The sequence below is a fragment of the Alcaligenes sp. YSL9 genome (assembly GCF_030515105.1).
Lineage (GTDB): Bacteria > Pseudomonadota > Gammaproteobacteria > Burkholderiales > Burkholderiaceae_B > Alcaligenes > Alcaligenes phenolicus.
Window position 1 is genome coordinate 456,915 of sequence record NZ_JALXJU010000001.1, and the last position, 111,335, is coordinate 568,249.

112 protein-coding genes, 1 tRNA gene, 2 pseudogenes and 1 riboswitch (1 of these 116 only partly in view) are annotated in these 111,335 nt (G+C 55.5%); of the genes and pseudogenes, 52 read left to right on the forward strand and 63 right to left on the reverse strand.

Going from position 1 to position 111,335, the window contains the following annotated elements:
- Positions 1-208 carry the 3' portion of a nitronate monooxygenase family protein gene (locus tag M2Q46_RS02050; protein WP_302356541.1) on the forward strand. It extends 725 nt beyond the left edge of the window, so the window shows 208 of its 933 coding nt (coding positions 726-933); its start codon lies beyond the left edge, outside the window; its stop codon occupies positions 206-208.
- 57 nt (positions 209-265) lie between these two features.
- On the opposite strand, the gene M2Q46_RS02055 is transcribed toward M2Q46_RS02050, so the two are convergent.
- Together M2Q46_RS02055 and M2Q46_RS02060 are read right to left on the reverse strand one after the other, a co-directional pair.
- Positions 266-1,174 carry a LysR family transcriptional regulator gene (locus M2Q46_RS02055; RefSeq protein WP_257113316.1) on the reverse strand — a complete coding sequence of 303 codons (909 nt, stop codon included), beginning with the start codon at positions 1,172-1,174 and terminating at the stop codon, positions 266-268.
- Between the two features lie 96 nt (positions 1,175-1,270).
- Positions 1,271-2,059, reverse strand: coding sequence for a helix-turn-helix transcriptional regulator (locus M2Q46_RS02060; RefSeq protein ID WP_035267993.1), 789 nt, complete (start codon positions 2,057-2,059; stop codon positions 1,271-1,273).
- A gap of 93 nt (positions 2,060-2,152) precedes the next feature.
- Between M2Q46_RS02060 and M2Q46_RS02065 the strand changes: the two genes are divergently transcribed.
- From M2Q46_RS02065 to M2Q46_RS02080, 4 genes are all read left to right on the forward strand, one after another.
- Positions 2,153-2,407: a hypothetical protein gene (locus tag M2Q46_RS02065; protein ID WP_257113317.1), complete on the forward strand. Its 255-nt coding sequence runs from the start codon at positions 2,153-2,155 to the stop codon at positions 2,405-2,407.
- Positions 2,408-2,563: 156 nt separating this feature from the next.
- Complete coding sequence (locus M2Q46_RS02070; protein ID WP_031232143.1) at positions 2,564-2,950, forward strand: hypothetical protein; 387 nt, start codon at positions 2,564-2,566, stop codon at positions 2,948-2,950.
- 189 nt (positions 2,951-3,139) lie between these two features.
- A complete protein-coding gene (locus tag M2Q46_RS02075; protein ID WP_035267990.1) occupies positions 3,140-3,676 on the forward strand; it encodes a dihydrofolate reductase family protein in 537 nt (178 codons plus the stop codon).
- Positions 3,673-4,215 (forward strand): TetR/AcrR family transcriptional regulator, encoded by a 543-nt coding sequence (locus M2Q46_RS02080; RefSeq protein ID WP_137430943.1) that lies wholly within the window; start codon positions 3,673-3,675, stop codon positions 4,213-4,215. The genes M2Q46_RS02075 and M2Q46_RS02080 overlap by 4 nt, the downstream gene beginning before the upstream one ends.
- A 165-nt stretch (positions 4,216-4,380) precedes the next feature.
- Here the strand turns inward: M2Q46_RS02080 and M2Q46_RS02085 are convergent, their stop codons facing one another.
- Positions 4,381-4,986, reverse strand: a complete 606-nt coding sequence (locus tag M2Q46_RS02085) for a TetR/AcrR family transcriptional regulator (protein WP_060185916.1) — start codon at positions 4,984-4,986, stop codon at positions 4,381-4,383.
- Positions 4,987-5,086: 100 nt separating this feature from the next.
- Here M2Q46_RS02085 and M2Q46_RS02090 point away from each other — a divergent pair, with 100 nt between their 5' ends.
- Positions 5,087-6,316: a glycosyltransferase gene (locus M2Q46_RS02090; protein ID WP_060185915.1), complete on the forward strand. Its 1,230-nt coding sequence runs from the start codon at positions 5,087-5,089 to the stop codon at positions 6,314-6,316.
- A 93-nt stretch (positions 6,317-6,409) separates the two neighbouring features.
- Here the strand turns inward: M2Q46_RS02090 and M2Q46_RS02095 are convergent, their stop codons facing one another.
- Both M2Q46_RS02095 and M2Q46_RS02100 read right to left on the reverse strand, forming a co-directional pair.
- The gene (locus M2Q46_RS02095; protein WP_060185914.1) at positions 6,410-6,820 is read right to left on the reverse strand and encodes a VOC family protein; all 411 of its coding nucleotides are present in this window, start codon (positions 6,818-6,820) and stop codon (positions 6,410-6,412) included.
- Between the two features lie 27 nt (positions 6,821-6,847).
- Positions 6,848-7,462 (reverse strand): glutathione S-transferase family protein, encoded by a 615-nt coding sequence (locus tag M2Q46_RS02100; protein ID WP_060185913.1) that lies wholly within the window; start codon positions 7,460-7,462, stop codon positions 6,848-6,850.
- Between the two features lie 121 nt (positions 7,463-7,583).
- On the opposite strand from M2Q46_RS02100, the gene M2Q46_RS02105 reads away from it, so the two are divergent.
- On the forward strand, positions 7,584-8,465 hold the full coding sequence (locus M2Q46_RS02105) for a LysR family transcriptional regulator (protein WP_115635206.1): 882 nt from the start codon (positions 7,584-7,586) through the stop codon (positions 8,463-8,465).
- A gap of 16 nt (positions 8,466-8,481) precedes the next feature.
- On the opposite strand, the gene M2Q46_RS02110 is transcribed toward M2Q46_RS02105, so the two are convergent.
- The 10 genes from M2Q46_RS02110 to M2Q46_RS02155 all read right to left on the reverse strand — a co-directional run bounded on the left by M2Q46_RS02110 (position 8,482) and on the right by M2Q46_RS02155 (position 20,571).
- Positions 8,482-10,104: a copper resistance CopC/CopD family protein gene (locus tag M2Q46_RS02110; protein WP_302356549.1), complete on the reverse strand. Its 1,623-nt coding sequence runs from the start codon at positions 10,102-10,104 to the stop codon at positions 8,482-8,484.
- Positions 10,105-10,151: 47 nt separating this feature from the next.
- Positions 10,152-10,688: a YcnI family protein gene (locus M2Q46_RS02115; protein ID WP_088452682.1), complete on the reverse strand. Its 537-nt coding sequence runs from the start codon at positions 10,686-10,688 to the stop codon at positions 10,152-10,154.
- A gap of 51 nt (positions 10,689-10,739) precedes the next feature.
- A complete protein-coding gene (locus M2Q46_RS02120; RefSeq protein WP_052159153.1) occupies positions 10,740-11,165 on the reverse strand; it encodes a DUF2946 family protein in 426 nt (141 codons plus the stop codon).
- A gap of 167 nt (positions 11,166-11,332) precedes the next feature.
- Complete coding sequence (locus M2Q46_RS02125; protein WP_009454615.1) at positions 11,333-11,740, reverse strand: NUDIX domain-containing protein; 408 nt, start codon at positions 11,738-11,740, stop codon at positions 11,333-11,335.
- A 110-nt stretch (positions 11,741-11,850) separates the two neighbouring features.
- Complete coding sequence (locus M2Q46_RS02130) at positions 11,851-12,471, reverse strand: glutathione S-transferase family protein (RefSeq protein WP_035267982.1); 621 nt, start codon at positions 12,469-12,471, stop codon at positions 11,851-11,853.
- Positions 12,472-12,492: 21 nt separating this feature from the next.
- A complete protein-coding gene (locus M2Q46_RS02135; protein WP_009454612.1) occupies positions 12,493-13,095 on the reverse strand; it encodes an ATP-dependent Clp protease proteolytic subunit in 603 nt (200 codons plus the stop codon).
- A 454-nt stretch (positions 13,096-13,549) separates the two neighbouring features.
- Positions 13,550-14,995, reverse strand: coding sequence for a surface lipoprotein assembly modifier (locus M2Q46_RS02140; RefSeq protein ID WP_302356554.1), 1,446 nt, complete (start codon positions 14,993-14,995; stop codon positions 13,550-13,552).
- Positions 14,996-15,151: 156 nt separating this feature from the next.
- On the reverse strand, positions 15,152-16,027 hold the full coding sequence (locus M2Q46_RS02145) for a Slam-dependent surface lipoprotein (RefSeq protein ID WP_115635211.1): 876 nt from the start codon (positions 16,025-16,027) through the stop codon (positions 15,152-15,154).
- Positions 16,028-16,091: 64 nt separating this feature from the next.
- Complete coding sequence (locus M2Q46_RS02150) at positions 16,092-19,031, reverse strand: TonB-dependent receptor (RefSeq protein WP_302356557.1); 2,940 nt, start codon at positions 19,029-19,031, stop codon at positions 16,092-16,094.
- 562 nt (positions 19,032-19,593) lie between these two features.
- Positions 19,594-20,571, reverse strand: a complete 978-nt coding sequence (locus tag M2Q46_RS02155; RefSeq protein ID WP_060185903.1) for an AraC family transcriptional regulator — start codon at positions 20,569-20,571, stop codon at positions 19,594-19,596.
- 175 nt (positions 20,572-20,746) lie between these two features.
- Here M2Q46_RS02155 and M2Q46_RS02160 point away from each other — a divergent pair, with 175 nt between their 5' ends.
- From M2Q46_RS02160 to M2Q46_RS02210, 11 genes are all read left to right on the forward strand, one after another.
- Complete coding sequence (locus M2Q46_RS02160; protein ID WP_060185902.1) at positions 20,747-21,781, forward strand: class I SAM-dependent methyltransferase; 1,035 nt, start codon at positions 20,747-20,749, stop codon at positions 21,779-21,781.
- Positions 21,782-21,786: 5 nt separating this feature from the next.
- Entirely contained in the window at positions 21,787-23,022 is a 1,236-nt protein-coding gene (locus tag M2Q46_RS02165; protein WP_060185901.1) for an MFS transporter, read from the forward strand.
- A gap of 160 nt (positions 23,023-23,182) precedes the next feature.
- Positions 23,183-24,355, forward strand: coding sequence for a molybdopterin-synthase adenylyltransferase MoeB (gene moeB / locus M2Q46_RS02170; protein WP_088452692.1), 1,173 nt, complete (start codon positions 23,183-23,185; stop codon positions 24,353-24,355).
- 19 nt (positions 24,356-24,374) lie between these two features.
- Positions 24,375-24,782 carry a Mov34/MPN/PAD-1 family protein gene (locus M2Q46_RS02175; RefSeq protein WP_003801262.1) on the forward strand — a complete coding sequence of 136 codons (408 nt, stop codon included), beginning with the start codon at positions 24,375-24,377 and terminating at the stop codon, positions 24,780-24,782.
- Between the two features lie 74 nt (positions 24,783-24,856).
- Entirely contained in the window at positions 24,857-25,129 is a 273-nt protein-coding gene (locus M2Q46_RS02180; protein ID WP_088452694.1) for a MoaD/ThiS family protein, read from the forward strand.
- Between the two features lie 83 nt (positions 25,130-25,212).
- On the forward strand, positions 25,213-27,030 hold the full coding sequence (locus tag M2Q46_RS02185) for a CoA transferase (RefSeq protein ID WP_302356565.1): 1,818 nt from the start codon (positions 25,213-25,215) through the stop codon (positions 27,028-27,030).
- Complete coding sequence (locus tag M2Q46_RS02190; protein WP_302356567.1) at positions 27,027-28,688, forward strand: class I adenylate-forming enzyme family protein; 1,662 nt, start codon at positions 27,027-27,029, stop codon at positions 28,686-28,688. Before M2Q46_RS02185 ends, M2Q46_RS02190 begins: the two co-directional genes overlap by 4 nt.
- The gene (locus M2Q46_RS02195; protein ID WP_035267961.1) at positions 28,685-29,878 is read left to right on the forward strand and encodes an acyl-CoA dehydrogenase family protein; all 1,194 of its coding nucleotides are present in this window, start codon (positions 28,685-28,687) and stop codon (positions 29,876-29,878) included. Before M2Q46_RS02190 ends, M2Q46_RS02195 begins: the two co-directional genes overlap by 4 nt.
- Positions 29,875-31,065, forward strand: coding sequence for a CynX/NimT family MFS transporter (locus M2Q46_RS02200; RefSeq protein ID WP_232466735.1), 1,191 nt, complete (start codon positions 29,875-29,877; stop codon positions 31,063-31,065). Before M2Q46_RS02195 ends, M2Q46_RS02200 begins: the two co-directional genes overlap by 4 nt.
- Before the next feature lie 4 nt (positions 31,066-31,069).
- Positions 31,070-32,110 carry a glucuronyl hydrolase gene (locus tag M2Q46_RS02205; protein WP_115635218.1) on the forward strand — a complete coding sequence of 347 codons (1,041 nt, stop codon included), beginning with the start codon at positions 31,070-31,072 and terminating at the stop codon, positions 32,108-32,110.
- A gap of 136 nt (positions 32,111-32,246) precedes the next feature.
- Positions 32,247-32,729 (forward strand): GNAT family N-acetyltransferase, encoded by a 483-nt coding sequence (locus M2Q46_RS02210; RefSeq protein WP_179136433.1) that lies wholly within the window; start codon positions 32,247-32,249, stop codon positions 32,727-32,729.
- Between the two features lie 84 nt (positions 32,730-32,813).
- Here M2Q46_RS02210 and M2Q46_RS02215 read toward each other — a convergent pair whose 3' ends face one another.
- The gene (locus M2Q46_RS02215) at positions 32,814-33,188 is read right to left on the reverse strand and encodes a DsrE family protein (protein WP_026482754.1); all 375 of its coding nucleotides are present in this window, start codon (positions 33,186-33,188) and stop codon (positions 32,814-32,816) included.
- A gap of 21 nt (positions 33,189-33,209) precedes the next feature.
- Entirely contained in the window at positions 33,210-33,554 is a 345-nt protein-coding gene (locus M2Q46_RS02220) for a carboxymuconolactone decarboxylase family protein (RefSeq protein ID WP_009454588.1), read from the reverse strand.
- A 119-nt stretch (positions 33,555-33,673) separates the two neighbouring features.
- Here M2Q46_RS02220 and M2Q46_RS02225 point away from each other — a divergent pair, with 119 nt between their 5' ends.
- From M2Q46_RS02225 to M2Q46_RS02240, 4 genes are all read left to right on the forward strand, one after another.
- Positions 33,674-33,985 (forward strand): helix-turn-helix transcriptional regulator, encoded by a 312-nt coding sequence (locus M2Q46_RS02225; protein ID WP_009454586.1) that lies wholly within the window; start codon positions 33,674-33,676, stop codon positions 33,983-33,985.
- Between the two features lie 86 nt (positions 33,986-34,071).
- Positions 34,072-34,269 (forward strand): DUF2892 domain-containing protein, encoded by a 198-nt coding sequence (locus M2Q46_RS02230; RefSeq protein WP_009454584.1) that lies wholly within the window; start codon positions 34,072-34,074, stop codon positions 34,267-34,269.
- 197 nt (positions 34,270-34,466) lie between these two features.
- Entirely contained in the window at positions 34,467-35,015 is a 549-nt protein-coding gene (locus tag M2Q46_RS02235; RefSeq protein WP_009454582.1) for a zeta toxin family protein, read from the forward strand.
- Positions 35,008-35,196 (forward strand): hypothetical protein, encoded by a 189-nt coding sequence (locus M2Q46_RS02240; protein WP_009454580.1) that lies wholly within the window; start codon positions 35,008-35,010, stop codon positions 35,194-35,196. Before M2Q46_RS02235 ends, M2Q46_RS02240 begins: the two co-directional genes overlap by 8 nt.
- Before the next feature lie 221 nt (positions 35,197-35,417).
- On the opposite strand, the gene M2Q46_RS02245 is transcribed toward M2Q46_RS02240, so the two are convergent.
- Complete coding sequence (locus M2Q46_RS02245) at positions 35,418-36,254, reverse strand: helix-turn-helix domain-containing protein (RefSeq protein WP_203144800.1); 837 nt, start codon at positions 36,252-36,254, stop codon at positions 35,418-35,420.
- Between the two features lie 285 nt (positions 36,255-36,539).
- Here M2Q46_RS02245 and leuA point away from each other — a divergent pair, with 285 nt between their 5' ends.
- On the forward strand, positions 36,540-38,210 hold the full coding sequence (gene leuA / locus M2Q46_RS02250; protein WP_302357042.1) for a 2-isopropylmalate synthase: 1,671 nt from the start codon (positions 36,540-36,542) through the stop codon (positions 38,208-38,210).
- A gap of 195 nt (positions 38,211-38,405) precedes the next feature.
- On the opposite strand, the gene M2Q46_RS02255 is transcribed toward leuA, so the two are convergent.
- From M2Q46_RS02255 to M2Q46_RS02265, 3 genes are all read right to left on the reverse strand, one after another.
- On the reverse strand, positions 38,406-38,876 hold the full coding sequence (locus M2Q46_RS02255) for a MarR family winged helix-turn-helix transcriptional regulator (protein WP_009454574.1): 471 nt from the start codon (positions 38,874-38,876) through the stop codon (positions 38,406-38,408).
- A 33-nt stretch (positions 38,877-38,909) separates the two neighbouring features.
- Positions 38,910-39,785 carry an alpha/beta fold hydrolase gene (locus M2Q46_RS02260; protein WP_302356575.1) on the reverse strand — a complete coding sequence of 292 codons (876 nt, stop codon included), beginning with the start codon at positions 39,783-39,785 and terminating at the stop codon, positions 38,910-38,912.
- A gap of 107 nt (positions 39,786-39,892) precedes the next feature.
- Positions 39,893-40,765, reverse strand: a complete 873-nt coding sequence (locus tag M2Q46_RS02265; RefSeq protein ID WP_060185892.1) for a LysR family transcriptional regulator — start codon at positions 40,763-40,765, stop codon at positions 39,893-39,895.
- Between the two features lie 143 nt (positions 40,766-40,908).
- Between M2Q46_RS02265 and M2Q46_RS02270 the strand changes: the two genes are divergently transcribed.
- The 12 genes from M2Q46_RS02270 to M2Q46_RS02325 all read left to right on the forward strand — a co-directional run bounded on the left by M2Q46_RS02270 (position 40,909) and on the right by M2Q46_RS02325 (position 53,217).
- Complete coding sequence (locus tag M2Q46_RS02270) at positions 40,909-42,084, forward strand: muconate/chloromuconate family cycloisomerase (RefSeq protein ID WP_302356577.1); 1,176 nt, start codon at positions 40,909-40,911, stop codon at positions 42,082-42,084.
- Between the two features lie 68 nt (positions 42,085-42,152).
- Positions 42,153-43,088: a catechol 1,2-dioxygenase gene (catA, locus tag M2Q46_RS02275; protein WP_009454566.1), complete on the forward strand. Its 936-nt coding sequence runs from the start codon at positions 42,153-42,155 to the stop codon at positions 43,086-43,088.
- Between the two features lie 125 nt (positions 43,089-43,213).
- Positions 43,214-43,909, forward strand: coding sequence for a 3-oxoacid CoA-transferase subunit A (locus M2Q46_RS02280; RefSeq protein ID WP_009454565.1), 696 nt, complete (start codon positions 43,214-43,216; stop codon positions 43,907-43,909).
- A gap of 26 nt (positions 43,910-43,935) precedes the next feature.
- Positions 43,936-44,604, forward strand: a complete 669-nt coding sequence (locus M2Q46_RS02285; protein WP_035268747.1) for a 3-oxoacid CoA-transferase subunit B — start codon at positions 43,936-43,938, stop codon at positions 44,602-44,604.
- Entirely contained in the window at positions 44,601-45,404 is an 804-nt protein-coding gene (pcaD, locus tag M2Q46_RS02290) for a 3-oxoadipate enol-lactonase (protein WP_009454561.1), read from the forward strand. The genes M2Q46_RS02285 and pcaD overlap by 4 nt, the downstream gene beginning before the upstream one ends.
- Positions 45,405-45,437: 33 nt before the next feature.
- Positions 45,438-45,713 (forward strand): muconolactone Delta-isomerase, encoded by a 276-nt coding sequence (gene catC, locus M2Q46_RS02295; protein ID WP_009454559.1) that lies wholly within the window; start codon positions 45,438-45,440, stop codon positions 45,711-45,713.
- Positions 45,714-45,810: 97 nt separating this feature from the next.
- Positions 45,811-46,974, forward strand: a complete 1,164-nt coding sequence (locus tag M2Q46_RS02300) for a benzoate/H(+) symporter BenE family transporter (protein ID WP_266108545.1) — start codon at positions 45,811-45,813, stop codon at positions 46,972-46,974.
- Between the two features lie 17 nt (positions 46,975-46,991).
- On the forward strand, positions 46,992-48,254 hold the full coding sequence (locus M2Q46_RS02305) for a GTPase (protein WP_302356583.1): 1,263 nt from the start codon (positions 46,992-46,994) through the stop codon (positions 48,252-48,254).
- A complete protein-coding gene (locus M2Q46_RS02310) occupies positions 48,254-49,795 on the forward strand; it encodes a GTPase (RefSeq protein WP_302356585.1) in 1,542 nt (513 codons plus the stop codon). Before M2Q46_RS02305 ends, M2Q46_RS02310 begins: the two co-directional genes overlap by 1 nt.
- A 269-nt stretch (positions 49,796-50,064) precedes the next feature.
- On the forward strand, positions 50,065-51,003 hold the full coding sequence (locus tag M2Q46_RS02315) for a ZIP family metal transporter (protein ID WP_035268743.1): 939 nt from the start codon (positions 50,065-50,067) through the stop codon (positions 51,001-51,003).
- Between the two features lie 291 nt (positions 51,004-51,294).
- Positions 51,295-51,909: an ATP-binding cassette domain-containing protein gene (locus tag M2Q46_RS02320; protein ID WP_060186075.1), complete on the forward strand. Its 615-nt coding sequence runs from the start codon at positions 51,295-51,297 to the stop codon at positions 51,907-51,909.
- Positions 51,910-52,107: 198 nt separating this feature from the next.
- Positions 52,108-53,217, forward strand: a complete 1,110-nt coding sequence (locus M2Q46_RS02325) for a class II histone deacetylase (protein ID WP_009454546.1) — start codon at positions 52,108-52,110, stop codon at positions 53,215-53,217.
- Positions 53,218-53,263: 46 nt separating this feature from the next.
- On the opposite strand, the gene M2Q46_RS02330 is transcribed toward M2Q46_RS02325, so the two are convergent.
- The 7 genes from M2Q46_RS02330 to M2Q46_RS02360 all read right to left on the reverse strand — a co-directional run bounded on the left by M2Q46_RS02330 (position 53,264) and on the right by M2Q46_RS02360 (position 61,369).
- Positions 53,264-54,199, reverse strand: a complete 936-nt coding sequence (locus tag M2Q46_RS02330) for a helix-turn-helix transcriptional regulator (RefSeq protein ID WP_302356586.1) — start codon at positions 54,197-54,199, stop codon at positions 53,264-53,266.
- Between the two features lie 231 nt (positions 54,200-54,430).
- Positions 54,431-55,042: a superoxide dismutase gene (locus tag M2Q46_RS02335; RefSeq protein WP_035267933.1), complete on the reverse strand. Its 612-nt coding sequence runs from the start codon at positions 55,040-55,042 to the stop codon at positions 54,431-54,433.
- Between the two features lie 53 nt (positions 55,043-55,095).
- Entirely contained in the window at positions 55,096-55,575 is a 480-nt protein-coding gene (locus tag M2Q46_RS02340) for a hypothetical protein (RefSeq protein ID WP_021446677.1), read from the reverse strand.
- A gap of 302 nt (positions 55,576-55,877) precedes the next feature.
- Positions 55,878-57,311 carry a hypothetical protein gene (locus M2Q46_RS02345; RefSeq protein ID WP_302356588.1) on the reverse strand — a complete coding sequence of 478 codons (1,434 nt, stop codon included), beginning with the start codon at positions 57,309-57,311 and terminating at the stop codon, positions 55,878-55,880.
- 245 nt (positions 57,312-57,556) lie between these two features.
- On the reverse strand, positions 57,557-59,479 hold the full coding sequence (locus M2Q46_RS02350) for a PIG-L family deacetylase (RefSeq protein ID WP_115635226.1): 1,923 nt from the start codon (positions 59,477-59,479) through the stop codon (positions 57,557-57,559).
- A gap of 167 nt (positions 59,480-59,646) precedes the next feature.
- Positions 59,647-60,810, reverse strand: a complete 1,164-nt coding sequence (locus tag M2Q46_RS02355; RefSeq protein ID WP_060185884.1) for an NnrS family protein — start codon at positions 60,808-60,810, stop codon at positions 59,647-59,649.
- 79 nt (positions 60,811-60,889) lie between these two features.
- On the reverse strand, positions 60,890-61,369 hold the full coding sequence (locus M2Q46_RS02360) for a MarR family winged helix-turn-helix transcriptional regulator (protein WP_009454533.1): 480 nt from the start codon (positions 61,367-61,369) through the stop codon (positions 60,890-60,892).
- A gap of 413 nt (positions 61,370-61,782) precedes the next feature.
- On the opposite strand from M2Q46_RS02360, the gene M2Q46_RS02365 reads away from it, so the two are divergent.
- Together M2Q46_RS02365 and M2Q46_RS02370 are read left to right on the forward strand one after the other, a co-directional pair.
- A complete protein-coding gene (locus tag M2Q46_RS02365) occupies positions 61,783-62,922 on the forward strand; it encodes an FAD-dependent monooxygenase (RefSeq protein WP_060185883.1) in 1,140 nt (379 codons plus the stop codon).
- A 268-nt stretch (positions 62,923-63,190) separates the two neighbouring features.
- On the forward strand, positions 63,191-64,507 hold the full coding sequence (locus tag M2Q46_RS02370) for an MFS transporter (protein ID WP_060185882.1): 1,317 nt from the start codon (positions 63,191-63,193) through the stop codon (positions 64,505-64,507).
- 141 nt (positions 64,508-64,648) lie between these two features.
- Here M2Q46_RS02370 and M2Q46_RS02375 read toward each other — a convergent pair whose 3' ends face one another.
- Together M2Q46_RS02375 and M2Q46_RS02380 are read right to left on the reverse strand one after the other, a co-directional pair.
- Positions 64,649-64,918, reverse strand: coding sequence for a hypothetical protein (locus M2Q46_RS02375; RefSeq protein ID WP_035267915.1), 270 nt, complete (start codon positions 64,916-64,918; stop codon positions 64,649-64,651).
- Positions 64,915-65,718: a YggS family pyridoxal phosphate-dependent enzyme gene (locus M2Q46_RS02380; protein WP_009454526.1), complete on the reverse strand. Its 804-nt coding sequence runs from the start codon at positions 65,716-65,718 to the stop codon at positions 64,915-64,917. The genes M2Q46_RS02375 and M2Q46_RS02380 overlap by 4 nt, the downstream gene beginning before the upstream one ends.
- 77 nt (positions 65,719-65,795) lie before the next feature.
- On the opposite strand from M2Q46_RS02380, the gene M2Q46_RS02385 reads away from it, so the two are divergent.
- Positions 65,796-67,103, forward strand: a complete 1,308-nt coding sequence (locus M2Q46_RS02385) for an aminotransferase class I/II-fold pyridoxal phosphate-dependent enzyme (RefSeq protein ID WP_302356593.1) — start codon at positions 65,796-65,798, stop codon at positions 67,101-67,103.
- 101 nt (positions 67,104-67,204) lie between these two features.
- On the opposite strand, the gene M2Q46_RS02390 is transcribed toward M2Q46_RS02385, so the two are convergent.
- On the reverse strand, positions 67,205-68,074 hold the full coding sequence (locus M2Q46_RS02390) for a DMT family transporter (protein WP_203144795.1): 870 nt from the start codon (positions 68,072-68,074) through the stop codon (positions 67,205-67,207).
- Positions 68,075-68,159: 85 nt separating this feature from the next.
- Here M2Q46_RS02390 and M2Q46_RS02395 point away from each other — a divergent pair, with 85 nt between their 5' ends.
- The 3 genes and pseudogenes from M2Q46_RS02395 to M2Q46_RS02405 form a co-directional block, all read left to right on the forward strand.
- Positions 68,160-68,669, forward strand: coding sequence for a MarR family winged helix-turn-helix transcriptional regulator (locus M2Q46_RS02395; RefSeq protein WP_026482726.1), 510 nt, complete (start codon positions 68,160-68,162; stop codon positions 68,667-68,669).
- A 39-nt stretch (positions 68,670-68,708) separates the two neighbouring features.
- Entirely contained in the window at positions 68,709-70,376 is a 1,668-nt protein-coding gene (locus tag M2Q46_RS02400; RefSeq protein ID WP_203144794.1) for a VRR-NUC domain-containing protein, read from the forward strand.
- A 797-nt stretch (positions 70,377-71,173) separates the two neighbouring features.
- A pseudogene (locus M2Q46_RS02405) lies at positions 71,174-72,550 on the forward strand (ATP-dependent DNA helicase); the annotation flags it as partial.
- Here M2Q46_RS02405 and M2Q46_RS02410 read toward each other — a convergent pair.
- From M2Q46_RS02410 to M2Q46_RS02460, 11 genes are all read right to left on the reverse strand, one after another.
- On the reverse strand, positions 72,495-73,856 hold the full coding sequence (locus tag M2Q46_RS02410; RefSeq protein WP_031232121.1) for a D-amino acid dehydrogenase: 1,362 nt from the start codon (positions 73,854-73,856) through the stop codon (positions 72,495-72,497). The pseudogene M2Q46_RS02405 and the gene M2Q46_RS02410 overlap by 56 nt on opposite strands.
- Positions 73,857-73,989: 133 nt before the next feature.
- Positions 73,990-74,077: riboswitch (glycine riboswitch) on the reverse strand.
- A gap of 91 nt (positions 74,078-74,168) precedes the next feature.
- Entirely contained in the window at positions 74,169-75,239 is a 1,071-nt protein-coding gene (locus M2Q46_RS02415) for an ABC transporter ATP-binding protein (RefSeq protein ID WP_083053668.1), read from the reverse strand.
- Positions 75,236-77,002: an iron ABC transporter permease gene (locus M2Q46_RS02420; protein WP_035267900.1), complete on the reverse strand. Its 1,767-nt coding sequence runs from the start codon at positions 77,000-77,002 to the stop codon at positions 75,236-75,238. The genes M2Q46_RS02415 and M2Q46_RS02420 overlap by 4 nt, the downstream gene beginning before the upstream one ends.
- Before the next feature lie 71 nt (positions 77,003-77,073).
- Positions 77,074-78,099, reverse strand: coding sequence for an ABC transporter substrate-binding protein (locus tag M2Q46_RS02425; RefSeq protein ID WP_226348896.1), 1,026 nt, complete (start codon positions 78,097-78,099; stop codon positions 77,074-77,076).
- A 153-nt stretch (positions 78,100-78,252) separates the two neighbouring features.
- Entirely contained in the window at positions 78,253-80,790 is a 2,538-nt protein-coding gene (locus M2Q46_RS02430) for an extracellular solute-binding protein (protein ID WP_302356600.1), read from the reverse strand.
- Complete coding sequence (locus M2Q46_RS02435; protein ID WP_035267896.1) at positions 80,790-81,464, reverse strand: response regulator transcription factor; 675 nt, start codon at positions 81,462-81,464, stop codon at positions 80,790-80,792. The genes M2Q46_RS02430 and M2Q46_RS02435 overlap by 1 nt, the downstream gene beginning before the upstream one ends.
- Before the next feature lie 82 nt (positions 81,465-81,546).
- A complete protein-coding gene (gene nadB / locus M2Q46_RS02440) occupies positions 81,547-83,319 on the reverse strand; it encodes an L-aspartate oxidase (protein ID WP_302356603.1) in 1,773 nt (590 codons plus the stop codon).
- The gene (gene nadA, locus M2Q46_RS02445; protein WP_302356604.1) at positions 83,319-84,458 is read right to left on the reverse strand and encodes a quinolinate synthase NadA; all 1,140 of its coding nucleotides are present in this window, start codon (positions 84,456-84,458) and stop codon (positions 83,319-83,321) included. The genes nadB and nadA overlap by 1 nt, the downstream gene beginning before the upstream one ends.
- 204 nt (positions 84,459-84,662) lie before the next feature.
- A complete protein-coding gene (locus tag M2Q46_RS02450; RefSeq protein ID WP_035267880.1) occupies positions 84,663-85,709 on the reverse strand; it encodes an NADP(H)-dependent aldo-keto reductase in 1,047 nt (348 codons plus the stop codon).
- Positions 85,710-85,791: 82 nt separating this feature from the next.
- Complete coding sequence (locus M2Q46_RS02455; RefSeq protein ID WP_302356607.1) at positions 85,792-87,450, reverse strand: amidohydrolase; 1,659 nt, start codon at positions 87,448-87,450, stop codon at positions 85,792-85,794.
- A 368-nt stretch (positions 87,451-87,818) separates the two neighbouring features.
- Entirely contained in the window at positions 87,819-88,235 is a 417-nt protein-coding gene (locus M2Q46_RS02460; RefSeq protein WP_035267876.1) for a YkgJ family cysteine cluster protein, read from the reverse strand.
- 459 nt (positions 88,236-88,694) lie between these two features.
- On the opposite strand from M2Q46_RS02460, the gene M2Q46_RS02465 reads away from it, so the two are divergent.
- Positions 88,695-88,771, forward strand: a tRNA-Val gene (locus tag M2Q46_RS02465).
- A 160-nt stretch (positions 88,772-88,931) separates the two neighbouring features.
- Here the strand turns inward: M2Q46_RS02465 and M2Q46_RS02470 are convergent.
- The 6 genes and pseudogenes from M2Q46_RS02470 to M2Q46_RS18735 all read right to left on the reverse strand — a co-directional run.
- On the reverse strand, positions 88,932-90,152 hold the full coding sequence (locus tag M2Q46_RS02470; RefSeq protein WP_302356609.1) for an integrase arm-type DNA-binding domain-containing protein: 1,221 nt from the start codon (positions 90,150-90,152) through the stop codon (positions 88,932-88,934).
- A 16-nt stretch (positions 90,153-90,168) separates the two neighbouring features.
- Positions 90,169-90,393 carry an AlpA family transcriptional regulator gene (locus M2Q46_RS02475; protein WP_250757123.1) on the reverse strand — a complete coding sequence of 75 codons (225 nt, stop codon included), beginning with the start codon at positions 90,391-90,393 and terminating at the stop codon, positions 90,169-90,171.
- Positions 90,390-90,863: a class I SAM-dependent methyltransferase gene (locus M2Q46_RS02480; protein ID WP_302356612.1), complete on the reverse strand. Its 474-nt coding sequence runs from the start codon at positions 90,861-90,863 to the stop codon at positions 90,390-90,392. Before M2Q46_RS02480 ends, M2Q46_RS02475 begins: the two co-directional genes overlap by 4 nt.
- A 205-nt stretch (positions 90,864-91,068) precedes the next feature.
- A complete protein-coding gene (locus M2Q46_RS18725) occupies positions 91,069-91,458 on the reverse strand; it encodes a DNA cytosine methyltransferase (protein WP_367997715.1) in 390 nt (129 codons plus the stop codon).
- A 508-nt stretch (positions 91,459-91,966) separates the two neighbouring features.
- Positions 91,967-92,464, reverse strand: coding sequence for an HNH endonuclease (locus tag M2Q46_RS18730; protein ID WP_367997716.1), 498 nt, complete (start codon positions 92,462-92,464; stop codon positions 91,967-91,969).
- A pseudogene (locus M2Q46_RS18735) lies at positions 92,356-93,072 on the reverse strand (DNA cytosine methyltransferase); the annotation flags it as partial. The gene M2Q46_RS18730 and the pseudogene M2Q46_RS18735, both read right to left, overlap by 109 nt.
- A 168-nt stretch (positions 93,073-93,240) precedes the next feature.
- On the opposite strand from M2Q46_RS18735, the gene M2Q46_RS02490 reads away from it, so the two are divergent.
- Positions 93,241-93,864, forward strand: coding sequence for a hypothetical protein (locus M2Q46_RS02490; RefSeq protein ID WP_302356616.1), 624 nt, complete (start codon positions 93,241-93,243; stop codon positions 93,862-93,864).
- Between the two features lie 28 nt (positions 93,865-93,892).
- Here the strand turns inward: M2Q46_RS02490 and M2Q46_RS02495 are convergent, their stop codons facing one another.
- The 9 genes from M2Q46_RS02495 to M2Q46_RS02535 all read right to left on the reverse strand — a co-directional run bounded on the left by M2Q46_RS02495 (position 93,893) and on the right by M2Q46_RS02535 (position 100,558).
- Positions 93,893-94,792, reverse strand: coding sequence for a recombination-associated protein RdgC (locus M2Q46_RS02495; RefSeq protein ID WP_302356618.1), 900 nt, complete (start codon positions 94,790-94,792; stop codon positions 93,893-93,895).
- Between the two features lie 298 nt (positions 94,793-95,090).
- Complete coding sequence (locus M2Q46_RS02500) at positions 95,091-95,540, reverse strand: single-stranded DNA-binding protein (RefSeq protein ID WP_302356620.1); 450 nt, start codon at positions 95,538-95,540, stop codon at positions 95,091-95,093.
- Positions 95,537-96,187, reverse strand: a complete 651-nt coding sequence (locus M2Q46_RS02505; RefSeq protein ID WP_302356622.1) for a hypothetical protein — start codon at positions 96,185-96,187, stop codon at positions 95,537-95,539. Before M2Q46_RS02505 ends, M2Q46_RS02500 begins: the two co-directional genes overlap by 4 nt.
- Positions 96,180-97,001: a hypothetical protein gene (locus tag M2Q46_RS02510; RefSeq protein WP_302356624.1), complete on the reverse strand. Its 822-nt coding sequence runs from the start codon at positions 96,999-97,001 to the stop codon at positions 96,180-96,182. Before M2Q46_RS02510 ends, M2Q46_RS02505 begins: the two co-directional genes overlap by 8 nt.
- A gap of 162 nt (positions 97,002-97,163) precedes the next feature.
- Positions 97,164-98,231 (reverse strand): hypothetical protein, encoded by a 1,068-nt coding sequence (locus M2Q46_RS02515; RefSeq protein ID WP_302356626.1) that lies wholly within the window; start codon positions 98,229-98,231, stop codon positions 97,164-97,166.
- A gap of 194 nt (positions 98,232-98,425) precedes the next feature.
- Entirely contained in the window at positions 98,426-98,683 is a 258-nt protein-coding gene (locus M2Q46_RS02520; protein ID WP_250757132.1) for a hypothetical protein, read from the reverse strand.
- 91 nt (positions 98,684-98,774) lie between these two features.
- Entirely contained in the window at positions 98,775-99,134 is a 360-nt protein-coding gene (locus M2Q46_RS02525) for a hypothetical protein (RefSeq protein WP_302356628.1), read from the reverse strand.
- A 290-nt stretch (positions 99,135-99,424) separates the two neighbouring features.
- The gene (locus M2Q46_RS02530) at positions 99,425-100,243 is read right to left on the reverse strand and encodes a DUF5677 domain-containing protein (protein ID WP_302356630.1); all 819 of its coding nucleotides are present in this window, start codon (positions 100,241-100,243) and stop codon (positions 99,425-99,427) included.
- A gap of 135 nt (positions 100,244-100,378) precedes the next feature.
- Positions 100,379-100,558 carry a hypothetical protein gene (locus M2Q46_RS02535; protein ID WP_302356631.1) on the reverse strand — a complete coding sequence of 60 codons (180 nt, stop codon included), beginning with the start codon at positions 100,556-100,558 and terminating at the stop codon, positions 100,379-100,381.
- Here M2Q46_RS02535 and M2Q46_RS02540 point away from each other — a divergent pair.
- Positions 100,557-101,255 (forward strand): DUF4145 domain-containing protein, encoded by a 699-nt coding sequence (locus tag M2Q46_RS02540; RefSeq protein WP_302356633.1) that lies wholly within the window; start codon positions 100,557-100,559, stop codon positions 101,253-101,255. The genes M2Q46_RS02535 and M2Q46_RS02540 overlap by 2 nt on opposite strands.
- 537 nt (positions 101,256-101,792) lie before the next feature.
- On the opposite strand, the gene M2Q46_RS02545 is transcribed toward M2Q46_RS02540, so the two are convergent.
- Positions 101,793-102,026: a hypothetical protein gene (locus M2Q46_RS02545; RefSeq protein WP_302356635.1), complete on the reverse strand. Its 234-nt coding sequence runs from the start codon at positions 102,024-102,026 to the stop codon at positions 101,793-101,795.
- A 246-nt stretch (positions 102,027-102,272) separates the two neighbouring features.
- On the opposite strand from M2Q46_RS02545, the gene M2Q46_RS02550 reads away from it, so the two are divergent.
- Positions 102,273-103,244: a hypothetical protein gene (locus tag M2Q46_RS02550; RefSeq protein ID WP_302356637.1), complete on the forward strand. Its 972-nt coding sequence runs from the start codon at positions 102,273-102,275 to the stop codon at positions 103,242-103,244.
- Between the two features lie 1,052 nt (positions 103,245-104,296).
- Here the strand turns inward: M2Q46_RS02550 and M2Q46_RS02555 are convergent.
- The 3 genes from M2Q46_RS02555 to M2Q46_RS02565 form a co-directional block, all read right to left on the reverse strand.
- The gene (locus tag M2Q46_RS02555; RefSeq protein ID WP_302356638.1) at positions 104,297-104,815 is read right to left on the reverse strand and encodes a DUF4411 family protein; all 519 of its coding nucleotides are present in this window, start codon (positions 104,813-104,815) and stop codon (positions 104,297-104,299) included.
- Entirely contained in the window at positions 104,799-105,929 is a 1,131-nt protein-coding gene (locus tag M2Q46_RS02560; protein ID WP_302356640.1) for an ImmA/IrrE family metallo-endopeptidase, read from the reverse strand. Before M2Q46_RS02560 ends, M2Q46_RS02555 begins: the two co-directional genes overlap by 17 nt.
- 230 nt (positions 105,930-106,159) lie before the next feature.
- Positions 106,160-106,507 (reverse strand): helix-turn-helix transcriptional regulator, encoded by a 348-nt coding sequence (locus tag M2Q46_RS02565; RefSeq protein WP_302356642.1) that lies wholly within the window; start codon positions 106,505-106,507, stop codon positions 106,160-106,162.
- 81 nt (positions 106,508-106,588) lie between these two features.
- Between M2Q46_RS02565 and M2Q46_RS18740 the strand changes: the two genes are divergently transcribed.
- Positions 106,589-106,849, forward strand: coding sequence for a Cro/CI family transcriptional regulator (locus tag M2Q46_RS18740; RefSeq protein ID WP_081055377.1), 261 nt, complete (start codon positions 106,589-106,591; stop codon positions 106,847-106,849).
- A 71-nt stretch (positions 106,850-106,920) separates the two neighbouring features.
- Here M2Q46_RS18740 and M2Q46_RS02570 read toward each other — a convergent pair whose 3' ends face one another.
- Positions 106,921-107,427, reverse strand: coding sequence for a hypothetical protein (locus M2Q46_RS02570; protein WP_302356644.1), 507 nt, complete (start codon positions 107,425-107,427; stop codon positions 106,921-106,923).
- Positions 107,428-107,492: 65 nt separating this feature from the next.
- Complete coding sequence (locus M2Q46_RS02575) at positions 107,493-107,657, reverse strand: hypothetical protein (RefSeq protein ID WP_302356646.1); 165 nt, start codon at positions 107,655-107,657, stop codon at positions 107,493-107,495.
- Positions 107,658-107,738: 81 nt separating this feature from the next.
- Here M2Q46_RS02575 and M2Q46_RS02580 point away from each other — a divergent pair, with 81 nt between their 5' ends.
- The 6 genes from M2Q46_RS02580 (at position 107,739) to M2Q46_RS02605 (ending at position 111,105) form a co-directional block, all read left to right on the forward strand.
- Positions 107,739-108,260 (forward strand): hypothetical protein, encoded by a 522-nt coding sequence (locus M2Q46_RS02580; protein ID WP_302356648.1) that lies wholly within the window; start codon positions 107,739-107,741, stop codon positions 108,258-108,260.
- Position 108,261: 1 nt separating this feature from the next.
- Positions 108,262-108,693, forward strand: coding sequence for a hypothetical protein (locus M2Q46_RS02585; RefSeq protein WP_302356649.1), 432 nt, complete (start codon positions 108,262-108,264; stop codon positions 108,691-108,693).
- Between the two features lie 124 nt (positions 108,694-108,817).
- Positions 108,818-109,273, forward strand: coding sequence for a Ref family recombination enhancement nuclease (locus tag M2Q46_RS02590; RefSeq protein ID WP_302356651.1), 456 nt, complete (start codon positions 108,818-108,820; stop codon positions 109,271-109,273).
- 104 nt (positions 109,274-109,377) lie between these two features.
- On the forward strand, positions 109,378-110,121 hold the full coding sequence (locus M2Q46_RS02595) for a hypothetical protein (RefSeq protein ID WP_302356653.1): 744 nt from the start codon (positions 109,378-109,380) through the stop codon (positions 110,119-110,121).
- Positions 110,108-110,764, forward strand: coding sequence for a DUF6475 domain-containing protein (locus tag M2Q46_RS02600; protein ID WP_302356655.1), 657 nt, complete (start codon positions 110,108-110,110; stop codon positions 110,762-110,764). Before M2Q46_RS02595 ends, M2Q46_RS02600 begins: the two co-directional genes overlap by 14 nt.
- Positions 110,761-111,105: a hypothetical protein gene (locus M2Q46_RS02605; RefSeq protein WP_302356657.1), complete on the forward strand. Its 345-nt coding sequence runs from the start codon at positions 110,761-110,763 to the stop codon at positions 111,103-111,105. Before M2Q46_RS02600 ends, M2Q46_RS02605 begins: the two co-directional genes overlap by 4 nt.
- Positions 111,106-111,335: the final 230 nt, after the last annotated feature.

A 111,335-nucleotide genomic window follows, 5' to 3' on the forward strand; every position in this document is an offset into this window, starting at 1 on the left:
TGGCTGGACCTATGGCACGCCGCATCGCGTGATTCCCAACCGTGACAAGTGGAATGTGCTGCGTCTGGTCGGGGGTGGGGTGCGGGCAATTGATAAGGACAGAATGGCCAGGAAACTGTCTTTGTATGCCGGTCAGGGCGTGGGCAAGATCCACAGCATTGTGCCTGCGGCAGAGCGGGTCGAGGAGCTGGTTTTGGGCTTGTCCTGACGCTTTACTGCGGCATAGCCTGTGCGGAGCGGCTGGACAGACCCACAGGCTGACCGGTCAACTCAACAGTGCGGCTTCGCCTTGATCCAGTTTCGGTAATTGGGCGAACTGCGCTTGAGCCAGGGCCACAAAGCTGCGCAGGGCCGAGCCAGGATTGGCATCAGCACGACGGATAAACACGGTTTTTACCCGCGCAACGTCAGGTGGCAGTTCGTGGCATTGCACGGGCAGGCGCAAGCTGCTGTTCTGGGCGACCGCTTTGGGCAGCAAGGTAATGCCCATGCCCGAGGCTACGCAGGACAGAATGCCGTCCAGTGTGCCCATTTCCATGATCTGGTTGGGCACCAGCCCAGCCTGATAAAACCAGTGTTCCAGCGTAGAGCGGTAAAAGCAGCCGGTTCTAAAGACCAGTACGGTTTGTTGGGGAATTTTTTCAATCAGGGCAGGCAGGGATTCCACCGCCTTGCTGCTGACCAGCACCAGTTCTTCTTCAAACACTTCTTCTTGAGTCAGGGCGGCGTTTTGATGAAAGCCACCGACAAACGCACCATCGAGCTGGTGGGTCTCAATGGCCTTGATCAGCTCGGCCGTGGTGCCGGTTTGCAAGGACAACTGAACCTGGGGATAGCGTTCGCGGTATTGGGTCAAAACCTGGGGCAGACGGATGGCGGCCGTGGTCTCCATGGAGCCCAGACGCAGCAGACCGCTGGGAGTGCCGGTGTCTTGCAGGGCGGCACGGCTTTCTTCGGTCAGTTGCAAGATACGGCGGGCGTAGGCCAGAAAGGTATGGCCAGCCGGAGTCAGTAACACACCACTTTTCTGGCGTATGAACAATGGCTGTTCCAGTTCGGCCTCCAGTTCTTTGATGCGCATGGTGACGTTCGATTGCACGGTGTGCACCATCTGGGCAGCGGCAGTAAAGCTGCCGTGCTCTGCAACCGCACAAAAAATCTGTAATTGGCGCATTTCCATCTCGGCCATCCCATGTCTGAAAGTGATGCGTGGATTATTAATCAATCACTTTATGGCATTCCTGATGAGTCGTAAAGCGGTTTGAGGGGCTTACAGTTGATTGCGGTAGTTCGCCGGGGTGTGACCAAAGCTGCGTCGGAACAGGCTGATAAAGGCACTGGGGCTGGAATACCCCAGATCGTAGGCAATGGTGGCGACAGGGGCACCGGCTGCCAGCATTTCCAGGGAGCGCATCAGGCGGGCGCGTTGACGCCAGGCGGTGAAGTTAAAGCCGGTTTCTGTCACGAAACGGCGGCTTAAAGTGCGCAGGCTGACCGCCGCCCAGTCGGCCCAATGTTCCATGCCTTGATTGTTGCTGGGGTCGGCAATCAGGGCGCGGGCAATGCGTTGCAAACGCGGGTCCTGGGGAAGCGGGAGCCCAAAAGGTTCGATGGGCAGACTGCGGATTTCGTCCAGAATGACGGAGGCAATATGAGCCTGGGCTTGGGGCAAGGGCGCGGCGGGAATCAAATCCCAGGAGCAGGCGCGCAGCACGGCTTCACGCAGCAGGCCGGAGGTGCGCAAGGTGCAGGCCTGGGAAGGCAGATCGGCGCAGGCCGCTTCGTCTATATAGACGCTCCAGCCATGAAAAGGGCCATGCGATTGGCCCGAGTGCAGGACGTGCGGCGGCAGCCAGACGGCATGGATGGCGGGTACTACCCAAACGGCGTCCTCCACTCCAACGGAAAGCAGGCCGCGCAGGGAGCCGAACAACTGCCCGCGAGCGTGTTGATGGGGGCGCGAGGACAGCTCCGAGTCATGGTTGCCGGTGACGGCGAACAGGACGGGGTGCTCGGGAAAGTTCAGAAAATCATGCAAACCAATCTTGCGTTCAGGCATGGCGTAATTTTGTTATCTATTGACCGATATAGTGTACAGCTGCCAAAACCTTTCTGCTTACACTGAAAACCTTGATGAATAAAGGAGTGACACATGCAAGCCCATGACATTCTTCCCGATCACGCCAGTGAAGTTCAGATTGATGGCACCACCATTCGTAAAGGCACGGTAGGCGCGTTTCTGGCTAATGCTGCCGCCTTGCGCCAGCCTGATGTCAGCGACGCTGAACGCCAGCGCGCCTTGAACGATATTGTGGCGGCCTTGCCGGCTCTGAAAGCACTAGGCTTGTTTGATGCCTTGGAGATTCGAGATCCCCAACTGCGCGATTTTGTGGAGTCCAGACTGTGATGAGAGGTGAAGGCGCAACGGTTCGACCGTATTTGTTGCGCGATACCGCTTGGCTGTATTTACCTAGCGGCTTGATGCATGCTTTCGGAAGCCCTCCGCATCTGGGCGTGCGCCGCTTCGATGTTGGCTGTCTTTATTGATGGCAAGGAGCCGCTTATGCAAGTTGATGACACGCAGTTTCCATTGGTGTTTCTAAGAGAACACAGCTCGCAGCAAACGCCGCAACAGGCGCAGGATCAATTGGAGGCCTTGTTGAATCGGGGCCAACGTTTTGTCTTGCTGACCGACAGGTTGGGCGGTGGGGACCATGCCCATGAGGAAAGCCACGAGGATCGCAAGCAACGCGCCTTGTTCTTCAAGCAGAACAAGCAGCGCTTGAAGGATTTGTGCGCTGGCATGGTAGTGATCAGCAAGGGGCGGGCCATTCCTGCTGCAGCACGCCTGGCACAGCAGACCTTGGGCCGGGTGCTGGGCCTGCAATTCAGCTTTGTCGTTGATGAAGGCGAAGCCAGGCTTGAGGCCAGCCGTTTGCTGGCCCGTTAAATTGCGGGCGGCATGGCTGCCAGAAAGAGGGTATCCGATCAACAGAGGGACCACAGGCCGTGTGATGCGGCCTGTTTTTGTGTGCGCAAGGCAGACAGCGCTGGAGCGGGAGAGAGCTGAGCGCAGATTTTTTTTTCCAGTTGCAGATTTATCTATAAAATATACGCCGTATATATAAAAGGGTAGATCATGAGCACTGCACACGTTTTCATCGGAACCAGCCTGGACGGATTCATCGCCAAACCGGACGGCGACATTGCCTGGTTACTGGAGCGCAGCGATCCTGCGGAAGATCACGGCTATATGGCTTTTATTGCGGACAAGGATGCGGTGGTCATGGGACGTGGGACGTACGAGAAAGTCCTGACTTTTGACGTCTGGCCTTACCAGCTGCCTGTGGTGGTCTTGTCCAGACAACTGGCCGACACGTCGGTTCCTGAGCATCTGCAAGGCAAAGTCCGTTTCTCCCGCCAGACTCCCGAGCAACTGATGGAGCAATTGGCAGCAGAAAATCTGCAACGTATTTATGTAGACGGCGGCCAGCTTATCCAGTCCTTCTTGCGGGCTGGTCTGGTGCACGAGATGATTCTTTCCACCATGCCGGTTCTTATTGGTGAAGGCCGCCGACTGTTTGGCGATGTGAATCAGGATATGGATTGGCGTTTGCTCTCCAGCCAGAGCTTTCCTTCCGGCTTGGTACAGTCTCGTTATCAGTTCAAGTCATGAGCCGGGGGCGAGGACGTCCGGCTGGAGGCGCCGGCCTGACATTGGACGATATTCTGAACGCTGGGCTGGCGCTTCTGGACGAGGGCGGCGAGCAAGGTTTGAGTATGCGTGCTTTGGCCGCCCGTCTGGGCGTGACCCCCATGAGTCTGTACAACCACGTGCCGGATCGGGCAGGCTTGCTGCGCGTCTTGTCCGACCGGGTGTATGCCCAGGTGCTGCAAGGTCTGGATGAGCAGGAAGGCTCGGAACTGCGCCGGATTTTGCTGCGCTATCACCAGGCGGTTAGCCGTCATCCGCATTTGACCGTGGCCATCTTCAGCGATCCAGCTGCCTTTGCCGGGGTGACGCAGGAGATTACCCAGCGCTTGCGTAGCTTACTGGCGGACTGCACCGAGGAGCCGGAACTATGGCTGGGCATCTTGATCGACCATGCCCATGGTAGCGGTCTGCCTGCTTCTATTACGAAAGATGAAGCGGCGCAGCGTGTTTATGAGCAGGCTTTGGATCGCTTGTTGATGGCGCTGAATGGTACGGCTTGAACCTGATTCGCCTGGATAGTCACGATGGTATGGCTTGATTCAGATTTGCCTGCTTAGCCATGATAGTGCGGCTTGATTCTGATTTGCCGCGCTATTTACGATGACGCGACTTGATTCTGATTCGTCAGGTCAGTCACGAAAAAGCAGGGGCCCTTCCTGCCTTTTTTATGCCGTGCCTTTTACTGCTGCACCCTGCAAGAACAACTGGGTCATGTCCTCGAATTCCTGATGCAAGGACAGCTCGGGCTGATTCAGCCAGCGCAGCATGGCTCCGAAGTACAGGTGATGAAACCAGTGGGCCAGTTGCTCGGGGCTTAGTGACGGATTCAACTCCCCCGAGTCTTGGGCTAAGGCAATCAATGCCTGCCAGGTTTGAGTGATGTCACTGTCCTTGCTGGCTGTGCCTGTATTCAGCAATTGATGGCGCAGATAGGCTCTCAAGAACTCTGGGTGTTCGGTGCACCAGTCTGCCGAGGCACGCAGAATGCACAAAGCCTGCGTCTGAAACGTAGGGCACTGAGCCACCTCATGTTGCAGATAGGCCAGATCCTGCTTTAGCTGCGCATCCACATGTAACGCCAGCACCGCCTCTTTGCTGGGGAAGTGTTTGTACAAGGTGCGCTTGGCGATATCGGCCCGGTCTGCAATCTGCTCCATGGTCACAGCCTCGTAGCCGTGCTGCTCAAACAGGGTGGCCGCTGTCTGGCGTATCTGCTCCAGCATGAGCAGGCGTTTGCGTTCCCGGCGGCCCGGATCATGGTCTGTAGTCATGTCAGTTTAAAAAAGTATACGAATTGCATAAGTATACGACGTGCAATATTATGATGCCATTGCTGTTATCGCGAGCTGTTATCGCTATCAAGGCCAGATCATGAAATTTGCGCTTGTGACTTATGGTACCGAGGGGGATGTACGTCCGCTTGCCACCTTGGCGGCGGGTTTGATGGCATCGGGGCACGAAGTCTGCCTGTTGGCGGACGGTGGTACTTTAAGCTCTGCTCGAACCTTGGGTGTGCCATGTCTGCCTCTGGCCGGTGATATACGGCAGGCCCTGATGCCTGGGCAGATTCTGTCCAGTGCGGTGCAGGAAAAGGGCGGTTTTCAACAAACGGCCAAGGCGCTGTCGGCGATTGCCAATGTCAACACACCCGCTTGGATGCAAACCGTGCTGGATGCCAGCGAGGGTTGTGACGCGATTATCGTTTCGGGTCTGGCCGCTTTTGTGGGGCTGTCCGTGGCAGAGCGTCGCGGCATTAAGGCCATTGGTACCGGGCTGATACCCATCACTCCCACCGCTGCCTTTTCCTCTCCCTTCTTGCCACCGACCAAGGTGCCGCGCTTTTTGAACAAACGCAGTCATGAGTGGGTAAATGCGCTACTGTGGCGGGCGTTCAAGCGAGTTACCAATCAGGCTCGGCAACAAATCTGCGGGCTGCCCGCCCAGAACAAGGTCTGGTCCGACCATCCCATGTTGTACGGTGTCTCTCCCAGCTTGCTGGCTCCGCCCAGGGACTGGCCAGACAATGCGCGCTTGTGTGGTCAGTGGATCATGCCGTCTGGGGGCTGGACGATGGATGCGGAGCTGGAAGCTTTTCTGGCAGCGGGGGAGGCACCGATTTATATAGGTTTTGGCAGTATGGCCGGGTTTGATCGCGCGCACTTTATCCAGATGATGATTGAAGCCATGCAAGGTCGCCGCGTGGTGTTCAGCCCCGGTTGGAGTGGTATGCAAGAGGCGGTCTTGCCAGACAATTTCTTCAAGGTGGGCGAGGTGCCGCATCAGCATTTATTCCCCCGCATGTCCCTTGTTATCCACCATGGCGGCTCGGGAACCACGCATTCAGCCGCCAGAGCGGGTGTGCCGTCCATTGTTTTGCCCTTTGCCGGTGATCAGTTTTTTTGGGCGCACAGGCTGGCGTTGTTGGGTGTGGCGCCGGAGCCTTTATCGGGCAAACGGGTCAATAGTGCTCAGCTGAAAGCGGCTTTGGCCTTTGTTCAGCAAGACGATGTGCGGGCACGTGCTCAACACATCGCGCAGGATATGGAGCAGGAAGATGGGGTGGCGGTGGCTGTTGCGACGATCGAAGCCTTGATGCGCTAGTCTGCGATAGGTTTGTTAGAAAAAGCTGGGGTAAAGCCCCAGCAAGTTTTGGATATTTGCCGGGGCTGGAATGGATCTACGTTGTGGACCAAGCTAGGCCGCCAGAATCTCGTTAAATTCCAGCACATTCAAATCCGGGTCGCGGATAAAGCAGACCATGCGACGGCCATGCCCCATCATTACCGGGCCTTCACTGACGCGAATATTCTCCCGCGCCAGCCAACTCAGCAACTCGTCCATGCTGTCGATAATGAAGGCGGCATGGGTGTAGCCGGGCCGCTTCACAGGTGCATCCAGCAATACATTGCCTTCCTCTGCGGCCAAGCCGTTATAGATCAAGTGAATACGCATTCCGTTGGCATGAACCAGGCCGCAAGCTTTGGCTTGAGGCGCAAACTCGTCGGGGTCGCGCAGAAAACCCAGCTTGGCGTAAAAGGCCTCTGCAATGTCCAGGTCCGTTACCCGTATGCCTATATGGTCCAGTTCCAGTTTGTTGAAGTTCATGATGTATTTCTGCTCCAAGGGCGTCCGTCAGGCTTGTAGCCCGGCGCGGGTTTTCTGAAAGGGAATAAAGCCGGGCAAGGCCTCGATCTGGCGTAGCCAACTTTGAACGCAGGGGTAGCTGGACAAATCCACATTGCCTTCGGGGGCGCGTTCTACATAGCTGTACAGGGCAATGTCCGCAATCGTGGGCTCTTCTGTTCCGGTAATCCAGCGCTGGTCTTTCAGGCTGTGTTCCAGGGTCGCCAAGGTGGCATGGGCGCGAGTAATCACTTCTTCAGGGTTGAAGTTGGCGCCAAACACAGTCACCAATCGAGCTGCACAAGCGCCGTAGGCAATCTTGCCTGCGGCCACAGACAGCCAGCGTTGTACTTGCGCTTCCTGATAGGGATCGCTGGGCAGCCAGTGCGAGGGTCCGATCTTGCGGGCGATATAGACCAGAATTGCCAGCGAGTCGGCAATGATCCGGCCATCGTCATCCAGCACGGGAATTTCCCCAAAAGCATTCAAGGCTAGAAATTCTGCTCGCTTGTGCGCTTTGGCCGCCATGTCGACCTCGATCAACTCATGGGGCAAGCCGCTTAAAGACAGAAACAGGGCGGCGCGATGGGCGTGCCCGGACAGGGCGTAGTGATAGAGCTTCATGGCAGTTCACCAGTCATAAACAAGAGGTATTCATTCTGCTTTCTATGGCAGTACGAAACAATCGCCTAGAATTGCACTTCATTATTGCTATTCTTGAGCATAGTCTTTAAAGGCGGGGCGCATGGACAGGCTGAAAACACTACGTACTTTTATCTGTGTGGCAGAGCAGGCCAGCTTTGCTGAAGCCGGGCGGCGCATGAATATGTCGCCCACTACGGTGTCGCGCACCATCGCGGCGCTGGAGGCCAGCTTGGGCGTGCAATTGCTGATGCGCACCACGCGCAGCGTGCGGCTGACGGAAGAGGGCAGCCTGTTTCTGGAGCGTTGTCGGGCGGGAATCGCCCAGATCGATCAGGCCGTGGAAAGCGTGCAGGGGAGTCGTTCTGAGCCCAGCGGTACCCTGACGGTAACGGCCCCGGTCATGTTCGGAAAAATGTATGTGATGCCGGTGGTTTTGGAGTTGTTGCGCCTGTATCCGCAATTGCAAATCCGCCTGATCCTGCGCGACAGCTTGGTGCGATTGGTGGAGGAAGGGATTGACATAGCGGTCCGCATTGCCGACTTGCCGGACAGCTCCTTGCATGTGGTGCCGGTCGGAGAAGTTCGACGTGTTTTCAGCGCCAGTCCCGAGTATCTGGTGCGTAAAGGCCGACCGGCTTCATTGGTAGATTTACGGCATCACGATTTGATTTGGGTCGAGGATGAAGGCGGGCCGCATCGCGGTTGGGGGCTGGACGAAGTGCGCCGTGTGGGTGGTGTACCGCGCCTGTCTGTCAGCCATGTAGATGCGGCAATTGCCGCAGCGGTGGATGGTCTGGGTGTGTTGCGCACCTTGTCTTACCAGGTAGCGGGCGAGATAGAGGCAGGGCGGCTGGTGCCTTTGCTGCGCGATGATGAGGCGCCAGCCTTGCCGGTGTCTTTACTGTTTGAAGGCGGGCGCAAACATCATCCCAATGTTCGCGCCTTTATTGAGGCCACCAAACGTTTTATGAAGCCGTTCTGATTCCGGGATGCCGGGTTTAGTTGGCTTGCAAATCCAGCGTGCTATCCAGGTGTATGCGTTCAAAGTCTGAAATCAGCACCTGAATACGAATATTCCAGCTGGCCAGATGCGGCAGCTCGACATTACTCACTTCCCATTGATCCTGCCGCGTGAGTTCCGCCGGAAAGGTAATGGACTCCACCCCGGCTTGCGGGTTGCTGAAAATCACCTCCACTTCTTGAGCCTTCAGAGGACTGAAATCCGGCTCGTATAAAGAGACGGTCAGAATGGCGGGGTGCTGGGTGGAGGCCGGGATGTACAACAGATCTGCCATACCGGCTTCGGTATGAATATGGCTGGAAACGCTGGGTGGAACTAGTTGGGCCAGGGCGCGCGGGGGCGGGGTGAAGCGCCATAATGCGGCCACGGCCAGGATCAGCACCGCCAACACATATTCCAGACGAACCACACGTCGCAGAGCCTGTCGGGCATCGCTACGCTGTTGCAAGACGGCTTGAGTCAGACGATAGCGGTTGTAGGCTCCCAAACCCAGCAAGAGCAGGACCAGAATCAGCTTGGCACTGAGCACTTGTCCATATCGGCTTTCCCAGAGCGAAGCGAGTTGATCGAATTGCACGTAGATCAGCGCGGCTCCGCTCAGGACCAGAACCAGCAGGACAGCGGGAATCCAGCGCGAGAACAGCGTCAGCAAGCGGGAGTCCTGAGCATGCTGAAGTGCATAAACCAAAGGCAGGAAGGAACCAATCCACAGTGTCAGCGCCACGACATGCAGCCAGACACTGGGCCGAGATAGCCAGACGGGATCTGCTGTGCTGGCATGTCCGCTGGACGCCAGGGAAGCTCCCAGAAGAATCAGCGCCAAAGCAGCCAGCCATTTCTGGCTAGCGGAGTGTGTCGCTTTCCAGGATAAGGCGGCACAGGCCAGAGCTAGCCAGCCCAGCAGCACCGCCAGGCCCATGGAGGTCGATGCAGCCGTTTGCCAGGCGGCCGTGCCGAACAGGGCGGACAGAGGCAAGTCCAGGGCATCGACACCCACCAAGCCCAGGTTCAGCAATAAGGCGACGGCCCCTAAAGTCAGCATGCGTGGCGCGATATGACCTTGACTCGCTGATGTGTTGTTTGATGCTGGAGCCAAGGCGCGGTAGACCACCCAAGCTATCCCCGTAAACAGGCCCACATAGCCCAGAAGTCGGGCCAGCCAGATCAGTCCATTTCTGAGGGGATTGCTGTGGGTGCTGTCCACCAGATTTGAGCTGGGTGCCCCAATGGAAAACGTCAGCGTTCCGCCTACGGGATGACCGTCAGCAGAAATAACCCGCCAGCTCAGCCCATACGTGCCTTCGGTTTCCATGGGCGGCAAGGCCAGTTCCAGTCGCTGGTCTTGTGTCAGAACGTCCTCCAGCTCCTTGGAGGAACCATCGGGACGAATCAACTTCATCAGCAAGGGCGATACGGTCTCATTGAAGCTCAGGCTGGCTGTACTGGGAGCCTGGGCCAGCACCGTGCCGCTATCGGGTTTGCTGGCGACCAAGGAGGCATGGGCATACAGCACCGGCGCCCAGGCCAGCAACGGCAAGGCAAGCAGTAGCACGAGCAGTGGGTGGCAAGCTGCCTGCCTACGCAGGGTCTGCGTTTGCATAAGATCTCCTTCAGGCTGATGCCCAAGGGCACCAGCCGCCTGGGTGTTTAAGGCTTGGGCAAGAGTTGCAGCGCAGGAGCAGGGGCGTCGGAATGGTCAGCCGCTTCCTTGGTGCCCGGAGCTGCTTGATCAATCCAACGCTCCACGCCTTGTTCGCATTCCTGAACAACCGGGAAGTAGAGCGTGCTATTGGGCTTGAGCTCATCGGCCAGGTAGCTGATGAACACGAACTCGTCATAGTGCTCGTCCTGCAAAGGGCCGCCAGCCCAGACCACTTCCTGAACACCGGAACTGACCTTGGCACCCCAACGCGTGTAAGCCTGCTTGTAGTCACCTTTTACTGTTTCCAGCGTCCAGCCGGCTTTGGGTTGTGGTTTGACACCGACCACACCTTCAGGAATACGGACACGGATTTTGGTGGTGGCAGAGCCTTTGCAACCATGCGGCACGGACAGAATTGCCTTGTAGCTGCTGCCCACCGGGGCTTGCTTGGTTTGCAGGGAAACGTGTGCCACAGCGGAAGACGCGAACAGCACGGCAGCCATGCCCAGAGTGGCACGGAAATACGTGGAAGAAATCGACATTGAAAACCTCGGCTAGATAAAAAAGAGAAACCGTCAAAGGACGGGAACACATCAAGCGAGGAATAAAGGCGGGGCGCGTGAACCTAAAGGAGGGCCTTGTGCCGGCAGCGGTGGCAGGGTTTGATTGCTCTGGGCTAACAAAACCGGCCGGTACCTAATCAGGCTGATCAGAACAGGCGCATCCTGGGTCGGCAACAAGGCGGGGGAGGCCGCGATACCAAAGGGGCAGTCCTGTTGATTGTGATGCGTATCGGAATCCGCCTGGCCATCCTGGCCGACCAGATCAATCCAGAGCGTATTGGCAGCATTGCCAGCCGTACAGAAGGTAATGGCAAAGCCATTGTCTTGTCCTGAGCGGGTAGGCATGTAGCCTGCCGGGACGATGGCGCGACAGACGTAGGCCAGCAGAGCCAGGCAAAACAGAAGTTGCCAAACTCGGATTTCGCGGGAAACGAAACGGGGACCCAGGGCGCGCATGCGGAAAAGTATATTACAAAAGTGGGGGCCGACTGATGAGGCATTCGCCAGTTATCTGGCACCAAGCTACACGTGGATCTTGATCTTGATCTGGCTGGTTTATCTTTGTCTTTGTTCCTGATCCTGCCGCCCACCTTGGTATTAGTGCTGCTTCTGACTTGGCAGTTTCACTCCCTACGTTTCTTGATTGCAGCCACCGCCACCTGGGTCGCCACCGTCAAGGGTTCTGGCAGTTGATCCAATGTAAACCAGTCCATGCCGCTGTGCTTCTCAGGCTCCTGCACCACGGCCTGGCCGGTGAAGGATTTGACCAAATAAACTGGCGCCACCCAGTGCTCGCCCTTGTCGGCATCAATCTGGTTCACATTGACCAGTAGCTCCAGACTCTCCAGACGCAAACCCACTTCTTCCATAATCTCCCGTGTAACGGCTTGCTCCAGGGTTTCCAGCCAGTCCACTTTGCCGCCCGGTATCCCCCAGTGCTCAGCTTCTGGTGCACGCACACGCTTGAGCAGCAGGATTTTGTCGTTTTGCATAATGACTGCACCGCAGCCAACTCGTATGGTTTCGTCTATGTCTACATCTCTAGTTTTTAAACGGGCGTCAAGTGGCCCCGAGCGTCAATGACACATAAAAAAGCCGCGAACATAGTGGGCGGCTTTGGTCAGCTAAGGCAAAGTACCGCTTAGGGGAAACCGGCACATTGCTTTATAAAGGCAGGCCGCGCGGCCAGGCGGTGGTAGTAGTCTTCGACTGCCTTGAGTACCGGGCGATCAAACGGCGTATTCAGCCAGCGGTGAATGGACAGGCCCAGAATGATATCGGCCAGGGTGAATTCCGTTCCGGCGGCATAGGCCTGGGTCTGCGCCAAGTGTTTTTCCAAAATTCCCATTACCTGGGTCCAGGCAGCCAAGGATGCCTGAACCTGTGCGGCGTCCTGATGCTTGGGCGATTGACGCACCAAACTCCAGAACGCATATGTCCAGGTCGGGTTCAGCTCGGAGGCCTGCCAGTCCAGCCACTGATCCACCTTGGCTCTTTGCCAGGCATCTTGCGGATACAAGGCCGTCGGTGCCTGGCGGTTGGCCAGATAACGCACAATGGTATGGGATTCCCACAGCACACGTTCCCCATCCAGCAGGACGGGGATTTTTGCGTTGGGGTTCAGCGCACGGAATTCGTCCGTGTTGACGTCCTTGAAGCCTATGCCCCAATCCTGCCGCTCAAATTCCAGATTCAGCTCCGCGCAGGTCCACATGACTTTGCGTACATTGATGGAGGATTCTCTGCCAAGAATAGTCAGCATGATGGGGCCCTCAAATGGTCATTACTTGCTGGCAGGCAGCAGTTCGTCACGGCGTTCGATAATGCGTGAGATCAGGCCATATTCAATGGCTTCCTCGGCACTCATCCATTTGTCGCGCTCGATATCGTCACGCACACGCTCGATAGGCTGGCCGGTTTCACGGGCAATTACCTGGGCGATACGTTCACGCGCTTTCATGATTTCCTGGGCTTGAATGGCCATATCGCTGGCCTGACCACCGGCGCCACCGCTGGGTTGGTGAATCAGAAAACGGGTTTGAGGCAGGCACACACGACGCTCGCGGGCGGCACCCAGGAACAGGTGGGTAGCAGCACTGCCCACCCAGCCGGTACCCACCATGGTGACGGGCGAGGAAATAAAACGCACCACATCATGGATGGCATCGCCCGATTCCAGGTGACCACCCGGCGAGGACACGATCATGGTGATAGGGGCGGTGGATTCGGCATCCAGCGCCAGCAGCTTGCGCACGGTTTCCGAGGCGAGCTTATCCGTGATGGTGCCAAAGACCAGCACAGTACGGGCGCGGAAGGCTTTTTCTTCCAGAAAGGCGCTGTCTTGAGGGCTGGTATCAGAGCGAGTTTCTTTTTCTTGGCCAAGCATGGGGAAAGACTCCAAGGGATAAGTATTCTGTCTGCTAAGGAAAATCGATTGCTCGACTATATCCCGACTGATGGTCAACCGGGCTTTCACTTGGCAATTTTTGTGGTTTTTTTTGTCCGCGCTGGGGGCGCAATAGGGCGCAACGCAAGCAGACAAAGCAAATGCAGGGCGGTCTGCCCCGCAAGTTCATATAGTCTCATGCTTGTTAAGTGTTTGATCCAGGGAATAAGACCTTATCGCCCTGTCTCCTGGAGCAGCATCACGGGAAGGGCTGATCTACACGCGGCCGCTGGGCCTTGAGACCTGCCACAGAACCCCGATACCTCATTGAAAACGCTTCTTTCAACAGTGGCACGACGCTCCCTGTCACTAAAAAAGATACCTGTCGCTTCAGGCGCTTGATGCTAAAAAGGGACGGCACCCGATCAGCCGCCGAGGTCGAAGAAGTCCTTGCTTAAAAACGCTTTTCCAGCTTCAGCGCGACTTCGGTTTGCTTGTATTTGAAAGCCCAGTCGATATTGCTGTTGTTGAAAGTGTGCTTCACATACAAATTGGGTGTAATGCCTTTGAACGCAAAGCGCGGCATGCCTACGTTCAGGATATAAATCTGCTGACGGTCCTTGCGCAGCCCGCCCAGGAACAAGTCCTCGGCATCGTGACGGGTCTGCCGGTACAGGGCCGTGGCATTGATATTGAAACCCGCATCAAAGGCCCTGTAAATTCCCAGGTTTGCCATATAGCTGCGGCTTTGCGCGGTTTGCTGAGACTGCAGATTACGGGTGTAATTCAGGCCCCCGTAGATCACGGTTTTGGCATCAATCAGATACGAGCCGTACAAGCCTATCTGGTTCTCTTTGACGCCTTCAAAGTACTGCCGTAAATCGCCTTTGTAGGACAGGCTCTTGTGCTGGGCATTCACGCCTACTTGCAGCCTGTCGCTAAGATTGTGCTTCCAGTCCACGCGCCCGCCCCAGGACTGATAGCTGGTGCGACGGTTGGTGTAATTGTTCTCGAACAAGGGCGTAATCGACAGATCGTTTTTAGCGTCCTGATAGTTGTAGCCCGCGTAAATAATGCTGGTGTTGTCGCTGTAATAAATATTCTTGGGCTCGGCTTCCTTGTGCTTGTCGTACAGATTGCCGTAGCTCAGGCCGCGCAGTAGTAGGTTGTGGTTGCCGCTTAGCTGGAAACGCCGGTTCAAGGTCAGGTCGTAGACCATGGCGGTGGATTTGACCGGGTCCGGCATCTTGCGCACTGACGGAAAGCACCCAAAGAAATAGCAGGTAAAGAAGGTGTCTTGCTGGCCGTTTTCTTTGTTGATATTGCTGTTGTAGCCCAAGCCAATCGAGGCGGAACCGTGCCAGGCATTGCGGTCCTGCAAGGCACCCTGGAAGCCTTCAATTACGGGCCGTACTTCATCAGGAATACCGGCAGAGGAAATCTGGCTGAACAGCTCCTTGGCTTCGCTGGATTGATAGTCCTCGAACAACAGGCGGGCCAGTTCCAGCTTGGCGCGCATCATATTGGGATCGCTTTCCTGAGCTTGGCGCAGCTTGCTGATCGCCAGGCTGTGATTGTCTTTGCTACGGGCCACCATCCCTTGAGCCATCAGCACCAGGGCAGGGTTGTGGCCGGGCAGCTCCTGATATTTTTCTACAAACTGATCCACCTTGGCCCACTGCTGCAGATTGATGGCGACATAAATGGCCGGTTCCAGATCGGTCAGCGTGGCATCGACGCTATAGGTTGTGCCGTTGATGGTGATCAGGGCCGACGGGTCCACATCGGGTGGGGTTTCTTCCACTAAATGGGAGCGTTCGCGTTCGTTCAGATTGCGGTCGATTTGATTCAGAAGTCGGCGCGTATCGTCGTCGTTGGCTTGCACCGCGCTGGATGCCATGGCCAGCAGCAGGCACAAAAGGGGAAGGGCTCGCCCATGCATGAATGAAAACCTTGCAAGAAAAAGGGGAGATGGACGCAGGGTCCGGAGAGAAAGGGGATCGAGCGTGTCGATCCCTTTTTCTTATGGCAAAACTAGCGTGTTGTCAGAGGCGGATTACTGCTTGGCACCGCCGAAGGCCATGTCTTTAGTGCCACCAGGGGTGTTGTAGTAAATACCAGCCAGCGCATCAGCGGCAGCGCCGTAGAACTGACCGCGGATTTTGGAAGAATCGGCAAGATCTTGGGCGAAGGTACCGTTGGAGCTAATGGTTGTGCCATTGAAGAGTACGGTGCCGACCAAGCCTGTCAACGTACCAGAGCCGCCAGCGTAGTTAGCGGTCAGGGTACCTTTGGAGATACCAGCCTGGGTGCCGGGGTTGTATTGGTTGACACCTACAACGTCGTACTTGGCATTGACCAGGTTAGGCATGGCTGTGGTTGGGTTTTCGCCGGTGTAGAACACCGTGCGGTCAGCATGGCTCAGGTTCAGATCCGTGCTGCTTGCTGGGGGTGTGCCGGCTATGCGGGGAGCCCACTCACCAAAATACACTTCCTGGCCGGAAACCTTGGCAACTACTTCGCCACCGAAGTGGGGGTAGCCTGGCAGAGGATTGTTCAGTTGGCGATAGGCGTAAATTTGAGTGCCTGCTCCTACACCGCTGGTGATGGTATGGCGCCATGTTTCAGCAATGTTTGTTCCTAACGGCATTTGAATATATCCATTGCCATCAGAACCACCCAGCACTTGATTGGTTTGCCAAAGAGGACCGCTTTTGAAGCTCACCACTCCTGATTGTTTGGTGGCGTCATAAGGGTCAGTACCTGGCATGGAGATACCAGCTTCGCCCTGAGCCATCATCGTGGACGGCTTATCCGCCACTACAAATGCTTTCGAGGAGCCACCCGCGACGGGGGCAGCGAAGCTGCTGGCGGAGGCCAGCAGGAAAGCCGAAACAATAGCCAGTTTTTGTACATTCAGACTTGCTTTCATTACGAACTCCATTAAGTGAAGAAAAAGGGCGTTTTTACGAAAACGACCAAAAAAACCGATTAACTTAAAAACGTGCTGTCATACCGACGCGTACCGTTCGTCCGGGGGCCGGCATGGAGGTGCGGGCCATAGGGTCCAGGTAGTACTGATTAGTTAGATTGCTGATCGCCACGTCCACATTCAGGTTTTTCTGTACCTGATAGCTGGCGTAGGCATCGAAGACCAAAATGGGGTTCCAGTAGTTCGTTCTGTTAAATGCCCAGCCAAGGCCACCAAAATGCCCTTCATCTTTGTTTTTCGCAGCGCTGTGATACACCGCACGTGCTCCGAGCAGTAGTTTCTTTTCCAGCAGGCGTGCACCGACATCCAGATTCAGGGAGTACTGCGGTTGCAGGCTGGTTCTGGCAAAGGTGCGAGGGAAGCCGCCATCAACGCAGGCAGGTATGCGGTCGCTTCCTGCGGCTCCAGGGATGGGCATAAACGTCTGGGCGTAATCGGCGTCGCATAGCTGCTGCTTCAAGCGGTATGTGCCGCCAAAGTTGGCAAAGTATTTACCGCTATCCACGCGAGCTTGCAGTTCAATACCGGACATCTTTTTCTCGTCAAACTGCACGGTATTGAAGTCCCAGTCTCGGTCTATATAGTCTTTGATCCGGTTGTTGAAGTAATTGATTTTGATGTCTGCATATTCCAGACTTGGAAAGTAGCTGCTTAGATTGTGGACATAGCCGATTTCCCAGTTGTAGGCATGCTCAGGACGATTAGCGGTTCCGGTCGAGCGCTTGCTGCCGCCAGCCAAGGCCATGGAGGACTCGAACAGGCTTGGAAAACGTACAAATTCGTTGTATCGGGCATAAAGACGAATATCGTCTGTAATGAAGGCTGTCAGCCCGATGTGGGGAACCCATGCATGGTTTTTTTGTTTTTTAGGTTCTTCCCATTTATTGGATATTTCAGATTCGTCTTGGTAAACAGGTTTGCGATTGCTTATCGAGGCAATGTATTTGTCTACTGTGCCCTTTTGTCCCTGCGCATCGGTGACTTGCTCTTTTGAGTCAATTTCTCCATTGGTAAAGGGGTTATTGGCAGTAAAACCTTTGTGACTTTCTCCAGAGGGAACAAAAACCGTTTCTTCGATATAGCGATAGCCGTTGATTTTTCCTTCATGGAATGTATTACCTAATATTTCTTCAAATGTTTTTTTGCTTGTATGCCCGAAGACGGCCTCTAGTAGACTTGGATCTAAGTCAGAAATGAACTGCCAGTTTTCTTCATATTGCTTGTAAATGGGCAATGTTTTTTCAATGATTTGGCCTTCGTAATCAGCAACTTCTTGATTGCTCATTAAGCGCTGAACCTGGTAGTTATAGCCTTTCAGGGCAGGCTGAATAGCCCAGTCCTTATGCTGCTGACTACGCATCTCGGCCAGCTTGTCGTCGTACGACCAGTAGTCGCTATAGCGTGCGCCAGCATTCACTTGCAGCCAGTCCACAGGCCGCCAGTCGAAGTTAAAACCAAAATTCCATTGCTGGCGGGTGCCTGAACGAGGCCCCATGTGGTTCACGCCCCAGGTCAATTCATTCAGGTTCTCGAGCTTCTCCGAAGCATCATGCTGCTTGAGTTTTTCTCGGGTGAAATCAGCGAACAAGCCCAGGTCCAGAGTTGGGTGCAATGTCATGGCGTTGCTGATGTTCAGCCCGCTACGCCTATGGTCAGTAATTTGCAAAGCTCTGGGGACGATGTTGAAGCGCCCATCTGTATTGGGGAGCTTTTCTGGGGCGGTAGGAGGTACCCAAGCGCATTCAGAGCCGTTTGTGCCCAGGACATGGCAATTTGTGTAGTTGTCCCAGTCACCATCGCGTCCGTTGTTCAAGCCCTGGCCTTGAATCCCATAAATGATGTCGCCATTCTGATGACGCTCACTATCGCTTTGGGTAATCCAGGCTCCGGCCTTCAAGTTGATGAAACGACTGCCTTCGGGATTCCAGGAGTAGTTCAGGTTCCAGGTGTCTTGTTTGACCTTGCTATATGGGTTTTCGGTTTGGAGGATATTTTTTTCACCATAGCCATCCAGGGCATGGATTGCCCAGACCACGTTCCATGGCACGTTTTCGCCAAAGGTATGGTTGCTGCGCATGTAGCTCATATCAATGGCTTGATCGTGAGGTAGGCGCAAAGTGCCTTTCAGCAGCGTGGTTTCCAGTTCGCTGGATGTGTTCAGAACTTCCTCACCAGGACGGTAGTACTTGGCGATGTAGCTCACTCTGGGGAAGGAGTACGACGGGTTGTAGTCGCTATTTGCGTCCTCTTGCCAGGTGTCGTTCTCGTACTTGTCACTACCTTTCTTACCGCTGTAATAGTTGCCGCGACTGCGGTAGCTGTATGCGGCTAGCAGATCAAAATTTTCTTGCTGTGTGGCGATGGCCAGGCGATAGGAGTGGTCTTCAAAATTGAAGTTCTTGCCGCTATTTCCGACTTTCGGCATACGGTCTGGCGAGATGTTGTCAGGTAGAACAACACCATTCGTGCCACCTTTATGAAAGGTTGCTCCCGGAATATCGCGATAGTCCTTTCCGAAAATCCCAAAAGCCCGTTCATTCGGCTTGGTCGAATTCGTCGCCGTTTCCGCCTTCAGCTCAATCCCGAAGGTCTCGCCCGGTTTGACAATATCTTCAACCTGCAGCGTGCGGATCTGCACCGATCCGCCAATCCCGCTAGCTCCCGACGTTGCCGACACGCCTTTTTCCACCAGAATGCTGCTGATCATATTGGGATCAACATAGTTGCGGTTGGCCACCCCGGCCGGTCCCAGCCAGACTGATGTTGCCTGTTCCGTGCCGTCAATCGTCAGGGGAATTCGGCCTTCACCCTGGATACCGCGAATGTTCGGGTCCAGCGCGCCGCTATTGCGCGAGTCCCCCGCATACACACCGTTCAGGCCCTTGAATAAATCCCCCACGGAGCTGCCCTTGTACAGCTCGATTTCTTCCTTGCCGGCATACACATTGGAGACGTCTTTCTCGAATACATCGGTTTTGCCGGCCTCATCGCGGGTTTCACGTACGACGGTAATAGTGTCCAGACGAGTGGCTCTGTCCGTGTCTTCCTGGCTCTCGTCCTGACGGGAGGAGGGTGGGGCGCTGCCCACGCTTTGGGCCTGTGTCTGCCCGGCCCAGGAGGCCAGAATCAAGGCATACACCAGCGGCTTGAGCGCGTGTTTTTTTGTGTAGGGTGAAAGGGTAGCGGACATAAAACGAACCAGGGCTCCGTGCGAAAAATAACAATCTGTCGTGAGGAAATACTTCCCGTTTGCTGGCCAGGCTCACCCCTTGTCTCAAAAGGTGAGGAAAGGCACGGGGATATTATTCACATTAATGAGAATAGTTATCACTTAGATTGATATGCAGGACGGAGCAATTCCTATGCAGGACCGGAAATCCGCTGCAATTGCAGGAATTTGTCAAAGCAGAAGGGGAACTTTTCAGGGAGAGGGCCGCAGGGGGCGGCCCGAAAGAAGGGTGGGCCTCTATGAATGCAGAGGCCGAAAACAGCGGAAATACAAAGGTTTAGGCGCGCTTGTTGCCAAAAATGGATTTGGGCGAGCGGCCAAAGTAGCGCGTAAAGGCGACGGAAAAATTATTGGGGTATTTGTAGCCGACTTGCCAAGCGGTCTGGGCCACTTGTTGGCCGGACTCCAGCAAGGTATAGGCTTTGCGCATACGCAGTTCAAGCAGCAGGCCGATAGGCGTGTTGTCGTACAGATAGCGAAAACCTTCTTTAAGTTTGTGCTCGTTAATGCCTACCGTCGTGGCCAGATACTCCACCGTGATTTGCTGGTCCAGTTGCGAGCTGAGCAAATCGCGTGCTCGCTCGACCCGTTGAATATCATCCACCGACAGCGGGGCGCTGTTGGGGGCGTCGGGTGGGGCCAGGCGGTTGAACTGCTCGGCCAGCAAGCTGAGTGCATGGATTTGCAGATTCAGCCTGTGGTGATGAATGGGCTGCTCCGGGGTGCACGGCTGCATATAGCGTGCCAGTGCCGCCGCATGGGCCATGGTGGCCTGGCTGCTGGCATGAAAGGACAGACGGTGCAGTCCCACGCAATCCATCAACTGGGTGGCGCGTTCCGGGCCCACGTATTTGTTCAAGGCCGCCTCGCTGATGACCAGCCGTAATTGCGATACGGATTGGTCCTCTTGATAGTGGCGTTCCCCCCGCAGGGATCGAAAAGCCGTCACCGTGGTATGGCCTGCCTTGAACAGCAGATCTGAGCTCTCCCGACCCTGATAGGCCGACTGTCCTTGCAGACCCACCGTCACCACAATGACACGGCCCGCATGGGGGCCGTTGCTCTCTTCAACCAGCGACCGGCTGGGGTGATAGTGCAAGCGGCCCAACAAGAACCCTTGTTCCAGTTCCACGCATTCGGAATAGCAGTGGCCCAGTTCTTCGGGTAGTTGCAGCCGGACTCGGCCATCGCTCAGAGCGCGGCATGACCTGGGTTCATCCGTGGTTAAGCGATAGCCAAATTTGCGCGTGTTCATCATTTCTCCTGCTAAAAGCGCCTCGCATATGAATTGCTCCGTTCAGCATAGATCTTAATGCAAATAATTCTCATTAAATATATATCATTTCTAGCTGTGATGGCAGAGGGAAGGGCCATTGTGGAATTCACGGAGGTAAAAAACAGTGCTGGATCGATCGCTAGGAGAAGTCGTTTTGTCGGAGCAATTGCTGGAGTCGCATGCTCTGCAAGCCTGTTGGGACGCGCAATTGGCGGGTTTAAGTGCAGATGCCTTGAACCTGGCTTTGGGGTATGGCGTGTTTGCGCATCTGGATAAGTTTATCGCTGCGGAGGAACTTGCGCTTGTGCTCAAGTGGGACGCCGACAACACCGCCTACCTGCTGGAGTTGCTGTGGAGTCTGGAGCTGCTGGAGTGTCAGTGGACCTGTCCGCGACGCTATCGCAGCCTGCCGCAAACGGCGCGTTATCTGAATCCGGGTTCGGCGCAATATTGTGGCGATGCCTTGTTGTTTCGGCATGGTGTCTTGCGTCAGGTGGGCAATCAGCTCGATGAGCTGCTGCGTAATGGCAAATCGCCTCCAGCGGATCCGGCATTGATTCAGCAAGGCTGGGCAGCGGCGGCACGTTCACAAATTGCCCAGGAACAAACGGCGGTGACGGCCGAGGTGGCCTGTGAAATTTTTGGAGCCGTGCCGGAGTTCTGGCAGGCGCAACGTTTGCTGGATTTGGGCGGTGGGCCAGGACTGGTAGCCATCGCCTTGGCGCAACAGCAGCAGGACTTGAATGCCGTGGTGTTCGAGTACGAAGCGGCGGCGGCTGTCGCCCAGCAAAAAATTCTTGGTGCCGGTCTGGAAGCGCGTGTCAGCACCTTGGCCGGTGATCTGCTGGTGGACGATTTCGGGGCGGATTATGACCTGATCTGGTGCTCTTCCGTGCTGCATTTTGTACCGGATATTCCTGCTTTGCTGGCCCGTCTGTATCGTGCGCTGCGCCCCGGCGGGGTGCTGGTGTGCTGTCACGCCGAAGTGCATACCGAGGTTAGCAAGGCCAAACGGATTTTGCATTACTACCTGCATATGCGCATGCAAGGCCGCCACGTGCTGCCGGAAGGGCAGTTGGCCCAGTTGCTGGAACAAGCCGGATTTGATGATGTTCAGCAGTTTGATGAGGTGCGCTTTCCGGTTGCGCCCGTCACTGCATTGATTGCGCGCAAGGCGTGCAAAGGGTGATGAGAATGAAGACGTGGAAAGCATGGGGGGCGCAGTTGCTGTTTGGCTGGATGAATCTGGTGCTGGCCGTCCCCAGTATTTACCTGATGCTGGGTATGCCCCTGGTGATGCGACAGCATGGCTGGTCCGGCACCGAGATAGGCTTGTTCCAGCTGGCGGCCTTGCCCGCCATTTTCAAGCTGGTGCTGGCCATGCCGGTGCAGCGTGTCCGCCTGGGTGGCGGACATTTTGTGCATTGGCTGTGGTTGATGGCGGTCTTGTTGTTGGCTTTGTATGTAGGCATAGGCCGCGAGAATCTGATTGATCAGCGGACCCTGCTGTTTGCCCTGACCTTTGCCATCAGCATTGTGGCGACCTGGATGGACATCCCCTTGAATGCCTTGGCGGTGCAATACCTGCCGCGTGACGAGCAGTTGCGTGCAGGCAGTATTCGTTCTGCCGCCTTGTTTCTGGGCGCGATCGTCGGGGCGGGGGTGATGGTGCTGGTGCAGGCCCGTTGGGGTTGGCAGGCACCGTTTGCCTTGATGGGCCTGGGGCTGGTGATTGGTTGTTTGCCCTTTGTCTTTTTGCGTTCCAAAGCCGGTTTGCAAGCGGCTGAGACCGAGCAGGCACCACCCGGTTTCGTCGCCGATTGGGTCAGCTTCTTCGGGCAGGAAGGGGCCAAGCAGTGGACCAGCCTGCTACTGACCAGCTTCCCCTTTATTGGCGCTGTCTGGTTCTACTTGAAACCCTTGATGCTGGACCAGGGCATGCCTTTGGAAGAGGTGGCCTGGACGGTCGGGATTGCCGGTGGCATTACCGGTGCCGTGTTCAGCCTGATTGGCGGACGTTTGGCCTCATTTCTGGGTGCCGCGCGTGCCATTCCGATTTATCTGCTGGCGGCCTTGCTGTCCCTGATTCTGTTGATGGTTTCCGTCTGGGCCAAGCTGGGGCCGGTGTGGCTGATCAGCAGCGCCCTGTTGATTGCGGCCAGCATGGGGGCTGTGTCGGCATTGCTTTTTGGGCTGACCATGTTCTTTACCCGTAGACAGCGCAATGCATCGGACTACGGTTTGCAGTCGACCATCTTCACCTTGGCCCGTATGGCCGTTCCCATTGTCGCCGGCATCGTGCTGGACCGTTTCGGTCAGGTTGTCATGCTGGGCGTGCTCACCTTGGGTGTTCTGTTCGCCTTTGTACTGGCTTGGCGCGTTCGCCACAGCGTCGGTGCCAGCACCGAAGTTTTGCTGCGTAGCCAGTAAGTCAGGGTCTGAAAACGCCAGCGTGTGCAGGTTGCGCTGGCGTTCATCGTTTTTGCTCCGTTTCGCATAGAAATTAGAACCCAAAGGCTATTGTGTCATTTTCAGTCATATTTGAGAATAAGTCTTGTTCGTATTCATATGTATTTAACCAGGAGTCATTATGACCTTGCCCCCATTAGTTGAGCCCGGTGAGCCTTTGAGCCGCGAAGAGGTTAACCGTTATAGCCGTCACCTCTTGATTCCCAATGTGGGCATGGAAGGCCAGCGCCGCATCAAAAATGCCAAAGTGCTGGTTATCGGGGCAGGGGGGCTGGGTTCGCCCACCTTGCTGTACTTGGCCGCAGCCGGGGTGGGCACACTGGGCATCATCGACTTTGACCGGGTGGATGAATCCAATCTGCAGCGCCAGATCATTCACACCGTAGACAGCATTGACGAGCTGAAAGTGGAAAGCGCCAAGCGTACGATTCACAAGCTTAACCCCTACATCAAGGTAGAAACGTATACCGACAGATTGGAACCTGACATGGCGGTCGAGCTGTTCTCGCGCTACGACCTGATTCTGGACGGCACCGACAACTTTGCGACCCGCTATCTGGTCAATGATGCGTGCATGCTGGCCGATAAACCCTATGTCTGGGGTTCGATCTTCCGCTTTGAGGGCCAGGTCTCGGTGTTCTGGGAAAACGCGCCCGGTGGCATAGGTTTGAACTACCGCGACCTGTACCCCGAGCCCCCACCGCCCGAGCTGGCTCCGTCTTGCGCGCAGGGCGGTGTGTTTGGTGTCTTGTGCGCCTCGATTGCCTCCATCATGTCCACCGAAGCCATCAAGCTGATTACCGGCATTGGCGATCCTTTGATCGGCCGCCTGATCGCTTATGACGCACTGGATATGTGCTACCGCGAACTGCCCATCCGCCGCCTGCCCAATCGCAAGCCCGTGACCGAGCTGGGCGATTACCAAACCTTCTGCGGCCTGAATCCACCGGCTGATGCCATGGCCATCCCCGTGCCTGTCATGACTGTGCTGGAGCTGAAAGAACGGCTGGACCAAGAGCAGGCCCCTGTCCTGGTGGACGTGCGCGATCCCAATGAATGGGAAATCGTGAATATTCCTGGCGCGATTCTGATGCCCAAATCGCCCACCGTCGCCGCCGAGATTCTGGCTGCCTTTGGTCCGAATGCGGATCTGGTGATTTCGTGCCGCTCCGGTGCGCGTTCCAGGACCGTGTGCGAAGAGCTGATCAAGTTGAAGGCCCCCAAGGTGCGCAATCTGGAAGGCGGCGTGCTGGCTTGGGTGGAGCAGGTCGCTCCCGAATTGGCGTCTTACTAAGTTCGGGAGGAAGCACATCATGGCCTTGCAGATTCGTCGTTCCGCTCTGGAGCAAGTTCTGAATCATGCCAAGCAGGATCACCCCATCGAGGCATGCGGACTGATTGCCGCCCAGGAGGGCTCGCTGGTGGCCGAACGCGTGCTGCCCATGCAAAACCGGGCGGCCTCGGAGGTGTTTTATCAGTTCGATTCGCGCGAGCAATTTCAGGTCTACCGCCGTCTGGATGAGGACGATCAGGAGTGCTGCGTGATCTATCACTCTCATACCGCCAGCCAGGCTTTCCCGAGCAAGGATGACATTGATTTTGCGGGCCATCCCGAACTGCATTACTTGATCGTGTCCACCTGGGATCAGGCCACCGTGCCGGTTCGGTCCTTCCGGATTATCGACGGCGGTGTGACCGAAGAAACCATCGTGATTGTCTAGGGAGCAGCGTTGCTCCCCCAAGGGGAGCGTGTGTCCCGGCTGTTGGAAACCACTATTTCAAAGGAGTTTTAAGCATGTCCATTTCAGTCTCTATTCCGACCTTGCTGCGTCCACTGACGAACGGCGAGAAGAAAGTCCAGGCCCAGGGCGCTTCGGTAGGCGAAGTGATCGAGCATCTTGAAGGCCAGTTTCCCGGCATCAAGGCGCGCCTGATGAGCGGCGAAGACCTGCACCGTTTCGTGAACATTTACGTGAACGAAGAGGACATCCGTTTCAGTGATGGCCTGAAAACCGCCATTCGTGCTGGCGACAGCCTGACCGTACTGCCTGCCGTAGCAGGGGGCTAAGACCATCTGGTCTGGATTTTCATGGTGCAAGTGCTGGTTTCTGCAATCAGCACTTGGCGTGCGCATCACTCTGGTTTGGAACTATGTCTGAATTACTACATGGCTGCGGATTACGTTGGCAGATGGGCTCACAGCCCCCGTATTGGCCGGGCTTGCCTGCTGCCTTGAGCCGTCAGGCTCGATTGCTGGGTTTATCTGAACAAGGACAATCCGCAGGCCATCAAGACGAAGCAGCATTCAGCCTGTATTCGCCTGATTTTGGAACGATTAGCACGCATCTGGAAACCGAGGCGGGCGGCATGACGCAAGCCGCGATCAGCGAGCTGAGCATGCAGGCTGCCAGCGGTATCTTGTCCGTGCATGGACGCTCCAGTGGGCTTTCGGGCACGCTGGGCCTGGATTATCTGGCCGTGCTCAGTTCAGCCATGACCCTGCAAGCGACCTTGGCGGCGGCCTTGGGCCAATTGCGCGGCGGGCGTTTCTCTACGGTGTCGGTTTCGCCCTTGGGCTGCGGCCTGCTCAGTATCGGGCAGTATCTGGCCGGGGCAACGGCGGCTCAAGATCCCGAACAGTTATTGGCGGGTAGTTACGATCCCGGCTTGCGGCCCCCCTTTGTTTCGCAAGACGGCGTGGTCTTTGAACTGGAAACCTTGGACCCGCGACCCTGGCGCGCCTTTTGGGAAGCAGTGGGCGTACCGGCCGATCTGGCTGGTCAGGCCTGGAAAGCGTTTTTGCTGCGCTATGCCAAGGCGGTGTGCCCCATGCCCGCGGCATGTTTAAGCAGTCTGCAAGCCCTGAACTTTGCCCGTTTGCAGGAACTGGCCTTGCAGACCGGCATGGCCATCTTGCCGGTACGTACACCGGCTCAACGCCAGAGCGATAGTGATTACGCGGCCTTGGCCGGTCTGTGGCAGCATCAGAGTCATGCCGCGCCCGGCTCATTGAGCACCTTGCCGTCCAAGGCCGATTTGCCCCTGCGTGGTTTGCGGGTGGTGGAGTCCTGCCGTCGGATTCAAGGGCCTATTGCCGGTCACTTGCTGGCGCTGTTGGGGGCCGAAGTGATTCGTCTGGAACCGCCCGGTGGTGATCCCTTGCGTGCCATGCCGCCGTGCGTGGATGGCTGCTCGGTGCGCTTTGATGCGCTCAATCAATTCAAGACGGTGCAGGAAGTGGACATCAAATCGGCTCAAGGCCGCCAGGCCATTTACGAGCTGGTGAGCGAGTCCGATGTGTTTCTGCATAACTGGGCGCCGGGCAAGGCGGCCGAGCTGCAACTGGATGCCCAGGACTTGCACGTGGTGCGCCCGGATCTGGTCTACGCCTATGCGGGCGGTTGGGGTCAGGAGCAAGTGGACGCACCGGGCACGGACTTCACGGTGCAAGCCTGGTCGGGTATTGCTCACACCATTTCTCAAACCTCGGATGCACGGGGCGGGTCGCTGTTTACGGTGCTGGATGTGCTGGGCGGGGTGATGGCCGCGCTGGGTATCAGTGCCGCCTTGCTGCGCCGGGGCCTGAGCGGGTCGGGCTTGCGGGTAGACAGCTCCTTGTTGGCCACGGCCGATCATCTGGCCCAGGCCGTTTCTTCCATCAGTAAAACCGGCGTGTCGGCGGTGTTCCAGACGGGCGAGGGCTTCATCGTCATCGACTGCCAGGATCAAGCGCATCTGCATGCCCTGGCCGGGTGGCTGAGTGTGTCGCCCGATGCTGTCTGGACGGTCTTGCCGGATCGTCTTCTGTCCCAGTCTGCCCGTAGCCTGGAAACGCAACTGGATGTGCTGGGCATACCGGCCCGCCGCGTCCATAGCAATCTGGCGCAACTGCGTGCTGATCCACGCCTGGCGTCCCATTTCCATGACAAGGGCTATTCGTCTGTTAATTCTCCCTGGAGGTTTTTATGAATCACGCTGGCATCATCGATCTGGTCCCTGCGTCATTGCGCCAACGCTGGATAGAGGACGGTACCTACCCGAATAAGCCGGTCTTTACGCTGTTTGCGGAAAAAGCTCAGGCTCATCCGGACAAGCTGGCGGTGCTCTCGCCGCAAGGCAATATCAGCTATAGCGCCTTGATGGACGCGGCTCTGCGTCTGGCAGGCAGCTTGCGTCGGGCAGGGATTATGGCGGGAGACGTGGTGGCGTATCAGCTCAGCAACCATTGGGTGTGCTGCGCCATTGACCTGGCCGCCGCGGCTTTGGGGGCGATTGTTGCGCCTTTCCCACCCGGACGGGGCAAGCTGGATATTCAGTCGCTGGTGCGTCGTTGCGATGCACGGGCGGTGATTGTGCCGCATGAATATGCAGGCATTGATTTGTGCGGAGTGATCGAGTCCTTGCGACCTACGCTGTTGTCCTTGCGTGTCCTGATTGTGCAAGGCCCATCGCGTCCGGGCTGGATGACTTTGGATTCCCTGTTCGAGGGCGAACCCCTGGCCTTGTCCGAGTTGCCCGAGGTGTCTCCTAATTCGCCAGTGCGTTTGCTGGTGTCCTCCGGCACGGAGTCCGAACCCAAGCTGGTGGCCTATTCGCATAATGCCCTGGTGGGCGGACGTGGCCGATTCCTGCAACGCATTTCCCCCAATGATGTGGAGTTCCGGGGCATGTATCTGGTGCCGCTGGGTTCTTCATTTGGCTCTACGGCCACCTTTGGCGTGCTGTGCTGGTTGGGTGGTTCTTTGGTGGTCTTGCCCAAGTTTGATGTGCCTAGCGCGATTGCCGCCATCAATGCCTTCAAACCCAGCTTTATTCTGGGCGTGCCCACCATGTTCCAGCGTATTGCGGCAGCGCCTGAGCTGGAGAAGGCCGATAAAGCCAGCTTGCGCGGCTTGATTGTGGGCGGTTCAGTCATTGACGAAGCTACGGTACGCCGTTGCGTGGAAGCGTTTGGGTGCGGCTTTATCAGCCTGTACGGCTCAGCCGATGGGGTGAACTGCCACAACACGCTGGACGATCCCATCGAAGTGGTATTGAGCAGTGTGGGGACCCCCAATCCGCAGGTGTGCGAGATCCGCCTGATTGATGACGAGGGTGCCGAAGTGCCGCAAGGTGAGGTAGGCGAAATCACCGCACGTGGTCCCTTGAGCCCCATGCAATATGTGAACGCTCCGGAGCTGGATGCCCAGTATCGGGACGAACAGGGTTGGGTGAAAACGGGCGATCTGGGTTACATCAATGCCCAAGGGCAGTTGGTGCTGGCAGGTCGCAAGAAAGACATCATCATTCGTGGTGGCGCGAACATCAGCCCGGTGCAAATTGAAGGCCTGGTCATGGCTCACCCGGATGTAGTCACTGTGGCTTGCGTGCCGGTTCCCGACGCGGATCTGGGCCAGCGTATTTGCTTGTGCGTGACGGTGCGTGAAGGCGTGCCACGTTTCTCCCTGAAAGAGATTACCGACTTCTTGCGTGAGCAGGGTCTCGAAGTGAACAAGCTGCCGGAGTATCTGCGCTTTTACCGCAGCCTGCCGCTGACGCCTGCAGGCAAGATCGACAAGCGCGCCTTGGCTGCTGATGCTGCTGCATTGGGCTCTGGGGCCAAGACTGCAGCGGGGATAGCAGCATGAATCACCTTGCCATTTCCAGCGCGGCCTTGAGCCGCAAGCTGCGGCAGTTTGTGGATACCGAGATCATCCCTAACGAGGGCATTCTGGCCCAGGGGGATAATCTGGCCCGCGAGCTGACTCTGGACCTGACACGTCGTGCTCAACAGGCGGGTTTGTTCGGCAGTTTCTACCCCATGCATCGCGGCGGTCGGATCGCCAGTTTGGTCGAATACTTGCCCGTGGCTGAACAGGAAGGGCGCTCCGAATATGGTCCTGGCATTTTCGGGGCAGATGCCACGCTGGATGCGTATATGTTGAGCCATCATGGCTCGGCCAGCGTCAAACAGCGCTTTCTGACGCCCTTGCTCAAGGGGGATGCAGTGTCCAGCTATGCCATGTCCGAGCCGGACAGCATTGGTTCGATTCCGGCCACCATGCAATGTCAGGCTCGCCTGAAAGACGGGCAATGGCATGTGAATGGCCGCAAGTGGTTTATTTGTCGGGCGCAACAGGCCAGCTTCGCGACCGTGGTGGCGCGCAGCGCGGACGGTCCCGTGAATGAATCCTTGTCCATGGTGATCGTGCCCACGGATGCGGCGGGATTTAAAGTCGTGCGTCCCTTGCCCTTGCTGGGGCGTTATCAAGGGCAGAACGAGCTGCTGTTCAACAATGTGACCGTGCCGGAGGACTATGTTCTGGGTAGCGCCGGACAGGGCATTGCCCTGATGCAAAAGCGTCTGGCCCTGGGGCGTATCTTGCGATCTGTGCAATGGCTGGGCTTGGCGCAACGCAGCTTTGAAATCATGTGCGAGCGCATTCATTCGGAGCGCGGAGAACTGGCCCGTCTGGCGGACAAGCAACTGGTTCGGGCGCGGGTCTATCAGGTGTACCGGGCCATTACCTCGGCCCGTTGCTTGCTGCGTGAAGCGGCTGTCAAGTTCGACGCGGGTTTGCCCAATGCGGTAGAGGTGAATGTGGCCAAGCTGGCGTCGTCGGATGCGGTCAGCGCGGCAGCAGATTCCGCCATCCAGATCATGGGGGCCGAAGGGCTGGCCGATTGGAGCCCCTTGTCCGGCATCTATCGGGCAGCGCGTACCACGCATATTCTGGATGGGGCGGACGACGCCTTGATCAGTACCGTTGGCAAGCACTTGCTGCAAGCCCACTACGCCACACAAGAGATGGCAGATATGAACAAGGCAGTCGCATGATGCTATCGACACGGGCAAGTCGTTCACCCTGGGTGCTGGCCAGTTTGATGACTCTGGCGATGGGCATGCCCATGATGGTGTTTTACGCCATCGGCGTGCTGGGTCCGCAAATCATTCAGGACTTGGGCATTTCGCGCGAGCAACTGGGGTGGTTGACCACCAGCACCTTTGGGCTGGCGGCCTTGCTCTCGCCGTGGGCGGGGGCCTTGGTGCAGCGCATGGGCAATCGGCACGGTTTGTTTTTGCTGTTCCTGCTGGTGGCCATGTCCTTTAGCCTGATTGCGGTGTTGCCGGGTTTCTGGGGTGTGCTGACGGCCTTGCTCCTGTGCGGCCTGGCGCAGTCCTTGGCCAACCCGGTGACCAATCAGGCCATTGCCCAGTTGGTACCGGCAGAGCGCAAGGCGGGGCTGGTTGGTATCAAGCAGTCCGGCGTGCAGGCTTCGGCCTTGCTGGCCGGTCTGGTCCTACCCACCCTGGCCTACAAATTGGGGTGGCGGGGGGCGTTTGTGGTGTGGGTACCTGCCATGCTGTGCCTGTCCTACTTTGCCCTGCAGCTTTTGCCAGCCAGAGCCAGCACCGCAGCCGGCAGCATGTCCTGGCGCTTGCCCTGGCCCAGCCAACAACTTTGGCTGTTAATGGCCATTCAGCTGTGCGCGGGTCTGGTGCTGTCGTCCTTCATCACTTTTCTGGGCGTGTTTGCGCAGCAGCTGGGCGTGTCGCCGTACTGGATAGGGATGCTGGTCAGTGGCTTTGGGGTAATGGGGATTGTGTCCCGAGTGCTCTTGACGCCTATCGCTGCCCGCTTTGGGGATGAAACCTTGTTGCTGGGCATCCTGTTTGTCATCCCGATTGTGGCCTTGTTGCTGATGATGATGGCTGCACCGGACAGGCTCTGGCCCCTGGGAGCCGGGGTGTTGGCCATTGGCTTGACCCTGGTTGCCACCAATGCCATTGCCATGAGCATGTTGCTGCGGGATGTCCGTTTTGGGGCGCCGGCTCGTACTGCAGGGCTGTTGTCCGTCGGGTTTTTTGGTGGCTTTGCCTTTGGTCCGCCACTGTTTGGTGTGCTGCTGCGCTCGCCCGAAGGCTTTGCTGCTGCCTGGCCTTTCCTGATGGGCATTCTGGTGTGCGCCAGTTTGTTGTGCCTGATTTTGTACCAGGTTCGTCGTATGGCGAAAGGGGAATGATGGAATGTCTGTAGAGGTATTGGGATCAGCCAGCATCGAGTCCATTTTTGCGAATATGGACCAGGTTGCAGAGCAATGTGGGGAGCAGTTTCCCTTGTTCAGACAGTCCTCGTCCGAGCAATGGACCTTGTCGCGACGTGGCTCCTGGTTAGGGGGCTTCTGGGCGGGCTTGTGGTGGCGACGCGCCTTGATCAGCGGTCAGGAGCAGGATAAGGAGCAGGCGCTGAACTGGAGTCAGAAGCTGCAAGTCTGGCTGGAAGAGCCCAGCATCAATCGAAGCTTTGTGTTCTGGTATGGCTCCGGCCTGGGCAGCATCTGGCATGGGGATAGAGAGGCCGAAGCCCATGTCGATCAGGCTGCACAAGCTCTGCTGAACAGCTTTGATGCCTCCAGTGGCTTCTGGCCCTTGGGTGCCGGGATGGGGGGCGGGGAGGCGGGCAATCACATGTTGAATGTGGATGCTCTGGCCCCTACGCTTTTAGTGCTGGATGCGCAGGGTGGGCCGGTGGCGCGTCAGTTTGGGCAATGGCATGTGGATGCCTGCCTGCGTTATCTGCAAAAACGCAGCGGAGCCTGGCGCGATACGGTCTTGTTGCGCGGGAGCGATGTGTTGGCCGAGCAGGGCGCTGAAACCTGGCAACGAGGGCAGGCCTGGGCCATGTTGGGAATGGCAACCGCAACGCGCTTGTATGACAGAAAGTCCTATGCTCAAGCAGCCCTGAATGCCTGCCGATATTGGCACGAGCGTTGGGGGAGATTTGCGCATGGCTTTTTGACACAGGAGTCCCCACTAAGTCCGGTAGACCGTTCAGCCTGGGCGATTGCTTCTTTGGCTATGTATGAGCTGTCGCAGATTCTGCCGGAACAACAATGGCTGCACGAGCAATCGCGCTTGTATCTGGATGCCTTGCTGACCCCTGAGTTAAGTGAAACAGGGCGTTTTGTGGGACATCTTTACAAAGTTGCGCCGGGGCAGTCTGAACTGGTGGAATCGGCCTGCGCCAGCTTCTTTTTGCTGGAGGCTTTGTTGGCGCATTCGGCTTGAAGAGCGGCCATAGATAGCTTGTATGCCCCCTTGGATGCTCAAGGGGGAAGCTCTATCGGTATGATGTGCGCTTGAGTGTTATTGATGGCCTTTCCATGCAGGAAAGCATCCAGCACAAGGAGCGGGTTTTCATCCTATGGCAGCCGTAAAAGAACAAACTTCTATACAGATCCGATCCGCCATTCAGGCAGATTATGAAGGCTTGCTGGCCCTTGACACGGTAGCGTCGCAGGAGCCCGAACGCGCCTTGCAGATTCAGGACTGGATTGGGCAATCGCAGTGCTATGTGGCTGAACGGAAAGGCGTCTTGCTGGGCTATGGCGTCTTGAATTACCACTTCTTTGGCCACGGCTTTGTCGAGATGCTGATGGTGGGGGAGTCTGGTCGGGGGCAGGGCATTGGCTCGGCTTTGCTGCGATATTTCCGGCAGATTAGTCAGACAGAAAAGCTGTTTTCTTCCACCAACCAATCCAATCAGGCCATGCATGGCATGTTTCAGAAATTGGGCTTTCGACGTAGCGGCGTGATTGAAAATCTGGATGAAGGCGACCCGGAGATTGTGTACGTTTCTCTGGCTAATACAGAGCCAGAAGCAGAGGGGCCAAGGCAGACTTGCTGAATTGAATGCCAGTATTTTGTATTGAAAAAGCAGGCCAAAACACAAAAATGGTTTGGCCTGTTTTGCATCTGAGGAAGCAGCGTATCAGGAAATCTGCAAAGAGCCTGTTGCGCCCATCAGCAGGTCGATCACATCCGGCGCGGTAATGATTTCAAAGCGTGGGTCCATCTGCTCGGCGCTCAGGCCGTTATGCAGCATGCAGGACTTGCACACGGCCACGCGTCCACCTTGTTCCAGATATTTCTTCAACAGCTCTGCTGCCGGTTCAAAGGGGGCACCAATACTGATGGGGTCGGCGGCACCGGGTACACCCAGCGCGACTCCTTCAGCCATCAGAATCAGGCAGGCGCTATGTCCCTTCTGAACCGCATTGACAGCCATGGTCAGGGCCACAGTTACTTTGTCGGGATTGCCCTGGGCATGGAACAGCGTCGATACAAAAGCAGCGGGTTTAGGCATCACAATTCTCCTTGTTTCGGTTCAAGACTTGAATTCATTGAATGCGGCAACGGCATTGGCCGCGTACATCACGGATGGACCACCGCCCATATAGATCGCAACCCCCAAGGCTTCATGTACTTCTTCCAGACTGGCTCCCATCTGCGCCAAGGCCTTGCTATGAAAGCCTATGCAGCCCTCGCAATGAGTGGCTACGCCAATTGCCAAGGCTATCAATTCTTTGGTTTTGGCATCGAGGGCGCCGCCTGTCATGGCGGCCTTGCCCAGATCTCCAAACCCTTTCATCACGTCGGCTTGGGTCTGACGTAGCTGCGCCAGATTGCTGGAAATGCCTTGGGTCAGTTGCTTGTAGCTAGTTTCACTCATGCATGACTCCTGTCGTATTAACAAAAGCAAAGGAATACTGAAATTGTTGACTGCATTAATTCAGTATATGCTAAATTAAGATTTATCTAAATTAATGCGCAAGAAAAGCTGGATAAACCATGATCCAAAGCAAATCCGACATCGAGCTGTTGCAAGAGAGCGCTGATCAGGCGGCCGCTTTGTTGCAGGCGGTGGGCAATCCCAAACGCCTGGTGATTCTGTGTCTCTTGATTCAGCAAGGCGAGATGAGTGTGGGAGCACTGAACGAGATGGTGGCGCTAAGCCCCTCGGCCCTGTCGCAGCATTTGGCGCGCATGCGCCAGGAAGGTTTGGTCAGCTACCGGCGCGAGGCGCAAACCCTGTATTACCGCATTGAGGACCCGAATGTCGCCACCTTGATTGGCACCTTGAAAGATATTTTCTGTCCCTGAGCCTGATGGCATCAGGGGCGGGGCGCATCGCCTGCAGGCCATCGCCCGACCCGTTTTCCCTTGCTTCTTTGTTAAAAGGATTCGCCATGAAAAGCAATGTAGGTGGTTTGGATCGTATTGCTCGTATCGTTGTGGGTGTGGTGCTGATTGCGCTGGCAGTCACGAACGTCATCGGCTGGTGGGGCTGGCTGGGCCTGATTCCTCTGATCACGGGGCTGGTCGGTTTTTGCCCGCTGTACCCCATGCTGGGCCTGAGCACCTGCCCGCTGAAAAAGCGTCAATAGATCACTCGCTATGGCCTGGTAACGGGTCATTCCCGCCTGCTCCTTGAAAAGGTTCCTTGTGCTCAAGGAGCCTTTTTATCGCCTGAAAAACAGCCTTGTCTCGCGGATGCGTGGCGGCCAAAGCAAGGTGCTTGGCTGGCCTTTTCGCCAATGTATGATACAAATCTGTTCAATGTGGACATTGTTTAGGTGTATTTATGTCTGGCAACAACGCTGACACGGGCAAGAGCAAAAAGATTCTGATCATTGCTGGCCCGAACGGGGCAGGCAAGACGACGTTTGCGCGCTCTTTCCTCCCGGCCGAGGCGGAGGTGCTGCGCTTTATCAATGCAGATCTGATTGCTGCAGGTTTGTCGCCTTTTGCGCCAGAGAGCGCGGCCATCAAAGCGGGGCGTTTGATGCTGGACGAATTGAAAGAAGCAGTTCGCCTGGGCGAGAGCTTCGCGCTGGAAACGACCTTGTCTGGCCAAGGCTATGTGCGCCATATTGAAAAATGGCAGGCGCAGGGCTATCGCGTCAGCTTGTATTTTTTAAGTCTGCCCGATGCGGATATGGCGATCGCGCGAGTGGCAGAACGGGTACGTCAGGGTGGACATAACATCCCTGAGCCCGTCATTCGTCGCCGCTTTGCGGCTGGCATGAAGAACTTCCTGCATCATTATCGGGATACCGTGGATGATTGGGTTTTGTACGATAACGCAGGCAGTGTGCCAGTCCTGTTGGAGTGGGGAGAGAAAGATGAATAAAGAAGATATTTCCAAAGCAAAAAACCCGGACTTGCGGGCTTCGCTGGCCGCCTTGGAGCGTGCAGCGCAGTCGGCACGTTTTGTGGCCATGCAAACCAATACCTCGGTGGTCTTGGTAGAGAACGGCAAGATGATCAAGCTCTCGGCAGAGCAACTGCGGCAGGAAGTCTGCAAGAGTTGATGACGCTGGGCTGCGATCGCGGTCCTGGCCTGCTCGCGTCGTACTTTTGTTGCTGCTGAATAGCTGGTGTTGTGAGGAACTCAAGAGGGCGATGGGTCTTGTAGACAGGCCTGAGATGGCCGCATGAATATCCGTATAGCGCATGGAATCAGCCAGAAAGCAGGCTGGCAGACTAAGTAGTTACTCCAATCTGCCAGACATCCTTGTCGTCGAGATTGGCTTCAGACCATGCCCGCATCATGCTCCCTATCAGGGTACTGGCTCAAAGTCGCCAGAAACTCCGAAGGCGGATAAGCAAAGGTCTTTTTAAAGGCTACTGAATAAGCGCTCAAACTTTCATAGCCACTTTCCAGCGCCGCCTGCGTGATGGATCTGCCTTGCAGCAGAAACTGGATCGAGGCCATCAAGCGCATCTGTTGCCGCCATTTCCCCAGATTCATCCCCGTGCTTTTCAGAAAGCGCCGATGCAAGGTTTTCGGCGTCAAGGCGTATTGCTGCGCCACCTCATCCATCGTTTTTTGCTGGGCTGGCGAGCGCACCAGGTCTTCGCAAATCCGTCGCATCAATTCCTCTTGCGGCCAGGGCAAATGAAAAGGCAGGGGATGCAGCACACGCAACTCTTCTATCAATAGCTGTCCCAGTAAGGCGTCTCGTAACGGTGGGTTCTCTTGCGGAATCACCCGCACCAGTGCTGCAATCAATTCACGCACCAGTGTTGTGACATGGATCACGCAATCGTGGTCCGGTAATTGTGCGGCCAGAATTTCATCAATAAATAAACCATGCACATTCACGGCGGTGGTGGCATTGAGCTGGTGCGGCACGCCGGGTCGCAACCAGACGGCGGTGGTTGGGGGCACCAGCCACTGGCCGGTGTCGGCCTGTACCAGCAGCACCCCTTCCGTGGCATACAAAAGATGCCCCCGGTGGTGGCGATGGCGGGGGACTTCATGGCCGGCAGGGTAATGCTCGATTACCCCGCTGACCAGCAAGGGCGAGGTATCGGAGTGAGACAAGTCCAGTGCTCGCCCACCGCGTTCAGGGGATGCGTAGCCCATATTCAGAAATGTCCAAAAAAATAAAACAAATGACTATTTTTTGATAGAAGGGCAAGTGTCTTGCAGTCTAAAGTGCTTTTATCGTCTTCATCAAGCACTTTGGGATTGAACCTGTCGTGACTCATTTGCACTTGCTATCGCTAGGCCTACTAGCCCTGACATCCGGTCGGGGTCCGTACGCCTGTGTGTGCGAATGGTCCTATCCTGGTTTCCCCAGACCCCGACTGTAGCCAGCTCCTTGGAGTAGGGAAGCCAGGCATGTCATTCCCTATATTCGAGGTTCCCATGCTGACTGATCCTTCCCACAAATACCGTCCCTTTCCTGTCGTCAATTTGCCCGATCGCCAGTGGCCGCAGCGCACCCTGAGCCAAGCGCCCGTGTGGCTGTCTACCGATTTGCGCGACGGCAACCAGGCCCTGTTTGAACCCATGAATCGCGACCGTAAATTGCGTCTGTTTCAGGAGCTAGTCCGTATTGGCTTCAAGGAAATCGAGGTGGGTTTTCCGTCTGCCTCGCAAACCGATTTTGATATCGTCCGGCAACTGATTGACGAGGGCATGATCCCGAACGACGTCACGCCTATGGTCATCACCCAACTGCGTGAGGATTTGATCGAAACCACGGTACGCAGCGTGGCGGGTGCGCGTCGTGTGATTGTGCATTTCTACAATGCGATTGCTCCTGCTTTCCGGGAAATCGTCTTCAAGATGGAGGTGCCGCAAATCATCGAGATGGTGCGTCACCATGTGGAGGTGTTCAAGCGCCTGACGGCCAAGCACCCGGAAACGGAGTGGGTGCTGCAATACTCACCTGAAACGTTCTGCATGGCAGAGCTGGAGGTGTCGCTGGCTGTCTGCAATGCGGCTATTGATGCCTGGGACGCGGGTCCAGCGCGGCCCATGATTATCAATCTGCCCACCACGGTGGAAGTGACGACAGCGAACGTCTTTGCTGATCAGATTGAATGGATGGATCGCCATTTGAATAGGCGCGAACATATCGTTCTGTCGGTACACCCGCATAATGATCGCGGAACGGGCGTTGCTTGCGCTGAACAAGCCATGCTGGCCGGCGCACAGCGTGTCGAGGGGTGTCTGTTTGGCAATGGCGAGCGCAGTGGCAATCTGGATGTGGTGACCTTGGCCCTGAATCTGTATACCCAGGGTATCTCTCCGAATCTGGATTTCTCTGACATCTCGGCAGTAGCGCGTATCGCGGAAGAGGCCACGTCCTTGCCCATTCACCCACGTCACCCGTATGTGGGCGATCTGGTCTTTACCGCCTTTTCCGGTTCCCATCAGGACGCGATTGCCAAGGGCTTTGCGGTGCAGAAAGAAGATGCCCCGTGGCGTGTACCGTATCTGCCAGTCGACCCCAAGGATTTGGGCCGCACCTACGACAGCATCGTGCGTGTCAACAGCCAGTCCGGCAAAGGAGGCATCGCTTTTCTGCTGCAACGCGACTACGGCATTGTGATGCCGCGCCGCATGCAGGTGGAGTTCAGTGCCATTGTTCAGCAGATTGCCGATTCCAGCGAAACGGAGCTGAACAGCCAGCAGATTTGGGAACTGTTTGAGACCACCTATCTGCAAGCCAATCAGCGCCAGGGGAACAACAGCTACCGAGCACATTGCCTGTTCGATGAGGCACAAGGGCAGCAGGGCATAGAGCTGCAATGCGTCAATGCCAATGGCGAGACTGAAATCTATACCGGAACGGGCAATGGCCCGATTGCGGCGACAGTGGCGGCCTTGAACCTGCCTTTGCGTATCGATAGTTACGAGGAGCGCAGCCTGGGTTCAGGAGCGGACGCTTGCGCGATGGCGATTGTGGAAGCGGTCATGCCCGGTGTGCCTGGTTCGAAATTTGGTGTGGGCAAGCACGCGAATATCATTACGGCCAGTGTGATGGCGGTGATGAATGCGGCGGCACGTTTTGAGGAGGTCGAGGCTTAAGCAGCCATCAAGCTGCGGTGGGCCGCGCCAGCTTCTGTGTGTAACACAACAGCGCGGGCCACTTTTGACGGCTAAGTGGCTCTGAGTCAGGGGGCGACTCTGCTTGAAGACTGCTTCACATAGCGAGCGGATAAAACCACATTCACGTCCCTGGCTTACGAAAAACGGACACTCTTTACATTCAAGTAAATGCGATCAAGCAGGCAGTTCGTCTTTTTGATCAACATTCTTGTCTGTGGGCAGGTCTAGATTCACCACCTGGCTTAACCAGCGTGCCACCACCTTCAGTTCATCCTCCGTAAAGCCGTCGGATAGTTGCTGATTCAAGTCCTGCAAGGTTGATTTGGCCTTGATGCTGGCTTCTTCTCCGGCGGGAGTCAGCGTCAGGCAAATCTTGCGTGTATCCACATCGTCCGTCAGGCGTTGAATCAGGCCTGCTGCCTGCATGCGTTTGGACAGTCCGGTAATCGCAGCCGGTGCGACTTGCAAGGCGCTGGCTGCTTCTCCCACCGTGACCGAGCCTTGAGAGCGAATCAAGAACAGCATGCCAACTTGGGCCGCGCTGATATCTGTCCATGCCGAGGGCTGCTTCTGAATCCAGCGCTGCAAAGCCTTGTGGGCATGGTTCAACAAAAAGACAAAACGTGGCTGTGATTTCTGGCTCATTGTGGCGATGGCTGGATAGATATCGGTTAGACGTCAGGAATTCGATGCTGGGCCGGATTCGCTTTGTGCGATCAGCCAGTCGACCACTATAGGCCAAAGTGCCTCGGCGTTGCGTTTACGAAACAAGCCCATGTGACCAATATGCGCCAAACCCAGCTGCTTGTGCTCCAGTTGATGCCTTTCTATACGGGCCTTGCCTAGCGGTTCCAACAGCCGGGAAATAGCTCGCGGATTGGCCCAGGGGTCATCATCGAAACCCAGAACCAGCAAGGGAATATCGACCTGGCTAGCGCGTTGTTTGGCATCCAGCTGTGGATCGTCATAAAAATAATGGGGCTTTTGCGTCCAGCGGCTCCATTGCTGCATGACGCCACGTGGAAGGTCCTCGCCAAAGCCCAAACGCCGGGTCGGCATATAGCCGTAAAGGCCGCACAGTACGGGAGTAAGTACCCGCATGATCAGCCCCACCCGAAAGCGCTCCATGGGCTTTTCAATTAAAGCGGTAACCCCCGCATGTGACGCAATCATCACGGCAGCTTTCACGGAGCGAGTCGCGGGGGAGATAGCAATCGCATGGCCGCCAACGCTATGACCAACAGCCAACATGGGCAAGCCGTTAAAACGATGGGCGACCCAGTCTGTGACGTAAACCGCATCCTCCAGCATCCAGTCGGACATGGAAACATCGCATTGGCGTATATCTTTCTGACGAGATCGGCCTATACCCCGGTAGTCGTAGCTCAGAACAATGAATCCCAGGCTGTTCAGATGTTCTGCAAAAGGACGATAGAAATCCTGTGGGACGCCGGTGGCGGGGTGAATGATGATGGACGCTTTGGCATCAGGAGCTGGCCATAAGGTCGCGCTGATCGGGTCTTTTCCAGCCTGCTGAATCGTCACCTGTTGCATGCTTGTCTCTAATTTTAGTTAACGTGTTAATGATATTAGAGTGGCTTCAGAAGTGAGTCAATCCGGGCCCAAAGGGGAAGGGGGTTGTTAGTGACGACAGTCAGACCTTACATTTCAGCGACCAACCCCTTGATCGCCTCGATATACCAAGCCTGATCGTTCATCCTGTGCGTCAAGATAATCGGTGAAGTCGCCTGCGGTTCTTCGATCAAGCGGTAGTGCAGATCGTTGCGCAGACGAGCCGAGGTTGGGATCAAGCACAAGCCAGAATCGGCAGCCACCAATCCCAAGGCCGCTTGAATTTCCCCGGCCTCATAAACTTCAGCTGGGCGCACGCTGTGATCGTGCAGCAGGTGCAGAACGTGGTCCGCGAAGCTGGGTCTGGGCTCTTTGGGATACACAATCAGCTTTTGGCCTTGCACTTTTTTCAGGCTCAATGGCTTGTCTGAATTGGCCAGATCCGAGCTGGGGGGAATGGCCAGGGCCAGTTGTTCTTCCCGCAACACCGTTCTTTGCACCGACGCATCATTCAGTCGTATCCGTCCGAACCCCACATCAATCCGTCCTGACTTCAAGGCTTCCAGCTGCTGCATGGAGGTGAGCTCCACCGTTTGCATATCCACTTCCGGATATTGATGGCGCAGCTTGCGCATCAAAGCGGGCAGGCCGCCGTACAGGGTGGAAGCCACAAAGCCTATCGACAGAGTTTGTCGTTGGTGCAGTCCGATTTGCCGTGTCGTATGCACCAGTTGATCGACCCGGCTCAAGATCTGCAAGGCCTGCTCATAAAATACCCGTCCGGCTTCGGTCAGCCGCAAGGGGCGGTTATTGCGCAGCAGCAGTGTGACGCCCAGCTCCTCTTCCAGCAATTGGATCTGTCGGCTAAGCGGGGGCTGGGCCATGTGCAGGCGCTCCGAAGCCCGTGTGAAGTTGCGGGTTTCGGCAACGGCTACAAAATATTTGAGCTGACGTAGATCCATAAGGGAAAACCATACCTAGGCTGAATTGATGGTGTTTAGTTTCTTGATTTTTAATATTTATATCAGAAACTATACTCTAAAGGTATGGAACTAGACCTATTTAGTCTTGGAAATAACGAGCCTGCTTCGTGTTCAATCAAGGCATGGAACACACGCGATCTTCTCAACTATTAGCAGCTCCAGCCCTGATCGAAAGGGTGGAGACTTTGCTGCTGGATCTGCCTACGATCCGTCCTCATCAATTGGCGATGACGACCATGCAAGGCCAGACTTTGATGCTGGTGCGCTTGTACTGTTCGGACGGTACGGTGGGTGTAGGCGAGGGCACGACCATTGGTGGTCTGGCCTACGGTGCCGAGTCGCCCGAAGGCATGAAGCTGGCCATCGACACTTACTTCACCCCCTTGCTGCTGGGCGCCAATGCCAGCGTCGTGCCGGCTTTGATGGCTCGCTTGAACACGGCGATTCAGGATAACCGTTTTGCCAAGAGTGCGGTAGAAACCGCGCTGTTTGATGCCCTGGGTAAACGTACCGGTCTGCCGGTGTCGCACCTGCTGGGTGGCCGCATGCGCGACAGCCTGCCTGTTGCCTGGACACTGGCCTCGGGTGACACCGCCAAGGATATTGATGAAGCCGAGCGCATGCTGGCGCAGGCTCGTCACCGTATTTTCAAACTCAAGATTGGTCGCCGCCCGGTAAAGGACGATGTGGCGCACGTAGCGGCTATCAAGAAAGCGATGGGTGATCGCGCCGATGTTCGCGTGGATGTGAACATGGCCTGGAGCCCCTTGCAGGCCCAGTACGGTATGGCTGGCCTGGTCGATGCCGGGTGCTCGCTGGTGGAGCAGCCAGTGCGTCGTGCTGATGCTCTGGCCGATCTGAAAGGTCGCTTCCCGATTGCCTTGATGGCCGATGAATCCCTGACCGGCCCGGCCTCCGCCTTTGCACTGGCGCGTGATGGCGCCGCCGACGTGTTCGCGATCAAGATTGAACAGTCCGGTGGTTTGCGTGCAGGTTTGCAAGTGGCATCGATTGCCGAAGCCGCCGGTATTGAATTGTATGGTGGCACCATGCTGGAGGGCGCGATCGGCACGATTGCCGCTGCCCATGTGTTTGCCACAGTGAACCAATTGCAGTGGGGCACGGAACTGTTCGGGCCCTTGCTCTTGACCGAGGAAATCCTGGCAGAGCCACTGAATTACAGCAATTTTGAATTACAGATACCTCAAGGGCCGGGTTTGGGTATCGTACTGGACGAGGATCGTGTCCAGTATTTCCGCCGCGACAGGACACAAGTCAGTGTTGGCTCGGCTGCCTAGGCGCAATAAGAAGCCAGTCGTAGCGGCTTTGCTTGGAACACTTTTTTCAGGATATTAGGAGACACAGAATGAGCGTTAAAATTTTTGACACCCCCGATGTACAAGACTTCCTGCGTTTGGCCTCTGGCCTGGATCAGCCCGGTGGCAATCCACGCGTCAAGCAAATCATGTACCGCATCATCAGCGATCTGTTCAAGACCATTGAAGATCTGGAAATCACCAACGACGAGTACTGGGCAGCCGTGGCTTACCTGAACCGTCTGGGTACGGCCAGCGAAGCCGGTTTGCTTTCTCCCGGTCTGGGCTTTGACCGTTTCCTGGACATGCGCATGGACGCCATGGACAAGGAACTGGGTCTGGACAACGGTACGCCACGCACCATTGAAGGTCCTTTGTACGTGTCGGGCGCTCCTGTGGCGCAAGGTTTTGTTCGCCTGGATGACGGTTCCGATACCGCTGGCGAAACCCTGATCATGCACGGCGTCGTGGCTGGTGCGGACGGCAAGCCTATTGCGGGTGCTCAGGTTGAAGTCTGGCATGCCAATACCAAAGGCTTTTACTCGCACTTTGACCCCACCGGCGAGCAACAGCCCTTCAATATGCGCCGCACCATCATTACCGATGAAAACGGTCGCTACAAGTTCCAGAGCATTGTGCCCAAGGGCTACGGCTGTCCACCGGATGGTCCTACCCAAGGCCTGCTGAACGAGCTGGGCCGCCACGGTAACCGTCCTGCGCACATTCACTTCTTTGTGACGGCTCCTGGCCACCGCAAGCTGACCACGCAGATCAATATCGATGGCGACCCGCTGGTGTATGACGACTTCGCCTACGCTACTCGCGATGGTCTGGTGCCACCGCTGACCGAGCACACGGATCCTGCCCGCATCGCTGCCGAAAACCTGGATGGTCCTTTTGCAGAGATCGTGTTTGATATTTCCTTGACCCCCTTGGTCGATGGCAAGGACAACCAGATCGTGAATCGTCCACGTCTGGCTGCCTAAGTCTTGCTTCGGTCCAGGGCCTGTGTTTGCCAAGTCAAACCAGGCCCTGGACTGACTTGTTTTTGCTGTGCCTGACGTAAGGGCGAAGCCCATCCGTAGCGTCAGTGCTTTATACGGAGAACGGAGTGATCGATAAACAGGTAAGCAGTGTTGCACAGGCTTTGCATGATGTGCAGGACGGCGCCACGATTCTGGTCGGTGGTTTTGGAACGGCTGGCATACCCACAGAGTTGATCGACGGTCTGATCGAGCAAGGCGCTCGCGATCTGACTATCGTCAACAACAACGCGGGTAATGGCGATGTGGGGCTGGCGGCTTTGCTTAAAACAGGCCGGGTTCGCAAAATTATTTGCAGCTTCCCCCGTCAGGCTGATTCCTGGGTATTTGATGACTTGTATCGCAGCGGCAAGATCGAGCTGGAGTTGGTGCCTCAAGGCAATCTGGCCGAACGATTGCGCGCCGCCGGTGCGGGTATCGGTGGCTTTTTCTGCCCCACAGGCTATGGCACAGAATTGGCCAAGGGCAAGGAAACACGTTTGATCAATGGTCGCTGGCATGTCTATGAAGAGCCCATTCATGGAGATGTCGCCCTGATCAAGGCCGAGCGGGGGGACCGTTGGGGGAATTTGACCTACCGCATGGCGGCGCGCAACTTTGGTCCGGTCATGGCGACCGCAGCTCGTACCACCATTGCCAGTGTGTTTGAACTGGCGGAGCTGGGTCAACTGGACCCCGAAACCATTGTGACGCCCGGCATTCATGTGCGTCGCGTTGTGGTGGTGCCACGCAGTCGCACAGAAGCAGGTGGGTTCAAGGCATGAACGGACAGAGCATGAAGGGGGACAGCATGACGCTCAATTATCAGCGCCGTAGTAAAGACGAATTGGCGCAGCGCGTCGCCCAGGACATCCATGACGGCGCCTATGTGAATCTGGGTATTGGCATGCCAACTCTGGTAGCCAACCATTTGCCCGCTGGTGTGGAAGTGGTACTGCATAGCGAGAACGGTATCCTGGGCATGGGCCCGGCACCGGCCGCCGGGCAGGAAGATTACGATTTGATCAATGCGGGCAAGCAAGCGGTGACGCTGCTGCCCGGTGGCGCGTTTTTCCATCATGCCGACAGCTTTGGCATGATGCGTGGCGGCCATCTGGATATTTGTGTGCTGGGCGCTTTCCAAGTGTCGGCAACCGGCGATCTGGCCAACTGGAGCACGGGTGAGCCCGGCGCGATTCCCGCCGTAGGCGGTGCCATGGATCTGGCCATTGGTGCCAAGCAAACCTGGGTCATGATGGATGTGCTGACCAAGCAAGGCGTCAGCAAGCTGGTTGAACAATGCAGCTACCCCTTGACCGGCCTGGCTTGCGTGAAGCGCGTATATACCGATTTGGCCACCCTGGCTTGCACGCCAGAAGGTTTGCAACTGATTGATCTGGTGCCTGGTTTGACGCATGAAGCGCTGGAGGAAATGATTGGTTTGCCCATTGCCGCGGCAAAGCAGGGAGAGGGCCAATGACGGTCAGCCCCAGCGCCTTGAATACCGAGCGGGGCATGTTCCGCGTCAGCGTGGAAGGTGATCCGCTGGCCCCGGCCCTGATTCTGAGCAACTCCCTGGGCACCACGCAAGAGATGTGGGACCCGCAGGTGGCAGGTTTCGCCCAGTCCTATCGTCTGATCCGTTATGACACCCGTGGTCATGGCGGCAGTCCGGTCACGCCTGGCCCATACCGCTTCAAGGATTTGGGGCGTGATGTGCTGGCGATTCTGGATGCGCTGGATATTGAGCGCGCTGCGTTTTGTGGTCTGTCCATGGGTGGTCACACCGGCTTGTGGTTGGGGGTGAATGCCCCGGAGCGTTTGAATGCGCTGATCGTGTGTAATAGCGCTGCCAAGATTGGTACTGCTCAAGCCTGGCAGGAGCGTGCCGAAGCCTTGCGTCAAGGCGGCGCCGCACAGATGCGTACTTTGGCGGATTCGGCGCCTTCGCGATGGTTTGGTGAGGCCTTTATCCAGCAATCGCCGGAGCTGGTAAAAGCGATGCAGGACAGTCTGGCCAAGCTGGACCCGCTGGGTTACGCCGCCTGCTGCGATGCCTTGGCCGAGTCGGATCTGCGTGATCAGATCAGCCGTATTTCGGCACCGACCCTGCTGGTCGCTGGCCAATGGGACCCGGTCACCACGGTGGCCGATGCCCAGGCCATGCAAGCCAATATTCCTGGCTCCAAAGTGGCGGTCGTACCGGCCTCGCATCTGTCCAATCTGGAAGCGCCCGAAGCCTTCGAGCGTGCCGTACTGAATTTTTTAGCCCAGGCCTGAGTGCCCGAGCGCTTGTTTTTAGAAAGGAACACCATGCTTTATCTGGTTCACATGATTGTTGATATCCCTGACTCCCTGCCAGCCGAAGAGGCTGCCCGTATCAAGGCTGAAGAAAAAGCCTACTCGCAGGATCTGCAACGCTCGGGCAAGTGGCCGCATATCTGGCGCGTGGTGGGTCAGTACGCCAACTACAGCGTATTCGATGTAGAGAGCAATGAAGAGCTGCACAATCTGCTCAGCGCCTTGCCCTTGTTCCCTTACATGCAGATTTCCGTGACTCCCTTGGCGACGCACCCGTCGGCTATTTAAGTTACGCAGCAGTAAAAAACTCAGGCTGCGATCCCAGCGCAGCCTGAGCACCGAGTAAAGTTGAGAATTCAAACAAAAAGACTGGGGAGACAAAACGATGGGATTGAAAAGTGGATCGGCGTCGGTCTGGGTGGCCGGATTTTTGTCGGTGTTGATCGCCTATGCCGGTCCTTTGCTGATCTTTATTCAGGCCGCACAAGTGGGCCGAATTGCTGACGCGGAGTTGATCTCCTGGATTTGGGCGATTTCCATAGGCGCTGGTTTGAGCGGTTTGCTCCTGAGCGCGTATTTGAAGCTGCCCATCATTACAGCCTGGTCCGCACCGGGAACGGCTTTGCTGCTGACTCTGTTTCCAGGCATCACCATGCCTGAAGTGGTGGGGGCGTATCTTAGTGCTGCCTTGATTATCGTCGTCATTGGTCTGACAGGCGGTTTTGAAAAGATTCTTTCCTTCATCCCCAAGGGCATTGCTGCGGGCATGATGGCCGGTATTTTGCTCCAGTTCGGTATGGCGGCGTTCAAGTCCAGCAGCGACATGCCCGCCATCGTATTGGTGATGTTGGCGGTGTACTTGCTGGGCAAGCGTTTTTTGCCGCGTTACGCGATTGTGCTGGTGGCCTTGTCCGGATTTGTGATGGCCATGGCCAGCGGGCAAGTACATATGGAAGCGTTCCAGCTGGAGCTGGCCCGCCCGGTGTGGGTTACTCCGGAATTCAATATCGCGACCTTGTTGAGCCTGACCTTGCCCTTGGTGCTGGTCAGTTTGACGGGGCAGTATCTGCCCGGCATGGCGGTCTTGCAGTTGGCGGGTTACCCCACGCCATCGCGCCCCGTGTTGGCTGGCACTGGTTTGGCCTCGATGTTGGTGGCCTGTTTTGGGGGCATCACCATTGTGCTGTCGTCCATTACCGCCGCTTTGTGTACGGGCAAGGATGCCCATCCTGATCCCGACAAGCGCTATGTGGCTGGTATTGCCAATGGCGTGTTTTATCTATTGGGCGGCACCTTTGCCGGCTCGATTGTGTATTTATTTACGGCTTTGCCCGCCTCCTTGATTGCAGCCCTGGCGGGTCTGGCGTTGATAGGGGCCATTGTGGCCAATGTGCGGGTGATGGTCAGTGAAAGCGGCTATATCGAGCCGTCTGTCATCACATTTTTAACCACCGCATCAGGTATGAGCTTGTTTGGACTGGGCGCTGCATTTTGGGGCGTGGTGTTTGGCTTGGTGGCTTATCGCCTGCTTGGGTCCAAACATAAGTGAAACAAAAGGAAGAGACTATGAATCAGTTGGCACTATCCCTTGATCAAGTATTGGAGCCTGTGTTGGCCGTGTTGCCACAGCGCCGCTGGGATCTGGATCGTTTGCGCGTTCTCTTGCAATTGAACGTGCCGCCAACGGTGACCGTAGTCGGTAAATACAATCACGGCAAAAGTCGTCTGCTCAATGAGTTGATGGGCAGTGATGTTTTCAATGTGGCTGATCGCCGTGAAACTGTCGCATTGGCCGAGCATGTCCATGAAGGGGTGCGCTGGCTGGATGCGCCCGGTCTGTACGCAGACGTGGCCTTGCAGGACGATGCTCTGGCACGTGAAGCCATGGGTTTGCAGGCGGATATTCGTCTGTTCGTCCACGCGGCCAAAGAGGGCGAGCTGGACGCGCTGGAAAGCAATTTGCTGCAAGAGCTGGCCGCAGACCATCAGCGTTCGCAGCGTCAGAACCTGATGGTCATCAGCCAGATTGACCAGTTGGCCGATGACGAGCAGCAAGAAAAAGTGCTGGGCGCGATTCAGCAGCAGTGTGCCGGTGTGACACTGCACCCCGTGTCCAGCACCCGCTATCGCCAGGGCCGTGATGGTGGCAAGCAGCGCATGCTGGAGAAAAGCGGAATTCCCGCTTTGCAGGCTTCTTTGGAAGCGGCCTTGAAACGTGTGCCGCAAGCCCGCGAGTTCGAGCGTGAAGCCTTGCTGACCGAGCTGACGCAAGAACTGAACGCCTTGCAGCAAACGCAAGAGCAAAGCCTGCATAGCCTGCAGCAGACGCAAAAGCAGCAGCACATTGATTTTGTGGACGGTCTGCGCACGATTCTGGAAGGCATCGAGAAGGATCTGGAGCCGGTAGTCAATGCCCCCGGCGTGGATCATTCCCTGGTGCCGGATACCTTCGAGTTTGGTTTCAAGATGACGGCAGGCAAGCAAGAGCGTGCCCGTTTGCAGATTGCCTATTCGCGTGCGTGTATTGCGATCAATGGGCATCTGGTGGAATACGGTGCCGTAGGCTTGCCAGCGGCCCAACGTACCTCGGTGCGCAGCATGGATACCGTCATGATTGCGGTGATGGGTGTGTCGGTGAAGTACCGAGATGATCTGCGTCGTATTTTCTGCGAGCAGGCGGGTCGCGACAAGCTGGTTCAGGATTTCACCCATTATTTTGAAGTCTCGGATGGCCGTGTTGCTTTGGAGAAGCAGATCGAGGCGACTGAAAATCAGCTTGAGCAAACGCGTCAGGCTTTGGAAGGTCTGTCCACATTGGAGCATGCGTAATGTCGGTGGAAAGCACGTTTATCAAGGCGGTTGCGCAGCTCAATCCTGCCAGTCAGGATATGCAGCCCGCTATTGCCAAGATGGAGCAGTGGCTGGCGGATTTGGGCCAGACGACCGTGGCGCAAGCCTTGTCCTGCACGGCTTTGGCCGAGCAGGGGGCATTGGCGCACAGTGCTCGACAACTGAATCAGCAGTTGCAAGAACAAAAAGAGGCCTGGGCGGCTTCCTGGTCTGCATTGGCACCAGCGCAGGAGTTGGCGGATCGTTTCCGCGATCGCATTATGTTGCTGGTGTTTGGCTCCTTTAATGCCGGTAAAAGCTCCTTGTGTAATTTCCTGGCGGACCGCTTTCGTCGTCAGGGTCATAGCGTGGATTTCTTTCGTTTGGCCGATGGGCAGATGCAGCCCATGCCTGAAGGTTTTCAGGAAGGGGCAACGGAAACCACGGTTGCCTTGCAAGGGGTGTGTCTGGGCGAGAAGCTGGTGTTGCTGGATACCCCCGGCTTGCACTCGGCCAATGCGCATAACGCTGCTTTGACACAGCAGTTTCTGGAAAGCACGGATGCGCTCTTGTGGTTGAGCAGTTCCAGCGCACCGGGGCAAGTACAGGAGTTGGGCGATTTGCTGGTGGAATTGCGCCGCAACAAGCCCTTGCTGCCGGTGATTACCCGCAGCGATCGCATCGAGGAAGATGAGATCGACGACGAGATTGTCAAAGTGCTTTGCAACAAGACGGCCGATAACCGCCAGTTGCAGGAAGAGGACGTGATGACGCGGGCAGCGCAGGCCCTGAACCATTGGGGCTTGGGCAGTGACTTGCTCAAACCGGCCTTGTCCCTGTCTGTGCATATGGCGCGCAGTCAGCAGGATGAAGAGCAGGGTTTGGAGCAGGCGGGCTTCGAGCGCTTGTATCTGGCAGTGCAGAACCTGCTGAAGCCTGCCTTGGCATACAAGCAGCGCAAACCTGCCGAGCTGCAATTGCACCATATAGAAGAAGTGATTCTGAGTCCCTTGACGCAAACGCTGGAGCAGGCCGCTACCCAATTGCGTCAGCGTATTGAAGAGCAAACGCTGGTTTTGCAAGGAGCCGTGCAAGCTCTGACAGAAGGCACCTGGCGGCGAGTGGTGCCCCAATTGCCCGAAGTACTGGAAAAACATGCCGCCCAGCAAGATGTTGCCGCTGTGCGTACCGAACTTGGCCAGAACTTGAGCGAGGCGTTTGCGGAGTTAAGCCAGACTATCCTGGCGAATTTCCAGTTGATGCAGCCAGACGTGCCGACACTGAATCTGCCTGCGCATATTGGCTATGAAGTGTTCCAGGAGCAGGGGGAAGGGCAAGCGCCGTTGATCGACTACAACCGTCTGTACATGAGCTTGAGTGATGGGGTGATGAATAGTGCCCAGGAGCTGGCGGAACAGGTCGTGGAGCAGGCTGAGCAAAGTCTGGAACAGCTCCAGCAAGAGCTGATTCAATTGGAAAATGCTGTGGCTGAACAGGCCCAGGCTTTGGAGGCAATCAAGCATCAATTGCATACTGCCTGAGCTAGTATTCATTCGGTTTTGCATCGCCATGCAAAGCGCAGATAACAGGCTGGATGGCTGTCAAACCCCAAGCTGATTTCATGGATTGTGGCTTATTTGTTGAAACGCTAATGAGAATTGTTAGCATTTCGATATTTATGTTTTAAATCGAAGATGAAGTCGCTATGATGGTTTGTACAGCATCCATGCCTTTGCAAGAGCCGTTTTACGGCTCTTTGCGTCTGTATCAGGCAAACCTGGATTGCGTAATTTTCTGGGGGCGCACGGCTATGAAACCGAAAACAAGCCACTACTTTTCACCCAATAAGGGAAGCTCGCCTAACTGGCGCCAACACCTGCGCCTGTGGGTTGGACTCATCATCTCCATGGGGGGCGTCTGGGCGCTCTGTCATCAGTTCTGGCTGTACGCACAAGATCACCCGGTGGTCTTGCAGGCCCTGGTGGGCGGCTCCATCGCGGCACTGGCCACAGCACTGGGCACCGTGCCCGTCATGTTTTCTCAAACCATGTCGCAGCGTACGCAAGATACGCTGTATGGCTTTGGGGCGGGGGTGATGCTGGCCGCTTGTGCTTTCTCGCTGGTTCTGCCGGGTCTGGAAGCGGCACAGAACCAGCAAGTGTTTGGCGGTGGTGCCTGGGGCGCGGGCTCCGCCGTGGGCCTGTCCATCTTGTTGGGGGCTGCAGCCTTGATGCTGCTTGATCGCATCCTGCCGCACGAACACTTCATCAAAGGGCGTGAAGGTCCTGGCAGTACGACGTCCACCAAGCTGCGCCGTACCTGGCTGTTTGTGATCGCCATTACGCTGCACAACTTCCCGGAAGGTCTGGCCATTGGCGTGGGCTATGTGGGCAATGAAGGGGTGCGTGCCAATGCGTTGGCTACGGGTATTGCCATTCAGGACGTGCCTGAAGGTTTGGTGGTGGCACTGGCCTTGCTGGCTGCCGGTTACAGCCGTACTTTCTCGGTAGTTTTGGGTATGGCCAGTGGTCTGGTTGAGCCGGTTGGGGCCGTGCTGGGTGCGGTGGCCGTCAGCAGCTCGCTGGTGCTTCTGCCTTTTGGTCTGGGCTTTGCAGCGGGTGCCATGCTGTTTGTGATCAGCCACGAGATCATTCCCGAATCGCACCGGCAAGGACATGAAACCTTTGCAACCGGCGGTTTGATGATCGGTTTTGTCTTGATGATGTTGCTGGATACGGCCTTGGGATAAGCAAGTCCACGCGGAGAAATAGCCTGAACAAGCTTGTCTTGTTTCAGGCTATTTTTTTGGTTTTGGCTGTAGACCCGCGCATGAATGCCTGGCAAGGCTGTGCCCGACAAGGTTTTTGCTCCATAGCTGCTGAACCCTGCATGGCCACAGCACAGCAAGCAGTCCAAACATCAGCCCATAAAGACCTATACTAAGGCCCCTGTTCGGGGCAGTCCCGTACTTGTTTTTTTATCCCGCCTCGTCAGAGCATCTTTTGTCTGCCCAGGCGCTTCTTTGGCAGTGATTTCCAGCATGCTACGCATAGACAATCTCAGTAAAAACTATGGCGACTACCCCGTTTTCAAGGGGCTGACTCATACATTTAAGCCTGGCTGCGTGGCGCTCTGTGAAGAAGACAGTACCGGCAAATCTACCTTGCTGAACATCATTGCAGGCTTGCTCGAGCCGGACACGGGGGAAGTGTGGATAGATGGGCAGTCGCTAATGAAAACACCCCGACAAGCCCGCGCTCGTATGGCTTATGTACCCGACAACTGCATGCTGTTTCCGTCCCAGACGGGCCGTGAACTGCTGGCGCAAATCGCCGCAGAAAAGAACACCCGCGTGGATGATAATGCGCTGGATTTCGCCTACCGATTAGGGTTGGAGCCACACTTGGATAAGCGCTTCGAGCAGATGTCGACAGGCACGCGCCGCAAGGTTTTTCTGACGGCGGCGGCTTTGGGTGACCCGGCTGTGATTCTTGCCGATGGCCCTAGCAATGGCCTGGATACGCAAGCTCGTGCTGCTTTGGCTGAACAATTCGAGATCTGGTCACAAGACCGTGTTGTGCTGTTCGCTAGCTACGATGCCGAATTGGTTGAGGCTTGTGGAGCAGAAGTAATCAATGTTGCCGAGTTAGTTTAGGTCTTGGGTGTGGCCGCCATCTATAAGTAAATCAGCTTTAAGAAAGAGGCAGAGAACGCTTTGGAAAAAGAGCGTTCTCTGCCTCTTTTGACGTGGGTGTTTTCCGTCAGTCCTGAAATTCGGCAATCCTACGGATTCTTTCCGCCGTTCAGATCCCTACTATGGTTCTGCCAGACAAACCAAAAGAAAGGAGACGACATGGCAACAGGATATATTTGGAACACTCTTTACGGCTGGGTAGATACGGGGACGGGCAGTCTTGCCTCGGCCAATCTGGGGGCCCGTTTACAACCGATCAGCCACCACTTGGCCCATCCCGATACGAAGCGCCGCTTTCACGAGCTGGTTTGCGCCTCCGGGCAAATTGATCATCTGACCAGCATCCAGGCCAAGCCTGCACGCGACAAGGATATTTTGCGTGTGCATACGGCAGAGCATCTGGAAAACATGAAGCGTGTCAGTGCCTTGCCAACCGGCGGCGACACCGGCGACGGCATCACCACCATGGGTAATGGCGGCCTTGAAATTGCCATGCTTTCTGCCGGTGGCGCCATTGAGATGGTCAAGAAAGTGGTCAGTCGTGAAGTCAGTAATGGCTACGCACTGGTAAACCCACCCGGCCACCACGCACCCCGTGCTGGTGCGATGGGTTTTTGCATTTTTAATAACACCTCGGTGGCCGCGGCGTACGCTCGCGAAGAACTGGGCCTGGATCGTGTCGCGATTCTGGATTGGGACGTGCATCACGGTAATGGTACGCAGGATATCTGGTGGAATGACCCTTCGGTTCTGACCATTTCCCTGCACCAGCATCTTTGCTTCCCGGCCAATAGCGGTTTTACGACTGAGCGCGGCGAGGGCGAAGGCTTGGGCTACAACCTGAATATCCCATTGCCTCCCGGTGGTGGGAATGCCGCTTACCTCTATGCCATGGAAAAAGTGGTGTTGCCTGCGCTGCGCGCCTATAAACCGCAGCTGATTATCGTGGGCTCGGGCTTTGATGCCAGCATGATGGACCCGCTGGCACGCATGATGGTGACGGCTTCCGGTTTCCGTCAGATGGCGCGTCAAATTATCGACTGCGCCGAGGAAGTGTGCGAAGGTCGTATCGCTTTTGTGCAGGAAGGGGGGTACAGCCCGCATTACTTGCCATTCTGTGGTCAGGCTGTCATCGAGGAGCTGACCGGTGTACGTACGCTGGCTGATCCTTACGCGGACTTTCTGGGCGGGATGGGCGGCGATACGCTACTGGATGCGGAACGTGCTTGCGTGGACGAAGCCGCAGGCTTGTTGAGCGGTCTACGCTAATACGCCGTGATGTTCATGGCTTGAACGCTACCCCGGAGTCTGCCGTTCAGTGGCAGAGTCCGGGCACGGCAGCCAGGATAGCGCCATGTGCATCCGGCACATACCAGTGATTCAGAGCCGCTTTAACAGCGGCTTCTGTGCGTCTGGTAATGCCCAGCTTGCGCAGCACGGACGTGACATGCGAATGCACAGTGCGTTCGCTTAAAAACAGACTGGCCGCAATTTCCCGGTCGGTATAGCCCGTTACCAGCCAGCCCAGTACTTGCATTTCCTTGGCACTGAGCGTGGCGGGCAAGGGAGCGGGCACCAGTCGAACCAGAACATCTCCCTTGGGAAAACGCTGCGCTTGCAGTCGATAGCTTCGTTTGCCTTCCAACCAGAACGCTTGCAAGGTCGAGGTCTCCTGACCCATGAAGGACAAGGCTTTAGCCAGTGCGGGGCTGAATTGGGAGGCATTGGAGAGCATGTCTTCACGCATGATCAGGCCGCCTGCCTGTGGCACCAAATGCAAGACGATGCCGTTTTGCGCGACCATGTTTTGCATGGCCTCTTCCAGCAGGATTTTTGCGCCCAGCGCCAGCGTGCGGACGTGACGATTGAAGCTGCCGGCCTGTTGGGAAGAAAAGTGAATCATCCCCAGATAGGAATCCCCGCGCTGCAGTTCTACCGTCATGCCATCCTGAAATCCACCACGCAGCAGAGCATCGGTATAGATAGCAGTGCTGCGAAAAGGAGGGTCCATGGTGTCCGAGCACTCGGAAATGGAGGGGGGTAGCAAATCGTGGGGAGAGGCTTGCGCCGTAAATCCGGGTGGATAGATTTGCGGAAAGCCTGTCCCCAAGGCAGAGGCACAGTTCAGGTTATAGCCTTCACAATGCAATTCCAGATGCGTACGGCTTTGTGGTGCACAGCCCAGAAGCTGCACCGCATCGAAGTGAAACAGGGAGCGTAGGGATTGAATACGATCGCAGAGACTCAACATGTGGGGGCCTGGGATGTGTGTGGTAAGGGCGCTAATAATCAACATAGCGTTTGGTGATGCACTGCGCAATTGGGCCAAACCCAGGCGTGGATGCTGGACTGTGTAGGGATGTGCCCCTAAAGCCAAAACCCTCCGAAACTGGAGGGTTGCTTGGAAAGGCAACAAGCTAAAGTGCTTGTTGCTACCTGTCTCCGAGTAAGGCGACAGGGTTTGACGGGGCGTAAAACCGCTTTATTTAACGGCTTCCAGGTATCGTCTCAGCACTTCGGGCCAATTAATCACATTGAAAAAGGCCGCAATGTATTCAGGCCGACGATTCTGATACTTCAGGTAGTAGGCGTGTTCCCACACGTCCAGGCCCAGTATGGGCGTGTTGCCGTGCATCAGCGGGCTGTCCTGATTGCCGGTGCTCTCTACCACCAGCTTCTTTTCCGGGGTGACACTGAGCCAAGCCCAGCCACTACCAAAACGTGAGATCGCCGCTTTGGTAAAGGCATCCTTGAATGACTCGAAACCGCCCAGATCCCGGTCTATGGCATAAGCCAGATCGTTGGGAAGGGTGCTATCGGCATCGGGCGTCATGACGGTCCAAAACAAGCTGTGGTTGGCATGACCGCCACCATTGTTGCGCACGACATTGCGCAGGGATTCAGGCAAGGTATCCAGCCCGGCTACCAGCTCATCAATAGGCGGGTAGGGCAAGTTGGCCGCTTCCAGTGCCGCATTCAGATTATTGATATAGGTCTGATGATGTTTGCTGTAGTGAATCTCCATGGTCTGGGTGTCGATATGCGGCTCCAGAGCATGGTAGGCATAAGGCAGGGCAGGTAAGGTGTAAGACAAGACGCACTCCTCGATAAACCCCAGGCCGGTGGCGCCTGGGGGACAGAATGAAACTAATGAGAAAAAGAGCGTTCCTGCGGGCTGACCGCCCCTAAGAACAGGGCAGAGCAGGTAGGGACATGATGGGGGTAGCGTCGCGCATAGCGGGCCAGTTCGGCATAAGTGCGGCGGCTGTGTTGCCAGGCAGCCATGCGCCAGTCGTCCGCCAGACGGGTATTGGCAGCGGCGCAGCACAAGGTTTCATGAGCTGTGCACAGGTGCAGACCCTGTTCGTCACTTTGACCCAGTTGCTCGCAGGCATCGGCCAGATTCAAATGGGCAATGACCCAGGCGGCAATGGTGGCGTCGGCCCCTTCGCAAGAGCCAAACAGCAGCGGTTTCACATACGCACGAGCTTGCTGATAGTGCGTGATGGCATCGGTGTAATTGTGGGATTGAAAGGCCTGGTTGCCCTGTGTGATCAAATTGCGCCAGGAGGCCAGTTCGTCGCGTTGGGTAAGAGCGTGTTGGGACTGTTGGGCGAGTGTCTGCATGCATTGCTCCTGATAAAAGGTAGCGCATCAATAATGAAATTAATGATAATGATTTGCATTTATATTATCAAGGTAATCCCAAAAGCAAATCGTAAGCAGATCAAACGTCAGGCAAAAAAGGAGGGGGAGCACTTCTTAAAGCCAATATCAGTGCGGCTTTGCGGGCAGGGTGAGCGTGCTTAGGTGTATACCCGTAGCGTGAAGACTCTTGCCTCAGATCAAGGCCAGGATGGCCGCCAGGCAAGAAAAAAGGCTGAAAGCCCGGGAGCTTTCAGCCTTGATTTCCGCTTGTCTGAACCGTCTTAACGACGTTTTACCGACAGCTCATATTCCATATCCTGGTCGTAACTACCCAAGGACATGGCTTTGACTTCGTATTCGCCCGCTTCCAGCTGGACTTCCAGACGTGCGTTCATGTCGCCGCCGCTATCATCGTCTTCAGCAACGGTTTGACCGTCTTTACGCAGCACCAGGTAGGTATCGAAGATAGGCGAGGTCATGTCAATGACGTAGCTGCCAGGTTGACGTACGGTCAACTGGTAGCTGTCGCTGGTGATGCCTTGCAGCATCAGAGCCTGGCGAGGCTCACCCACACGGATGGTTCCGCCGCCGGCATTGGCAGGGACTTCATCAGCCGAGGCGGACAGGGCAAACAGACCAGCCTGGTTGGAGCCAGAAATCTTCACCTGGTGTTCGCCTGCAGCCAGTACGCCGCGGACGCGTTGTTGGCCGGCTTCATCACCGTATTGGTTGGCACTGGTGGAGTCTACTTCCATCGTGGCCTGGAAGCCCTGGGCGTCCATTTGCACGGTGACCAGTTTGGGTTCGGACAAGGTGAAGCTGTAGGTTTGGGTTTCACCCGTGAACAGGCCGGTTTTGCCATCGCCGTCCAGAGTCAGACTGTCGCCGTTTTTCAGCTCGATCTCGCCGGTCATTTCTTCGGGCTTGATCTCCAGCGAGAAGCCGCCCTGGAAGTTTTGTGCGCCCATGGCCGAGCTGGCCTGCACGATGTATTCGCCGGCTTTCAGATAAACCTGCAGACGTGCATCGGTGCCGCCACCGCTGTCATCGTCCGAGGCCAATTCCATGCCGCGACGATCCATCAGCTTCAGATAGGCGTCCATGCTGTTTTGCTCGGCCTTCATGGCCAGGCTGTACAAGCCGTCCTTGTCGATATTCAAGCGGTAACGCTTCTGGCCGCCCAGTGCCCAGTCATGAATGGTCTGGTCTTGAGTCAAAGGCTCGCCGGTGTAGGCTTTCAGGGTATCGACGACGACCTGGAACGGACCGTAGGAACTGGTGTTGAAGCCGCTGACAACCACTTGGTAGGTGTCGTTGAAATCCGCCTTGAAGCCCAGTGTGGTGGCCTGGCCTTTGGTTTCGCTATCGGGGCAGTCTTCGCAGCGCTGAGTACGAGTGACCAGTTCGCCGTTGCGCAGCACGCTGATTTGCGGGCGCAGGGGGCCACTTACGCTGATCTTGATGATCTGGCCGGCTTCAGCCTTCACATCAAACAGGCTGCTGCGTACGCCATCGCTCAGGTTCAAGAAGCTCTTGCTGGTCAATTCGCCGGAGACGGATTGGCCCAATACCAGGGTTTGAGCAGCACCCATGCTGCTGGGGGCGCTGCTGACCGGGCCGCTGGCCGGTACGGGTATGTTTTTGGCGTAATAAATCGCGCCACCGGCGCCGATGACGACGCCCAACAGGGCTGCAAATAAGGTAGTTGGCTTCATGATCTCTGAAGAGTAGCTAAAAGAGTAAGGCACCGATAAGCCGGCGGCCGTTAGCGGGCGATTGTACTGGAGCTGAGAGAGCCAGCGCACACTGTTGCAACAAGATACTACGATATGGCCCTGGATTCCGGGTTTATGGTTGGGGCTTGGATCAATAACTGGATTCGTTTCCTGGCCCGGCTTTGTCTTGAAAGCCCGGCGCATGCCTGCGTACTTTGTTACGTTTTAAGCGGATGCTTCGCTCCTCAAGGCTGCACATAGTCTTGGCTGATGAAGGCAGGGGCCTCGCTAAAGGATTGTCCACCTCCTGGTGGTGGAGCCTGGGTCAATGCTACTTGTACCCATTTGCCGTGACGGCGTTCCAATAATCGATAGCGCTGCTCGGGACCAATCGGACGACTGGCCAGGTAAAGGGTGCCGTTTTGTTTGTACAGAACGGGCTGGGACGCGGATTGCTTGTCCACTTCCTGTTCCTGCCCTTGATCAAGCAGCACAATGGCACCACCCGGACTCTTTTGAATCGCCACAACAACCTGTTCTTTTTCGCCCAGGCTAAGAGCGGGCGTGCCTACGTAGTTCAAACCCAGATCTTGCGGATGAGACCAGCGCTGCTGGCTGTCTTGGCTCAGGCGCTGCAAGTGCTGGCTCTGGCGATCGCGCATATACAGCTCAATCTGACCGTGTGCATTCAGGATAGAAGCCAGTCCGCCGCTGATGGGAGGGACCGGAACCGCTTGCCAGGCCTGCCATTTCGAATCATTTTGCTGAGAGGTCTGAAAAAGCTGGCCTTGCAGATTGCTGGCAAAGACATGGGTGCGTCCCTGTTTATCCAGGCTTAGAGTGGCGGGGTAGGCGGCCTGTTCCAGTGCAGGGAGGGCTTTCCAGGCACTCCAGCCGTAATCAGGCTGGCGGGCGGCGCTCCAGTAAAAGCGGCCATCGGTGCCCATGGCCAAGGCCTGGCTGTCACGGCGGCTGACCATCGGTGTGTGCAGTACGCGTGGGCCGGGTATTTTTTGCCAGGCGAGCCAGTCGTCCTCATCGGGGGCACGGCTGAACCAGACTTGCCCGCTTGCATCGCGTGCAAACAGGCCGGGGCTGCCGTCTGCATACTGGAAGGCGTTCAAGGCATCCGCCGTGCGTCCGCCCAGGGTGGTCCAGCGCTGTTCTTGCACATCCCATTGATTGATGGCGTCGTTTTGTTCACCCGAGACGAAAAAGCTGAGCCTGCCTTCCTTGTCACTTAACAGGCTGGCCGGATAGTCGGCACGGCTGGTGTAGTAACTACGTTGTACCCAGGCGGCGGCAGGACCAGCGGGTTCCTGGCACACAGCGGGGCCTTTGCAGGCGTGTTGATCATGCCAGGCGTAGCGCCGGAAAATCTCGGTTTTGCTGTGAATTTCATTCAAGGTCAGATTGCGGGCCTGTTCTTGAATCGGGTAGTCCACATAGCCAATTTGCGCGTAATTGCCGGGGGCGGCCAGCATGGCTTCCCGAACCAGTCGGGCGCTGGCGATATGGTCCGGGTGCCCGTGTCCGCTACAACGCCAGCACAGCTGGGTGTAAGGCACGGGATTGGTGTCATCCAGATAGCGAACGCTGGTAGGCCGATACAGTCGTATCAAGGCCGCCAGCGTTTGAACCAGTTGCTCGCGGTTCAATGTTTGTTGAGGACTATCCAGTGTTTGTACGGTTTGGCCGGGTACGGATTCTGCACGGCTCAAGGGAGTCAGGCTTCCCCAGCCGGGGCCCAGCCAAGGGTCTTGCAGACGCAAATGACTAAGCTGAATGCCCGGCCTGGCTCGCAAGGTAAATTGCGCGATCGAGGCACTGCCGACCATCAAGCGGGTTTGCTGCCATTCATTGACCAGCCCGGCCATATAGGCATAGGCGGCGCGCACACCTTGCTCGCGGCTGTACATATATTCCAGCCCGCCTTTGCGTTCACTGGCGGTCAGATACAGAACCTGCATGCAGCCACCTGCCTGGATATTGCTGGACAGGTCCGGGTTCATGAACAGCAGATCGTCATCCATATGGCCCACGACGACCAGATCTCGGCTGCCGTGACAAGCGTCGGCGGCCTGGGCAGAAAACGACAAGAGCAAAGCACACAGTCCGCCAAGCAGCCTGTGTTTCAGGGAAGGACCAGCCGAAAAGGCGAGATACATGAGGATGAGAGCGCGGAAAAAACAAGGATCAGAACGATCCGTCCCGCGTTGCTTGCAGAGGGTGCAAGCAACGTGCCTGCTTAGTATAAGCAGGCACGGTCAGGCAGAAAATAAAGATAAACGGTGCCAGGGACTTTGCTTTTTAAAGTGTGGCGCCGACGCTGCGATCAGTTCAATCTGGGGCGAATCAACATGGGGGCAAACTGATGCAGGTAATTGAGCATGGCCAGAATCCAGCATAGGCCAGCCGTATGCAGCAAGGGCAGGCTCCAACTGCTTGGGATCAGGGCCAGCAAGCGCAAGACGCAGGCGGCAATCAGGAAACCGTAACCCAGCACCACTTTGGGTGTGGCACGCAAGGGGCGGCCTAAATGACCCAGGGCAGTACGGGTCAGCATGCCAATAATCATCACGCTGAAACCTGCCAGACCCACAATATGTACCGGCCAGGCTGCGCGCAGAATCCAGCCTGCCTCATACGCCGCAGCACTTAATAGACCCAGTGCCAGACCGGCATAGCCCAGATACAGGATCCACAGCAGCGGCGTATTGCGGCTGGCCCAGGGTTTCCAGCGTACCCACTGGAAGCAGGCGATCAAGCCCAAAGCAGCCAGAACCAGGGCTAATGACAAACGCCAGGGGCTCAGCGACAAGGCAATGGCGATGGCACTCAAGCCCATTTGCCAATGGCCGCTACGAGTTTGAGCAGGCAGGCTCAGGCCCGGCAAGGCGCGCATGGCAAAGAAGGGGATGATGCGACGGGCAATCAGCAAGGTGATCAAGCCCATGGTCCAGAAGCCACTGTAGAAGTAGGGCATGGGGTCTTGCCCTTGCATCAGGCTGTACATGAACAGCGCATGGCTAAGACCCAAAGCCAGCATGGCTAGCGGAATACCGTAATTGCGCTTGTTGCGGGCGATCAGGATGACGCGCCCCAGTTCAGCTGCGGCAATGGCAAAAAAGAGGGCATCGAGCAGCAATGCCGCCATCAGGCCATTGGGAAGTAGCAGGCTGAAGCGCGCCAGAATCCAGATCAGACACAAGGCCCCTAAAGAGGGGCCACGCAAGGTGGGTTGCCCCGTCCAGGTGGCGCTGGCAGTCAGCAAAAATCCCACGGCAATGGTGCCGATAAAGGCCCAGAGCATTTCATGGGCGTGCCAGTACAGGGAAGGGATGGCCGCATTGGCCAGCCATCCGGGCGTATAGAGCCAGAGCGCAATGCTGGCAGCGCCCCAAAGCGTGGCTAAAAGATAGAGGGGACGAAATCCCAGTTCCAGGAATGCGCGCCATTCTGGGCGGGTAGAGGCGGGGGAGGCAGTCAAAGGAGTCATGGCAGATCAGTTATAAGATGTATTTTAAATATATCTTAAAGGCCGAATAAAACATAGTCTCTTCAAGTGATGTTCAGCCTTATTCTTTGTCGCTCATATCCAGGGTGCTGTCTATCATTTTGCGCAGAAGATAGACGATGGCCACGCGTTCTGCGGGGTTCAGATTGCCCATGGTCAGTTCGCTGATGGTATGGGCACGAGGGATGACACGATCAAGCAGGTCCAGTCCTTCCTGGGTCAGCTCCACAATGACCTTGCGTCTGTCGTCCTTGTCCGGTGCCAGTTCAATCAGGTTGCGTGATTTCAGACGCTGAATAATGCCCCGTATGGTGGCCTGGTCGACCGCCGTCGCTTCGACCAGCTCGGTTTGCGAGCTGGGTCCATGGTCGCGCAGAGCGCAGAGCGTCACGAACTGAATCGCAGTTAGTTGGCTGTCGCCCACGTAATGCTGAAAGATGGCCGTATGCCGCTGGCCCGCCTTGCGCAGCAGGTGGCCGATTTGTTCGGTGACATCGTAGGACAAGGTTTGAGGCTCAGAAACGGGGGAGGTAGGCTGCATAGTCTTTCTGTCTTGTTGTGGAATGGGCAGGCCAGTTAAAGAACAACTGAGCAAGTATACCTTCCCGAGGACCGGTTCACGTCTGATCCAGATCAGTTATTTCGCGTTTAAAGTATCTGTTATTTCAGGGTGTGCACCGCAATAAATAAGTCTACACACTGTTAAATCGGAAGATTAAATAAATTTGAAGTACGGATATTCAAGGCTCGTTTTTGTTTTTGATTTTTTAATTAACTTGTTGATATTGTTGTTTTAATGGCTTGTTTAAAGCTTCTTTATAGGCTGTTTAAATCCCCTTTGGATAGGTATAAACCCTAGCTCAATCACCTGTTTTCATGCTTAAACTTAGTGTGTACACTACTAAAAAACATGTGGTGAGCACTTTTGATGAGTGCCGTGATTTGGAGCTAACGATGGAAAAAACAGTCAAGATTGCGATTGTAGGGGCCGGTCTTGGCGGAGCCGCTGCGGCGACTCTGTTGCAGCAAGCTGGCTTTGAGGTAGAAGTATTTGAGCAGGCGCCAGAATTCTCGCGTTTGGGTGCCGGTATCCACGTGGGCCCCAACGTGATGAAGATCTTCCGCCGCATGGGTCTGGAAAAAGCGCTGGACGATATGGGTTCGCACCCGGATTTCTGGTTCAGCCGTGATGGCGAAACGGGTGACTACCTGTCCCGTATCCCTTTGGGTGAATTTGCCAAGAAAGAATACGGTGCGTCGTACATCACCGTGCACCGTGGCGATATGCACGCTTTGCAAATTGACAGCATCAAGCCGGGCACCGTGCACTTTGGCAAGCGTTTGCAAAATCTGGTGGACCGTGGTGACGACGTTTTGCTGGAATTTGCCGATGGCACCAGCGTAACGGCTGACATTGTGATTGGTGCCGATGGCATCCACTCCAAGATCCGTGAAACCCTGCTGGGTGTAGAAGACCCGATTTACAGCGGCTGGGTGGCACACCGTGCCCTGATCCGTGGCGAAAAACTGGCCCGCTTTGCCGACGAGTTCGAGGACTGTGTGAAATGGTGGACAGACGACCGTCACATGATGGTGTACTACACCACTGGCAAACGTGATGAATACTATTTTGTGACTGGCGTGCCACATCCTGCCTGGGATTTTCAGGGTGCTTACGTAGACAGCTCGCAAGAAGAGATGCTGGCCGCATTTGAAGGCTATCATTCCACGGTTCAGAATCTGATCAAATCGACTGAAAGCATTACCAAGTGGCCATTGCGTAACCGTAATCCGCTGCCTTTGTGGAGCCGTGGTCGTTTGGTCATGTTGGGCGATGCATGTCACCCCATGAAGCCACACATGGCTCAAGGTGCTTGCATGGCGATTGAAGATGCCGCCATGTTGACGCGCTGCTTGCAAGAGACCGGCTTGTCGGATTTCCGTACGGCTTTCGATCTGTACGAGCTCAACCGCAAAGAGCGTGCGACTCGTGTTCAGTCTGTCTCCAACGCCAATACCTTCTTGCGCACGCAAGAAGATCCGGCCTGGGTTTACGGCTACGACCTGTACGGTCAGGACCTGAAGTCCAGCTAAGCAGTGCACGGTGCTGAGTCCGGGAGCGATCCGGGCTCAGCGCATCAATCTGATCGGGTCCCGCTGTGTCTGGCCTGCCTTTATAGATAAAGCAGGCATGTCCAGTCGGGAGTCACCGTTGATACATCATTCTTCATCTGTAAACGGTCTGCAGCCCAATGGGGGGAATGCGGACGCGTTCAGGGCCCTGCTGTGTTCTGTCAGGCGCTGTTCTTAGGCAGTTTTCTGGTTCACCAGGCATACCAATAATTATCTGGAGATATACAAGGTGCATTCATCCATCCAAAGTCCCACGGCTGTGCCTGCAGGTCGGGACGGAAACGGAGATCTCTATAAGAAGATCGTCTGGCGTCTGATCCCCTTTCTGTGCTTTTGTTATTTGGCTGCTTATCTGGACCGCATCAACGTGGGTTTTGCCAAGCTGCAGATGCTCGATCATTTGCAGTGGAGTGAAACGGCCTACGGTCTGGGTGCTGGCCTGTTCTTTCTGGGCTACATCCTGTTTGAGGTACCCAGCAACCTGATTCTGGAACGTGTGGGTGCCAAGCTGTGGATTGCCCGCATCATGATCACCTGGGGTCTGCTCTCTGGCCTGACCATGTTTGTCACCTCGCCGACGCAGTTCTACATTCTGCGTTTTGTGCTGGGTGCGGCAGAAGCCGGTTTCCTGCCAGGTGTGTTGTATTACCTGACCCTTTGGTTTCCTACTTACCGACGCGGCAAGATCATTGCCTTGTTCATGATTGGCCTGCCTTTGTCCAGCGTGATTGGTGGTCCTTTGTCTGGCTGGATTATTGGTCACTTTGATCACATGAACGGTTGGCGTGGTTGGCAGTGGCTGTTCCTTCTGGAGGCGATTCCTAGCGTGCTGCTCGGTTTCCTGACTTTCTGGGCCTTGCCAAACAACTATCAGTCTGCGAAATGGCTGAGTAATGATGAAAAATCTCGTCTGGCAGCTGACCTGGCTGCCGACGATGCCGAAGGCAAGGGTGTCAAGCACAGCTTTAAAGATGGTTTCTTCAACCTGAAGGTGTGGATGCTGGGTGGGATCGACTTCTCCATTCTATTGGGTACCTACTCCATCAGCTTCTGGATGCCGTCCTTTATCCGTGCGGCAGGTGTGCAGGATCCTTTCCAGATTGGCTTGATGACGGCGATTCCATCGCTGGCCGGTGTGGTGGGCATGCTGATGATTGGTGCCAGCTCGGACCGTTGCCGTGAACGCCGTTGGCACTTGATCGTGCCGCTGACTATCGGTGCGGTTGCGCTGGTTGCCAGTACCTTTGTGGCTCATCATGCCTGGTTGACCGTTCTGGCCTTTACCGTGGCTTCGGCTGTGATTATGGGTGCTGTGCCTGTGTTCTTCAGCTTGCCAGCGACGTTCCTGAAAGGCACTGCCGCAGCGACCGGTTTTGCTCTGGCATGTTCCTTGGCTAATATCGCCGGTCTGGTCAGCAACTCCCTGATTGGTTGGGTGACCGACCTGACAGGCTCGGGCAGCGCCGCTTTGTGGCTGTTTGCCGGTAGCTTGATGGTGAGCTGCTTGTTGGCATTCGCCTTGCCAGCCAAACAGGTGAACCGCTAAGTCTCCGTTCGCTCCTGTTGTCTGAAACACAAAAAACATACCCGGCGAATAGCCGGGTATGTTTTTTTATGGTTGCGGCGTCTTGGGTACGCCGCTTTGCCGAATCAGGGTAGCAGGCTTGTGGCCGGGTACCGATCAGATTCAGGCAGTAACTTTGCTGCCTTGCTGTAACCAGGCTTGCAAATCAACGGTTTCGTACAGAACCTGTGCGCTTAGCACGCGCAAGCCATGCGGTCCGCTATCCAGAATGCGGTGTTCGCCTTTGGCTTGTTGCAGCTCCAGTTCGCTGTCAGGCAGCGTCATCAGGTGGCGAGCCACGGTAATCAACTGCTCGGGCGGGCAGCAGGGGCTGGACTCAAAGTGTCCGATTTCTTTACCGTTTTGGCGGATGATCAGGCGTAGTGGATTCATGATGTTGTTGCCGTATCGGAGACGGGCCAGTAAAAGTTATTGGGCGTGGCGCGTGCACCAAAAATGGCTTGTCCAACGCGCACAATCGTGGAGCCTTCGGAAATAGCGACTTCATAGTCACCCGACATCCCCATGGACAGCTCACGGATGTTTTCCGCGTGGGCAATGTCATTGCGCAATTGATCGCGCAAATTGCGCAGCAGGGCAAAACAAGGCCGTACCCGTTCCGGGTCAGCGTCCATCAAGGCCAAGGTCATCAGGCCTTTGACTTTCAAAGCAGAAAACTGTGGTAATTCGCGCACAAAAGCATGGACTTCTTCCGGGGGTAAACCGAACTTGCTGTCCTCGTTGGAGGTGTTTACCTGCACGAAAACGTCCAGACTGCGGCCTTCAATTTGCAAGCGGCGGTCCAGGGCTTCTGCGGTCTTGAGCTTGTCCAGTGCATGAAATTCAGAAGCAAAGCGTGCAACGGACTTGGCTTTATTGCTTTGCAGGTGTCCAATAACAGCCCATTCCAAATCCGGTAGTTCTTCGCGCAGGGCTTCGTACTTGCCTTCGGCCTCTTGCACCTTGTTCTCGCCCAGCAGGCGACAACCGGCCTGGTAAGCCAGGCGGATGCGGTCAATTCCGAAGGTTTTGCTGACGGTGAGCAAACGTACATCGCCAGCGGCACGCCCGTAGCGCACGCAGGCGGCATCAATTCTTTGTTGTACCAGGGCAATGCGTTCCCGAAATGCCTCTACACTGGTGGAGGTGGGATAATGCTCGGTGTGAAGTAGATCAGGGGCGGATTCGGACATGGCGCACCAGTAAGGAAGAAAAAAAAGATAAACTCGACCCTGCGGGTCGCGCATAAACTATTATGTCATAGGTCAAAATGAATATCCAGGGAAGCAATGCGAAGGAACTTTTCGATGATATCCGACAGCAAGTGGCACTGGGGCGAATCGCTCCGGGCCAGATTTTGCCGCCGGTACGCGAACTGGCTCAAACACTGGGCTTGAACCGCAATACGGTTGCCCTGGCATACAAGCGCCTGGTCTCGGCCGGGGTGGCCGATGCACAAGGCCGTCGCGGTACACGGATTCGTGAGGCGATCCGGGAGCTGGCGCGGGAAGGGCATGGGGCCAGCTCGGCCTTGCAGGATCTGGCCAGTGGCAATCCGGCGCCGGGCTATTTGCCTGCACCTACCCAATTGATAGCTGGGGTGCGCGGTCAAACCCAGGCTTTGTACGGCGCCGACCCGTTGGTGCCCGAATTGCGCGCCGTATGTCAGCAGGTGTTCCATAAAGACACCCCCCCCGATACCGATTACCACGTCAGTTACGGCGCAGTCGACGCGATCGAGCGCTTGCTGCAAGCCTTTTTGCTGGCGGGCGATAAGGTCGGGATCGAAGATCCCGGCTACCTGAACAGCATCAACTCCGTGCATACGCTGGGCTACAAGCCAGTGGGTATTGCTGTTGATAGCGAAGGGATTGTGCCGGCCTCGCTGGAGGCGGCTATGGAAGATGGACTGCGCGCCTTGATTCTGACCCCGCGTGCGCACAACCCTACGGGATGTTCGCTAAGCCGTGCCCGTGCCAAGCAGATCGAGCAAATTCTGAAGCAGTATCCCGAATTGTTGCTGATGATTGATGACCACTTCTGGATGCTGGCCAGCAGCCCTTATCGAAATGTGATTCCTGCCGATCATTTGCGCTGGGCCTTGATCCGTTCCGTGTCCAAGGGCCTGGGCCCGGATTTGCGCGTGGCTCTGGTCGCGTCAGACCTGCAAACCAGCGAGCGCTTGTCGCAACGTCTGGCTTCGGGGGCTCAGTGGGTCAGCCATCTGTTGCAGCAAATGGTGGTTCATGGGCTGACCGATGCCGACATCAAGGCGCAGACTCGTGTTGCACAAGCCGCTTACGTACAGGCTCGCATCGATCTGATGCAAGCCCTGAAAAAGCAGGGCATTCCTTTTTGGGATAGCGAGGAAGGCTTCAATCTGTGGATTCCGCTGGATCGGGAAGCCGAGCCGGTACTGGCAGGCTTGGCCGCACGTGGCTGGCTGGTTCGATCCGGCCAAGTCTTTGGGGTGAGCAACCCCGCTCAAGGCTTGCGTGTCAGTTTTGCGAATCTGAATGCCAAAGACGCTCAACGCTTTGCAACCGATTTAGCTCAAGTTCTGCAAGAACGCTATTAGTCACTATCTTGCTGCTTCTAGCGGAGTAGCAAGATAGTGAACTCTCTTCCGCGCCCATCCAGATAGTTAATAGGGGCGCTATTTTTATGGGCGCAAGATGCTTATTTGGCGGGCCGATTGCTGATCCACTGCACCGCCAGCACACTGCCCATCACCAGAATAATGCCCAGCAGGCTGGAGCCTGTCATGGCCTGACCCAAAATCAGCCACCCCAGAATTACAGCGGTCAAAGGGCTAAGCAGACCCAGCGAAGACACGGCCACAGAGGGTAAAACGGCTATCCCTCGGAACCACAGGGTATAGGCCAGGAGTGCACCGACCAGACACAGGTAGAGATAGCCACCGATTTGCACGCCGCTCAAGGAACTGTCCAGCGGTGGGTCCAGCCACAAGGCCAGAGGGGCCAGCATCAGTCCACCCAGCATCAACTGCCAGGCCGTGAAGGCCAGAATGGGCATGCCACTGCGCCAGCGATGCGACAGGTACGTGCCCAAGGCCATGCATAGGGCCCCGACAATGGCCGCGACCATGCCCCAGGTATCCCATTGGCTCTCTGGCGATAGCAGCAAAATACCCATGCCGATAATACCGATCACGCAGGCGACCAGTGCCATGGTCACCGGACGTTTGCCTTCCAAAGCCCAGGCCAGGCCAATCACCACCAAGGGTTGAGCCGCACCCACAACGGCAGCCAATCCACCCGGCAGGCGGTAGGCCGCAACGAATAGCAAGGCTTGAAATGCCCCGATGTTCAAGGCTGCCAGAATCAGGGTCTTGCCCCAGTCGCCTGGGGCGGGCATGCGTCGGCTCCACAAGAGCAGCATCACGCCAGCGGGAAAGCAGCGCAAAAAGGCCGCGATAAAAGGGCGGTCGGGGGGCAGAATTTCTGTGGTCACAATGTAAGTGGAACCCCAGATGGCGGGGCCTAGTGCGGTCAAGGCCGTCACCAGCCAAAGAGAAAGTCGTTTCATGATGAAAGTATCTTGATGTCGAGATAAATGCCAGTGTAGGGATGATTTATCTTAATATCAAGATAAATATCGAAATCGAGAAATCATGAGCGAAGAACACGACGCGGTAGACCTGATCATTAATCAATGGCGCGAGCAGCGGCCAGACTTGCAGAACCTGGACGCCATGGCCTTGCTGGGCCGCATGACACGCTGCTTTCAACTGGTCCAAAAACAAATGAGCGAGAACTTCAGGCGTCACGGCCTGCAGCTGGGCGAATTTGATGTGCTGGCCAGTCTGCGCCGCTCCGGCCCGCCGTATACCTTGGCGCCTACCGCCTTGTTTTCCACCTTGATGGTTAGCTCCGGCACCATGACGCATCGCTTGCAGGGCCTGGAAAAGCAGGGCTTGATCGAACGCATTGCTGACCCGGAAGACGCCCGCCGTATTCTGGTGCGTTTGAGCCCTGCGGGTCTGGCCTGTGTGGATGCGGTCGTGGTGGATCATTTGGCCAATGAAGAAAATTTGTTGGAAGGGCTGGATGCCACGCAGCGCCAGAACCTGAATACCTTGTTACGGGACTGGATGCGCTTGTTGGAGTCGCGCCCGGCTTGAAGGAGTGCTAAAGTAGCTGGATATATACACAGCCTGCTTATGATTCCGCCCGAGCTTCCTCCTTTTTATTATCTGCACAATTTCCACCAGGTTTTGCAGTGGGTACAGCACGCCAGTTCCGACCTGCTGGAGCCTGAACACGTCCAATGTGGCCATCGTTTTGGACATGCTTCCCAGCCTGCGCAAGCCTTGCTGGTACGCTTGCTGATGCGTAAAGGCCCGGTGTTCCGTATCGACAAGCTGCGTTATGCCGAGATCGAAAATCTGGAAGAGGCCGTGCAAGAGCTGGCGGCCTGCGAGCTGATAGAAACCGATCCTGAGCTTGATCTGGAAACGTTGTTTGCTGTCCATACCGTTCCCGAGCTGCGCCGCTTGTTCAGTGAGCTGCCAGCCACCGGGCGCAAGTCAGACTATCTGGAATGGATTGGCCAGACGCAGGGTGAACAGGCCCGGCCTTTTACGCAGTGGTGCACAGATCCTGGCCTGCAAGCCCCGACGCTTCGTCTCTCACCACAAGTCATGCATTGGGCACAGCGTTTGCAGCTGCTGTTTTTTGGCAATCATTACCAGGACTGGTCCGAGTTCGTGCTCAGCGATCTTGGCTTGTATAGATATGAAACTGTGGTTCTGGATCAGGCTAGTCGGGCGTTTCGACATAATGAGGACGTGCGCCTGTATGAAACTCTGTCCGAGCTGCGTGATGCGCAAGACGAGGCCGATCCAGATCTGTGGGCCCAACGTTTTGCCGCTGTTCAGGCTGTTGAGACCGACAGTGATTGGCTTCAACGACGCAAGGCGAAAACCCTGTTTCAGCTAGGCCAGCAAGCCGAGCGCCAACATTGGTGGCCGTTGGCCGAGCAAGCCTATGTGCAGACCAACTGGCCGGGCGCCCGTTACCGTCAATTGCGGGTGCTGGAGCGTCAGGACAAGCATCAAGGGGCCTGGCCCTTGTTTTGTCAGGCGTGGGAGCAGCCCGAAAATGAGAGTGAAACCCAGAAGCTGCTGCGTATGCTGCCCCGGCTGCGTCGAAAACTGGCGGTAGAAGCTCCGCCCAGCCCGCCATCCACTAAACCTACAAGCCGCACGCAGCGTAGTGATCTGGTTTTGTTTGATGACGGCAATCGGGTCGAGTCCCAGGTGCTGGCCCATTGGGATAGTCCCTTGGCTCCGGTTTTTTACGTAGAAAACGCCTTGTTTCCGGCCTTATTGGGATTGTTGAGCTGGGATGCCATTTTCGCTCCCTTGCCCGGTGCATTTTTTCACCCTTATCAAGCCTGTCCGGCCGATTGGGGTAACCCGGACTTTGTGTCGCGCAGGCAAAACTTGTTTGATCAATCTTTAAGTGTGCTGGATGGCGCAGACTATAAAACCGTGATCTGGCAACGCTGGCAGGAAAAGCGCGGCATACAGTGTCCCTTGCTGATCTGGCCAGCCTTGAACGAATCCTTGATTGATCAGGCCTTGCATTGCATCCCCGCCCAGCATTTGCAGCTGGTGTTCAAGCGTATCTTGCAGGATTGGCGGGACAACCGTTCCGGTTTGCCGGATTTGGTGCGCTTCATGCCGCCTCAGCAAAGCTATGAATTGATTGAGGTAAAAGGCCCCGGAGATCGCTTGCAAGACAACCAGCGGCGTTGGTTAAGTTATTTCGAGCAACATGCCATCCCTGCGCGTATCTGCTATGTGACCCGGCCTGAATCGCCATGAAAGCCTGGACGGTAGGTGTACGAGCCTTATGCGAATTTACTGCACGTAGCGGGGATCTGGACCTGCGCTTTACGCCTGCGGCCACAGCACAGGAAGGTATCCTTGGCCACCAGCAGCTAAAGCTGCGTCGCCCCGAGCACTATGAAGCCGAAGTGCCCCTGTCGTACGAGATGGAAGGACTGCTGGTGCGTGGTCGAGCCGATGGGTTTGATCCTGTCAGCAACTGCTTGGAGGAACTGAAAACCTATCGTGGGGCCTTTGATGCTATCCCCGAGCACCATAGACGTCTGCATCAGGCACAAGCCAAGGTCTATGCCGCCATCTTGTGCCAGGAGCGTGATTTGCCGGGGATGACGGTTAGCGTGGTGTATTACCACGTGGACAAGCACAAAGAGACCAGCATCTCCGAGTATATGGAGCGCGCAGCGCTGTGGGCCTTTTTCGAGGAGCAATGCCGCGCTTATGTAGAGTGGGGGCGGCAGGAGCAAAAACACAGGCTGGCGCGCGATCAAGCTTGTACAGCGTTGCAGTTTCCCTATGAACAATTTCGTGCCGGTCAGCGACAGCTAGCCGTGGCCGCGTTCCGGGCCCAACGTGACGCACAGTGCCTCTTAGCCCAAGCGCCCACCGGTATTGGCAAAACCTTGGCCGTCGTATTTCCAGGCCTGAAGGCCATGCCCGAGGCGGGTTTGGATAAGCTGTTTTATTTGACGGCCAAGAACTCCGGTCGGCAAATGGCGCTGGACGCCTTGCAGCGCTTAAGCCCGGAAGGCGAGGGTGCGTGGCGGGTGCTGGAAATGGTGGCCCGTGACAAGCAGTGCCCCCATCCGGATAAGGCCTGTCATGGTCAGTCCTGTCCTTTGGCCGAAGGTTTTTACGACCGTCTTCCGGCTGCTCGTCAGCAAGCTCTGGAACAACCCATGCTGACTAGCCAGCGCTTGCAACAAGTGGCTAGCGAGCATCAGGTCTGCCCCTATTATTTGAGCCAGGAGATGCTGCGTTGGGCAGACGCTATTGTGGGCGACTACAACTACTTTTTCGACACGCATGCGGTGCTGTATAGCCAGACCCTGGCCCAACAATGGCGCAGCGCGGTTCTGGTGGATGAGGCTCACAATCTGGTTGAACGAGCCCGTTCCATGTATTCCGCGTCTTTCTCGCAAGTGCAGTTGCGCATGGCGCGTAAAGCCTCGCCTTCGGCCTTGAAGCGTCATTTCGCCCCTTTGACTCGCTTGATGGAGAACTTGATACCTGAGGAAGGCGGTGACCAATGGGGGCTGGAAAAGATCCCGGAGGATCTGCTGGAGCAGTGCGACTATCTGGCGGCCCGTTTAGGGGCTTATGTGGCCGAGAATCCCATGCCGCAAGACAGCCCCTTGCTGCAGTTCTATTTCGAGCTGCTGTACTTTGTGGACCTGGCCGGCCAGTTCGGCTCGCATTCCTTATTCGATATTTTGGCGCAGCGCGATGGCGTGCTCCTGAACTTGCGCAATATCGTGCCTGCTCCGTTTCTGGCCGAACGCTATGGCGACGCGCACGGTGTGGTGCTGTTCTCCGGCACCATGAACCCTTCGCAGTTTTATCGTGATGTCTTGGGTCTGCCGCCCAGCACAGCAGAGTTGAACGTGGCATCTCCTTATCGGGCTGAGCAGTTGCGGGTACGTCAATATGCCGGTCTGTCCACGCGCTATGCCGACCGGGCCCAGAGCCTGAGCGGCGTTTGCGATATTGTCGGGCAGGCGTATCAGGAGCAGCCGGGCAACTATCTCTTGTTTTTGAGCAGCTTTGATTATCTGCAGCAGGTCAGTCAGGCCTTGCAGGAGCGCTGGCCGGATATGCCGCTTTGGCATCAGCAACCGGGCATGAGCGATCTGCAAAGAACGCAGTTTCTGGACCGCTTCACGCTGGATGGGAAGGGAGTGGGTTTAGCGGTGCTGGGTGGGGCGTTTTCGGAAGGGGTGGATTTACCCGGTAAACGCTTGATCGGTGCTTTTATTGCCACCCTGGGTTTGCCGCAGTTCAATCCGGCCAATGAGTCCGTCAAACAAGTCATGGCCCGGCTCTTTGGGGAGCGTCGGGCCTATGACTATACCTATCTGTATCCGGGACTGCGCAAGATTACACAGGCCGCGGGTCGTGTGATTCGCGATGAACAGGATCAAGGCTTTGTGTATCTGCTGGACGAGCGCTATGGGCAGCGGCGGGTGCAGCAGTTGCTGCCGGACTGGTGGCAAATTGAGCAGGTGCGGACTGACGCTCGTTCTGGGCAATCACTTCGGTAATGATTTGGGCGGTGGCGGCTGACAGTGTCCAGCCGAGGTGACCGTGGCCGGTGTTGTAGTACACGCCAGGGCGGCTGCCTGCTTTTACGCGCGGCATCATGTCCGGCATCATGGGGCGCAAGCCAGCCCACGGTACAACACGGTCGGTAGCCGCGTCGTGGAAGTTGCGACGGGTCCAGTTGGTCAGCGGGGCGATACGGTCGGCGCGAATGTCCTTGTTGGCGCCGTTGTATTCCGCCGTACCGGCCACACGCAGGCGGTCCTTGCCCAGACGGCTGGTCACAATCTTGGCTTCTTCGTCCAGCAAACTGACCCAAGGGGCGGCATGTTGGGCTTCCGGCGTATCCAGGTACACGGAGATCGAATAGCCTTTGACCGGGTAGATGTTGATGTAGTCGCCCAGCATATGGGCCAAGTGACGGCTACCTACGCCAGCGCAAACTACCAAGGAGTCCACAGACAGTGTATGGGTGTGGGCTTCAGCGCCTTCACCGGTACGCAACTGGATGCGGTGTGGTGGGCCGCAATCAATACCCAGGACTTCCGTATCTTGCAGGAACTTCACGCCGCGCTTGGCGCAGGCATCGGCCAAGCCGCGTGTGTATTTATGAATATCGCCTGTGGCGTCCGAAGGCGTAAAGAAACCGCCGTAGTAGGTGCCTTGCAGAGCAGGTTCGATCTGGTGGATTTCTTCGTTGGTAACCGTGCGGCGTTCCAAGCCGCCTTTGTGCAGCAGCTGGCTGACTTTCTTGCCAGATTCAAAGCCGCCGGGGGTGTGGTAGATGTGCAGAATGCCGCGCTGTTCCAGGTCGAAATCAATGTTTTCGTCCTTGGCCCACTGGTACAGATTCTCGCGGGCGCTGATGGCCAGCTTGACGGTGTCCACGGTGTTGCGCTCGTAACCGGAAATCGCGCCCACAAATTGCGCCATCCAGCTGTATTTATGCCAGCTTGGTTTGGGGTTGAACAGCAGTGGGGCGTCTTTGCGCATCATCCACTTCAAGCCCTTGAGAATGGTGCTGCGGCTGTTCCAGACTTCGGCGTTGCACGCAGACAGCTGTCCGCCGTTGGCGAAGGAGGTTTCCATCGCGGGGTAGCGCAGGCGGTCGATAACGGTAACTTGATAGCCTTTCAGGCTGAGGGCGTAGGCGGTGGTGATTCCGGAAATACCGGCGCCAATGACGGCAATATGCGACATAACAGGCTCCTGACAGGTGAATTACCACCGAGTAGTGGCAATACCCCATCTGTCCTGTGACCTGAGAGTTTATCCAACCTGTGTGTCTGGCTGGGCTCCTTCGGTGGGCGTCAAACGCCGCTCTCCAGAGTGTCGGGCTGGTACGATCCTTTTGCCTGAGAGATTCCGGGGTGGTTGCTCCGTCGGCGCCTGACTGAACAGGTCTCTTTCATACCGCCTGTAGTGACGCGACTACAGTAGCTGTGCTTACAAAAGTTTGCAATCAGGGTAAACCGGGAGCCGCTGGGGGCAACTCCCGGTTTGGGCTGGGGATCAGGAGGGGTAAATCCACAGTTTGGAGGGTGGCAATTGCAGGTGATGCACACCACTGGGCAGGGGCTCGGGCCCGAAAGCACGCAAGGTGCCGGCAGACGGGTCGGCCATGCGGAAAACGTGCTCCCACTTGTCGCCCAGGTACATGCTGGTGGACAGTTGTAGTTGCAGCGTATCGGGGCCGGGTTGTGCATTCAACTGCACTTGTTCGACACGAATCACGGCGGTGGCTTGCTGGCCAGCGTTCAGGGGAGCGGCGGCATGGCCCCACAATTCCCAGCCGGGCCCACTTAGGCGAATTTGCTGGTCACGTTGTTCCGTCACCTTGCCTTGCAGACGGTTGTTCGAGCCCATGAACTCGGCGGTGTACAGTGTCTTGGGATTGCTGTAGACCTCTTGCGGGCTACCTTGCTGCTCGATTTCGCCACCATTCAGCAGCAAGATCCGATCCGAAATTGCCATGGCTTCCGCCTGGTCATGGGTCACCATCAAAGCCGACAAACCCATCTGCACAATCAGCTCGCGAAGGAAGACGCGGGCTTCTTCGCGCAGCTTGGCATCCAGGTTGGACAGCGGCTCGTCCAGCAAGATCACAGGCGGGTTATAGACCAGAGCACGCGCAATGGCGACACGTTGTTGTTGCCCGCCAGACAGCTGGCTGGGGTAGCGTTCGCCCAGACCTTTCAAGCCCAGCTGATCCAGAATGGCGTCCACTTTCTGGCGGCTTTCCGCTTTGGGTGTCTTGCGCAGCGTCAAGGGGTAAGCGACGTTCTCCTGCACCGTCATGTGTGGCCACAAGGCGTAGGACTGGAACACCAGGCCCAGATTGCGGGCTTCGGCGGGCAGGTCGATACGGGCCTGCGAGTCGTACAGCACGTCATTATTGATGGCGATGCGGCCCTGGGATGGTTGTTCCAGCCCGGCAACGGCGCGCAGCAAGGTGGTTTTGCCGCTGCCCGAGGCACCCAGCAGGGAAACCACTTCGCCTTTGTTCAGGCTCATGGAGACCCCTTTCAAAACGGGGTTGCGGTCGTAGGCCAGGTGGATATTGTCTACAGTCAGCTCGGTCATCGTAGTTTCACTCCGAAGCGCAATGCGATGGTCAGGCCAATGACCACCAGAACGATATTAATAAAAGACAGGGCAGCCACAATGTCGATGGCACCGGTGGCCCACAGGGAAACCAGCATGGAACCGATGGTTTCCGTACCGGGTGTTAGCAGGTACACGCCGGTGGAGTATTCCCGCTCGAAAATCAGGAACATCAGCAACCAGGAGCCAATCAGGCCGAATTTTGCCAAAGGCAGGGTGATCTGGCGTGTGACCTGACCGGGACGGGCGCCTGTACTGCGGGCCGCTTCTTCCAGTTCAGGACCCACTTGCAGCAGAGTAGAGGAGATCAGGCGCAAGCCATACGCCATCCAAACCACGCTATAGGCCAGCCACACACTGAAGATGGTGCTGCGCAGGGCACGCATGGGACCGACGACCGAGCCTCGCAGCCATTCCGCCATGGGCAATACCGACAGCCAGCCGTTTTCCAGAGACTGGTCCAGCCACATGGGCACGAACAGGAACATCCACAAGAAGGCCAGACCGGCCAGCAGACCGGGCACCGCACGTGGCACCAGTACGCTGTAGTCCAGGAAGCGGGTGATACCGTCTGGCTTACGGTGCATGGCCAAACCGATAAAGGTGTAGCAGATCACTGCCAAGGCACCCCCAAACACACCAATCGCGATCGAGTTCAGAATGGCGCGCAGCAGGTTGGCTTGCCCAAAGACTTGTCTGAATGCATCCAGAGAAAGCACGTCCATCAGCGACACCCCAATGCCCCAGTTGGACACAAAGGCACGCAGCACCACGCCGACAACCGGCACGATCACGGTAAAGAACAGCCACAGTGCAACCAGTGTGGCGGCAGCCCAGCGCCAGCGGCCCAGTGGCAGCGAGCGAGCTTGGGAAGCCTTGCCCTTGACGGTTACAAAGCGGTTGGCGGTACGCATCAGACGGCGTTGCAGCATCACCAGAGGAATGGTCATGGCGATCAGAATTACGGCAACCGCGGCCATCAGGTGATAGGACGGGATGCCCAGCTTGTTGGTCAGCTTGTACAAGTAGGTGGCCAGGACCAGGTGGCCCTCGGGATCACCCAGCACCAGAACCAGACCAAACACTTCCAGGCCCAGGAAAAACAGCAGTACGCAGGCATAGAGAATGGCCGGGCGAACCATGGGCAGGCTGACCGAGCGCATTACTTGCCAAGGGCTGGCACCGGCACTACGGGCGGCTTCTTCCACGTCCGAACCCATGCTGCGCAGGGCGGAGGAAATGTACAGGTAGGCGTGTGGAACGTGGGTCAGACCGGCAATGATGACAATGCTGGTGAAGGAATAAATGTTCCAGGGCACAAAACCGATCAGGTCCAGCGTCCAGGTGGAGAAAAATCCGACAGGCCCGGCGGCAACAATGTAGCCAAAGCCCAGCACCATGGGAGAGACAAAAATGGGGACCAGAATCAGCGGTTCAATCCAGGTACGACCCGGCAAATCGGTACGCACCATCAGGAAAGCAAGAATGCCACCTAAAGGAATCGAGATACCGGCCAGGCCAAAGGCCATGATGAAACCGCTACCCAGGGCTTTGTAAAAGTCCGGGTCGTCGAAAATAAAACGGAAGGCATCCAGCCCCAGAGACTTGTCAGCCGCGAAGAAAGGGGCGGATAGCAGGCTTTGGATGATGATCAGGCTAAGCGGCACATAAATGGCCAATGCCGTTATCAGAACAACGACATGGCGCGGCCAGGCCTGCCACCGAAGGCGTAAGGCTTGCATGATAAGGATTCCAGGCGGAAAAGAGGCGGGGTGGCGGCAGGGGCCGCCACCCGATTCAAAGACGAAGCGTCTTACTTATTGGCGGCAGCGCGCCATTGCTTGATGAAGTCCAGACGTTCCTTTTGTTTCAGGAAGTCCAGCAGGGACGAATCCACCGGGATGGGGGTCAGTTCCACACCCGCCAGTTTCTTGGTCAGGCCGTCCACGTCGTTATCGCCTTCCACGTCAGAGCGAATCGAAGCCAGTTCCGATTTGTTGGCCAGGATGTCCTGACCGTCTTTGGACAGCATGTAGTCCAGGAAGACACGGGCAGCGTTGGGGTTTTGTGCCTTGTTGCTGATGAAGGCCACGCGCGACAGAACCAGGGTGTAGTCCGAGGGGTACACAATGCCGATGGCTTTATCCTTGGCGGCGCGGGTTTCCGCATACGAACCGAGCAAGTTGTAGCCAATCAGGTTTTCACCCGAGCTGACGCGCTCCATCATGGTGCCGGTGGACGATTGCAGAACCAGATTGGCCGAGCCTACGCCCTTGATGAAATCCCAGTAGCTGTCGCCTTTCTTGCTGTCCTGAGCGGCCAGCATATAGCCCACAGCGGATTTCTCGATGTCGTAGGTGGTGACCTTGTTGCGGAAACGGTCCTTATCGCTTTCGACCAATTTAGCCAGTTCGGCGTGGGTCTTGGGCACTTCCTCGGGTTTGATCAAACGGTTGTTGTAGATGAACACCGTAGGCTCGTAGGTGGTGCCAAATGCCTTGTTTTCCCAAACGGCCCAGCTGGGCAGGGAGGGAATTTCAGGGGAGGCGTAGCTGGCGGCGTAGTCCGTGGCCAGGCGCATGGCCGAATCCATGGACGAACTCCAGACCACGTCACCACTATTGCTGCCCGAGGCTTGTTCGCTGATGTAGCGGTTGTACAGCTCGGTGCTGTTCATGTCGTGGTATTCGACTTTGATCTTGGGGTTGGCCGCTTCAAAGGCGGAAATCAGCGGAGCGGCTGCCTTGGTATCGGTCGTTGAGTAGACGATGACCTTGCCTTCTTTTTCGGCGGCTTGCGCTTGATCGCCTTGTGCCCAGGCCGCTTGACCGGCAAGCATGCTGGCACTGAGTGACAGGGCTAGCAGGCTAAGGCGGCTAGGGATGGTGAATGCTGACATTCGAGTCTCCTTGGTTTGGAGTCCCGTCATGATGCGGGACTTTTTTAGGATCAATGTCATTCCATTGTGTTGACACTAGCTGTCAGCATCCTGTCACTGCTGATAGGGAACATCCCCTAGTCCGGTGGGCGTGTCCGTGACCAGACGCCGCCAGTTTTGTAGGAAGCGCTGGCGTCGAGTGGGGTCCAGACCCACCAGCAAGGAAGGGTTCAGGATAAGTGGTTGAACGATTCCAATTGATTGATTTGAAACGGGTTTTGTAAACCAGCTGCCGGTTTCGATGGCATTGAGCGGGCCTAATCCAGCCGGACCCGCAATGGTTTGCTGTCCACGGGGCGAGAGCAAATAATCGATAAAAGTGGCGGCCAAATCCGGTCGACGAGCCTGTTTGTGGATCAGGGCGCTGCGGGTAAACACCGAGACGTAATCGCTGGGAACGACGATGGCAATGTCCGAACCGGCTTTTTGACGGGCTCGGGCATAAGAGCCCAGCACGTTGTAGGCCACATCCAGAGTGCCATTGTCCAGATCGTCCAGAATGGCGCCGGTATTGGCATACAAGCGGGTGCCGACACGCCCCAGGGCATTGGCCATCCCCCAGAAGGTGGAGGAGGTGCGTTCGTCGTAGAGCGCAAACAGATAGCCCACGCCACTGATCTGGATGTCGTAGGTGCCGACGCGTCCCATCAAGCTGCCGCTATTGCGCTCCAGCAGTCGGAGCAGGGCCTCGCGGGAGGCGGGTAAATCGGGCGGTAAACGGGACGGGGCGTAGGCGATGACAGCCGGTTCCAGTGTGAAGCCGAACACCTCATTGCGCCAGCGTGCCCAGTTGGGCATGGCATTGGTCAGGCTGGACGAGTAGGGGCGAGCGTAGCCATCGTTAGCCAGCTTCACCTGCAAGTCCGAGGCCGAGCTGATCAGCAAATCCGTGTCAGGCAGGCTGCCTTCAGTGGTATGCCGATACAGGGCCGTGGAGTCCATTTCGTGGTAGAGAATGCTGACCTGAGGCTGGATTTGCTGGAAGTCGTGGACCAGCACTTCAAACAGCTCCGTATCGGTAGGACCCGCGATCACCAGCAAAGGCTGATCGTCTGTTTTTTGCTTGGGAGCAAGCGCCGGGTACTCATGACTGCGTATACCCATATCAGGCCGTGCGATTTTGTCCTGGGCATGAGTGGTATCGGGGTTTGCAAGCAGGCCCGTCAATGCCAAGGCCAGAATCGCCAGCGTCTGTGGCAGGGTGTTTGCAGGTTTGGGACCTTGGATCAGCGCCGGGATTTCGATGCGGACCGTCAGCCCTTGCGGCGAGTGATCACGCAAGAGCAGGGTTCCCCGATGCGCTTGCACTACTGTGCGCACGATCGACAGCCCCAAGCCCGAGCCTGGTCTACCTTGACTGCTGGGGCCGCGCTGAAAGCGCTCCAGCAAGCGGGTTTTGTCCTCGTCGCTGATGCCGGGGCCCAGGTCAGAAACATCAAATACCACCAAGCCACTGGGCCGGGTATAGATGCGTACCGAAATGTGCTCCTCGCTGTAGAGCATGGCGTTGTCGATCACGTTGCGCAGCATTTCTCGCAGTGAAACGTGGTCGCCCAAGACCTGGGCACGCCGCGCCGAAGGGGTAATGTGGACTTGCAGCCGATGCGCACGGTCCGGGTCCACACGCCCTTGGATTTCCTGAATCAGTGGGGGCACGTCCAAGGGGCGCATGGTGCTGCGATCCAGACGATGGCTGACCGTGGCATCCATCAGCAATTGGTTCAGCAAATGGGTAGCATGGGTGGTGTTGTTCAGAATCCGTTGCAGACGCGGGCGTACGGCCTCCGAGCCGGGCTGATCCATGGCTAGCTGGGTTTGCAGGTGCACGGCCGCCAAAGGCGTGCGAATCTGATGGGCCGCATCGGCGACCAAGTTGTTCAGGGTGCCTACCGCGGTTTGCAGACGCTGCATGAAGGCATTCAGAGTGTCGACCAGGCGGCGAATTTCCTTGGGTACTGGCGTATCTATGGGCTGCAGGTTGTCGTGAGAGCGCTCCCTAAGCGCGGTCTCCAATTCTGCCAAGGGGGCGAAGGCACGGCGTATTCCCAGACTGGTAATCATCAGTGCCAGCAAAATCAGGCCCGTTAGCGACAAGGTACTGCGGCCCAGCAGCTCGTCGGCCAGCGCCTGCCGGGTTCCCAAGGTCTCGGCCACGCGTATGGTGATCCAGCCCCGGCCCAATGAGTGCTCACCTGTCAGCAAGCGCCCGATCGTGGCGACCCGCACGGGCGTGTCGTGATAGCTGATCGTGTCATAACGGGGTTCAGAACTGTTGGCGGGTGGGAGGGCGTCTCCCAAGTCCGGGTAGCCGGAAATCAGCCCACTGGTGGAGCGCACACTGTAAAAAATGTGTTCCTGTTCGGGCAGCATGGCCATGGCCGAGTAGGGCAGTTCCAGGGAGAGCTCGCCTTCATCAATTTGAATAGCGTTGGCAATGGTCAGGGCGGAGGCTTTCAGAAGCCGGTCATAAGCGGAATCGGCAGCGCGCTGGGCGTATTGGCGTGACGCCAGACCCAGGGCCAAAAGGGCGGCGGCCAATAGACACACCGCCAGCGCCAGCACACGCTGCTGGATGGATAGGGCGCGGCGCATTAGCTGACATCGCCCAGGCTAGCCATGTAGCCGGTGCCACGCACCGTGTCGATGCGAATGGCAATATCGCTAAGCTTGCGCCGCAGACGGGAGACATGTAGCTCTACGGCATTGGGGCTGGAGTCTTCATCAAAGTTGAACAGTTGCATCATCAGCCGTTCCTTGGTGACGACTTGCCCGGCACGACTCAGGAGCAATTCCAGCAGGCAGAATTCGCGCTGGCCGAACTCCACGGTTTGATCCCGGCTATTGATGCGCCGCGCTGCGATATCAATACTGACGTGTCCCAACTGCCAGATTTCTGCTTGCGTGGTAGCGGGGCGACGCATCAGGGCGCGCAGCCGTGCTTCCAGTTCGCGCAGATCAAAGGGTTTGACCAGATAATCGTCCGCCCCCAGGTCCAGCATGGAAACACGGTCCTCGATTTCTGAGCGAGCCGTCATGACCAGTACGGGCAAGCTGGGCGTTTGCCGACGTAGATGCCGCAAAATACTGAAGCCGTCCTGATCGGGCAGCATGATGTCCAAGAGCAGGACGTCCCAGTTATCCATTTCCAGATAGCGCAGGGCCTGCTCGCCATTCATGACCCACTCCACGCTATGACCGCCTGCGCTGAGCCGGCTGGCGATGGCCTCTCCCAAATCCTCATTGTCCTCGACCATGAGTAATCGCATATTGCCTCCATCGGATGGGCTCCTGCATGTTGAGGTGCCTCTTGATTTGATTTTTTTATTCTATCCCATGGAGGGCAGGCACCTAATCGACCCTGAAATGCGCCCCCAGGCTGTGTGGACGAGCCAAGGCAGCCTGGGTCAGCAGCCAGGCTGTGTCCAGTTGCAGGCTTAGACTGGCTTGTTCTTGGGTGCAGGGGAGTTGGCGGATCTGTTCGCGCCAATCATCAAGGGTGCGCAGGGCGAAGGTCAGGCCCTGGCGATTGCGCAACAGGCCGACATGCTCTTGCATCAAGCTGCGCAAGGCGGGCAGGGAGGGTGGATTGTTTGTGGATGGGCTGCGGTTTTTACTGTTGCCGTTGCCGTTGCTATAGCTATTGTTTTTGCCATAGTGACGTCCTTTGTCGTTGATTATGTTTTCCATTGCATTGGCTGCCGCCGCAGTCATAAGGGAATGTCTTGGGTTTGGGGTCGAGCGCGAACTAGCGTTCAAACTCAAACCCCAATTCGGGCCGACACTAGCCTGGGAACTGGAACTGGAACTGGAACTGGAACTGGAACTGGAACTGGAGTTTGGATTGGAGTTCTTGTATGAACATGAACGTGACATCGAACTTGTATTTGCAACATCTGTCTCAGGGACCAAAGCTGAACGCTGGATTCTCTTGCTTCCAGCAATCGCTTGGGCAGTAGCGCGCCCCATGACGACACACTCCAGCAAGGAGTTGCTGGCCAATCGATTTGCCCCATGCAAACCTGTGCAGGCTACTTCACCCACGGCGTACAAACCAGCTACCGTTGTGCGGCCTGACAAGTCTGTTTCAATTCCTCCGCAGCTGTAGTGCGCGGCAGGCGCTACCGGCACCCAATCCTGACGTAAATCCAGTCCTCGCCGCAAACCTTCTTCCAATGCTTTCGGGAAATGCTGCTGCAAAATGTCTGCACCAAGATGGCGTACATCCAGCCAGACATGGCTGCTACCTTCTTGCCGCATCTGTGTGGCAATAGCACGCGACACAATATCGCGTGGAGCCAGTTCCGCTCTGGCGTCGTAATCCGGCATGAAGCGGCGACCTTGCTTGTCCAGCAGATGTCCACCCTCACCACGCAAGGCTTCGGTTAGCAAGAAGGTGGGACCCTCCGCATGCAAGCAGGTCGGATGAAACTGCACAAACTCCAGATCGCGTATCGCCGCACCAGCGCGCCAGCCCAGGGCAATGCCTTCTCCCAAGGCGCTATCGGGATTGGTGCTGTGCGCGTACAGGCTACCTAGCCCACCAGTTGCCAACACGACATGATCCGCCAACATGGTTTCGTAGCGACGGCTGTGCTGGTCGTAGATATCCACGCCAGCCACCGCGCCTTGTTCATTGCGGCGCAGGTCTAATGCCAGGCAGTCTGTACGCTGCTGGATATGAGAGGCTTGAGTCAATTGGGGCAGGAGAGCCTGCATGATGGCGTAACCACTGGCATCGGCCGCGTGTACGATGCGTCGCTGGCTGTGCCCACCCTCGCGAGTCAGGTGCAATTGGCCATCTTCCGTTCTGTCCAGAGGAACCTGCTTTTTCAGTAGCCAATGCACCGCTTCTGGCGCGGCTTGCAAAATCCCGCGCACCGCTTCTTTATCCGAGTGCCGAGCACCCGCTTCCAGCGTGTCTTCAATGTGTTGTTCCAGACTGTCCTGGGCACTGAGTACGGCGGCCAGACCTCCCAAAGCCATCGGGCTGGCCCCACAGGGAGCGGGGGCGCTGCTGAGCAGAGTCACTTTCATGGTGGAGGGCAAGGATAGAGCCAGACTGGTGCCAGCCAGCCCCGCACCGATGATTAACACCTCCGTCTGTGTCGAGCCTGATTGCATCAAGCAGCTCCTACATGCTGGAACTGCTGACTGTGCTCGGCCAGGTCAGCACTAACGCGCAAATTGTTCTGCTGAGCGGCAGCAAAATCCATCATGCGTTGCAAAGAACGTCGGGCGCCTTCACGCAGGTCAGGATCTACTTGAATGCCAGGGCCTGGTTGACTTAATCGTTGATGCAGTGCTTCCAGACTGTTCAAGGCCATCCAGGGGCAAAAGGCGCAGCTTTTGCAGGTAGCACTTTCGCCCGCGGTAGGGGCGGCCAAAAAGGTTTTGCCCGGCGCTTGCTGGCGCATGGCATGCAAGATTCCTTGATCGGTGGCGACGATAAAGGTGTCGGCAGAACGATTGATGGCAGCGCGCAGTAGCTGCGTTGTCGAGCCAACCACATCCGCCAGCGCAACAACAGAAGCGGGTGATTCGGGATGTACCAGCACCTGGGCATCGGGGTGTTCGCTCATCAAGGCTTTCAAGCCATCGGCCTTGAATTCGTCATGGACCAGACAGGAGCCTTGCCAAAGCAGCATGTCTGCGCCGGTTTGCTTTTGGATATAAGAGCCCAAATGACGATCCGGTGCCCACAGAATTTTTTTCCCTTGGGCATGTAAATGCCGCACGATGTCCAGGGCGATGGAGGACGTCACCACCCAATCCGCCTGGGCTTTGACAGCCGCGCTGGTATTGGCATACACCACCACTTCCCGATCCGGATGCGCAGCACAGAATTGCTTGAAGTCCTCGGGGGCACAACCTAGATCCAGAGAACACGTCGCCTCGTCATGCACGGCCAGTACGCGCTTTTCAGGACTCAGAATTTTGGCGGATTCAGCCATAAAGCCCACGCCGGCTACCAAGACCGTGCTGGCTTCATGTTCCTGCCCAAAGCGTGCCATTTCTAAAGAGTCGCCCACGCAGCCACCGGTTTCCAAGGCCAGATCCTGAATATCCGGGTCTGTGTAATAGTGGGCCACCAGTACGGCGTCTTGCTCTTTCAACTGCTTGGCCAGAGCTTGTTTCAAAGCGGCCTTATCGCTTTGCAGATTGAGTTTGGAAGGAACTTCATGCCAGGTAATCTGACGGCTCAAGGCGTCCTTGGCGTCGGGCTGACAGACATCCACGGGGAAATGCTGAATCATGTTCATCCTTGATGCTCATTTTGAGCATAAATAGAATAAAAAAATGGGGAATATGAATTTCTGATCGGAAAGAAGCGCGTCTCTATTGTTATGCTTTTTTTGAGCATAAATAAAAAAACAGCACACTGCAAGCACAAGAGCAGGGTAGGGAAAGAAAAAAGAGGGGTGCCCCGCCTTGGACGCCTGGGCCCAAGGCGGGGTGAAAGCCAGTTAAGGCGCTGGGTTCGGAGTGTGGTGATGAATAGCGTTGATCTTGGCAACTAACTCATCACTTAATTGAACATCTGCACTGGCGATGTTCTCGCGCAGTTGTTCCAGCGTAGTCGCACCGATCAGGTTGCTGCTGGTAAAGGCTTGCTGGTTCACCCAGGCCAAGGCCAATTGGGTAGGCGTCAAACCGTATTCGCGAGCCAGTTCGTTGTAGGCCAACGCGGCCTCACGAGCGCGGGGAGCATCGTAGCGCGTGAAACGGTCGTACAGCGTCAACCGTCCTTTCTCGGGACGAGCTCCGTTGTCATATTTGCCCGTCAACACACCCATCGCCAAAGGTGAATAGGCCAGCAGACCCAGGCCTTCATAACGGCAGAATTCGGACAGCCCCTCTTCAAACACGCGGTTCAGCAGGTTGTAGGGATTCTGGATCGTGGCAATCAAAGGCAGAGAGCGGGAGCGCGACAGCTCCAGAAATCGCGAAACACCCCAAGGCGTTTCATTGGAGACACCTATGTGACGTATTTTGCCTTGACGCACAAAGTCATCCAGTACCGACAAGGTTTCCTCGATGGGGATAGTGTCTTCTTCTTTCCACGGGTAGCTGCGCTGCCCAAATGTCACCGTGCTGCGATCCGGCCAGTGCAGTTGATACAGGTCCAGATAGTCCGTTTGCAGTCGACGCAGGCTGTCATGCAGGGCTTGTTCCAGATTCTTGCGATCCAGGCTGGTACCGCCATTGCGGATATGACCAGGGCGTTTGGGGTCACGTTGGGGGCCAGCAATTTTGCTGGCCAGAACAATGTCCTTGCGGCGGCCGGTTTTAGCCAGCCAGGTGCCGATATATTGCTCGGTCAAACCTTGCGTAGCCGCCATAGGGGGAACAGGGTACATCTCGGCGGTATCCACCAGATTCACACCCAGTTCCAAAGCAAGGTCCAGTTGAGCGTGCGCATCGGCCTCGCTGTTCTGTTCCCCGTATGTCATGGTGCCCAAGCCAATCAGGCTGACATCCAGGTCTGTATTGCCCAGCTTGCGGTATTTCATTTGCTTCGACTCCCGAAAGCGCAGGGCCGGGCGGCCCTACAAACCGTGCATGGTAGCGTATTTAGTCAGCCTGCCGGGCAGCTTATTTTGTAGCTGTGTACACCAGACGACCTTGGAAAATAGTCATCAACACCTTGGTGTCGCTAATTTCGCTAGGCTCAATCTTGAATAAGTCCCGATCCAGCACAATCAGATCAGCAGATTTCCCTGTTTCCAAAGACCCCGTTTCTGTTTCGCGGCCCAAAGCCTTGGCACCGTTCTGCGTAAAAATCTGCAGTGCTTCGGTCAGATTCAAGGCTTGTTCAGCGCCCAGTTGTTCACCCTGCCGCTGCCCGAAGGGATTGGCGCGCGTCATCAGAGCTTCAATCGCGGGCCAAGGGTTGTTGTCCTTCACACCAGAGGGCCAGTCCGAGCCGGCAATAATGGTGGCGTCATGATCCAACAACATACGGGCCTGGAACATGTTCCTGCTGCGTTCACCCACTACCGAGCTGATGGCGTCAGTCAAACCGGAGGGATACCAGATATAGGGAGAAAAGTCGGCGGCTACATTCAGAGCCTTGAAGCGCGGTTTGTCCTGATCGTCTACAAACTCCGAGTGCGCGAGCTCGTGCATCAAACCTTGAGGACCATTAGCGTTGCGTGCTTTTTCAATAGCGTTCAACGCCACGCGAATAGCCCGATCACCCGCGGTATGCATCTTCAAACCATAACCCGCTGCATCCAGGTGAGAGACGACGCGATCCAGTTCATTTTCAGGAACGACCAAGGCCCCCAAGGACAAAGGATCATCCTGGTGAGTGTCCGCGTAGGGCTCCAGCATGGCGGCTGTATGTGCTGCGGTAGGAACACCGTCGGTATAGATCTTGACGTAGTTGGTCTTCAGGTCAGGGAGAGCATACTGCTTGCTGATGCGGTCAATTTCAGCAAAATCAAAAACATGCTTGCTGTCCTTGCCAGAGATACGGATGGCGGTGGCGATATGGGCATTCAAACCTTCTTGTTTGGCCAGGTTGTAATACGAGCGCACAACAGCCTCGCTGGCATCGGCATCCTTTAAACCCGTAATCCCGAATTGGTTGGACTCCTGGATGGCATACCGCGCTGCTTTCAGATATTGATCATCCGTCCAATCCGGTACAAAAGAACGGATATAGCTATTGGCCTCGACTAAAACCCCGTTGGGTTCGCGGCTATCAAGCTCGTGCTTGACGGTCATGCCGCTAGGAGGCGTAAAGTTGGCATCAATCTGCAAGAGGCCCAAAGCCTTGGAGTTGACCCAGGCGTTGTGACCCGTATCGTCGGTCAACACAATAGCCTTGTCGCCAGAGACGGCATCCAGCCATGCGCGCGGCGAAGCAATTTTGTGAGTCTTGAAGAAATCACTGTCCCATTGGCCTCCCTGAATCCACAGCGTTTCGCTACGCGCCACGCAGGCTTTCAAGGTGTTTGCCAATACATCCGGCGTTACCGTGAAAGGGAAGTTGCACTGGAACAGATGCTTCAAGCCACCCCATACAGGGTGGGAGTGTGCTTCATTGATACTGGGCATAGCCATTTTCCCGCCAAGATCAATCAGCTGAGTCTTGTCTCCACGCCTGGATTGCAGTTGCTCTGTACTGCCCACGGCTTCAATTTTTCCATCACGTATCGCAATGGCTTCAACCCAAGCCTGTTCCGGGTTCTGCGTATAAATACGCCCATTCACGATTAGCAGGTCGGCGGCAGGTGAGGCCGCCAATGTTATTGGGCTGAGGGTACTGATCCCAGCCAGGCATGCCAATGAGGCAACTGCTAAACGTGAACGACTAAAACGCATGTCTCTTTGCTCCAGTATTGTTATGACGATGTTTGAGGTGTTGGATAAAGCTTGCTTGTGTTTTTGAGAGTTCAAAAAAGCGATAGCCAACACCTCAAGGCTACAGCTCTGGAGCAGGGGTTTCTATAGGTAAAAACACAATGAGAGATCTACGAATATGCCCAAAGTTATTCAAGCAATAAAATATCTCTGAACGTGTGAAAGAAGCTTTATGTGTCAATTGGTAGCCAACAAAAAAGCCTTCACGCATCAGCAGTGAAGGCTTTCCAAGAGAGGCTCAGCTACGGGTGTCAGGCCGCCTCATCATGCTCCGGCAGGGCGGGTGGAGCAGGCAGTGGGCGGTTAGGCAGTAAAGGCAAACCGTGTTTGCTACGCAAACGCTGGCAATCCACATTTGGGCTGCCATCCAGTTCCCAGATTTGGTAGTCACGACAGGGGGTAGGGCGATCCGGATAAATAGCGCAATGAATCCCAGGCTGGCCCAAGGTGCCACGCAAGGCAATACAGCGACCTTCACCTTGCTCGGTTCCTTTCATACAGGCGCGCAGCGGCCCAACCTTGGTGGTCAACTCGACCGGCACCGTACCGCCAGTCTCGCCACTTAACTCACCGCTATAGAAAGACACCCGAAAGTGCGAACAGCACACGCCGCAGCTTAGACAGGGGTTTTCATCAAAAATCTCGTCATTGGGCGGCGTATAAAGCACCGCTTCCAGCGTAGTTTCCTGAACGCCGGGTAAATCCAGTAGTTGAGTCGGGGTAGGCGGGAGAGAAGAGCAAGTCATGTGCGTAGGTGTCCCGTAGCAGCCGCAGATCTGTTTCGGACGAGATTGATGATCTGCAGGCGTAAAGCGATCATTTTATTTTTGCCCGAAGAACTTGAATAGAAAAATCGTGCGCCAGTAAGGTGGCTTGATGCTGGCTGGAGACAGATTGAGTGTATCTATATGTTTCTTGTCTCTGCCTTGCCAGGAAGGACATAAATTTCTGGGAATTCGTCAGTTTTTTGTTTAATTATTATAAAACAATGGATTACAAGATTTATCGGTCTTGGAGAGCAATTTTTCCAGCTAAGACATATAAAAAAGATCATCTTTTTTATAGAAAAACGCAAAATAGTGTTGACAGCCCCATAGGGAAGATCTATTATTTCATTTCTTCACCGCAGGCGGTTAGCTCAGTTGGTTAGAGCGCTACGTTGACATCGTAGAGGTCGCTGGTTCGAATCCAGTACTGCCTACCAGAATACATGCACACAGCTCCAAGCTGTGCCAAGAAAAGCCCCAAAGATCAATGCTTTGGGGCTTTTTTGTTGCCCAGCGTTCCAAGCTGCGCCAAGCCAGTCCCAGATGGTTTGGGGGTATGGATGGGGGTATGGTGTAACAGGAATGGGGGTATGGAAATCACGAGGCTTTTTCGAGTTGCTCGTCCAGATAATCCGACCACCATTGCATCAGTTTTTTGCGCTCTTCCAGGTACATGGCGTGGTTGTATGCGCGTCGAATCTTGTTTCTATCGCGATGGGCCAGTTGCCGTTCAATGGCGTCAGGGCGAAAGCCGCTGTGCTCATTCATGATGGTCGATGCCAACCCTCGGAAGCCATGTCCCGTTTGCAGCCTCTCATAGCCCATGATTTTTAATGCACGGTTCATGGTGTCACTGCTCATCACAGCACCGCGGCGATTATGGACATTGGGAAACAGGTACTGAAAGTGCCCCGAGTGCTGGCGTAGGCTTTCCAAGATCGTAAGAGCTTGGGTTGAAAGCGGCACGATATGGTCGGGCGCACTCTGCTTTTGTGCCAGGCGCCCCTTCATGCGCTCGCCCGGTATCAGCCACAAGGCATTCTTCCAATCGATCTCGCTCCATTGCGCCCAGCGCAGCTCGTTGGTCCGCGGAAAAGTGCGCATCATCAGTTTGATGGCGAGCCGGGTCTCTGGTCTGCCGTGATAGCGCTCAACGCTGGCGAGTAGGGCGGGGAGATCCGTTTCTGCTACGTGCGGAAAATGCTCTACCGGTGGGCGTTCTTGCAAAAACTGCCGTAGCCCTTGTGTGACGTCTACCTGAATCAAGCCAGTACCGCAGCCGTATCGGAAGACCATGCCGACTGCTTCCAGCACCCGAGCAGCCATCTCTAGCGCGCCGCGTTGCTCTACTTGCTGCACCAGCTCAAGCACAGCTTTCCCGGTCACGCTGGAAATCGAGCGCTGGCCGATATAAGGATGCACGTTCGCGGTAAGAGCATTCGAGATCCGCGTAAAGTAGCCTTCGCTCCATACTGGCCGACGGGTCTCCAGCCATTCGTCTGCGACCGCCTTGAATGTGATGCCCGTTGTCACCGGTGGGGGCGCCTCGACAGGGTCCAGGCCTTCTGATAATCGGGCTTTGGCTTTTTCACGCTGTTCCCGAGCGGCAGCAAGGCCTATCTCCGGATAAGGGCCGAAGGTCAGGATGTTTTCTTTCCCTGTCATGGGACGCCGGTACTTCAATCTCCAGCGCTTGGAACCGGATGGGAGCAGCTCAAGGTACAAACCACCGCCGTCAAAAAGGCGGTTCTTACCGCCCTTGCTGAATTTTGCTGCTTTGCACTTTGAGTCCGTCAGCGGTGGAATCTTCTTTGCCATGTCTTTAGGTTCCCTCTTATTTATAGGAGTCGGGGTTGTTGAGCCAGGCAAGGATGTCTTCGCCTTTCCAGGCTGTGCAGGCTCTGCTTACCAGCTTGGCGGCCGGCGCCTTCCCGGCAAGTACTCTTTTGCGCCAGGTCTCGCGGCTAAACGGGATGCGGTCTGCGAACTCGTCCCACCGGTACAGGCCTTCGGGGTGGATGGTGGGGGCGCTCTTTTGAGAATGTTGGGTGTTGTTCATGACTGTCCTTTCATGAAGGTGATCCAGTGGGTGTCGGCGCGTTTGCCGCTGGGATGGCCGAATAGGGGCTTGTGTGGCGTCAGCTCAAGAATCTGGCGCGTGGGGATCTGGATCTCATTCCATTTAAAGATCAGCACACCCTCAGGCTTGAGGACACGGAAGCATTCCGCAAAGCCACGACGCAGATCGTCCTGCCAGTCATCACTGAGGATTCCGTACTTGGCACGTAGCCACGATTCCCGGCCAGCGTGACGCAGATGAGGGGGATCGAAGCAGACAAGGCGAAAGCTCTCATCTGGGAAGGGCATGGCCCGGAAGTCCATGTTCAGATCGGGCGTGATGTTGAAGGCCCGTCCGTCGCAAAGCGTGTGGTTCTCGCTGCGAATATCTCCGAAGAGAGCGCGTTGGTCCTGGCGGTTAAACCACATCATGCGGCCACCGCAGCAGGGATCTAAAACAGTAGCCGTCATTCTCTGGCTCTCCATCCGTTCTCACTCCAAGCCATACAACTCAAGTCGAGCTCATGGCACAGGGATGCATATCCGTTATTGAAATGACCGTGAGTGCTTGTTTTGTGCAGGAGCACACGCACTTCTGGGTCATGGCGAAGGGTAAAAAATTGCCCCGGTTCGATGTGTCGAAGGCGGGGCAGGGGTTTGTTGGAATGCTGATGTTTCACCGGCTCTCCAATATTCGATTGACTTGCTCTATGCGCTCGCCAATCCAGCGCACGTTGTTAACGCACCAGGAATTACCCAGCGCTTTGTACCGTGGGCCGTCAGGGCATTGGTCAGCAGGTTTCTTGCGCCAGGGGATGCGTGTGTAGTTACGGGGGAATGCCTGCAGGGCTTCGCATTCCTCTGGTGTGAGGCGGCGTACCTGCATTCCGTAATGGATAGCGCCAACTCCTATTCCGGCTCGGCCGCCGTTCGGAGTGAGCAGCGCATTGGCCGTACCATCTGTCCGGGTTCCCAGATTGTGATAGTCGCCGCGACCCCGGATGGCAAGAGTGGTGACAACGGCCTGGTGGCCACCTCCGTTCTGGTGGCTGCCGGTGCTGGCCATTGCTCTCTGAGTGCCGGCAATCTCTATGCCGATGCCAAATCCGTTATGGCCACTACTCTTGCAGTCAAAGGCGATTGCGGGAGCATGTGCTCCAGCGGCCAGTGGATGGCAGGGATCGCCTGGTTTTGGGCTGCTGAAATTAGCAGCGTTGGTTATTTGTGTGGTGTCGAAGGGGAGAACTGGCAAAATCGTCTCAGTCTCAGTCTCAGGATCGTATCGTTGTCCTGTCCCCGTTGTGATGCACTGGGAAACGGATGGAATCAAGCCGCTATTGCACTTGAAGTCCGTTCCGAGTCCGCCACCGCCCTGAGTGCGAGCGCTAAGGGTTGGGGCAGGTCTTTGCCCCGTTTGGCGGCTCGGCGCAGGATTCCCCGACAGGCTGTCGGGGACAGGAAGAACCGATCCGAAACATTCGATTCCAATATCTCCGATAGATTCACACAATCCATCGGCTTCGACGAGGAAATCAAGCCACGCCTGAACCCGCTCCACATCTCCAAAAAGGTCGCTACTTGTGTATCTCGCATAATCTATAAATTCCTCTATCGCTATCAAACACGATGATGCCGCGCTCCAAAAGGGCGGGGATGATTGACTCAAAAGAAGAGTGAGCCTTCCGATGAGCAGCGCGGCTCTTGAACACGTAAAGATTTGCGCTTGAGTTGTTGAATTTGTTGGCGTCGATGTGATGAACGATTTCATCACTTGATAAGCGTCGTCCAAGACTTTTTTCAACGACTGTTCTGTGAGAGTAAACGGGCTTTCCATTGACGAAACCATCAATTGGCCTTCCGGCGTGCGTTCCTTTTCGTTTTCTCCATGGGACGCATCCGATGCGTTTCGCCCTGCTTGCTGTCTCAGAAACGCTTCTACCAAGTTGTTGCGCAACAGAGGCCAGTTCTCTTGATCCCCAAGAATCCCGAATAACCGCATCCTCCTCTTGAGTCCATCTCTTGAGAGGTACGCTAAGCCCGAGCCTTCCAGCTCTTTTCCGAATCTGCTGGATGCCTCTATCAAGATGCTGTGCAATATCTCTTGCAAGCATTGAGCGATAGTTAGCGCGGATGAATCCGTCTTCTGTTTCAGTAAATCGTCTCTGTGTTGGCCGCATACAAATACCCGTCGCCTTCTTTGTGGGATACCAAAGAATTGTGCATCAAGTATTTCAACATCGAAAACATACCCAAGCTCTTCGAGCATATCCAAGAAGCTGGCAAAATCCCGTCCTCCGTTGCTGGACAAGACGCCGGGGACGTTCTCCCATACCAGCCATTTGGGGCGATATTTTGCAGCAATGGCACCAAAGGTGAGCATGAGGTTGCCACGTGGATCATCCAGTCCTTTTCGCAGTCCTGCGACGCTGAATGACTGACAAGGGGTTCCTCCGCAAAGAAGGTCAATTGGCTCATCGGGCCACTCCTGAAATTTGGTCATGTCACCCCAGTTCGGGGTATCCGGATAGTGGTGGGCCAGCACGGCGCATGGGAAGGGCTCTATTTCACTGAAAGCGACTGCTTTCCAGCCCAGCGGATTCCAGGCAACAGAAGCTGCTTCAATGCCCGAGCAGACGCTCAAGAAACGCATAGACACACCGGCGCGGTTGCCGGCCTCCATTAAGGTTGGTTGAGTGTGGGTAAAGAAAAACCCCGGTTGAGTAAATCAAGCGGGGTTATGGGGTGTTGCGGTAGTTGTGATGCTTCGTAGGGGTGGCATCCTATGTTTTAGCTACAAGGGTTCGGCTATGATCCTTGCGTAGTCATAAAACTTTTTTGAGATCTTGGTATGGAATTTAAGAACTGGCCATGTTGGGCCAAAGTTGCGTCTGCAATAGGCCTGATGATATTTGTTTTTAATTGGCCTAGCTCGAGCGGCGAATGGGCTGCTTGGGTTCAGGCGGTAGGTGTTATAGCTGCCATAATTGGTAGTTTTTTTATCGGAAGGATGCAGTCTGAAAATGCATTAAATACTGCATTAACAATAGAAGATAAGAGGAACAATGGGGTAGAAGATGGTATAGGGGCAATTGTTAGACAGGTCATTGATGAGTGCCGTCAGGTTGTGTTAGATATTAATGCCGCAGGAATAGATGAGCGCGAGTTTGTATGTAAATGGCGGGATAATCGGAAACCCGGAATACAAGGGGCACTAAAGGTGTTTGAGTTAATGCCTATCTATCTGCTTAGGTCTTTTGAAAAAGTTGAGCTCTCTTTTAGAGTTAGGGACATGGCAATAGAATTTATAAAAGAAGCGGAGTTGGTAGCCGGTTCTGACGATGAGAATGAACTTGTTAAGAGATTTGGATCGATACGGTCAAAATCCCATGAGTTAATGAGGATGTCAGACTCTCTTTTAGGCGAGTTCGAGGGGGTATTTCCGAGACTTGCGCCCACTAGTAAGCCTAGTTGAGTGATTTTGAAGTCAGTGGGAGTGTTCTCTAGTATCTTCTTTTACCGCCTAGAGCGCAGGAAATATCGCTGATCATCTTGGCCAGTTCGGAAGCCATCAAGGTCATGTCGGCATCAAAGATTTCATCATCGTTGACGGCCGTCACGTCCTGCTTTTCAGTCAAGATATCCAGCGGGGCCACGCGTTTGACGTCCAGCGCATCGGTCAGCACAAAGCTGATGCGATCCGCCCAGGTCATGGCCAAACGGGTGCATTGCTTGCCTGCTTCGACGTGCTTGCGCACTTCGTCGATATCCGCGCTTTGCTTCACGTAGCGTACGGCTGCACCGCTATCTCCGGTGGAGCGTAGCTCAACATCTTGGTCGATGCTGAAGTTGGCGGGAGCGTCATCATCAACCAGCCACGCCGTCATAGCGCTTGCTGGTGACCCTTCGGTATACAGCGGCTGCACAGGGAAGGGCTCCACGCTCTTGGCCAACAGACCCAAGACCTCATCACTCTTTGCCACGGCAGCGGCATCAATCACAAACCAGTGGTTTCGTGTGTCGATCCATACCATGGTGTCGCGCTGCACCGCATGAGAGCGCGGCATCAAATCAATAATGATCTGCTCTTTGATTTCCTTCATCTGCTTGCGGCCTGGCTTGTAGCCTTGCTGCTCTTCGATTTCGCGGGCCTTCTTGCGGGCTGCTTGGTTGACCACAGCGTTCGGCAGTAGTTTCTTTTCAGCACGCATGCAGATCAGATACTGCCCATTCACTTCATACACCAGCTCACCACCTTCACGCGGCGGCACCCAACCCAGGCTGAGAGGTTCTTGGCTGCCGCCAGGGGCGAATTGATGCTTGGCCAACATCTCGGCCAGTTGTTGAGCGGACAAGGCAAAGGCCGTATCCAAACGATAGATACGCAGGTTTTTAAACCACATGGGTGTATTCCTTTCAGGATGGGCTATGCTTTATTGAAAAATTGATTTAACCGACAGCGGAGGTGTAAATGGATGACGGATGGGGACTGACCGGGGAGGTCACAAGCGAAGGATGGGTATGTGCGGTCGAAGTTAAAATCGTAGACAGAAAGATCTACGTTCGAGTACGTCCTGGCGAACACCCAGCTCGGATGCTCGACGGTCCTTACGACAGCATGGAGGAAGCCCAGAAAGCAGCCACTGAGTTGGCTTTTTCCTATATCAGGGATATCAGGGCCGCTGAGGGCTACCCGCCTGCCTAGAACGGAATATCGTCATCCATATCGGCTAAGTTGTCCGTCATAGGTGGACGTTGCTGCGGCTGTCTACGTCCGGTAGCGTCAGCGTAACCGTTGCGTTGCTGGCCCTGGGGCTGTTGTTCGGTTGGCCGCTGTGAGGAATCACGCTGGCCGTGCAGCGTGATTTCATCGACACGGATTTCTGGGCTGAGTTGCTTTGCCCCATCCCGGTTTTCCCATTCGCGCAGGGTGAGAGTGCCGAATACTGTTACAGGCAATCCCTTGGTCAGGTGCTCGGCCAGTCCTTCACCACGCTTCCCCCATATTTGGCAGCTAAACCAGTTGGTGGTTTTACGCTCGCCATACCCCACGTCCGAGGCAAGTCGGAACGAACAAATGGCGTCGCTGTTGCTCGTGTAGCGCACTTCTGCATCTGCGACGATGCGCCCGGTTGCTGTAATTTTGTTCATGCTGTTTCCATGTGAAGTGCGTCAAATTCCTGGATCACCTCCAGGACATATTCCCTTGCCGCCTCGACTCGCTCAATCATCAAACGCTCTTTTGCAAAGTCGCGCTCAACAATCCAGCCCGTAAGGCGCATGTGTTCGGGGATGTGAGATACGATGTGCATTTGCAGCGGCTCGTATCCGATCAGGCGTTGGGGGGTATCTACCAGCGTATGGATCACCTCCCATGCATCGGCGTCCCATAGCTGCATGTAGGCGCGCATTTGCCATTCGTACACCTTATCGCCACAGTCGATCAGCCAGCCGGGGAATGTTTTGGTAGACCAAGCATTCTTCAGGTCGTATCCCTTGCCAGCCGCCGCATCAAACAGGTCGCATTCGCCGGTCAGCCATTTGTTGGTCTTGCGCTCGGTGTTCTTGACCAGATTAAGGCCCCGAACCCGATTAAGCATTTCAATAGATTCTTGTTCCACCTCGATGCCTTTTTCCAGCTCCTTGCCGGAAATCTCAAACTCGACACCGAAAATTTCCTGCTTGGCGAGTTCACGTAAATAGGTCTTGGCGCCCACGGATAAGATGCCTTCGGCTTTAGTGCGGGGGTCGGTCATTATTTTGCCCACGCAAGAGGCTCGGATTTTCAAGTCACGCATCTTCCTGCTCCTTCAGTTCTGCGCCTCGCGCTTGGACCGCCTTGGCAAATTGCTTGTAGCCGTCTGGATCCCGAGATTCCTGGAATACTTTGACGCCAGCCTTCATCGTGGCTTGCAGCTCGTCGCGGGTTGGTGCGGTGGCCGCCTTCCCGCACCATTCCTCCCGAACCGATTGCATGTGTGCCTCGCGCTCGTCTTCGGCCAGATGGCGCACCAGTTCGGCGTCCAGGTCCTCCAGGTCTTGGCTGAACATATCGGAGGCGGCAGTGACGTTCAGCACCATGGCGATCTTGGCTCGCTTGCAGGCCATCTTCAGGACTGTGTTGGCTAGGTCCGCTGGTTCTGTGCGGATTTGCTCAACGGTGTAGTGCCCGCCAGCCTTTCGTCCGTACTTCATACGGCGCATGTCCTTGGGCGTGTCTTCCCACTCCTTGGTGCATACGGCCTTGCGCCATTTGTACTTTTCCTCGTCGGTAGATGCCTCGCCCATCCCTGAGCCAAGGGCTACGCCGGTTGTCTGATGGCGTCCAATGCACTTGACCCGGTATCGAACGAATCCGGGGCCGGACAGGTCTTCGACTTCATAGTCGTCTGCAATCCGGAATGTCATGCAAAGCACCTCGGCCCCCGGTTTCAGCAGCGTGGGTTTATCCCCAGCTCCAGGGATGGTTCCATAATGCACATTCGGCTTCATGACGGACCGCATTACTTCCTGCACCGTGATGACGTGGCGTGTTACCTCGGTGACGGAGCTTCGCCCCTCCTGTTGAGGGACAATGCCAGCAGCGGGGCGGTCAATAATTTCTGTGCTCATGAGTTACCTCTAGATTGATTCAGTCGCCTGCAAAAACTGATTGCGGCTGCCAGCATCAAATTCCGCTGGCGAAGCGGTATGCCGTGGCCAGGGCTGGCGTACCACCGACCATCAACCAACTTAATGCGTGGCTTGTTCTGTGGTTTCGGTTTGTGCATGGCGTCAATATTGGATTCGGATAGCCGGAATCAAACCCTTGGCGATCAGAATGACGGCTTGCTTGGCGCACTCGTCAGGTAAACCGTTTTCGATGAATGCAGTCAGGGCGGCGTTGTTAATGCTGGCTTTATGCGCTTTGTCCTCTTCGCGGCGGCGCTGCTCGGCCTCTTCGGCTGCCTTTTCGTCGGCCTGGCGCTTGATTTCTGCCTGGCGGGCGGCTTCGGCGGCATCCTTGGCGCGTTGCTTGGCAGCCAGCTTTTCAGCTTCGGCACGAGCCTCGGCCTGTTTCTGGCGCTCGATGGCTTCGGCCCGCTCCCGCTCAGCCCGTTCCGCTGCGGCCTTGGCATCGGCTTCACGCTTTGCGGCAGCATCACGTTCAGCTTGGGCTTTGGCTTCCGCATCGGCTCGGGCCTTTTCAGCGGCTTGGCGGGCAATCTCCGCCTCACGGTCTTTCTGCTCCTGCTCGGCCTGCTTGCGTCGTAGCTCAGCCAGTTCCGCCTGCTCGGCTTCGTACTTCTGGCGCTCAGACAGGGCAGTGTTCAGGATTTCTAGCGCCTTGGCTTTGACCCGGTGAGCCTCGGCCTCAAACTCTTCCCAGGACTCGCCAATTACTTCGGCCTCTACCGATTCGATGCGCAGGCGAAGTGCGTCCGAATTAAGAGCACCAACCTCTCGCGCTTGAGACGCCATGCTCTCCAAGCCGTTCCTGTGCATTGCTATCCGGTTGGCCTCTGCTTCCTCCCATTCCGTCAACGGCTTGCGGACCTCGTCGCGCAGCGAGTCCATCTTGGCGTTCCAGTCCCGGCGCTGTGCGTCGATCTGTTTTGGCACTTCTTTGTATTTCGCCGACAGCGCGGCACCCATCTTTTCAATAGCCGTCTTTGTACGCGTTACCTTGTAGGCGTCAGCGGCGCAGGCTTCACGGTCCTTGCGTATCTTCATGTCGTACACCGTGCCGCTGACCTTCTCGCGCACCTGCTCTACATAGTGATCCAAGCCGCCAGGTGTGGTGAATGTTGCCAGCGCCGTGTCTTCCGATGGCAGCTCAATCAGTTCTGTGGATTCGGTCATGTCATGCTCCAGCGGCACGAGCTATTAGCGCCGAGCCGTAAAAAATAGCGCCGCAAAAGACGGCGATAATGGCGATGCCTATAAGAATGGATGGGAACCATCCCCAGGGCGGGGTGCTGCTATTTGGTGCGTAGCATCCCTGGCCATCGAAAGGGTTACGGCGGCGAGTGCGGGGGAAGCCGGGGTTTTGGCTGTTAGGCATCAGGCTCTCCTTGCGTGGTGTTCCGGGCTCGTAACATTGCCTCTGCCATGCCGTATGCCATAAGAGCGGCTGTTTCCACATCCACTTCTGCAGTCATGCACATCGGTAGAGCGGAGATAGCGAACGCATCGCGCAGGCTCATTCCTGATAGCAGGCGGCGTACTTCTTCAACGTTTTTTGGCTCGAAGGTCTGATAGTCCCAGTCTGCAATTGGGTACGCTGGCCCGCCGTCATTAACTCGCGTTTTCATGACTGCCTCCAGATACTGAGAACGCCCTCAATCCCGAGTGCGATAAAGAAAGCGGCGCAACAAAAGAACACCGCAAAGATGAAAAACTCGATCAGCACGGCAGCGCCTCCAGTTCTTGCTGGGTCATGCAGTTATGCGTGGTGTCTGCCCAGTCGCCGATGATTCGTTCGCGTTCGGTGCGCAGGGCAGGGCGCAGGCTTTCATCATCAAGCGCAGCAAGCAGCTTGGCGGAGTAGTCGAAGCCTGCCGAACTGGATGCCAGAAGCGCATTCTCCATTTCCTCAATCAGCCCTATGCGGCTTACCTTTTGAGGAATCGATTGCAGGGTCCAGGCGATGTTTACGTACAGCGTTTTGCCGTACAGGCAGTTGCGGATCTGCTCCGCGATATAGGCGCGGCGGCGCTCCGCCAGCTCGTACGCGCATACCTCGCGTTCTGCGATAGCGTTCATGTTTAGCTCCGGGGGATTGCGCCGCGTCCGGCGCCATTGAAAGGGGAGAGGGTTAGCTTGTGGCCACCACCTTCACGTCCGGTGCGCACCGGAGCGGTATTGGTGGAGTTCCAGAGTTCTATGCCCTCTAGTCGCAGCACTCCCGCCGCCCATGGCGTGGGCGGGGGTGATTTAGAATTGGTTAAGGGGTGGGAACGCTGCGACTGGAGGGGGTTCGCTCTCATCGAGTGAGCCTGCGGCAGTGCGAGTCTTGATCGGGCTTAAGCTTGATGGAGGTTGGAGAAGTAGCGTTATGAGTCTGGAAAACCAGAGAGCCCGTCAATCTCTTTAAGAGCCAGTGATTTTTGCTGTGGTGTTTTGTAGTCGGCTGTAGGGTCGTTTATATATGCGCGGGCTGCTTCCACCATGTCGTATGCCACCCGACACCAATTAAGTAATGGCGAGTTCATGGCCTCCTGTAAAATTAAAGTCATAACAATTAACGAGTTGTTTAGCACTAGCTGTTTATTTTGCCGATATGTATCTCCTGACTGTGTGACCATGAGGTCCATTTCACCATCGTTTGCCATAGGATGAATTAGCATTGATGCGTAGTCGTAGGCATAGTCATAAATAAATTTCAGCTTCATACGCTTTGCGACCTCCTCCGGCTGGGGCCGTCTCCAGACGGGCGGCTGTTTTAGCATTTCTTTAAAGCGTAATTTCTGTTCATTTGTTAATTGATATTCAGGCCCAGTGGCGCGATGCCGAAAAAGGCTATCATTGAGCGGTTTTTTTTGCCTTTTTACCTGCTCAAAAAATGACCACTCTTCGAAACTGGAATATGACTTTGTTTCAGCAAGATGTGCAAGGTGAAAAAGCCGCTCTACTAATGTTCGATGTAAAACCCATGCGCTTTGAACGTCTTGGTTGTCAGAGAGCAAGACTATCGAGCTTGTAGTGCGGATGGATCGCGCAACGGTATTGGCGATGATTCGCAACTCTATTCTTTCGTCTGATTGTCGGAAAATTTCTCCCAAAATAAGTCCGCCAATCTCGGTTATTGCTACTCCAGCTCTGGCTTGATGTAGCCATTTTTCGTCCGTATCTGTGTGCTTAGACTTGGTCATGTTTTTAATAGATTAAGTGCGTCGATGGTTAATGACAAATAGAATGGTATCCGTTGCGATAACGATTGCCGAGTCGTGATTGCCGTTAACGTTCGTGGCTAGTCACGCCGCCTTACACTGCATTTTTTTCTTGGGTTATTGTTCTGATGTTCTGCGGGCGCGCTCAGCAACCAAAGCTCCAATTAAGGCAATAACAGAATCCTCCTTGGCGTATTGGCCGGCTGTTTCGTAACGTTGTAATAAGGCCGCTTCAGGACGGTCTGCAGAAGCAAGAATGTTGCTAATTACATTTTGGTGATAGGGGAGTTGATTCATGGCTGGAAGTGCAATCTATAAAGGTTTATGCCCACATTGTGGAACGGAAAATGTTGCCTTTACTTCTGTAGCTCAGGTCTGCACCAATCGGAATGACGATGGCGAATCGCTGTGGAATGTGTTTTTTGCCTGCAATCGCTGCCTAGATGGGCTTGTTGCTCAAGTGCATTCCTCGATGGGTTATGGCCCTGATGGGCAAGTTGAGGATATTCCAGTTCCCGGCTGGGGCAGGGCTGGGAGTAACTCTCTCGCTAGGTTTGAAGTGATTCAGACCTACCCTAGTCCTCCTTCTCACGTTGCACCGGACTGCGTACCAGAACGAATTGCTTCTACATTTGTTGAGGCCTCAGAGAATTTGCACCGGCAGAAGCATGAAACCTCTCAGATGCTCAGCAGAAAAGCGCTTGATCTGGCAACAAAACGTTTGCTGCCAGACTCTAAAAAGAAGCTCTACGGTAGGATTGAGGAATTACGTGACACAGGGAAAATCACGCCGGAGATGGCTGATTGGGCTCATATCGTCCGAGATGAAGGTAATGACTCCGTACATGACGAAGCCGAGGTAACGCGAGAAGAGGCAGCGGAGCTTTTAGCTTTCACTGAGACCTTCTTGATGTATGCGTTTACTCTTCCAGGAATGATTGCCAAACGTCGTCAGGTCGACGATGAGTCAGAGCAAACTGCCATAGAGAACTGACAAGGCAGAGTTAACGCCCAAGCCAAGCAGAGCCAAAACACCTATGATTGCTGCCGTAGCTTTCCAACCTTTTAGCCGCTTCTGTCGGCCGTTAATGTTGATATTGATTTCGGTAGACATAATTTCCTCGCTTCAGTTGCTGGCCTCGATTGAAGCCATCCACCAAAACGACCTGTTTCTAGGCTCGTACTAACGCTGCGCTCCTGGCTACTCCCAGCTGAGCTGGCTCCAGGTAGCGCAACGTTCTAAACCCCCACGTCACGGGTTGTCCGTCTCACTCTTTATCAGGGGGTGTGGGGATGCGCCCTGGGCCTAGCCGTGCGCTGTCGCACCATTGGCCTATTTATCGCTTTGCTCGTTGTTAAAGATCATCCCGCTTCACTTCCGTTACTACGCTGCCCTGAGGGCTAGGCTGTTCTGCGGTTGGTTAAGCGTTGGAATGAAGTATAGAAACTCTTTACTTGCAAGTCAACTAAATCTATACCAAAGGGATAGAAAAAGTAGACCGACCATAGTGGAAGGGCTACTGGTTAAGCTTTATCGGAGGGAGGTGAAGCGAGCGTGCGCGGATTCGGCAAGTTCAAGTGTTGTTAGAAATATGTTCTGTCGATCGGCTTGGCTGATGTGGTCGAACATGCCGGGAGCAGCGGCCCAGGCACGCAACAGTGAAATGCTCTGAAGGAGTGACTCCATTCCGGCGTCGTACTCAGCGAACTGCAGCGCATTTGCTTCGCGCTGTGCTGCTGGTGGCTTGTCGGTATTACTCGTCATATCGCAATGCTCTTCTCTTACAAGTGGGCGTTTTAGATACGCGCTCTGATTCGTGGGAGCTACATGGAGCGCATCAATATGGCGGGGCAGGGGGATAATTAAACTGTATATCCATACAGTATTTTGGGTCAAGGTATTGCACTTTACTGGATGTCCGAACTGTTGCCGGACAGGTAGGCTACCTCAGCTCTCCGCTACCCCTGTTCTGGTAGCATTAGGTTTTCGACTGTTACGGATGGAGAAGGGATGAAAAGGCTATTTGTCGTGGCCGCATCTGTCGCTGCTCTTGCAGGCTGTGGGGATTCTGCTGAAAAGAATGCGCTGCGTAGCGAACTGGATGAGTTAAAAGGACAGCTAGATAAAGCCACTGCAGAGGTTGCTAATCAAAAGCAGCAGTTGCAAGCCCTAGGCGTGGAGCGAGACGGGCTAAAAAGGCAGGTGGAAGAACTGTCTGTCACAGCTCCAATTATTTACGCTGAGCTTCAGGAGCTTATTAAAAAGGCTCAGTTGGCCGGGGCAAAGGATAAGCTAAGTATGCTACAGCAACGCTTTTCTTTATCACCAGAGTTTGCGAAGGCACAGAAAGATGTCGCCGAGTTAGAAAGCAAAATAAAAAAGCAGGAAGAAGAGCGAAAACGATTAGCTGCTGCAGGCTTTATGGGGTTGCCAGCTTCGGGGGCTATCAAGAATGGTGAAATACAGGTGACGGTTGGCCAACTGAGCAGTGAGCGGAGGTTTGTGTTTGATCGGTATGACGATTCATATCACTACAATGAGGCTGACCGAGATCATAAGTTCCTTGTAGCCACTATGAGCGTCACTGCAGAAAAAGGTATAAGTGACCCCAATCTTTTCGGTTTTGCAGCATATGCAGCGGATGGAGAAACTTTAAGGAGGTTGGGTGAGGTTAGTTTTCGATTGTCCAGATGGAGTGGGTATGCAACATATCTCGGCAATTATTCAGACTCACGCAACGATTTTGCAAAAACCAGTAAGATTAATTTCAATATTGGCGTTCAACTAAGCGATGAAGATTTGAAGCGCCGACCTATTTATCTTGTCGCCAGTACTGCCGCATGCATAAGCAGGAGTTGGGATAGGTTCGGTAGGCCTCCTGTGAGTTACTCTGGGTATTGCGCTAATTTAAGAAACAGCCTCAAGCTTGATGATTTCCTGGGCGATGATCCATCTGTCGTGGTTGTCCGTCGCTTTGGATGAGGGATATTTATTCCGGCACCTAATAGTAAAGCCCCTTATGGGGGCTTTGTATTGTGTGGGAGCATTAATTGAAAAGGCCTTGCTCTCTTAATCTGGTACGATTTCGTCTTTATTCGTTACTTGGGAGAGGGGAGTGTATAAACAGACATCCGGTGCGCTGGGGATGATGGCTTTGCTTTTCGCATTATTTACCGTTATTGCTGCTACGGTTGCTACCTACACTTACGGGGAAATTACCGTCGTAGAGCCAGGCCTATATGGGCTGGCTCCATCTGTTAAGACAGTGACAAACTGGCCTCTGATTATTTCTTGCGTTTCTGCTGGGTTTTATTCAATAGCGTTTGCTGCTTTGTTTATGTATGTTGAAACGGCCAGGAACGCAGTTGCCAAGATAGCCAACCATCTTGGAATCAAGGAAGAAGAGCCCAGTAGCATCCAACCAACAAGCGAGGCCGACGAGCAAGCGCAACCAAGTGCCAGCACGTCCCCAACGCAGAGGCAGGTTAGGCGGGGAAATCGCTCTGTATAGTGCAGCGACCGTAGCAGACAACAAAAAAGCCCCGTGAGGGGCTTTGTCGTATGGGCTCGTTACGTGAGCTGACGTATCAGAACGGAAGGCCGGGGAACCGGTCTTTTAGCTGTCGGATAAGTTTTTGCCGGGTCGACACCACTTGCTTAGTATAGGTTTGATGGCTTTCGACTGTTCGGCGAGCGGGCTCGCGCAACGGAGAAGTGTGTAGTGGGCTGCGACTAGCCTGGTTAAGTTTTTCGTAGATAGTAATACCTTCTGTATGACTTCAAATTACCGCTGCAGCCTAGAAATGGAGGTTTTCCTCAGCAATGATGTGGCGTGCAATTTGAAGGGTAGTGAGGTAGCGAGATTGCCACCTTTGAATGAGATCAGTCTCATTGTACCAGTATGGGCTTTTCGCCCCTTTAAGCATAGAAGTGCTTTGTAACGCTTCCTGGGACATGGGGGCGTCAGGGCCTGGTCTGTAAGTCCAACAAAAAAGCCCCGGGAGGGGCTTTGTTTATTGCTCTAGACTGTGATATTAAGGATGAAAATTAAAATTCCCTGGTCCGTGCCTGCTCAGTAAATCATAAAGATTCATAACAGGTATGTCAAAAGCATGTGCTGCATCCGGGAGCTTTATAGATTTTAAACTTGCCGGGGAGGGGGTTTCATTTGTGACGATCGTAAACGGCTCTGTATTTTGCAGGGCATAGGCAACTAGCCAAGCATCGGCGGCGTTTGGGTTCAGAAATTTTTCAATGGCCCCTTGTTTGTAATTCTTGCTAGTCGCCCACGTTGTCAGCCTTGCCCATTGAGGGAGACAGCCTTTAGTTGGGAGGAAAAAATTGGGCTGGTTTTGATCAATATGTTTTGACCATGCATGGAGGTGGTCATCTGCATCACCAGCGATCAACTCTCTATAGACAATATCGATGCTATATATTTTGTCCGCAAGATGACCGTCCTCCACCCACTGCCAGAACCCTTGGCAAAAATCAGGTCTGTAATGAAGGTTTTTCGCAGCTATCAAGGTGTCGGAATCAAGAAGATATCGCATTGTTATTTTTGTACACCTTCATAACATTAACTGGAGGGACCTGAAGCAGCCTCCCTGCTTCTTTGAAAGATAGGGCTCCTGTAGCCGCTAAATTACTTACTGTTTTTGTTAAGGTTCTGCTGTTTCTTACATTTAAAGAGGCGTAGAAATTTCCGCCCGAAGAGGTTCTTGGGTTCTTCGCTTCACTATATCGGCTTTTTTCAAGGTATTTGTCACGAGAAATCAGCTCGAGATCTAGAGCTCTTCTTGCCACCACAAGCATACTTACTCGAAAAAACGACTGAGCTTCAAATAGCTTGTCGTCAGCATTTCGATGAGTGGAGTTTTCCCAAATCGTTGCAAAATCCGCCTCCGGGACGAGAGCTTCTGCTGCTATCTTATTACAAAAAGCCTCTTCTCTATTAGTACTATTCCCCGATGCATCGGAAACTCCAGAATCGCCTCTAAGCAAATGCGCTAGTTCATGTAAAAGTGTGAATATCCAAGCAGCGGGAGCATCTCTTCCATTGATAAATATTGCTGGCGCTATCGGGTCGCAAATAGTGAATCCTCTAAACTCCCTAACATTCAGAGGGCGACGGGTGTTGTTTCCTACTATGCCATTTTTTAAAACAAGCACACCGAGATCTTCAATCTTTTGCGCTAGAAAGGAATAGTAAGCATTGTAGTCTCCCGACGTTGGTCTTTCCTCCATAGATAGCTTTTCACGAATAGCTAAAGCAATCTTTTTATGGTTCGAGATGGTGCGATATTTACCAATAAATGGTAGTGGTTCTGCCCCTTCCCTTAGCAAGTAGTCTTTGTACCACTCTTGCTTGTACTGAGTGTCATGGTAAATATCAAAAAAATCTTTGCTTATTGGGTCAGATGTTTGAGCCGTTCTGAAGTCAATCAAAGGAACCTTAGGTTGCTCTGGCGGTTCGTCAAGGAACAGCTCATAGAATTTTATTTTTGCAACCTGAGAAGCTCTATGGATTTGAGCCTCAGAAAAAGAGCCTTCAATGATTTTATCTGCATCACGACGAGAAATTTGAGTTGCAAATACATCCAAAGGCAGCCCAGCTTGTTGGGCCGCCCAGTAAACTAATTCTGGTTGTATTTGTACTCGTGTCATGAAAGGGGTCTTTGCTCGTTAGTCCTGTACACATGAGGGTAGCAGTGGGAGTGCCGAGTGTGAAGCCTAAAAATTGCTAGTTGCTGAGAAGTGACAGGTTCGTATTATCCTTGACTGCTGTTTTTTTATACAGTCTATTGTGCTCCATGTCAGCCAAATGGCTCCTTGTCTCTTCCTGCTCAGTCCGTCTTACGTACAGCCTCCCTGGGCTGGGTCACGTTTCCAGTCATTTACTTGCTCTCGTCTTTCTTCACGTCCAGGCCGAGCTGGGCGGCGGATAGGAGGATGGCTGCTTCAAGCCCAGCTTGATCATGGCAATCCAGACTCTCAATCTTTTCCTTGCTGACTTTTCTGAATGGCCATGCGGACTCCGTGACTATCGGCGCATCAAGCCCAGGCAACGGCATCTCGAACCCTGTGATTTGGACAATCTTGATTAGGTTTCCAAAAGACGGCTCATGCCGTCCGACTTCCCAAGCCGAGATATTTGCTTTCGTAAGGCCGAGCTGCTCCGCGAGCTGATCTTGAGTCAACTCTTTGTACTGCCTTGCGGCTTTGATCCATTCATTTAGCTTCATGTGGCCGAGTGTAGAGAAAATCTGTACATGTATGGTCTATTTAATATTGACTGAAAAGTATAGAAATCCTATACTTTGCTTATGAAAACCACAGAACCTATCCATCCTCTTCAGGTAGCGGCCCAGAAATTTGGGTCGGAGGCGGCCTTGGCCCGTGCAATTGGAGTGACGCGCGGCGCTATGAATCAGTGGAAAAACCCGGGTCGCGAAGTGCCTGCAAAACACGCACCTCTTATTGAGTCCCTGACTGGCGTCTCCTGCGAACGACTATGCCCATCTGTGAACTGGGCTGTGGTGCGAGGTTCAGGAAACCCAAACTATGCGGAGAGCGCCAATGTGTGATCCAGAAAAGCGAGAGCCGATACCCATCGGCCCGACCGACGTAATTACGAAAGGGAGTGCTGATGCGTAAGTTAGTACGCACCAAAAAAAGGGTTTCTTTGAGAGTAACCGCTGTTTTTTGCCGGAAGAATCCGGTAATAGGCTTTGCACTCCGGGCAGCGGCCAACCTCCTTAGCTTCGGATGTAAAGCTGAGTATTGCCTTCACCGATTTGTTATCCATGCAGTGGGGGCAAAGGTAGTGATCGGGCTCTCCTTGCCTGCACGCCTCCTTCACTCGAAGTACATAGGTTCCGAGGTACGGCTCAATCAGTTCGTAGCGCTCACGATCAGCACGGCGCTTTTCAAGGTCTCGAATCTTCTCGGAAAGTTCGTGCACTTGAGCCAGCGCCGCGCGCTCGCGCTCGGTGGCTTGAACGCCATCTTTTTGCATGGAGAGAACCTCGGCTCCGACTTTCATCAATTGAATCTGCAGCTCATTGGTAGCCGCCGTGATCTTTGCTTCATCAAGCGTTTCCACTGCCGTTTTATAGGCAGAGACGCTATTCGTGAGCGTCGAGAAAAGTCCGATTAAGTCCACATCCAATTCCTTTCAAAAAGTTTAGTTACACGAGTCTCTAAGCATAGCTGATTGGAGTTGGCCACTTAATGCAGTTCATGGGCGGGACAGGCAGGTTCATCTAGTTCCCGCGTGTCCTGCTCATCACACAGACGCGCAAACAGTTGCATAACTGTCTGTTGCGTTGGTTCTTCAAAGGTACGCCGGGCGATGTCTTCTGCCTGGGTCAATATTTTTTCAGTTTCGGTCATGTGCTGCTCCGTTCCAGAGATAGAAATCATAGGAGCAGCAGGTGAATTTCGAAACGCTGAAATTACGAGGGTTTCAAGGTAATGACCTGCAAATACTCAAACACAGATTGGCTGGACGTTCTCTATAACAGCGTTCGCAAAACCCCAGGCGGGGTGGTTGATGCTGCGTTGTTTCTGACAGAGCGGCGCGGTCGAGGTATTCACCCCGAAAGCCTGCGTGCAAAGCTGCGCGCCGTTAATGGCGACGAGATCAGTATTTCCATGGCTGAAATGCTCAGCGAGTGGATGGAAGAGAAGGCGGGCGGTGCTGAGTACGCCTGGGATTGGCTGCTGGTGATGAATGCTCAGCGCGGCATTCATGTGGATCTTGTTCCCCCTCCGCCAGTTGGTGGTTGGGCGGATGAGGGCAGGGCATTACAGGACAAATTCCTTTTGATCTCTACCAAGATCGGCAAGATCGCCGCCGTCACTGCGGAAACTGTTGCCGATGGTGTGATCAATCAGGCCGAGGCTGACCAGTTGATTCCTTTGCTGCGTGATGCTCGTGTCGTTCTACATCGCATGGAGCGCAACACATTGCGCGCAGTAGAGAAAGGGCGCTGATATGCAGATCGTTAACAGTGACGAGTCCTTACAGCGTTTTATGGGCGATGTGCGCAGCCAATACCAGGCGCATCGCTATCTGCGCATTTCAATTAAGACCGGTAAAGCCCGCACATTGCCCCAGAACGACATTACGCATGTCTGGTACGGGCAGATTGCGCGTGAGCTACCCGATGACGATGCGCTGGGCTGGCGCTGCTACTGCAAGTTGCATCACGGCGTGCCGATCCTGCGTGCTGAGGACGCTGAGTTTCGCAGCATGTACGACTCGATCATCAAGGGCCGCAGCTACGAAGAAAAGCTGCTGGTCATGAAGTTTATGCCGGTGACGTCGCTCATGAGCCGCAAGCAGTTGAGCACATATGCCGAGGCTGTGCAGTCTGATTTCCGAGAGCGTGGTGTGTTTCTTGAGTTCCCGGAGGTAGGCAAATGAAGCACTGGCAAATGTGGCTGATCGTTTTCTACATATGTTTTGCTCGGGTCGCTAGTGAGGGTTTTGTGATGGTCGTTGGGATATCTGCTTTTTTGGGGGCGATATTTTTTTGGGTGACCAAACAATGAGAGCGTTCAACAGCACATTCAAAGCCCCAACAAAGCCCTTGCAGCGCGGCACATGGAAGCCAGCCAAGCCGAAGGCGATCAAGTCACGCGGCATGAAAGGTTCTACGCCCACGGCAGACCAGAAGCGATTCCACAGCATGATGGCCTCGCTCGGCTGCATCGCTTGCCACCTGGATAAGCACTGCCAGCCAGTCGTGAGCATCCACCATATTGATGGCCGCACCAAGCCGGATGCGCATTGGCTCGTTCTGCCGCTTTGTGCCGGCCACCACCAGGATGGAACAGGTGCCCCTGGACTGGTTGCCATCCATCCCTGGAAGAAAGAGTTCGAGTCGATTTACAACCCACAGCGCAATTTGCTGCGCCTGTGCATACAAACACTGCTGGACCGTGGCGCCGTTGTTCCTGATGGCGCGCTGAGGGCGGCAAACATACTACAGGGGGACGCATGAAGCCCTTAGACACTATCAGGGCCATAGGCAGGCCAATCGCATACCACGCGGCTCTAGCCCGTCATGTCGGCGGTGTGGCTACGGCCATCTTCCTTGGCTAGCTGATGTACTGGGACGAGCGATCTACGGACGAGCGCGGCGTCCATAAGGAGTCAAAGCAGTGGGAAGATGAGACGGGCCTTTCCTATCGGGAGCAAGCGACGGCACGCAAGAAGCTACGCGATTTGGGGCTGCTTATTGAGACTCCTGAGCGTCTCAATCACCGCATCTACTACAAGCTGGATCGTGAGGCATTTAACGCATGGATTGAGTCTGTTTCCAAGGACTCGGAACCTGAAAATGGCGAATTGCGGAATGCGCATTTCCCGAACGACGAAAACGCAATTGGGGAACAACACATTCCGCATTTCGGGGATGACGCCAAACGCATTTCGTTAATAGGGAAGACTACTACAGAGATTACAGAAACAAATATGTCCGGTTCTACCGAACCGAACCGCCGCGTTCTGCCATCTGAAAAATTCCAGGAGTTCTGGCAGGCCTATCCAAGCACTGGGCGCAAGGTTGCCAAGGCGAAGTGCGCTCAGATTTGGAAATCCCGAAAGCTGGACGAGGTCGCCGACGATATCTTGAGCCATCTGCTGGCCATCAAGACCACACCGCAATGGCTGGGAGGCTATGAGCCTGCGCCGTTGACGTACCTGAACCAACGCCGCTGGGAGGACGGTGTGCCAGTTAGCGCCCATGTCGCTTCCCGTTCGTCTGGTGGCTCGCTGTTTGAACAAAATATGGCAGCCGCTGCGCATGCCAAGGCAATGATTTTTGGAGGTGGCAATGCAACAGGCTGATTTTGAGCAGTTCTCCCAAATGCTGAATGCGGCTGCGGACCTGTACGGGAAAACTATGTCCGGCATGGCGATTTCGTTGTGGTGGAATGCCCTGAGTCAGTATGACCTGAGTGCCGTGCGTGACGGCCTCAGTCGACACATGCAGAGTCCCGACTCAGGCCAGTTTATGCCTAAGCCAGCTGATGTTATTCGGATGATCGGAGGCACCACGCAGGACGGCGCGCTGCAGGCCTGGGCGAAGGTAAATACGGCAGTGCGCAGTGTTGGCACTTACCAGACGGTGGCCTTTGATGACCCGATTATTCACGCCGTTGTGACGGATATGGGCGGGTGGGTAGCCTTGGGTGCCAAGACCGAGCATGAGTGGCCGTTTGTTGCCACGGAGTTCGAGAACCGCTATCGCGGCTATCGGAATCGTGGTGGGGCGGATGAATACCCGCGCACGTTGATAGGCATCGCTGAGGCGCAGAACTCCCAGAACGGGATTCCATCGCAGCCGCCCGTGCTAATCGGTGATGCAGGACGAGCAAAGCAGGTGCTTTTGGGTGGGTCTGACAGTCGCCGCATTGGGTTCCAGCAGCTTGGTGAGCAGGAATTGGGCGCTGTGATGATTGAGGCTGAGCCTCGGAGGCTGCAGGCATGATCGAAATCCGCTTGCCTTGGCCGCACAAAGGCCTAAGCCCGAATGCCCGCCTTCACCACATGGCGCTGGCAAAGCTGAAAGCCGCTTACCGGCAGCAATGTCGACTATTGACCAGCCAGCATAAACAGTCGGTGCCGGATAGACCGGCCCTGGTGTTGGAGTTCATGCCTCCGGACAGGCGCAGACGGGACCGGGACAATCTGCTGGCATCGATGAAGTCGGGGATTGACGGCGTGTGTGATGCACTGGGGGTGGATGACAGCGCGTTTGACCCCTTGGTTGTGAGCATGAAAGAGCCTGTGCGCGGTGGCGCTGTGATTCTGCGGATTCAGGAAGTATAGCCATGTCATACCCAAGCTGGATGTACCAAGATCCATCCAAGCACGTTGATTTTGTTCGCCGAAAGCGGCAAGAGCACCAGGCGCGACAGCCCGAGGCGAAACGGGAACGGGCGCGGGAAGGGTTAAAGGATCTATTCAAAGGAAAGGGCAATGACGATACCAGTGTGGGTCGATGACGAAATACGGAATTGGTCACGCATGCATTGGGAGGGAGACTATCCCGGCCCCAG

Coding starts and splice junctions, on each gene's coding strand:
- M2Q46_RS02345 (WP_302356588.1), bottom strand. CDS start 57,311: ATGAAGCCAACTACCTTATTTGCAGCCCTGTTGGGCGTCGTCATCGGC.
- M2Q46_RS02315 (WP_035268743.1), top strand. CDS start 50,065: ATGAAACCGAAAACAAGCCACTACTTTTCACCCAATAAGGGAAGCTCG.
- M2Q46_RS02470 (WP_302356609.1), bottom strand. CDS start 90,152: ATGGCAAAGAAGATTCCACCGCTGACGGACTCAAAGTGCAAAGCAGCA.
- M2Q46_RS02105 (WP_115635206.1), top strand. CDS start 7,584: ATGGACAGGCTGAAAACACTACGTACTTTTATCTGTGTGGCAGAGCAG.
- M2Q46_RS02350 (WP_115635226.1), bottom strand. CDS start 59,479: ATGTATCTCGCCTTTTCGGCTGGTCCTTCCCTGAAACACAGGCTGCTT.
- M2Q46_RS02390 (WP_203144795.1), bottom strand. CDS start 68,074: ATGAAACGACTTTCTCTTTGGCTGGTGACGGCCTTGACCGCACTAGGC.
- M2Q46_RS02520 (WP_250757132.1), bottom strand. CDS start 98,683: ATGAAAACGCGAGTTAATGACGGCGGGCCAGCGTACCCAATTGCAGAC.
- M2Q46_RS02595 (WP_302356653.1), top strand. CDS start 109,378: ATGTACTGGGACGAGCGATCTACGGACGAGCGCGGCGTCCATAAGGAG.
- M2Q46_RS02410 (WP_031232121.1), bottom strand. CDS start 73,856: ATGTCGCATATTGCCGTCATTGGCGCCGGTATTTCCGGAATCACCACC.
- M2Q46_RS02585 (WP_302356649.1), top strand. CDS start 108,262: ATGCAGATCGTTAACAGTGACGAGTCCTTACAGCGTTTTATGGGCGAT.
- M2Q46_RS02530 (WP_302356630.1), bottom strand. CDS start 100,243: ATGACCAAGTCTAAGCACACAGATACGGACGAAAAATGGCTACATCAA.
- M2Q46_RS02065 (WP_257113317.1), top strand. CDS start 2,153: ATGCAAGCCCATGACATTCTTCCCGATCACGCCAGTGAAGTTCAGATT.
- M2Q46_RS02415 (WP_083053668.1), bottom strand. CDS start 75,239: ATGACCGAGCTGACTGTAGACAATATCCACCTGGCCTACGACCGCAAC.
- M2Q46_RS02070 (WP_031232143.1), top strand. CDS start 2,564: ATGCAAGTTGATGACACGCAGTTTCCATTGGTGTTTCTAAGAGAACAC.
- M2Q46_RS02130 (WP_035267982.1), bottom strand. CDS start 12,471: ATGCTGACTATTCTTGGCAGAGAATCCTCCATCAATGTACGCAAAGTC.
- M2Q46_RS02430 (WP_302356600.1), bottom strand. CDS start 80,790: ATGCGCCGCGCCCTATCCATCCAGCAGCGTGTGCTGGCGCTGGCGGTG.
- M2Q46_RS02165 (WP_060185901.1), top strand. CDS start 21,787: ATGAAGACGTGGAAAGCATGGGGGGCGCAGTTGCTGTTTGGCTGGATG.
- M2Q46_RS02120 (WP_052159153.1), bottom strand. CDS start 11,165: ATGCGCGCCCTGGGTCCCCGTTTCGTTTCCCGCGAAATCCGAGTTTGG.
- M2Q46_RS02075 (WP_035267990.1), top strand. CDS start 3,140: ATGAGCACTGCACACGTTTTCATCGGAACCAGCCTGGACGGATTCATC.
- M2Q46_RS02110 (WP_302356549.1), bottom strand. CDS start 10,104: ATGCAAACGCAGACCCTGCGTAGGCAGGCAGCTTGCCACCCACTGCTC.
- M2Q46_RS02230 (WP_009454584.1), top strand. CDS start 34,072: ATGAAAAGCAATGTAGGTGGTTTGGATCGTATTGCTCGTATCGTTGTG.
- M2Q46_RS02325 (WP_009454546.1), top strand. CDS start 52,108: ATGGCAACAGGATATATTTGGAACACTCTTTACGGCTGGGTAGATACG.
- M2Q46_RS02190 (WP_302356567.1), top strand. CDS start 27,027: ATGAATCACGCTGGCATCATCGATCTGGTCCCTGCGTCATTGCGCCAA.
- M2Q46_RS02375 (WP_035267915.1), bottom strand. CDS start 64,918: ATGAATCCACTACGCCTGATCATCCGCCAAAACGGTAAAGAAATCGGA.
- M2Q46_RS18725 (WP_367997715.1), bottom strand. CDS start 91,458: ATGGCCAGCACCGGCAGCCACCAGAACGGAGGTGGCCACCAGGCCGTT.
- M2Q46_RS02270 (WP_302356577.1), top strand. CDS start 40,909: ATGGAACACACGCGATCTTCTCAACTATTAGCAGCTCCAGCCCTGATC.
- M2Q46_RS02225 (WP_009454586.1), top strand. CDS start 33,674: ATGATCCAAAGCAAATCCGACATCGAGCTGTTGCAAGAGAGCGCTGAT.
- M2Q46_RS02220 (WP_009454588.1), bottom strand. CDS start 33,554: ATGAGTGAAACTAGCTACAAGCAACTGACCCAAGGCATTTCCAGCAAT.
- M2Q46_RS02590 (WP_302356651.1), top strand. CDS start 108,818: ATGAGAGCGTTCAACAGCACATTCAAAGCCCCAACAAAGCCCTTGCAG.
- M2Q46_RS02175 (WP_003801262.1), top strand. CDS start 24,375: ATGGCCTTGCAGATTCGTCGTTCCGCTCTGGAGCAAGTTCTGAATCAT.
- M2Q46_RS02245 (WP_203144800.1), bottom strand. CDS start 36,254: ATGGGCTACGCATCCCCTGAACGCGGTGGGCGAGCACTGGACTTGTCT.
- M2Q46_RS02400 (WP_203144794.1), top strand. CDS start 68,709: ATGATTCCGCCCGAGCTTCCTCCTTTTTATTATCTGCACAATTTCCAC.
- M2Q46_RS02240 (WP_009454580.1), top strand. CDS start 35,008: ATGAATAAAGAAGATATTTCCAAAGCAAAAAACCCGGACTTGCGGGCT.
- M2Q46_RS02490 (WP_302356616.1), top strand. CDS start 93,241: ATGGAATTTAAGAACTGGCCATGTTGGGCCAAAGTTGCGTCTGCAATA.
- M2Q46_RS02545 (WP_302356635.1), bottom strand. CDS start 102,026: ATGACGAGTAATACCGACAAGCCACCAGCAGCACAGCGCGAAGCAAAT.
- M2Q46_RS02525 (WP_302356628.1), bottom strand. CDS start 99,134: ATGAACGCTATCGCAGAACGCGAGGTATGCGCGTACGAGCTGGCGGAG.
- M2Q46_RS02435 (WP_035267896.1), bottom strand. CDS start 81,464: ATGCGATTACTCATGGTCGAGGACAATGAGGATTTGGGAGAGGCCATC.
- M2Q46_RS02540 (WP_302356633.1), top strand. CDS start 100,557: ATGGCTGGAAGTGCAATCTATAAAGGTTTATGCCCACATTGTGGAACG.
- M2Q46_RS02565 (WP_302356642.1), bottom strand. CDS start 106,507: ATGAAGCTAAATGAATGGATCAAAGCCGCAAGGCAGTACAAAGAGTTG.
- M2Q46_RS02560 (WP_302356640.1), bottom strand. CDS start 105,929: ATGACACGAGTACAAATACAACCAGAATTAGTTTACTGGGCGGCCCAA.
- M2Q46_RS02090 (WP_060185915.1), top strand. CDS start 5,087: ATGAAATTTGCGCTTGTGACTTATGGTACCGAGGGGGATGTACGTCCG.
- M2Q46_RS02210 (WP_179136433.1), top strand. CDS start 32,247: ATGGCAGCCGTAAAAGAACAAACTTCTATACAGATCCGATCCGCCATT.
- M2Q46_RS02140 (WP_302356554.1), bottom strand. CDS start 14,995: ATGGCATCCAGCGCGGTGCAAGCCAACGACGACGATACGCGCCGACTT.
- M2Q46_RS02365 (WP_060185883.1), top strand. CDS start 61,783: ATGGAAAAAACAGTCAAGATTGCGATTGTAGGGGCCGGTCTTGGCGGA.
- M2Q46_RS02055 (WP_257113316.1), bottom strand. CDS start 1,174: ATGCGCCAATTACAGATTTTTTGTGCGGTTGCAGAGCACGGCAGCTTT.
- pcaD (WP_009454561.1), top strand. CDS start 44,601: ATGACGGTCAGCCCCAGCGCCTTGAATACCGAGCGGGGCATGTTCCGC.
- M2Q46_RS02355 (WP_060185884.1), bottom strand. CDS start 60,810: ATGACTCCTTTGACTGCCTCCCCCGCCTCTACCCGCCCAGAATGGCGC.
- M2Q46_RS02500 (WP_302356620.1), bottom strand. CDS start 95,540: ATGAACAAAATTACAGCAACCGGGCGCATCGTCGCAGATGCAGAAGTG.
- M2Q46_RS18740 (WP_081055377.1), top strand. CDS start 106,589: ATGAAAACCACAGAACCTATCCATCCTCTTCAGGTAGCGGCCCAGAAA.
- M2Q46_RS02320 (WP_060186075.1), top strand. CDS start 51,295: ATGCTACGCATAGACAATCTCAGTAAAAACTATGGCGACTACCCCGTT.
- catA (WP_009454566.1), top strand. CDS start 42,153: ATGAGCGTTAAAATTTTTGACACCCCCGATGTACAAGACTTCCTGCGT.
- M2Q46_RS02425 (WP_226348896.1), bottom strand. CDS start 78,099: ATGCTTGCCGGTCAAGCGGCCTGGGCACAAGGCGATCAAGCGCAAGCC.
- M2Q46_RS02555 (WP_302356638.1), bottom strand. CDS start 104,815: ATGCGATATCTTCTTGATTCCGACACCTTGATAGCTGCGAAAAACCTT.
- M2Q46_RS02575 (WP_302356646.1), bottom strand. CDS start 107,657: ATGACCGAAACTGAAAAAATATTGACCCAGGCAGAAGACATCGCCCGG.
- M2Q46_RS02080 (WP_137430943.1), top strand. CDS start 3,673: ATGAGCCGGGGGCGAGGACGTCCGGCTGGAGGCGCCGGCCTGACATTG.
- leuA (WP_302357042.1), top strand. CDS start 36,540: ATGCTGACTGATCCTTCCCACAAATACCGTCCCTTTCCTGTCGTCAAT.
- M2Q46_RS02475 (WP_250757123.1), bottom strand. CDS start 90,393: ATGAACAACACCCAACATTCTCAAAAGAGCGCCCCCACCATCCACCCC.
- M2Q46_RS02580 (WP_302356648.1), top strand. CDS start 107,739: ATGACCTGCAAATACTCAAACACAGATTGGCTGGACGTTCTCTATAAC.
- M2Q46_RS02380 (WP_009454526.1), bottom strand. CDS start 65,718: ATGTCCGAATCCGCCCCTGATCTACTTCACACCGAGCATTATCCCACC.
- M2Q46_RS02085 (WP_060185916.1), bottom strand. CDS start 4,986: ATGACTACAGACCATGATCCGGGCCGCCGGGAACGCAAACGCCTGCTC.
- M2Q46_RS02100 (WP_060185913.1), bottom strand. CDS start 7,462: ATGAAGCTCTATCACTACGCCCTGTCCGGGCACGCCCATCGCGCCGCC.
- M2Q46_RS02255 (WP_009454574.1), bottom strand. CDS start 38,876: ATGAGCCAGAAATCACAGCCACGTTTTGTCTTTTTGTTGAACCATGCC.
- nadB (WP_302356603.1), bottom strand. CDS start 83,319: ATGCAATCAGGCTCGACACAGACGGAGGTGTTAATCATCGGTGCGGGG.
- M2Q46_RS02605 (WP_302356657.1), top strand. CDS start 110,761: ATGATCGAAATCCGCTTGCCTTGGCCGCACAAAGGCCTAAGCCCGAAT.
- M2Q46_RS02200 (WP_232466735.1), top strand. CDS start 29,875: ATGATGCTATCGACACGGGCAAGTCGTTCACCCTGGGTGCTGGCCAGT.
- M2Q46_RS02195 (WP_035267961.1), top strand. CDS start 28,685: ATGAATCACCTTGCCATTTCCAGCGCGGCCTTGAGCCGCAAGCTGCGG.
- M2Q46_RS02385 (WP_302356593.1), top strand. CDS start 65,796: ATGAATATCCAGGGAAGCAATGCGAAGGAACTTTTCGATGATATCCGA.
- M2Q46_RS02185 (WP_302356565.1), top strand. CDS start 25,213: ATGTCTGAATTACTACATGGCTGCGGATTACGTTGGCAGATGGGCTCA.
- M2Q46_RS02310 (WP_302356585.1), top strand. CDS start 48,254: ATGTCGGTGGAAAGCACGTTTATCAAGGCGGTTGCGCAGCTCAATCCT.
- M2Q46_RS02420 (WP_035267900.1), bottom strand. CDS start 77,002: ATGCAAGCCTTACGCCTTCGGTGGCAGGCCTGGCCGCGCCATGTCGTT.
- M2Q46_RS02265 (WP_060185892.1), bottom strand. CDS start 40,765: ATGGATCTACGTCAGCTCAAATATTTTGTAGCCGTTGCCGAAACCCGC.
- M2Q46_RS02235 (WP_009454582.1), top strand. CDS start 34,467: ATGTCTGGCAACAACGCTGACACGGGCAAGAGCAAAAAGATTCTGATC.
- M2Q46_RS02305 (WP_302356583.1), top strand. CDS start 46,992: ATGAATCAGTTGGCACTATCCCTTGATCAAGTATTGGAGCCTGTGTTG.
- M2Q46_RS02285 (WP_035268747.1), top strand. CDS start 43,936: ATGACGCTCAATTATCAGCGCCGTAGTAAAGACGAATTGGCGCAGCGC.
- M2Q46_RS02450 (WP_035267880.1), bottom strand. CDS start 85,709: ATGAAATACCGCAAGCTGGGCAATACAGACCTGGATGTCAGCCTGATT.
- M2Q46_RS02155 (WP_060185903.1), bottom strand. CDS start 20,571: ATGAACACGCGCAAATTTGGCTATCGCTTAACCACGGATGAACCCAGG.
- moeB (WP_088452692.1), top strand. CDS start 23,183: ATGACCTTGCCCCCATTAGTTGAGCCCGGTGAGCCTTTGAGCCGCGAA.
- M2Q46_RS02060 (WP_035267993.1), bottom strand. CDS start 2,059: ATGCCTGAACGCAAGATTGGTTTGCATGATTTTCTGAACTTTCCCGAG.
- M2Q46_RS02095 (WP_060185914.1), bottom strand. CDS start 6,820: ATGAACTTCAACAAACTGGAACTGGACCATATAGGCATACGGGTAACG.
- M2Q46_RS02260 (WP_302356575.1), bottom strand. CDS start 39,785: ATGCAACAGGTGACGATTCAGCAGGCTGGAAAAGACCCGATCAGCGCG.
- M2Q46_RS02340 (WP_021446677.1), bottom strand. CDS start 55,575: ATGCAGACACTCGCCCAACAGTCCCAACACGCTCTTACCCAACGCGAC.
- M2Q46_RS02600 (WP_302356655.1), top strand. CDS start 110,108: ATGCAACAGGCTGATTTTGAGCAGTTCTCCCAAATGCTGAATGCGGCT.
- M2Q46_RS02215 (WP_026482754.1), bottom strand. CDS start 33,188: ATGCCTAAACCCGCTGCTTTTGTATCGACGCTGTTCCATGCCCAGGGC.
- M2Q46_RS02360 (WP_009454533.1), bottom strand. CDS start 61,369: ATGCAGCCTACCTCCCCCGTTTCTGAGCCTCAAACCTTGTCCTACGAT.
- M2Q46_RS02145 (WP_115635211.1), bottom strand. CDS start 16,027: ATGAAAGCAAGTCTGAATGTACAAAAACTGGCTATTGTTTCGGCTTTC.
- M2Q46_RS02535 (WP_302356631.1), bottom strand. CDS start 100,558: ATGAATCAACTCCCCTATCACCAAAATGTAATTAGCAACATTCTTGCT.
- M2Q46_RS02205 (WP_115635218.1), top strand. CDS start 31,070: ATGTCTGTAGAGGTATTGGGATCAGCCAGCATCGAGTCCATTTTTGCG.
- M2Q46_RS02180 (WP_088452694.1), top strand. CDS start 24,857: ATGTCCATTTCAGTCTCTATTCCGACCTTGCTGCGTCCACTGACGAAC.
- M2Q46_RS02115 (WP_088452682.1), bottom strand. CDS start 10,688: ATGTCGATTTCTTCCACGTATTTCCGTGCCACTCTGGGCATGGCTGCC.
- M2Q46_RS02515 (WP_302356626.1), bottom strand. CDS start 98,231: ATGACCGAATCCACAGAACTGATTGAGCTGCCATCGGAAGACACGGCG.
- M2Q46_RS02330 (WP_302356586.1), bottom strand. CDS start 54,199: ATGTTGAGTCTCTGCGATCGTATTCAATCCCTACGCTCCCTGTTTCAC.
- M2Q46_RS02505 (WP_302356622.1), bottom strand. CDS start 96,187: ATGCGTGACTTGAAAATCCGAGCCTCTTGCGTGGGCAAAATAATGACC.
- nadA (WP_302356604.1), bottom strand. CDS start 84,458: ATGAACATGATTCAGCATTTCCCCGTGGATGTCTGTCAGCCCGACGCC.
- M2Q46_RS02510 (WP_302356624.1), bottom strand. CDS start 97,001: ATGAGCACAGAAATTATTGACCGCCCCGCTGCTGGCATTGTCCCTCAA.
- M2Q46_RS02395 (WP_026482726.1), top strand. CDS start 68,160: ATGAGCGAAGAACACGACGCGGTAGACCTGATCATTAATCAATGGCGC.
- M2Q46_RS02550 (WP_302356637.1), top strand. CDS start 102,273: ATGAAAAGGCTATTTGTCGTGGCCGCATCTGTCGCTGCTCTTGCAGGC.
- M2Q46_RS02300 (WP_266108545.1), top strand. CDS start 45,811: ATGGGATTGAAAAGTGGATCGGCGTCGGTCTGGGTGGCCGGATTTTTG.
- catC (WP_009454559.1), top strand. CDS start 45,438: ATGCTTTATCTGGTTCACATGATTGTTGATATCCCTGACTCCCTGCCA.
- M2Q46_RS02495 (WP_302356618.1), bottom strand. CDS start 94,792: ATGTGGTTTAAAAACCTGCGTATCTATCGTTTGGATACGGCCTTTGCC.
- M2Q46_RS02480 (WP_302356612.1), bottom strand. CDS start 90,863: ATGACGGCTACTGTTTTAGATCCCTGCTGCGGTGGCCGCATGATGTGG.
- M2Q46_RS02135 (WP_009454612.1), bottom strand. CDS start 13,095: ATGCTTGGCCAAGAAAAAGAAACTCGCTCTGATACCAGCCCTCAAGAC.